This is a genomic window from Tepidibacter sp. Z1-5 (assembly GCF_037844525.1).
GTDB lineage: Bacteria > Bacillota > Clostridia > Peptostreptococcales > Peptostreptococcaceae > Tepidibacter_A.
The window spans coordinates 1-110,167 of sequence record NZ_JBBMMD010000046.1; the positions used below are offsets into that span (position 1 = coordinate 1).

General features: G+C 28.5%; 102 protein-coding genes, 7 riboswitches and 1 other annotated feature. Of the genes, 23 read left to right on the plus strand and 79 right to left on the minus strand.

Annotated features, from left to right (window positions below):
• Positions 1-406: 406 nt before the first annotated feature.
• On the minus strand, positions 407-2,152 hold the full coding sequence (prdR, locus tag WJW32_RS11055; protein WP_340258268.1) for a sigma-54 dependent transcriptional regulator PrdR: 1,746 nt from the start codon (positions 2,150-2,152) through the stop codon (positions 407-409).
• A 327-nt stretch (positions 2,153-2,479) separates the two neighbouring features.
• Positions 2,480-3,244, minus strand: a complete 765-nt coding sequence (gene pdaB / locus WJW32_RS11060; protein WP_340258270.1) for a polysaccharide deacetylase family sporulation protein PdaB — start codon at positions 3,242-3,244, stop codon at positions 2,480-2,482.
• Between the two features lie 114 nt (positions 3,245-3,358).
• On the opposite strand from pdaB, the gene WJW32_RS11065 reads away from it, so the two are divergent.
• The 3 genes from WJW32_RS11065 (at position 3,359) to WJW32_RS11075 (ending at position 4,492) form a co-directional block, all read left to right on the plus strand.
• The gene (locus tag WJW32_RS11065; protein WP_340258272.1) at positions 3,359-3,523 is read left to right on the plus strand and encodes a hypothetical protein; all 165 of its coding nucleotides are present in this window, start codon (positions 3,359-3,361) and stop codon (positions 3,521-3,523) included.
• 111 nt (positions 3,524-3,634) lie between these two features.
• Positions 3,635-3,841 (plus strand): small, acid-soluble spore protein, alpha/beta type, encoded by a 207-nt coding sequence (locus tag WJW32_RS11070; RefSeq protein WP_340258274.1) that lies wholly within the window; start codon positions 3,635-3,637, stop codon positions 3,839-3,841.
• Positions 3,842-3,958: 117 nt separating this feature from the next.
• Complete coding sequence (locus WJW32_RS11075; RefSeq protein ID WP_340258276.1) at positions 3,959-4,492, plus strand: DUF4364 family protein; 534 nt, start codon at positions 3,959-3,961, stop codon at positions 4,490-4,492.
• 9 nt (positions 4,493-4,501) lie between these two features.
• Here the strand turns inward: WJW32_RS11075 and WJW32_RS11080 are convergent, their stop codons facing one another.
• A complete protein-coding gene (locus tag WJW32_RS11080; RefSeq protein ID WP_340258278.1) occupies positions 4,502-5,368 on the minus strand; it encodes a YncE family protein in 867 nt (288 codons plus the stop codon).
• 152 nt (positions 5,369-5,520) lie between these two features.
• Between WJW32_RS11080 and WJW32_RS11085 the strand changes: the two genes are divergently transcribed.
• Positions 5,521-5,775, plus strand: a complete 255-nt coding sequence (locus WJW32_RS11085) for a TIGR03905 family TSCPD domain-containing protein (RefSeq protein WP_340258280.1) — start codon at positions 5,521-5,523, stop codon at positions 5,773-5,775.
• 17 nt (positions 5,776-5,792) lie between these two features.
• Here WJW32_RS11085 and WJW32_RS11090 read toward each other — a convergent pair whose 3' ends face one another.
• Together WJW32_RS11090 and WJW32_RS11095 are read right to left on the minus strand one after the other, a co-directional pair.
• Positions 5,793-7,094, minus strand: a complete 1,302-nt coding sequence (locus tag WJW32_RS11090) for a bifunctional folylpolyglutamate synthase/dihydrofolate synthase (RefSeq protein ID WP_340258282.1) — start codon at positions 7,092-7,094, stop codon at positions 5,793-5,795.
• A 133-nt stretch (positions 7,095-7,227) separates the two neighbouring features.
• Positions 7,228-9,894 carry a valine--tRNA ligase gene (locus WJW32_RS11095; protein ID WP_340258284.1) on the minus strand — a complete coding sequence of 889 codons (2,667 nt, stop codon included), beginning with the start codon at positions 9,892-9,894 and terminating at the stop codon, positions 7,228-7,230.
• A gap of 60 nt (positions 9,895-9,954) precedes the next feature.
• Positions 9,955-10,167, minus strand: a binding site (T-box leader).
• 212 nt (positions 10,168-10,379) lie between these two features.
• Between WJW32_RS11095 and WJW32_RS11100 the strand changes: the two genes are divergently transcribed.
• On the plus strand, positions 10,380-11,270 hold the full coding sequence (locus tag WJW32_RS11100) for a LysM peptidoglycan-binding domain-containing protein (protein ID WP_340258286.1): 891 nt from the start codon (positions 10,380-10,382) through the stop codon (positions 11,268-11,270).
• Between the two features lie 16 nt (positions 11,271-11,286).
• On the opposite strand, the gene WJW32_RS11105 is transcribed toward WJW32_RS11100, so the two are convergent.
• The 3 genes from WJW32_RS11105 to WJW32_RS11115 form a co-directional block, all read right to left on the minus strand.
• Complete coding sequence (locus WJW32_RS11105) at positions 11,287-11,697, minus strand: FMN-binding protein (protein WP_340258288.1); 411 nt, start codon at positions 11,695-11,697, stop codon at positions 11,287-11,289.
• A gap of 47 nt (positions 11,698-11,744) precedes the next feature.
• A complete protein-coding gene (locus WJW32_RS11110; protein WP_340258290.1) occupies positions 11,745-12,593 on the minus strand; it encodes an FUSC family protein in 849 nt (282 codons plus the stop codon).
• A gap of 78 nt (positions 12,594-12,671) precedes the next feature.
• Positions 12,672-13,034 (minus strand): hypothetical protein, encoded by a 363-nt coding sequence (locus WJW32_RS11115; protein ID WP_340258292.1) that lies wholly within the window; start codon positions 13,032-13,034, stop codon positions 12,672-12,674.
• Between the two features lie 319 nt (positions 13,035-13,353).
• On the opposite strand from WJW32_RS11115, the gene WJW32_RS11120 reads away from it, so the two are divergent.
• On the plus strand, positions 13,354-14,361 hold the full coding sequence (locus WJW32_RS11120) for an ABC transporter substrate-binding protein (protein WP_340258294.1): 1,008 nt from the start codon (positions 13,354-13,356) through the stop codon (positions 14,359-14,361).
• 189 nt (positions 14,362-14,550) lie between these two features.
• Positions 14,551-16,242 (plus strand): SulP family inorganic anion transporter, encoded by a 1,692-nt coding sequence (locus tag WJW32_RS11125; protein ID WP_340258296.1) that lies wholly within the window; start codon positions 14,551-14,553, stop codon positions 16,240-16,242.
• Between the two features lie 51 nt (positions 16,243-16,293).
• Here the strand turns inward: WJW32_RS11125 and gdhA are convergent, their stop codons facing one another.
• The 6 genes from gdhA to WJW32_RS11155 form a co-directional block, all read right to left on the minus strand.
• Entirely contained in the window at positions 16,294-17,631 is a 1,338-nt protein-coding gene (gdhA, locus tag WJW32_RS11130) for an NADP-specific glutamate dehydrogenase (protein WP_340258298.1), read from the minus strand.
• Between the two features lie 236 nt (positions 17,632-17,867).
• Entirely contained in the window at positions 17,868-18,521 is a 654-nt protein-coding gene (phoU, locus tag WJW32_RS11135; RefSeq protein WP_340258300.1) for a phosphate signaling complex protein PhoU, read from the minus strand.
• A 10-nt stretch (positions 18,522-18,531) separates the two neighbouring features.
• Positions 18,532-19,287 carry a phosphate ABC transporter ATP-binding protein PstB gene (gene pstB, locus WJW32_RS11140; RefSeq protein WP_340258302.1) on the minus strand — a complete coding sequence of 252 codons (756 nt, stop codon included), beginning with the start codon at positions 19,285-19,287 and terminating at the stop codon, positions 18,532-18,534.
• 12 nt (positions 19,288-19,299) lie between these two features.
• Complete coding sequence (gene pstA, locus WJW32_RS11145) at positions 19,300-20,211, minus strand: phosphate ABC transporter permease PstA (protein ID WP_340258304.1); 912 nt, start codon at positions 20,209-20,211, stop codon at positions 19,300-19,302.
• Complete coding sequence (gene pstC, locus WJW32_RS11150; RefSeq protein ID WP_340258306.1) at positions 20,211-21,086, minus strand: phosphate ABC transporter permease subunit PstC; 876 nt, start codon at positions 21,084-21,086, stop codon at positions 20,211-20,213. The genes pstA and pstC overlap by 1 nt, the downstream gene beginning before the upstream one ends.
• A 401-nt stretch (positions 21,087-21,487) precedes the next feature.
• Positions 21,488-22,459, minus strand: coding sequence for a PstS family phosphate ABC transporter substrate-binding protein (locus WJW32_RS11155; protein WP_340258308.1), 972 nt, complete (start codon positions 22,457-22,459; stop codon positions 21,488-21,490).
• Positions 22,460-22,667: 208 nt separating this feature from the next.
• Here WJW32_RS11155 and typA point away from each other — a divergent pair, with 208 nt between their 5' ends.
• Positions 22,668-24,485: a translational GTPase TypA gene (gene typA, locus WJW32_RS11160; protein ID WP_340258310.1), complete on the plus strand. Its 1,818-nt coding sequence runs from the start codon at positions 22,668-22,670 to the stop codon at positions 24,483-24,485.
• A gap of 153 nt (positions 24,486-24,638) precedes the next feature.
• On the opposite strand, the gene WJW32_RS11165 is transcribed toward typA, so the two are convergent.
• The 7 genes from WJW32_RS11165 to WJW32_RS11195 all read right to left on the minus strand — a co-directional run bounded on the left by WJW32_RS11165 (position 24,639) and on the right by WJW32_RS11195 (position 32,811).
• Positions 24,639-25,913 (minus strand): dicarboxylate/amino acid:cation symporter, encoded by a 1,275-nt coding sequence (locus WJW32_RS11165; RefSeq protein WP_340258312.1) that lies wholly within the window; start codon positions 25,911-25,913, stop codon positions 24,639-24,641.
• Between the two features lie 113 nt (positions 25,914-26,026).
• Positions 26,027-26,863, minus strand: a complete 837-nt coding sequence (locus tag WJW32_RS11170; RefSeq protein ID WP_340258314.1) for a response regulator — start codon at positions 26,861-26,863, stop codon at positions 26,027-26,029.
• 4 nt (positions 26,864-26,867) lie between these two features.
• Positions 26,868-28,118 carry a sensor histidine kinase gene (locus WJW32_RS11175; protein ID WP_340258316.1) on the minus strand — a complete coding sequence of 417 codons (1,251 nt, stop codon included), beginning with the start codon at positions 28,116-28,118 and terminating at the stop codon, positions 26,868-26,870.
• A gap of 11 nt (positions 28,119-28,129) precedes the next feature.
• Positions 28,130-29,227: an HD-GYP domain-containing protein gene (locus WJW32_RS11180; RefSeq protein WP_340258318.1), complete on the minus strand. Its 1,098-nt coding sequence runs from the start codon at positions 29,225-29,227 to the stop codon at positions 28,130-28,132.
• A gap of 147 nt (positions 29,228-29,374) precedes the next feature.
• Complete coding sequence (gene pepF / locus WJW32_RS11185; RefSeq protein WP_340258463.1) at positions 29,375-31,159, minus strand: oligoendopeptidase F; 1,785 nt, start codon at positions 31,157-31,159, stop codon at positions 29,375-29,377.
• 18 nt (positions 31,160-31,177) lie between these two features.
• Positions 31,178-32,017, minus strand: a complete 840-nt coding sequence (locus WJW32_RS11190) for a DegV family protein (protein ID WP_340258320.1) — start codon at positions 32,015-32,017, stop codon at positions 31,178-31,180.
• An 86-nt stretch (positions 32,018-32,103) separates the two neighbouring features.
• On the minus strand, positions 32,104-32,811 hold the full coding sequence (locus tag WJW32_RS11195) for an MgtC/SapB family protein (RefSeq protein ID WP_340258322.1): 708 nt from the start codon (positions 32,809-32,811) through the stop codon (positions 32,104-32,106).
• Positions 32,812-32,941: 130 nt separating this feature from the next.
• A riboswitch (cobalamin riboswitch) is annotated at positions 32,942-33,125 on the minus strand.
• A 180-nt stretch (positions 33,126-33,305) separates the two neighbouring features.
• On the opposite strand from WJW32_RS11195, the gene WJW32_RS11200 reads away from it, so the two are divergent.
• Positions 33,306-34,886, plus strand: coding sequence for a DUF342 domain-containing protein (locus WJW32_RS11200; RefSeq protein ID WP_340258324.1), 1,581 nt, complete (start codon positions 33,306-33,308; stop codon positions 34,884-34,886).
• Positions 34,887-34,965: 79 nt separating this feature from the next.
• Here the strand turns inward: WJW32_RS11200 and WJW32_RS11205 are convergent, their stop codons facing one another.
• The 3 genes from WJW32_RS11205 to WJW32_RS11215 all read right to left on the minus strand — a co-directional run bounded on the left by WJW32_RS11205 (position 34,966) and on the right by WJW32_RS11215 (position 37,219).
• Positions 34,966-35,799 (minus strand): mechanosensitive ion channel family protein, encoded by an 834-nt coding sequence (locus WJW32_RS11205; RefSeq protein ID WP_340258326.1) that lies wholly within the window; start codon positions 35,797-35,799, stop codon positions 34,966-34,968.
• Between the two features lie 193 nt (positions 35,800-35,992).
• Positions 35,993-36,121, minus strand: coding sequence for an aspartyl-phosphate phosphatase Spo0E family protein (locus WJW32_RS11210; RefSeq protein WP_340258465.1), 129 nt, complete (start codon positions 36,119-36,121; stop codon positions 35,993-35,995).
• A gap of 180 nt (positions 36,122-36,301) precedes the next feature.
• Complete coding sequence (locus WJW32_RS11215) at positions 36,302-37,219, minus strand: Gx transporter family protein (RefSeq protein WP_340258328.1); 918 nt, start codon at positions 37,217-37,219, stop codon at positions 36,302-36,304.
• Between the two features lie 450 nt (positions 37,220-37,669).
• Between WJW32_RS11215 and WJW32_RS11220 the strand changes: the two genes are divergently transcribed.
• Positions 37,670-38,203, plus strand: coding sequence for a helix-turn-helix domain-containing protein (locus WJW32_RS11220; protein ID WP_340258330.1), 534 nt, complete (start codon positions 37,670-37,672; stop codon positions 38,201-38,203).
• 31 nt (positions 38,204-38,234) lie between these two features.
• Here WJW32_RS11220 and ptsG read toward each other — a convergent pair whose 3' ends face one another.
• The 38 genes from ptsG to WJW32_RS11415 all read right to left on the minus strand — a co-directional run bounded on the left by ptsG (position 38,235) and on the right by WJW32_RS11415 (position 78,190).
• Positions 38,235-40,250 carry a glucose-specific PTS transporter subunit IIBC gene (gene ptsG, locus WJW32_RS11225; RefSeq protein WP_340258332.1) on the minus strand — a complete coding sequence of 672 codons (2,016 nt, stop codon included), beginning with the start codon at positions 40,248-40,250 and terminating at the stop codon, positions 38,235-38,237.
• A gap of 305 nt (positions 40,251-40,555) precedes the next feature.
• Positions 40,556-41,506 (minus strand): carbohydrate kinase family protein, encoded by a 951-nt coding sequence (locus WJW32_RS11230; protein WP_340258334.1) that lies wholly within the window; start codon positions 41,504-41,506, stop codon positions 40,556-40,558.
• A gap of 168 nt (positions 41,507-41,674) precedes the next feature.
• On the minus strand, positions 41,675-42,646 hold the full coding sequence (locus WJW32_RS11235; RefSeq protein ID WP_340258336.1) for an alpha/beta hydrolase fold domain-containing protein: 972 nt from the start codon (positions 42,644-42,646) through the stop codon (positions 41,675-41,677).
• A gap of 67 nt (positions 42,647-42,713) precedes the next feature.
• Complete coding sequence (locus WJW32_RS11240; protein WP_340258338.1) at positions 42,714-43,295, minus strand: class D sortase; 582 nt, start codon at positions 43,293-43,295, stop codon at positions 42,714-42,716.
• Between the two features lie 45 nt (positions 43,296-43,340).
• Complete coding sequence (locus WJW32_RS11245) at positions 43,341-44,186, minus strand: hypothetical protein (protein ID WP_340258340.1); 846 nt, start codon at positions 44,184-44,186, stop codon at positions 43,341-43,343.
• A gap of 377 nt (positions 44,187-44,563) precedes the next feature.
• Positions 44,564-44,647: riboswitch (cyclic di-GMP riboswitch) on the minus strand.
• Between the two features lie 6 nt (positions 44,648-44,653).
• Positions 44,654-48,970 (minus strand): MucBP domain-containing protein, encoded by a 4,317-nt coding sequence (locus WJW32_RS11250; protein ID WP_340258342.1) that lies wholly within the window; start codon positions 48,968-48,970, stop codon positions 44,654-44,656.
• A 380-nt stretch (positions 48,971-49,350) separates the two neighbouring features.
• Positions 49,351-50,142 (minus strand): transglutaminase-like domain-containing protein, encoded by a 792-nt coding sequence (locus WJW32_RS11255; protein ID WP_340258344.1) that lies wholly within the window; start codon positions 50,140-50,142, stop codon positions 49,351-49,353.
• Positions 50,143-50,155: 13 nt separating this feature from the next.
• Positions 50,156-50,240: riboswitch (cyclic di-GMP riboswitch) on the minus strand.
• A gap of 30 nt (positions 50,241-50,270) precedes the next feature.
• A riboswitch (cyclic di-GMP riboswitch) is annotated at positions 50,271-50,355 on the minus strand.
• A 69-nt stretch (positions 50,356-50,424) separates the two neighbouring features.
• Positions 50,425-50,583, minus strand: a complete 159-nt coding sequence (locus tag WJW32_RS11260) for an ATP-binding protein (protein WP_340258346.1) — start codon at positions 50,581-50,583, stop codon at positions 50,425-50,427.
• A complete protein-coding gene (locus WJW32_RS11265; protein WP_340258348.1) occupies positions 50,573-50,782 on the minus strand; it encodes a hypothetical protein in 210 nt (69 codons plus the stop codon). The genes WJW32_RS11260 and WJW32_RS11265 overlap by 11 nt, the downstream gene beginning before the upstream one ends.
• 92 nt (positions 50,783-50,874) lie before the next feature.
• Complete coding sequence (pfkB, locus tag WJW32_RS11270) at positions 50,875-51,789, minus strand: 1-phosphofructokinase (protein ID WP_340258350.1); 915 nt, start codon at positions 51,787-51,789, stop codon at positions 50,875-50,877.
• A gap of 210 nt (positions 51,790-51,999) precedes the next feature.
• Positions 52,000-53,148 carry a double-cubane-cluster-containing anaerobic reductase gene (locus WJW32_RS11275; protein ID WP_340258352.1) on the minus strand — a complete coding sequence of 383 codons (1,149 nt, stop codon included), beginning with the start codon at positions 53,146-53,148 and terminating at the stop codon, positions 52,000-52,002.
• Between the two features lie 24 nt (positions 53,149-53,172).
• Positions 53,173-53,847: a MerB-like organometallic lyase SaoL gene (gene saoL / locus WJW32_RS11280; protein ID WP_445330237.1), complete on the minus strand. Its 675-nt coding sequence runs from the start codon at positions 53,845-53,847 to the stop codon at positions 53,173-53,175.
• Positions 53,848-53,871: 24 nt separating this feature from the next.
• A complete protein-coding gene (gene saoA, locus WJW32_RS11285) occupies positions 53,872-54,624 on the minus strand; it encodes an ABC transporter ATP-binding protein SaoA (protein ID WP_340258354.1) in 753 nt (250 codons plus the stop codon).
• A complete protein-coding gene (gene saoP / locus WJW32_RS11290; protein ID WP_340258356.1) occupies positions 54,624-55,442 on the minus strand; it encodes an ABC transporter permease subunit SaoP in 819 nt (272 codons plus the stop codon). The genes saoA and saoP overlap by 1 nt, the downstream gene beginning before the upstream one ends.
• Positions 55,397-56,221, minus strand: a complete 825-nt coding sequence (gene saoB / locus WJW32_RS11295) for an ABC transporter substrate-binding (seleno)protein SaoB (protein WP_349817849.1) — start codon at positions 56,219-56,221, stop codon at positions 55,397-55,399. The genes saoP and saoB overlap by 46 nt, the downstream gene beginning before the upstream one ends.
• Positions 56,181-57,272, minus strand: coding sequence for an ABC transporter substrate-binding subunit SaoX (saoX, locus tag WJW32_RS11305; RefSeq protein WP_340258362.1), 1,092 nt, complete (start codon positions 57,270-57,272; stop codon positions 56,181-56,183). Before saoX ends, saoB begins: the two co-directional genes overlap by 41 nt.
• A 38-nt stretch (positions 57,273-57,310) precedes the next feature.
• The gene (gene saoC / locus WJW32_RS11310; protein ID WP_340258364.1) at positions 57,311-57,769 is read right to left on the minus strand and encodes a Cys-Cys-COOH (seleno)protein SaoC; all 459 of its coding nucleotides are present in this window, start codon (positions 57,767-57,769) and stop codon (positions 57,311-57,313) included.
• A gap of 21 nt (positions 57,770-57,790) precedes the next feature.
• The gene (gene saoE / locus WJW32_RS11315) at positions 57,791-58,885 is read right to left on the minus strand and encodes an efflux transporter SaoE (RefSeq protein WP_340258366.1); all 1,095 of its coding nucleotides are present in this window, start codon (positions 58,883-58,885) and stop codon (positions 57,791-57,793) included.
• Positions 58,882-59,136: a thioredoxin-like (seleno)protein SaoT gene (gene saoT / locus WJW32_RS11320; RefSeq protein ID WP_340258368.1), complete on the minus strand. Its 255-nt coding sequence runs from the start codon at positions 59,134-59,136 to the stop codon at positions 58,882-58,884. The genes saoE and saoT overlap by 4 nt, the downstream gene beginning before the upstream one ends.
• A gap of 289 nt (positions 59,137-59,425) precedes the next feature.
• On the minus strand, positions 59,426-60,229 hold the full coding sequence (locus WJW32_RS11325; RefSeq protein ID WP_340258370.1) for a histidinol-phosphatase HisJ family protein: 804 nt from the start codon (positions 60,227-60,229) through the stop codon (positions 59,426-59,428).
• Positions 60,229-60,852, minus strand: coding sequence for a bifunctional phosphoribosyl-AMP cyclohydrolase/phosphoribosyl-ATP diphosphatase HisIE (gene hisIE, locus WJW32_RS11330; protein WP_340258372.1), 624 nt, complete (start codon positions 60,850-60,852; stop codon positions 60,229-60,231). Before hisIE ends, WJW32_RS11325 begins: the two co-directional genes overlap by 1 nt.
• 11 nt (positions 60,853-60,863) lie before the next feature.
• Positions 60,864-61,622 (minus strand): imidazole glycerol phosphate synthase subunit HisF, encoded by a 759-nt coding sequence (gene hisF / locus WJW32_RS11335; protein WP_340258374.1) that lies wholly within the window; start codon positions 61,620-61,622, stop codon positions 60,864-60,866.
• A complete protein-coding gene (gene hisA, locus WJW32_RS11340) occupies positions 61,604-62,323 on the minus strand; it encodes a 1-(5-phosphoribosyl)-5-[(5-phosphoribosylamino)methylideneamino]imidazole-4-carboxamide isomerase (protein ID WP_340258376.1) in 720 nt (239 codons plus the stop codon). Before hisA ends, hisF begins: the two co-directional genes overlap by 19 nt.
• Positions 62,320-62,922, minus strand: a complete 603-nt coding sequence (gene hisH / locus WJW32_RS11345) for an imidazole glycerol phosphate synthase subunit HisH (RefSeq protein ID WP_340258378.1) — start codon at positions 62,920-62,922, stop codon at positions 62,320-62,322. Before hisH ends, hisA begins: the two co-directional genes overlap by 4 nt.
• Positions 62,923-63,501, minus strand: coding sequence for an imidazoleglycerol-phosphate dehydratase HisB (hisB, locus tag WJW32_RS11350; protein WP_340258380.1), 579 nt, complete (start codon positions 63,499-63,501; stop codon positions 62,923-62,925).
• Entirely contained in the window at positions 63,488-64,540 is a 1,053-nt protein-coding gene (gene hisC, locus WJW32_RS11355; RefSeq protein WP_340258382.1) for a histidinol-phosphate transaminase, read from the minus strand. Before hisC ends, hisB begins: the two co-directional genes overlap by 14 nt.
• Before the next feature lie 11 nt (positions 64,541-64,551).
• Positions 64,552-65,832 (minus strand): histidinol dehydrogenase, encoded by a 1,281-nt coding sequence (gene hisD, locus WJW32_RS11360; RefSeq protein ID WP_340258383.1) that lies wholly within the window; start codon positions 65,830-65,832, stop codon positions 64,552-64,554.
• 1 nt (position 65,833) lies between these two features.
• Complete coding sequence (hisG, locus tag WJW32_RS11365; RefSeq protein WP_340258385.1) at positions 65,834-66,463, minus strand: ATP phosphoribosyltransferase; 630 nt, start codon at positions 66,461-66,463, stop codon at positions 65,834-65,836.
• On the minus strand, positions 66,451-67,425 hold the full coding sequence (locus WJW32_RS11370) for an ATP phosphoribosyltransferase regulatory subunit (RefSeq protein ID WP_340258387.1): 975 nt from the start codon (positions 67,423-67,425) through the stop codon (positions 66,451-66,453). The genes hisG and WJW32_RS11370 overlap by 13 nt, the downstream gene beginning before the upstream one ends.
• 528 nt (positions 67,426-67,953) lie before the next feature.
• Positions 67,954-68,661, minus strand: coding sequence for a 2,3,4,5-tetrahydropyridine-2,6-dicarboxylate N-acetyltransferase (gene dapD, locus WJW32_RS11375; RefSeq protein ID WP_445330238.1), 708 nt, complete (start codon positions 68,659-68,661; stop codon positions 67,954-67,956).
• A gap of 30 nt (positions 68,662-68,691) precedes the next feature.
• Positions 68,692-69,438 (minus strand): 4-hydroxy-tetrahydrodipicolinate reductase, encoded by a 747-nt coding sequence (gene dapB, locus WJW32_RS11380; RefSeq protein ID WP_340258389.1) that lies wholly within the window; start codon positions 69,436-69,438, stop codon positions 68,692-68,694.
• Complete coding sequence (gene dapA / locus WJW32_RS11385; RefSeq protein WP_340258391.1) at positions 69,431-70,324, minus strand: 4-hydroxy-tetrahydrodipicolinate synthase; 894 nt, start codon at positions 70,322-70,324, stop codon at positions 69,431-69,433. Before dapA ends, dapB begins: the two co-directional genes overlap by 8 nt.
• Before the next feature lie 14 nt (positions 70,325-70,338).
• Positions 70,339-71,337 (minus strand): aspartate-semialdehyde dehydrogenase, encoded by a 999-nt coding sequence (locus WJW32_RS11390; RefSeq protein WP_340258393.1) that lies wholly within the window; start codon positions 71,335-71,337, stop codon positions 70,339-70,341.
• Between the two features lie 42 nt (positions 71,338-71,379).
• Positions 71,380-72,585, minus strand: a complete 1,206-nt coding sequence (locus WJW32_RS11395) for an aspartate kinase (protein ID WP_340258395.1) — start codon at positions 72,583-72,585, stop codon at positions 71,380-71,382.
• A gap of 21 nt (positions 72,586-72,606) precedes the next feature.
• On the minus strand, positions 72,607-73,908 hold the full coding sequence (gene lysA / locus WJW32_RS11400) for a diaminopimelate decarboxylase (RefSeq protein WP_340258397.1): 1,302 nt from the start codon (positions 73,906-73,908) through the stop codon (positions 72,607-72,609).
• Between the two features lie 282 nt (positions 73,909-74,190).
• Positions 74,191-74,355, minus strand: a riboswitch (Lysine riboswitch).
• A gap of 136 nt (positions 74,356-74,491) precedes the next feature.
• Positions 74,492-74,657, minus strand: a riboswitch (Lysine riboswitch).
• Positions 74,658-74,751: 94 nt separating this feature from the next.
• Complete coding sequence (locus WJW32_RS11405; RefSeq protein ID WP_340258399.1) at positions 74,752-75,429, minus strand: ABC transporter ATP-binding protein; 678 nt, start codon at positions 75,427-75,429, stop codon at positions 74,752-74,754.
• Positions 75,429-77,066 (minus strand): ABC transporter permease, encoded by a 1,638-nt coding sequence (locus tag WJW32_RS11410; RefSeq protein ID WP_340258401.1) that lies wholly within the window; start codon positions 77,064-77,066, stop codon positions 75,429-75,431. The genes WJW32_RS11405 and WJW32_RS11410 overlap by 1 nt, the downstream gene beginning before the upstream one ends.
• Before the next feature lie 71 nt (positions 77,067-77,137).
• The gene (locus WJW32_RS11415; RefSeq protein WP_340258403.1) at positions 77,138-78,190 is read right to left on the minus strand and encodes a Fe(3+) ABC transporter substrate-binding protein; all 1,053 of its coding nucleotides are present in this window, start codon (positions 78,188-78,190) and stop codon (positions 77,138-77,140) included.
• Between the two features lie 248 nt (positions 78,191-78,438).
• Between WJW32_RS11415 and WJW32_RS11420 the strand changes: the two genes are divergently transcribed.
• The gene (locus WJW32_RS11420) at positions 78,439-78,732 is read left to right on the plus strand and encodes a hypothetical protein (RefSeq protein WP_340258405.1); all 294 of its coding nucleotides are present in this window, start codon (positions 78,439-78,441) and stop codon (positions 78,730-78,732) included.
• A gap of 39 nt (positions 78,733-78,771) precedes the next feature.
• On the opposite strand, the gene WJW32_RS11425 is transcribed toward WJW32_RS11420, so the two are convergent.
• Positions 78,772-79,221, minus strand: a complete 450-nt coding sequence (locus WJW32_RS11425) for a GNAT family N-acetyltransferase (RefSeq protein ID WP_340258407.1) — start codon at positions 79,219-79,221, stop codon at positions 78,772-78,774.
• 163 nt (positions 79,222-79,384) lie between these two features.
• Between WJW32_RS11425 and WJW32_RS11430 the strand changes: the two genes are divergently transcribed.
• Positions 79,385-80,233, plus strand: coding sequence for a patatin-like phospholipase family protein (locus WJW32_RS11430; protein WP_340258409.1), 849 nt, complete (start codon positions 79,385-79,387; stop codon positions 80,231-80,233).
• A 157-nt stretch (positions 80,234-80,390) separates the two neighbouring features.
• On the opposite strand, the gene WJW32_RS11435 is transcribed toward WJW32_RS11430, so the two are convergent.
• Positions 80,391-80,927 (minus strand): TDE2712 family protein, encoded by a 537-nt coding sequence (locus tag WJW32_RS11435; RefSeq protein ID WP_340258411.1) that lies wholly within the window; start codon positions 80,925-80,927, stop codon positions 80,391-80,393.
• Positions 80,928-81,073: 146 nt separating this feature from the next.
• On the opposite strand from WJW32_RS11435, the gene WJW32_RS11440 reads away from it, so the two are divergent.
• The gene (locus tag WJW32_RS11440) at positions 81,074-82,138 is read left to right on the plus strand and encodes a reductive dehalogenase domain-containing protein (RefSeq protein WP_340258413.1); all 1,065 of its coding nucleotides are present in this window, start codon (positions 81,074-81,076) and stop codon (positions 82,136-82,138) included.
• Between the two features lie 86 nt (positions 82,139-82,224).
• Here WJW32_RS11440 and WJW32_RS11445 read toward each other — a convergent pair whose 3' ends face one another.
• From WJW32_RS11445 to pflB, 3 genes are all read right to left on the minus strand, one after another.
• Positions 82,225-82,644, minus strand: a complete 420-nt coding sequence (locus tag WJW32_RS11445) for an EamA family transporter (protein WP_340258415.1) — start codon at positions 82,642-82,644, stop codon at positions 82,225-82,227.
• A gap of 547 nt (positions 82,645-83,191) precedes the next feature.
• A complete protein-coding gene (locus WJW32_RS11450) occupies positions 83,192-83,785 on the minus strand; it encodes an S-layer homology domain-containing protein (RefSeq protein ID WP_340258417.1) in 594 nt (197 codons plus the stop codon).
• 282 nt (positions 83,786-84,067) lie between these two features.
• Positions 84,068-86,302 carry a formate C-acetyltransferase gene (pflB, locus tag WJW32_RS11455; RefSeq protein WP_340258419.1) on the minus strand — a complete coding sequence of 745 codons (2,235 nt, stop codon included), beginning with the start codon at positions 86,300-86,302 and terminating at the stop codon, positions 84,068-84,070.
• A gap of 62 nt (positions 86,303-86,364) precedes the next feature.
• Positions 86,365-86,453: riboswitch (ZMP/ZTP riboswitch) on the minus strand.
• 344 nt (positions 86,454-86,797) lie between these two features.
• Between pflB and WJW32_RS11460 the strand changes: the two genes are divergently transcribed.
• Complete coding sequence (locus WJW32_RS11460; RefSeq protein ID WP_340258420.1) at positions 86,798-88,054, plus strand: hypothetical protein; 1,257 nt, start codon at positions 86,798-86,800, stop codon at positions 88,052-88,054.
• Between the two features lie 42 nt (positions 88,055-88,096).
• On the opposite strand, the gene WJW32_RS11465 is transcribed toward WJW32_RS11460, so the two are convergent.
• Together WJW32_RS11465 and WJW32_RS11470 are read right to left on the minus strand one after the other, a co-directional pair.
• On the minus strand, positions 88,097-88,345 hold the full coding sequence (locus WJW32_RS11465; RefSeq protein ID WP_340258422.1) for a hypothetical protein: 249 nt from the start codon (positions 88,343-88,345) through the stop codon (positions 88,097-88,099).
• A 90-nt stretch (positions 88,346-88,435) separates the two neighbouring features.
• Entirely contained in the window at positions 88,436-90,301 is a 1,866-nt protein-coding gene (locus WJW32_RS11470; protein WP_340258423.1) for an ATP-binding response regulator, read from the minus strand.
• Between the two features lie 250 nt (positions 90,302-90,551).
• Between WJW32_RS11470 and WJW32_RS11475 the strand changes: the two genes are divergently transcribed.
• Positions 90,552-91,136, plus strand: coding sequence for an ABC transporter ATP-binding protein (locus tag WJW32_RS11475; RefSeq protein ID WP_340258425.1), 585 nt, complete (start codon positions 90,552-90,554; stop codon positions 91,134-91,136).
• Between the two features lie 389 nt (positions 91,137-91,525).
• On the opposite strand, the gene WJW32_RS11480 is transcribed toward WJW32_RS11475, so the two are convergent.
• From WJW32_RS11480 to WJW32_RS11510, 7 genes are all read right to left on the minus strand, one after another.
• On the minus strand, positions 91,526-91,888 hold the full coding sequence (locus tag WJW32_RS11480) for a hypothetical protein (RefSeq protein ID WP_340258427.1): 363 nt from the start codon (positions 91,886-91,888) through the stop codon (positions 91,526-91,528).
• 281 nt (positions 91,889-92,169) lie between these two features.
• Positions 92,170-92,304, minus strand: a complete 135-nt coding sequence (locus tag WJW32_RS11485; RefSeq protein ID WP_340258429.1) for a hypothetical protein — start codon at positions 92,302-92,304, stop codon at positions 92,170-92,172.
• Between the two features lie 161 nt (positions 92,305-92,465).
• Positions 92,466-93,215: a flagellin gene (locus tag WJW32_RS11490; protein ID WP_340258431.1), complete on the minus strand. Its 750-nt coding sequence runs from the start codon at positions 93,213-93,215 to the stop codon at positions 92,466-92,468.
• A 171-nt stretch (positions 93,216-93,386) separates the two neighbouring features.
• Positions 93,387-93,524 carry a hypothetical protein gene (locus WJW32_RS11495; RefSeq protein WP_340258433.1) on the minus strand — a complete coding sequence of 46 codons (138 nt, stop codon included), beginning with the start codon at positions 93,522-93,524 and terminating at the stop codon, positions 93,387-93,389.
• A 220-nt stretch (positions 93,525-93,744) separates the two neighbouring features.
• Positions 93,745-94,596 carry an Rpn family recombination-promoting nuclease/putative transposase gene (locus WJW32_RS11500; protein ID WP_340258435.1) on the minus strand — a complete coding sequence of 284 codons (852 nt, stop codon included), beginning with the start codon at positions 94,594-94,596 and terminating at the stop codon, positions 93,745-93,747.
• 309 nt (positions 94,597-94,905) lie between these two features.
• Entirely contained in the window at positions 94,906-97,293 is a 2,388-nt protein-coding gene (locus tag WJW32_RS11505; protein ID WP_340258437.1) for a tyrosine-protein kinase family protein, read from the minus strand.
• Positions 97,294-97,315: 22 nt separating this feature from the next.
• A complete protein-coding gene (locus tag WJW32_RS11510; RefSeq protein WP_340258439.1) occupies positions 97,316-97,885 on the minus strand; it encodes a hypothetical protein in 570 nt (189 codons plus the stop codon).
• Positions 97,886-98,248: 363 nt separating this feature from the next.
• On the opposite strand from WJW32_RS11510, the gene WJW32_RS11515 reads away from it, so the two are divergent.
• The 7 genes from WJW32_RS11515 to WJW32_RS11545 all read left to right on the plus strand — a co-directional run bounded on the left by WJW32_RS11515 (position 98,249) and on the right by WJW32_RS11545 (position 103,717).
• Complete coding sequence (locus tag WJW32_RS11515; RefSeq protein WP_340258441.1) at positions 98,249-98,710, plus strand: helix-turn-helix domain-containing protein; 462 nt, start codon at positions 98,249-98,251, stop codon at positions 98,708-98,710.
• 102 nt (positions 98,711-98,812) lie between these two features.
• Positions 98,813-99,610: a RecB family exonuclease gene (locus WJW32_RS11520; RefSeq protein ID WP_340258443.1), complete on the plus strand. Its 798-nt coding sequence runs from the start codon at positions 98,813-98,815 to the stop codon at positions 99,608-99,610.
• A gap of 99 nt (positions 99,611-99,709) precedes the next feature.
• Complete coding sequence (locus WJW32_RS11525) at positions 99,710-99,859, plus strand: hypothetical protein (protein ID WP_340258445.1); 150 nt, start codon at positions 99,710-99,712, stop codon at positions 99,857-99,859.
• Positions 99,840-100,622, plus strand: a complete 783-nt coding sequence (locus tag WJW32_RS11530; protein WP_340258447.1) for a recombinase family protein — start codon at positions 99,840-99,842, stop codon at positions 100,620-100,622. Before WJW32_RS11525 ends, WJW32_RS11530 begins: the two co-directional genes overlap by 20 nt.
• Positions 100,623-100,731: 109 nt before the next feature.
• On the plus strand, positions 100,732-101,361 hold the full coding sequence (locus WJW32_RS11535; RefSeq protein ID WP_340258449.1) for a hypothetical protein: 630 nt from the start codon (positions 100,732-100,734) through the stop codon (positions 101,359-101,361).
• Positions 101,339-102,907: a recombinase family protein gene (locus WJW32_RS11540; protein ID WP_340258451.1), complete on the plus strand. Its 1,569-nt coding sequence runs from the start codon at positions 101,339-101,341 to the stop codon at positions 102,905-102,907. The genes WJW32_RS11535 and WJW32_RS11540 overlap by 23 nt, the downstream gene beginning before the upstream one ends.
• 222 nt (positions 102,908-103,129) lie before the next feature.
• On the plus strand, positions 103,130-103,717 hold the full coding sequence (locus WJW32_RS11545; protein ID WP_340258453.1) for a hypothetical protein: 588 nt from the start codon (positions 103,130-103,132) through the stop codon (positions 103,715-103,717).
• Positions 103,718-103,725: 8 nt separating this feature from the next.
• Here the strand turns inward: WJW32_RS11545 and WJW32_RS11550 are convergent, their stop codons facing one another.
• Positions 103,726-103,908, minus strand: coding sequence for a hypothetical protein (locus WJW32_RS11550; protein WP_340258455.1), 183 nt, complete (start codon positions 103,906-103,908; stop codon positions 103,726-103,728).
• A gap of 177 nt (positions 103,909-104,085) precedes the next feature.
• On the opposite strand from WJW32_RS11550, the gene WJW32_RS11555 reads away from it, so the two are divergent.
• Positions 104,086-105,720, plus strand: coding sequence for a recombinase family protein (locus WJW32_RS11555; protein WP_340258457.1), 1,635 nt, complete (start codon positions 104,086-104,088; stop codon positions 105,718-105,720).
• 131 nt (positions 105,721-105,851) lie between these two features.
• On the opposite strand, the gene WJW32_RS11560 is transcribed toward WJW32_RS11555, so the two are convergent.
• Both WJW32_RS11560 and WJW32_RS11565 read right to left on the minus strand, forming a co-directional pair.
• Positions 105,852-107,699, minus strand: coding sequence for a hypothetical protein (locus tag WJW32_RS11560; protein ID WP_340258459.1), 1,848 nt, complete (start codon positions 107,697-107,699; stop codon positions 105,852-105,854).
• Entirely contained in the window at positions 107,683-109,662 is a 1,980-nt protein-coding gene (locus WJW32_RS11565; RefSeq protein WP_340258461.1) for an McrB family protein, read from the minus strand. Before WJW32_RS11565 ends, WJW32_RS11560 begins: the two co-directional genes overlap by 17 nt.
• Positions 109,663-110,167: the final 505 nt, after the last annotated feature.

The following is a 110,167-nucleotide window of genomic DNA, read 5'->3' on the forward strand; positions in this document are numbered from 1 at the left end:
ACTTCATCACCTACATTAACAATAGGTTTGCATGGTGCTCCAACGTGTTGTTTTAAGCTTATAGTTAAATTCACACTTTCACCTCCTGCCATTTTATCTTCTCGTGATATTATTAAAGCAAGTAGCGTGCCAACTTTTATTAATTCGACATTTTTTTATTTATTTTTTTTACAACCCTTGGTTTATCTAGTATTTAAATTTTTTATATGTTGTATATTTTACTTTTAAATTTTCTATCGCATCGTGTCACTTAATAGAACGTGTCAGTTTTTCGACTTTTTTTGTTTTTTTTTGATATTTAATTAACCACCCTACATCTCTTATTGTCTGTATTTGATTTTGATTTTATTCAAGAAAACGGTTTCTGTCAATTTCTTGACACATGTCTATTTTCCGACATTTTATTTTATTTTATTTTATATTGTTCCATTTTATAATACAGAGTACTCCTTGGTATGTTTAAATACTTAGCCGCCTTTGCTTTATTACCTTTAGACATATTTAAAGCTTTTTTTATTGTGTCTTGTTCTAATTTTGATATAGCTTGATTCAAATCCATAGGATAACTTTCACAATTAATAGTTTTATTAACATTCTCCAGTATATATTTAGGAACCAATTCTCGAGTTATAATATCATCTTTACTTAGTACAATAAGATGTTCTACTGTATTTTTAAGTTCCCTTATATTCCCTTTCCAAGTATAATTTCTAAGTATACCCATAACTTCCGGATCTATTTCAGGCACAGGTTTGGAATTTTGATCACATATATCTTTTAAGAATTTATGTATTAATATAACTATATCTCCATGCCTCTCTCTTAAAGGTGGTAAATTAAGTTCAACTACATTCAATCTATAATATAAATCTTCTCTAAATTCTTCATTTTCAATCATACCGTTTAATTCTTTATTAGTAGCAGATATAACTCTTACATTTACCTTTATAGTTTTTTCTCCACCAACTCTTCTTATTTCTTTTTCTTGAAGTACTCTTAAAAGCTTAGCCTGCATTTGCATAGGAAGATCTGCAATCTCATCTAAAAATACAGTTCCATTATTAGCAAGTTCAAATATACCCATTTTTCCTTTTCTATTAGCTCCTGTAAAAGCACCAGCTTCATACCCAAAGAATTCACTTTCAAATAATTCACTAGGTATAGCACTACAATTTACAGGCACAAACAATCCTTCTCTTTGACTATAATCATGTATAGCTCTTGAAAATACTTCTTTACCAGTACCACTTTCTCCCAATATTAATATGCTAGCATTAGTTTTGGCTACCTGCCTTGCTGTTTGAATAGATTTTGTTAGCTTTTCACTTTTTCCAATTATATTTCCAAAATCATCGCTTGAAAATTTTTTGACCTCATTTTCTAAAAACTTCAAAGCATCATTTGCTTTTTGAAGCTGACTAGATAGACGTTTAACCTCAGTTATATCTCTATCAGTAGATACAGCTCCCACAAATTCGCCATCTATAAATATTGGTTGAGCAGTAACTATTACATCTGTATCCTTCCTAGGTGGCGAATGATATACATCATCTACAGCTTCTTTTGTTTTTAAAACCTTCAATAATATTCCTTTAGGAAAAAAGTCTTCTAATTTTTTCCCTATTATAATGTCAGATTTTACATTGTACAACTTTTCTGAGTTTTTGTTCCACACCACAACATGTCCTTCTTTATCTACCACACAAACTGCTTCATGTATATTATTTATAATGTGATTAAGTTTGCTTCCTAGTTCTTCCATTTTCATATAAAAACAATCTCTTATTTGGTCACTTCTTATTACTCCGATCAAACGTCCATTTTCTACAACAGGAAGCCGTGCTATCTTATTTTTAATCATCATGTTCCTACAATCAAGTAAAGATTCATTTTTAGATATAGTGTCCATATCCTTTATCATAAAGTTTTTAATAGGATTACCATTATTAAGATCAGATTTCTTAGTTCTTGATATATCTGTTAACGACAATAAACCTATTAATTTTTTATCTTCATCCAAAATATATATGTCATCCAAATTATTTTTTAGCATTTTTTCTAAGCATACAGATAATTCATCTTCATAATGAGCCTGTATATATTTATCACTCATAGCTTCTTGTACCAATGTCTTTTTCGGTATTAAAAACACACAATCACCTCATATCAAATTTATCCGAAAGCTAAAAATTTAATTAAAGTAAAAACTCCATCTGAATTAAGTTTCACTTTATACGTAATATGCTTTTAAATTATATGATAACATAAAAATTCGCTTTATGTTATGCATAGCTCATATCAGCAGCGAGTCCTATAGTATCCTTTTATTTAAAATAGTTGCAACTTCAGTTTTTTATTATTTATTATTCTCAAATTTTAAATTATATAATTTACTTACAAATAAAAAACAACGCTAATTACAACCTTTACAATAAGTAATGTTATAATTAGCGTTATTTTCTTACTCAATAATACAAAATTAATTATTCTTTCTTTGTTTCCCCGTAGAATCCATATTAAAATTTTCTTTATATATAAGCTCTGATACAGGAACTATTTCATATCCTTGTGATTTTAATTTTTCTAAAATCAAAGGTAAATATTCACTTACATATTTAGCATTATTGTGAAAAAGTACTACGGATCCATTTTTTGTGTTTTTAATTACTCTGTCTACAACGTGCTCAACCCCAATTTCTTTCCAATCAAGAGAATCTACATCCCATTGTATTGTATAGTAATTTAAACTTGAAGCCGTATCTATCAAAGTATCATTGTAATCACCAAAAGGAGGTCTAAAAACTACAGGTCTTCTATTTATTATTTTTTCTATTTTGTCAGATGTAGTTTCAAGTTCTTCTTTGATTTGTTCCTTACTTAAAAGACTCATTTTAGGATGGGTAGTTGAATGATTTCCAATTTCATGTCCTCTATCAGAGATTTCTTTTACTAAGTCAGGATGCTTATCCACCCAAAATCCAACAAGAAAAAAAGTCGTCTTAACATCATATTTATCTAATATATCTAGTATGTTTTTTGTATAGGCATCTCCCCAAGCAGCGTCAAAACTTATCGCTATTTTTTTTTCTTGTGTATCAACACAGTAAATAGGCAGTTTTTTTTCTGGAATTTGAGCCATAGCATCCTTAATAACATAACAGGAACACACGAGTACAGCAGAACATACAACAAATAATACAAGACTTAATAATATCTTTCTTATAGAAATGATAAATACTTTCATATTTTCCTCCTTTAACATTATCGCTTTGTAATTAATTATATTTTTTTATTTTTCAAAAAATTACTAGAAGATTTATTTTTTTAAATGGGAAAATTATTTTTAGGAGGTGATTTGATGTCTAATATAAAAAGTCATTATTCTAATTTAAATGGAAAAACAATAGAATCATCAAGAGAAACCTTAAAACTCGAACCTAGACACTATTTAAGAGAATCTCATTCTGTAAGAGAAAGTGATACAAAGAAAAACATTAAAATAAAAATGCACAAAAAATATTAACATCCATAAATTAACATCATATTTTTTTTAATAATGGGTAAATTAATATTACAACATCCCAAAGATGTTAATACTCAAAATTTCAAAGACATTAAAGAGGAGGAATATACTATGGCAAGCAAAAACACTAAAGTAGTTCCAGAGGCAAAGGCAGCTTTAAATCAAATGAAATTAGAGACAGCAAATGAATTAGGTTTATCTAACTACGAAAGTATGGATAAAGGAAATTTAAGTGCTAGACAAAATGGATATGTTGGTGGATACATGACTAAAAAGTTAGTCGAAATGGCAGAAAATCAGATGTCAGGAAAAAAATAAAACTAAAAATAAAAAGGATATTCGAAATTTTGAATATCCTTTTTATTTTTATACTTTTATTTTCCTTGTAAATAGTTTAATATATATGTAGATATATTTTGCGGAGGATGATGTATTATGTTTGAAAACTCATCTGAAGAGTTAGCGGTTAATAAATTAGTTTTATTGTATATTTTGAACAAAATAGAAATAGATTTAACTAATTCTCAGATTACTCAAGTTGTAATGGAAAATGAAATAATGAACTACTTTTCTCTTCAACAATTTTTATCAGAGCTTATTCAATCTAATTTTTTAAAAACCTACAAAGAAGACTTTAAAGAGTATTATTCATTAACTAAAAAAAGTGTACAGACTCTCGAATATTTTATTTCTAGAATACCGTCTGATTTAAAAGAAAATCTAGATAAGTACATATCCACAAATAAAGAAAAAGTTTTAAAAGAAACTCAAGTTAAATGTAATTACTCTAAATTGTCAGACAACGAATTCATAGTAAATCTAAAAGTTATAGAAAATCAAATTCCACTTATAAATATTGATTTAAATGTAGCTTCAACTAAGCAAGCTAAGCTAATCTGTGATAATTGGAAAAAAAATGCACCCAATTTATACGGAGATATAATACAGATTTTGATAAAAAAACCTTAAAAAAAGAGCCTATCTACATATTACAGTAGTAGGCTCTTTATCTACATCAATATTCTTTATTATTTCTAATGAACTAGTGTCAAATACACTTATAAGATTATTTTTAACATCCGATACAAACAACTTACTTCCATCATTTGATATATCCATCCCCAAAGGCCTTCCCTCTATACCAATATTTTTTATACGTTCATTTGTTTTATAATTTAATACATCTATACTTTTATTGCAGAAATCCGTTACATACATCTCTTTTTTTAAATAATTAAGACTTATCTCTACAGGAAATTTAAATCCTCTTAATATATTTAATATTTCAAATGTGAATCTATCTACTAATATTATACTTCCATTTTTAGTAACTATATATATTATATTTTCTTCTTTATTTATATTTAAATGCCATGGCGCCATATTTAATTTTATATTTTTTACAATACTCTTACTTATAATATCTATTACGACTAACGAATCCAAACATGGAACATATAATTTTTTTTGCTCTTCATCAATAATTATTCCATGAGGCATACTATCTACACAAATAAGACCTACAGGCTCATTATTTTTAACATCCACTATATATATGCTATTAGAATCTTCATTTGCTATATAAAGTTCTTCATTAGAGTTCATTACAATCTGGCTTAGATTTCCACCTATAGAAATAGAATCTATAATAGATTGATCCTTTATTCTAATCACATATAGTATCCCATTAAGTCCACTTGGAATATATATTTTTTCATCTTTTTCATCAATACAAAAATGGTGAACATACATATTTTCATCTAAACATATCTTATCTTCAACTTCTAACTTTTCATTTATAACGGATATATTATTTGACCCAAAATTAGAAACATAGATTTTCAATTTTTATCCCTCCTTTCATTCACATTTTATCAAACTACTTATACTATAATAATATATTATGATTCGCAGTATTGTGATACATTTTCATTGACTTTTTTTATATCATATACTATAGTAGGGTATAGTTATTAGATGATAAGGAGGACTTCAATATGTACGTTTTTAAAACTTCTGGTGTTTGTTCTAAAGAGATAAGATTTGAAATAGAAGACGATATAATCAAATCAGTAGAATTCGTAGGAGGATGCCCTGGAAATTTAATCGGAATCAAAAGTCTTGTAGAAGGTTGCACAGTAGATAGTGTAATCGAAAAATTAAAAGGAATAGGATGCGGATCAAAATCAACTTCATGTCCAGACCAATTTACTAAAGCTTTAGAACTTTACAAAAAAAAGCAAAAAGCTTAGCAGATAAAAAAAGGTGATTAAAAATCACCTTTTTTCACTATACTCCTGATATCTCCTATCATATATAATGATCCTGCACATATTATAACTGAATTCTTATCAGTTTTTTTAATAGCTAATTTTACAGCTTTTTCTATATCATCACAACTTGCACACTCTTTATTCAAATCATTCACTATTTCTTTTAACTCATCCGCTTTCATTGCCCTAGGATTATTTGGATTTGTTGTAATTACATTTTTACATCTAGGTATTAATATTTCACAAACAGTTCTTACATCCTTGTCTTTAAGCATACCCAATACTAAAGTTATATCCTTATCACCCATATAATTATCTATTGTATTACATAAAGATTTAGCACCATCTACATTGTGAGCTCCATCTATTATAAATAAAGGCTCTTTTGTTAAAACTTCAATTCTACCAGGCCACTTAGTATTTTTAAGACCCTCATATATATCTTTATCACTTATTTCAAAACCATATTTATCTCTCAATATTCTAACTACATTAATAGCAACTATTGCATTGTTAACTTGGTGCTTTCCTATCAACTGTATTTCTAGATTATTATATACGGTGTCTTTAACCTTACAATTAAAAACTTGTCCCAGAACATCCATTTGAGTTATCTCTTTATTTTCTATATTCGCCATAGTAAGAGTACAGTTTTTTTCTTTAACTATTTCTTTTATAACAGCTTCAGACTCTTTATCTTGAGGATACATAACAACTTCACAATCATCTTTTATTATTCCACCTTTTTCATAAGCGATTTTTGCTAAAGTATCACCTAAATAATCAGTATGGTCTATACTAATAGGAGTTATTACATTTATAAGCGGCTTTTTAATAACATTTGTCGCATCAAATCTGCCACCCATTCCAACTTCTAATACAACAACATCTACATTTTGTTCCTTATAATAATAAAAAGCTATAGCAGTTACTATCTCAAATTCAGTAGGATGATTAAAACCACTCTCAACCATATTATCAACCTTAGATTTTACTATCTCAGTGACCCTTGCAAGTTCACTTTCTTCTATATTTTCAGAATTAATTCTAATCCTCTCAGTGAAAGATTCTAAGTAAGGAGAAGTATATATCCCAACCTTATAACCACCACTTATAAGCATAGAATTTATAAACGAACAAGTAGATCCTTTTCCATTAGTTCCTGCAACATGGATTATCTTCAAATCATCTTGAGGATTATCAAGCAAGCTTAAAAGCTTAGTTATATTATCAAGACCTAATACCCTTCCAAACTTATAAGTACCATGTATGTATTCAAGAGCTTCATTATAATTCATCTAAATCCCCCATTCCCAACTTTTTACTTTAAGTATAACATTTATTTTCCTTAAATTGTGCTATTTTTTGATATGATTTTCTCGTAAATATAAATATCCAAGTTCAAAACGAACTTGGATATTTGTAAAAGTTCTATTTTAATTTAGCCTGTAAGTTTTCAAGTCTTTCAACTACAGTTTTCATCATTTCTTCATACTTATCTTTCTTAGCTTTTTCTTCTTCTATTAAAGATTCTGGGGCTTTAGCTAAGAATCCTTGGTTAGATAATTTACCAGATACTCTTTTTAATTCTCCTTCAATCTTTGATTTTTCCTTTTGAAGTCTTTCTATTTCTTTTTCAAAGTCAACTAACTCATCAAGAGGTATATAAATTTGAGCTCCTTCTATAACAGTCGACATTGCATCTTCAGGAATTCCAACCGTATCTTTTAATATTTCAACTTCTGATGCAGATGCTAACGTTTTAAAGTAATCTTTTCCTTCTTCAATAATCGCTATTTTATCCTCAGATGGAACTATTATAACTTTAGCCTTTTTAGAAGGTATAACATTCATTTCAGCTCTTATATTTCTTATATTTCTTATTCCTTCCATTATTAAGTTCATTTTCTCTTCTTCTGCTTTCATGCTGTCCTCTTCCTTGTATTTAGGCCAAGAAGCTAGAACTATACTTCCGTCTACAGTTGGTAGATATTGATATATCTCTTCTGTTATAAATGGCATATATGGATGAAGAAGCTTTAATACATTTTCAAGTACATAAGTCAGAGTATATAAAGCAGATTTCTTAGCATCTACATCTTCTCCATAAAGTCTAGGCTTAACCATTTCTATATACCAGTCACAGTACTCTGACCATGTGAAATCATAAACTTTTTGACTAGCCATTCCAAGTTCGAATTTTTCCATATTGTCCGTTACATCTTTAGCTAATTCATTAACTCTTGATATAACCCATTTATCAGCAAGAGTTAAATCCTTCTCAACAGACTCTCTATTTAAACCTTCAACTAAATCTTCACTTAAGTTCATGAACACAAATCTCGATGCATTCCAAAGCTTATTAGCAAAGTTTCTAGCAGATTCTACTCTTTCAATATAAAATCTCATATCATTTCCTGGAGTATTTCCAGTAGCAAGAGTGAATCTTAATGCATCAGCTCCATATTGATCTATTATTTCAAGAGGATCTATTCCATTTCCTAAAGACTTACTCATCTTTCTTCCTTCAGAATCTCTAACAAGTCCATGTATTAAAACATGCTTAAATGGAATTTCATCCATACAATAAAGTCCTGAGAATACCATTCTTATAACCCAGAAGAATATAATATCGTATCCTGTAACTAAAACATCAGTCTTGTAGAAGAAATCAAGCTCCTTAGTCTTGTTAGGCCATCCAAGTGTAGAGAACGGCCATAAAGCTGATGAGAACCAAGTATCTAGTACATCTTCATCTTGCTTTAAGTTAGTAGAGTTACACTTAGGACACTTGCTTGGCATTTCTTTAGAAACAATAGTTTCTTCACAATCTTGACAGTAATAAGCTGGTATTCTATGTCCCCACCATAATTGTCTTGATATACACCAATCTCTTATATTCTCTAACCAGTGATAATAAGTCTTATTGAATCTCTCTGGAACAAGCTTTATTTTTCCATCCTTAACAGCATCTATAGCAGGTCCTGCAAGTTCATCCATCTTAACAAACCATTGCTTTGATACCATAGGCTCAATTATAGTATTACATCTATAACAGTGTCCTACATTATGAGTATGATCTTTTATGTGAACTAAATATCCCTCTTTATCTAAATCTTCAACAAGAGCTTTTCTACACTCATATCTGTCCATACCTTCGTATTTACCAGCTTTAGAGTTCATAGTTCCATCTTCATTCATAACTACTATTTTTTCAAGATTATGTCTTTCTCCAACCTCAAAGTCATTCGGATCATGTGCTGGAGTTATCTTAACAGCTCCTGTTCCAAATTCCATTTCAACATAATCATCTGCAATTATAGGAATTTCTTTTCCTACTAGAGGTAATATAAGACTTTTACCTATTAAACTCTTGTATCTTTCATCATCTGGATTAACAGCAACAGCAGTATCTCCAAGTATAGTTTCTGGTCTTGTAGTTGCTATTTCTAAAAACTTATCAGAATCCTTAACTTGGTACTTAACATGATAGAAATGTCCTCCATGCTCTTCATGTTCAACCTCTGCATCTGATAAAGACGTTTTACAATCAGGACACCAGTTTATTATTCTATTTCCTCTATATATATGACCATCATTATATAATTTTACAAAAAATTCAGTAACAGCCTTGTTACATCCCTCATCCATAGTGAATCTTTCTTTTTCCCAATCACAAGAATCTCCAAGCTTTTGCATTTGATCAACTATTCTTCTTCCGTATATGTTTCTCCATTCCCACGCTCTTTTTAAAAATTCATCTCTTCCCAACTCATACTTGCTCTTACCTTCATCATTTCTAATCTTCTCAACAACCTTAACTTCAGTTGCAATACTTGCATGGTCAGTTCCAGGTTGCCATAAAGTAGCATGTCCATCCATTCTTTTCCATCTAATAAGTATATCTTGAAGTGTATGATCAAGAGCATGTCCCATATGTAGCTGTCCTGTTATATTAGGTGGAGGAAGCATTATTGAGTAAGGTTTCTTATTCTCATCAACTTCTCCTTTGAAATATCCTTTTTCTAACCATCCACTGTAAAGTCTTTCTTCAAACTCTTTAGGGTCATAATTTTTAGGTAAATTTTTGATTTCCATATTAAATCCTCCTGTATTTAAAGTATTAATTTTCTTAAATAAAAAAGAGCCTTTCATCCATAAAAGGACGAAAAGCTCGCGGTACCACCTTGTTTTCAGAATAAATCTGACTCTCATTCTTGTTAACGACAATTTGCCGTCTAGATTTACTATTAATTCAATCTAGAAGCTCCAAAGCTACCTTCCAAAAGCTCATTCCTAAAAAACCTTTCAGCCAAGGGTCTTCCTCTCTAATGGTGAAACTTTTGTACTCCTCTTTTTCACAGCTTTTACCTATATTCAACTTAATCATTTTAGTATATTATATATTTTTTTTAAATTTTGTCAACATCATTATTATGTCATTTAAATAAATATTTATTCGAACTTATTGAAATCACACCAGTTTTAAATTAAAAATTTATTGAAAATTATGTTATTTGTGGAACCACAATTTTTTAAGCTGAATAATATAGATTAAAGCAACTAGGAAAGGAGATAAAAACATGCTTTATTATGTAAGAAGAGGTGATACGCTTCAAAGAATAGCAAATAGATTTAATGTATCTCAACAATCTATAATTAAGGCTAATGTAATTTGTGATCCCAATTATATAACAGTTAACACTCCACTAATAATCCCCGAGCCAGGTATAGAACTGCCAAAATCACAAGGCCAACCACCTTATTATATAGTTCAATTCAAAGATACTTTTTTATGTTTGTCCAAAGAATTTAATACTACAGTTAATAACCTAATCTATATGAATAAGTTAAACCCAAATATGATTCCTACAGGTTACGAAATACTCATAGGTGATTATCTTCAAAGTCCAGATGAATTAAATAAATTATGGGAAGATACGGGAAATTATAGATGTGATGAATTGTCTCAGGATCAAATTTACAATATATATTATAACGGTTCTTTTTCATGGGAAGTTCTGGGAAGACAATCTATACCTTACTTAATTGAACTTTTAAATAATCCTTGCGATATAGTTAAATATTATTCAATAGTAAGCCTTGGAAGAATAGGTGCTAGTACCAAAATTGTAATAGATGAACTTGTAAAATTAATAAATTATGAAAATGAATTAATATCAAATGCATCTAGTTGGGCATTACTTAGAATAGACCTTGTAAATAAATATTCAAAAAGAATGCACGTTACAACAGCAGAGAACAGAATATATGATAGTCCAGATTTAAATTCAAATTCATTCACAGTTCCGGCTGGAAGCCAGATAATGTCTTTAAATTGGTCAATTCCAAGTCCTACAGATGAAAAAAATGTATTTGGAGAAACCCTCTTATACGATAGAGTTCGATTCTTTACCACAGGTCAAGATGGATATTTGCCTAGACTTGGATTTAATGAAATTAATGCGATATAAGCAACCTTATATCGCATTAATTTTTAGCTTTTTTTAAAGCTCTTTGAACCGCTATTTTCCAGTTGTCAGTAGTAACTGTAGCTCCAGATATAGAATCAACATCATAAGTTTGTTTTGCGATCATTTCATCTTTCATACTAATTCTATATTCTTTTAAATTAGGAAATACCTTTCCATCCACTTCTTTCCCAGTCCACATATCATAGTCAACTTCATTGCCATTTGTGTCCAACCTTTTTAATTCTATATTTTTTATCTTGTTGTTTTCGATAGTTACAATTGCCTTTTCACTTCCATATTCCCATTTATCTGCGTAAGTTTCATAAACACCGTCTTTGTATGTAGTTTCTAAGTTAGACTCCTTAGCACACCCAGTAAAAATCATCATACTTAATCCTAAAGCTATAATACCAGCTAATTTCCTCATAATAATCACTCCTTAGTTATATATTTTGATTTTACCATTAAAATATATTACATCAGCATTACATCAGTCAACGTTTTGATTATTTTTATCAAATGATAATTATATACAATTTCATTTTCCCTATCTCTTGGATATTTTATAACATCGAATTTACCATATATATTCATAAATTCAATATAATTAACACTATTCAATGTGTAGTTTTGATCCATATCATCTATAATTCTTAAATGCACAAATGCTATATCATAATTTTTTATTATAGATTTAAACTTTTTAATTTCAAATTCATTTTTAGAATTAATATAAATACTATTTATGTTTTTTTCAATCTTTGATATACCATCTTCAATATTTTTCAAATCCACATTTAAACCTTTAATAACTTTATCCTCTAATAGTTTATTTAAATCACTTCTAATTTTAATTAGCTCGTCCTCTATATCATTATAATTTCGTATAGGTTTTATAAAGTAATTGACTAAAACAGCAATTATAATACCTATAAATGTATCCAATATTCTATTAAGTGCATAAAAAATCGGATCCCGTCCATCTAAATTAGTCATAATTACACAAAATACAATACCAGCTATACTTACAGACTTATTCCATCTAAATAGATTGCACATATATATAACTACCATTATACCTATTCCTATAGCAATTATACTATTTGAATTTATAAAATAGAATATAACACCTACCATAGCCCCAAGTATAGTTCCAAGCATTCTATTTCTTCCAACTTTAAAAGATTCTCCTATTGTTGTTTGCATAGATATAATTGCGGCTATTGCTGCATAAAAAGGATACTCCATATTAAAAAAACGAGAAATAGCAACAGATAACGATACAGCTATTGCAGTTTTTATGTTTCTCATACCAACCCTCATGTAACCCCTCCTTAACTACATTATACTATCATTTTACTTAGATACAAAAAAAAACTTGGCGTATAATCACCAAGTTTTTTAATAATAGTAATAATCACGTCTTCTTCTTCTTCTTTGAGGTCTATATCTTCTTCTATCCATAAGTTCTCTAAGTAATAATATAGCTATTATATCTCTTCCATATCTTCTTTTTCTATTCCTCATGCACTCTTGATCATCTTCTTCCTCTCTAAATAAACAACTTTTAGTACATTCTTCATATATCTCATCAACAATTTTTTCTATTTTCTTTTGACTTGGAAATGGATTCATATTAGGATTTTGTTCTAAATCATATTTTTCACAGTAATCATATACATAAGGATATACATCATGGTATATTGCAGGATACAATTTTTTAGCCTGATTATAACAATAATTCATATAATAATAGTTATACATAGTCTCACCCCTTCGTATTATACTATGTATATTCATCCCCTTTCGTTATTACAAATAGACATTTTTTTACCACTAAGAATTATAATATTTTCGTTTTGTGAATACCTTTTAAAAAAAGCTACACCTGCAACTGTTTTTAAGCAACAAAGTCGTAAGACTTGTTGGCGCTATGAACGCATGTGAATTTTGAGAACGGAGCCCGTAGGAATCGTTGGCGACATGAGTCACCGCGTTAGCGAGTAGACGAATTTTGTAACCATTATTTTAGTAGTGAATATATTAAAAATACAACCAATCTTATATTAAGGGGTGATATATTATGAATATACGCAAAAACTGGGCACTAGTATTATCCTCACTAATGATATTAATGCTAATTACTGCAGGTTGTTCAAATAATAATTTAACCAAGATAACACTTGCAGAGGTTACTCATTCAACATTCTACGCTCCTCAGTATGTAGCTCTTGCAGAAGGTTTTTTTGAAGAAGAAGGTCTAGATGTTGAAATAATAAACACAAAAGGCGCTGACAAAACCATGGCAGCTCTTCTTTCAGATGAAGCAGATATAGGTCTTATGGGTCCTGAAGCTTCTGTTTATGTCTACAACCAAGGAAAAGAAGATTTCGCAGTAAACTTCGCTCAACTAACCCAAAGAGATGGTAGTTTTTTGATTAGCAGACAAAAAGATGACAATTTTACATTTGATAAATTAAAAGGAAAAAGTATTTTAGGCGGAAGAAAAGGTGGAGTTCCAGAAATGACACTTGAATATGTTCTGAAAAAAAATAAGCTAGACTTAGAAAAAGATGTTAACGTAAGAACAGATATACAATTTGGTGTAATGGCAGGAGCATTTACAAGCGGAACAGGAGATTATGTAACATTATTTGAGCCAGTAGCTTCTTCTTTAGAAAAAGAAGGCAAGGGATATATAGTAGCATCTATAGGTAAAGAATCTGGTTATCTTCCATATACATGTTACAGTTCTAAGAAATCCTATATAAAAAAGAACCCAGATATAATTCAAAAGTTTACAAATGCTATATACAAAAGCCAACAATGGTTAAAAACTCACTCTTCAGAGGAGATAGCTCGTTCTATATCATCAGAGTTTCCAGAGACCAATATAGAAGATTTGACTGTAGTTGTTGAAAGATATAAGTCCCAGGATACTTGGTCAGAAACTACTATTTTAAAAGAAGATAGTTTAAATCACTTGATGGATATAATAGATTTAGCTGGTGAACTCGATAAAAGGGCTCCATACGATAAAATAGTAACTACCGAATTTTCTCAAAAGGCTGTAGATAATTTAGATAAATAACTTCATAATCATAAAAAGGTCTGTGAAAATAAAATTAGTATTTTCATAGACCTTTATTTTTTTAATTTTCAATCAATTCTCATTTTACGCTTTATATAGAATTACCATAGACATATCTTTATCTTAGGTGTATGATTATATGTTGTATACAATGTATAACAATATTTCAATGTTAAAGGGATGGTGTTTATGTTAGTTCCAAAACTATTTACTTGTTTTAAATCATACAGCAAGGAACAATTCACAAAAGACTTTATATCTGGAATAATAGTGGCAATTATAGCCCTACCACTTTCAATAGCTCTAGCTATTGCATCCGGTGTATCACCAGAGAAAGGTCTTTATACTGCCATTATAGCAGGATTTTTAATTTCTTTACTCGGAGGAAGTAAAGTTCAGATCGGAGGTCCCACAGGAGCTTTTGTTGTAATCGTATACGGTATCATACAAAAGTATGGAATAGAAGGACTAACTGTTGCCACCTTCATGGCAGGATTTTTTCTTATTCTAATGGGTCTTCTTAAATGCGGTAATATGATAAAGTACATACCTTATCCTATTACAACAGGATTTACAAGTGGTATAGCTGTAACTATTTTTTCAACACAGATAAAGGATTTTTTAGGACTTAATATTGATGTTCCATCAGAATTTATGCATAAATGGATAGTGTATTTCCAAAATTTAAGCTCTACTAACAATCAAAGCTTATTAATAGGCCTAATATCTATCCTAATAATAATGATCTTACCTAAAATAAATAAAAAGATTCCACCTACACTTATAGCTATAATATTTTCTACATTTGCCACAATGTATTTTGATTTGAATATAAATACAATCGGAAGTACTTTTAATAACATACCTTCTACTCTTCCTAGTATTCATATTCCAAGCATTGATATGAACATGATAATAATGCTTATTCCTTCAGCTATAACAATAGCTATTCTTGCAGGTATAGAGTCTTTATTATCAGCAGTAGTAGCAGATGGAATGATAGGCGGAAATCATCGTTCTAATATGGAGTTAGTAGCACAAGGTATCGCTAATATAGGTTCTGCTCTATTCGGCGGAATTCCAGCAACAGGTGCTATAGCAAGAACTGCAGCTAATATAAAAAATGGTGGTAGAACACCAATATCAGGTATAGTTCACTCAATCACATTAATATTATTTATGATAATTTTAATGCCTTATATAAAGTTAATTCCAATGGCATCACTTTCAGCTATTCTAATAGTTGTTTCATACAACATGGGAGAATGGGATGTTTTTAAGAGAATACATAAGTTTCCAAAGAGTGATTCTTTAGTATTTTTAACAGTATTCTTATTGACTGTTTTCTTCGATCTTGTAATAGCTATCGGTGTTGGAATTGTACTTTCTTCTTTCTTATTTATGAAGAGAATGGCAGATGTTACAGATATAAAACCAGTATCTTATACTTATGAACAAGTAGATGAAAGTGAATTTGAATATAAGGTTCAAATACCTAAAGATATTTACATATACGAAATAAACGGAGCATTCTTCTTCGGTGCTACAGATAAATTTATAAAAACCATGAAAAATATCAATAACCTTCCTAAGGTATTGATATTAAAAATGAGCAATGTATATGCAATGGATGCCACTGCATATAACGCCCTAGAAGCAACTCAAGATTTATGTAACAAAAACGGAATAAAGCTTTTAATACTAGACATTCAGTATCAACCACTTAAAATGTTAAAAAAATGCGGATTTATAACTAATACAAATCAAGATATACTTTTTAAAGACTTTGACAGTGTATTTAATGAGGCTTTAAATATAGTAAATGGTTATTACGATAAACAAAAGGATATACCTGAGATACCTCAAACACACACAGCATAGTTTAATAGATAAAAAAAATACTGGAGAAATCTCCAGTATTTTTTATGTATATTAAACTATTCCTTGAGCCATCATAGCATCAGCAACTTTTAAGAAACCAGCTATATTAGCACCAGCTACATAATTTCCTTCCATTCCATATTCTTTAGCTGCGTCTTTAGCTGCTTTAAATATGTTTACCATTATTCCATGTAATTTTTCATCAACTTCTTCAAATGTCCAAGATAATCTCATACTATTTTGAGACATCTCAAGAGCAGAAGTTGCAACTCCACCAGCATTAGCAGCCTTAGCTGGAGCTACTAATATTTTATTATCTAAGAATAAGTTAACTGCTTCATTTGTACAAGGCATATTAGCACCTTCACCTAAAGCTGTTATTCCGTTATCAATTAATTGCTGAGCTTCTTTAACATCTATATCATTTTGAGTTGCACAAGGAAGAGCTACATCACATTTAATAGTCCAAATACCTTTTTGTCCATCATGATATTCAGCTTCTGGATGATCCTTTACATACTCACTAATTCTCTTTCTTTCAACTTCTTTAATTCTCTTAACTGTATCTAATTTAATTCCATCTTTATCATATATGTATCCTGTAGAGTCACACATAGCAACTACTTTAGCTCCTAAAGATTGAGCCTTTTCACAAGCATATATAGCAACATTTCCAGAACCAGAAATTACTACTGTTTTACCTTCATAGCTTTGTCCATGTTCTTTAAGCATTTCTTGTGTGAAGTAAATAACTCCAAATCCTGTAGCTTGTTTTCTTGCAAGTGATCCTCCATATGTAAGTCCTTTACCAGTAAGAACTCCACCTTCATATGCATTCTTCACTCTCTTATATTGTCCAAATAAATATCCTATTTCTCTTGCTCCAACTCCAATATCTCCAGCTGGAACATCTAAATCATGTCCTATGTGTCTGTATAATTCAGTCATAAAACTTTGACAGAATCTCATTATTTCATTATCAGATTTTCCCTTAGGATTAAAATCTGATCCCCCTTTTCCTCCACCTATAGGAAGTCCAGTTAATGAATTTTTAAGTATTTGTTCAAATCCTAAGAACTTTATAATTCCAAGATAAACAGATGGATGGAATCTTAGTCCACCTTTATAAGGTCCTATTGCGCTGTTAAATTGTACTCTAAATCCTCTGTTAACTTGAGTTTTTCCATTATCATCTAACCAAGGTACTCTAAACATAATTTGTCTTTCTGGCTCTACGAATCTTTCTAAAAGACCAGATTCTATAAACTCAGGATGTTTTTCTACAACAGGCTTTAAAGACTCTAAAACCTCTTCTACCGCTTGGTGGAATTCTACTTCACCAGGATTTCTTTTTTTAACTTGTTCTAAAATACTTTCCATAACTGACATATGAACATACCCCCAAATTAATTTTTTTTGATACCCCTTTAATTGCTTGATACCCCTTTGTCTTTAATTATACAACTTGTGAAATAATTTTCAACCTAAAATATGCATATTTTAACAAACTTAATTATATTCAGAATCTTCCGAATCGTTCTGTAGAAAACGAACCCATAAAACAAAGGCTCTAACAGTTAACCAACTGTATTAACACGTTTATTTTATGGGTTCAAACCTAAGTTCTAATTTATTTCTATTCTTTCTCCTTTTGAGATGTATATTACCCTCTCACATATATTAGTTATATGATCTGCTATTCTCTCTAGATACCTTCCTACAAAGAGTAATTTTGTACCTTGGTTTGTACATTCTGTACTTTCATGTATCATATTCAATATATCCCTATATATATCTTTATATAGATCATCTACAAGTTCATCCTCTTTTCCTACTTCAAAAGCAATCTCCGCATCTTCTAATTTGAAACTTATTTTTAGGTTTTTCATCATATTAATAATAATTTCTTTAATTTTGGGGATATCCACAAGCTGTTTTATATGTTCTTCTTTTCCTATTTTTATAGTTTCTTTAGATATATTCACACAAAAATCTCCAATACGCTCAAGGTCCGTTATCATCTTCGATACAGAAAATACTATTCTAAGATCCCTTGCCATAGGTTGCTGAAGAGCTATAAGATTTATAGCTTTTTCCTCTATTTCATACATACAATTATCTATTTCATCATCTAATTTCATTATACTTCTTGCAAGTTCTAAATCTTGATTAACAAGTGCATCAACAGATTTTTCTATCAATTCTTCTACTTTATCCATCATAAACATAACATCTTCTTTTAATTCATTTAAATCAGTTTTAAAATTTTCCCTAACCATAATCTACCTCCTAACCAAATCTTCCTGTTATATAATCTTCAGTTTTTTTATCTTTTGGATTTGTAAATATTTTGTTAGTCTCTCCAAACTCAATCACTTCTCCCATTAAAAAAAATGCTGTGTTATCAGATATTCTAGCTGCTTGCTGCATAGAGTGTGTAACTATTACTATCGTATAGTCTTTTTTTAATTCTTGTATTAAATCTTCCACTTTAGAAGTCGCTATAGGATCTAGTGCAGATGTTGGCTCATCCATTAAAATAACTTCAGGTTCCATAGCTATAGCCCTTGCTATACATAATCTTTGCTGTTGTCCTCCAGATAGTCCATAAGCAGATTTATCTAATCTATCTTTTACTTCATCCCACAACGCTGCACCTCGAAGACTTTTTTCAACAACTTTATCTAACTTCTTTTTATCTCTCACACCTTGTTTTCTAAGTCCATATACTATATTTTCATATATAGATTTTGGAAAAGGATTAGGTTTTTGAAACACCATTCCGACTCTTTTTCTTAAATCTTCTACCTCAATAGTATTTGAATATATATCTTCTCCATCTAATACAATATCACCACTTAAATTTGTCCCTTCTATTAAATCATTCATTCTATTTAACGTTCTTAAGAATGTAGATTTACCGCATCCTGATGGACCTATAAAAGCAGTTACTTTCTTTTCTTCTATATCTATATTTATGTTTTTTAAAGCCTTAAAACTTCCATAGTAAAAATCTAAATTACTCACTTTCATTTTAACTGCCATTCGATTCCCCTCCTACTGTTTTATCCTATCCTGGTACTTATTTCTCAAAAGTATTGCTACTAGATTTATTAATATTAAAAGTATAAGTAAAACTAATATTCCTGCAGATGCAACATTTTGAAATTCTGCTTGAGGCTTTGATGCCCAGTTATATATTTGAAGAGGTAGAGTTGTAAATTCATCAAATACTCCCTTTGGAGAAAACCAAATTCCAGCTGCTCCTCCAACAACAACAAGCGGTGCTGCTTCTCCTATAGCCCTTGATACAGCAAGTATTGTACCTGTTAATATACCCGGCATAGCATAAGGTATAATAGCCCCAGTTATTGTATCCCATTTAGTAGCACCTAGTGCATAAGATGCTTCCTTCAACTCCTTAGGTACTGTTTTTAAAGCTTCTCGAGATGAAACTATTATTATTGGAAGTATTAGTAGTGCCATAGTTAAAGATGCAGATAAAATACTTCTTCCAAGTCCAAAAGTTCTAACAAATAAAGAAAGTCCTAATATTCCATATACAATCGATGGAACTCCTGCTAAGTTGCTTATGTTAACTTGTATTATATTTGTCAATTTATTTTTAGGTGCATATTCCTCTAAATATATTGCTGATCCAAGTCCTAATGGAAATGCAATTAGTACAGTTAATATATTTACCCATAAAGATCCAAGTATAGCTGCCCTTATTCCTGATTTACTAGCAATTCTAGATGTATAATTTAAAAAGAAATCAACATTCACATGAGAAATTCCCTTTTTAAAAACATCAGAAAAAAGTGCAACTAGTATTACTATGCTAAATGATATAGATGCTAATAATATAAAATGAAAAAAACTATTCATTAATTTTCTCTTTTTTAAGTTCGTATTATAGCCAGAATTTTTATTTATAAATTTTTTATTTTTTAAATTAACTGTATTCATTAATATTCCTCCCTAAGTCTATCAGCAACATACCTAGATAACATATTCATAATTAATGTCATAATAAATAAAAGCATAGCAACTGCATATAAAGTTTGAGATTCTATTGTCCCTTTTGCTATATCCCCTTGACTTACCTGAACTATAAATCCTGTCATAGTTTGAATACTTTCAAGTGGATTTAAAGTAAGCTTCGGAGTTGATCCTGCTGCAAGTGCTACTATCATAGTTTCTCCTACAGCTCTTGATATAGCCAAGATAAAAGATGATATTATTCCTGATATAGATGCAGGAATGACTACCCCAAATACAACTTCTAATTTTGTAAGCCCCAGGGCATAAGCAGCTTCTCTTAAGCTTTTAGGTACTGCCTGCATAGAATCTTCACTCAAAGATAGTACCATTGGTATAGTCATTATACCTACAGCTATAGCTGCACTAAGCGCATTATAAATGTTCGTTTGAGGTATTAGGTTTTTAAGTATAGGTGTAATAATATTAAGTGCAAAAAAACCATAAACTATAGAGGGTATTCCTGCTAATATTTCTAATATAGGTTTAATTATTTTTCTAACTTTTTTATTTGAATACTCACTTAAATATATAGAACTTAATAGTCCTATAGGTATTGAAATTATAGATGAGAAAAATACTATTAAAAACGTTCCACTTACTAACGGTAGTATTCCAAAGTGCTGCGGTTTTAAAAGAGGAGTCCACTGCTTTCCTGTGAAAAATTCTATAGGTGATACATTAGTAAAAAACAATGCACTCTCTTTAAACAAAATAAATAATATACTAATAGTTATAAATATAGATATCATTCCGAATCCAAATAAAATATATTTTATTACCTTTTCATTTAATTTTTTCATATTCAATCCTCCCATATTACAATAATAAAATTCGCTTTATGCTAACTCATGTCGTCAACGAGTCCTAACGGGCTCCGTTGCTTAAAATTGTTTCAACTTCAGTTCACTTATCAATGTTATCAACAAGTCGAAAGTCATATACTTCCCTTGTATGTAAAAAACTCAATTTTCAGCTCTTTATTATTATTGATGACATATTTAGAATACTATTTATTTGTTATATGAGTGTTAACTACATATTATCTATTTGTTAATTTCGTTAACTTTGTGTAAAATTCGTCTACTCGCTAACGCGGCGACTCATGTCGCCAACGATCGGCTCCGTTGCTCAAAAATAGTTGGAAGTGAAAAAAAACACTAACAATTAGATTTCACATTGTTAGTGTTTTTTTATTAACCTATTATTCTTCTATTTGAGAAAGTTGCTTATCATACTCAGATTGTGGTAATTTTACATATCCAATTTCAGAAACTAATTCTTTACCTTCTGTTAAATAATAAGTTATGAATTCTTTAACTTCTTCTCTTTTTAAAGCATCTTTATTAACATATAAGAATAAAGGTCTTGATAAAGGAGAGTAAGTTCCATTTTCTACAGTTTCAGCAGTAGGTGCTACTGGTCCATTTCCAGAATCTATTGGAACTATTTTCAATTTATCTTTATTTTCTATATAGTATGCATATCCAAAGAATCCTATTGAATACTGATCTCCTGCTATTCCATTTACAAGTACGTTATCATCTTCACTTGCAGTATAATCTACTCTTATAGCTCCCGCTTCACCGTTTACCTCCTCTGTAAAGTATTCAAATGTTCCAGAATCACTTCCAGGTCCATAAAGCTTTACAGGTTCAGCTGGCCACTCAGCTCTTACATCTTTCCACGTCTTAACACTACTATTAGGCTCCCATATTTTATTTAACTCTTCTAAAGTTAAGTACTCTACAAAGTCGTTATCTTTATTTACAACAACAGATAATCCATCATATGCAACCTTAAGTTCTAAATAATCAATTCCAGCCTCTTTAGCTTTATTTATTTCTTTATCCTTTATAGGTCTTGATGCATCATTTATATCTGTTTCTTTAACTAAAAACTTTTCGAATCCTCCACCTGTTCCAGAAAAATTAACAGTAACCTTAACTCCCTGATTCATCTTCTGAAATTCTTCTGCAACAGCCTCACTTATAGGGTATACAGTACTCGAACCATCTATTGCTATAGCCCCACTTAGTCCTGTTTGAGTTTCTTGAGTTTGTCCTCCACATCCTGTTAACATTCCTATTGATAAAGTACCTATTATTCCTATTGATAAAGTACCTATTATTCCTATTGATAAAAACTTTTTCATGTTATTTTTAATAAATCCCACAATCAATTCTCCTTTCAAATTTCAGAACTTATTTTTTCCACATATATAGAATACTATTCGTTTGTTATGTCAATGTTAAATAGATGTTATAGGTTGGTTAAGTCTGTTAATAATATGTAAATACTACTATTCCAAAAACTTTATTTGCTTATTCATAAATTTAGGTGTACAATATAAGAATGCGATTTTTAAAGAAAGGGAGTTTATTATGTCGAAAAAACAAGATATTGTAAATATAGCAGTTATTGCCCACGTTGATGCAGGAAAATCTACATTAGTAGATGCATTTTTAAGTCAAAGTGGTGTTTTTAGAGAGAATCAAGAAGTTGTTGATTGTGTAATGGATAGTAATGATTTAGAGCGTGAAAGAGGTATAACTATATACTCTAAAAACTGCTCTATTCAATACAACGGAGTAAAAATAAATATAGTAGATACACCTGGTCACTCGGATTTCTCATCTGAAGTTGAAAGGGTTATAAAAACTGTTGATACAGTTATACTACTTGTAGATTCAAGTGAAGGTCCTATGCCTCAAACTAGATTCGTTCTTCAAAAATCTTTAGAACTTGGAATTAGACCTATCCTATTTATAAACAAAATAGATAAGAAAGATCAAAGAGCTGAAGAAGTTGTAGATATGGTATTCGATTTATTCGTAGATTTAAATGCTAATGATGAACAATTAGAGTTCCCAATTATATACGGTATTGCAAAAGATGGTATTGCAAAGAGAGAATTAGATGACGATAGCACTGACTTATCTCCTCTATTCGAAACTATACTAGATCATGTAGATGTATACCCTGATTACGATAACGAGCCTCTTCAAATGCAAGTATCAGCTCTTGGTTATGATGATTATATCGGAAGACTTGGTATAGGAAGAATTTATAAAGGTACTTTAAATGAAGGCGAAACAGTTTCTATAACAAAAAGAGATGGTTCTGTTGGAAAAGGTAAAATAGCTAAAATGTTCGTATATGAAGGATTAAATCAAGTTTCTAAAAAAGAAGCTAAAAGTGGAGATATAGTAGTTATATCTGGTATACCTGATATTTCTATAGGAGAAACGCTTTGTAATTCAGATAATATACTACCTATGGAAATGATAAACATAGAAGAACCTACACTTTCTATGAACTTCTACGTTAATGATTCTCCATTCGTTGGTCAAAGTGGTAAATTCTTAACTACTAGACACTTAAAAGATAGATTAGAAAAAGAACTTGAAGTAAACGTAGGATTAAAAGTTGATTCACTAGATACTACTGATGGATACAAGGTATCTGGTAGAGGAGAACTTCACTTATCTATACTTATAGAGAGTATGAGAAGAGAAGGTTATGAACTTGCAGTTTCAAAACCTGAAGTTTTAATGCATAAAGAAGACGGAGTTTTACTTGAGCCAGTTGAAAGAGTTATCTTAAATGTTCCTGATGAATATTCTGGACCAGTAATTTCTAAGCTTAACTTAAGAAAAGGTCTTATGGAAGGTATGTCTTCTGAGAATAACTACACAAAACTTGAATATATAGTTCCTACAAGAGGTCTTATAGGTTATAGAAGCGAATTCATAAACGATACTAGAGGAGAAGGTACTATAGTTCGTTCATTCGAAAGATTCGAAGAGTACAAAGGTGAAATACCTCAAAGATTAAACGGAGTTTTAATCTCTCAAGCTAAAGGTGTTGCTATGGCTTATTCTTTATTCAACTTAAGTGATAGAGCTACAATGTTCATACATCCTACTACAGAAGTTTACGAGGGTATGATTATAGGTATGAACTCTAGAAAAGAAGATATGACAGTTAATCCTTGTAAGAACAAGAAATTGACTAATACAAGATCTTCTGGGTCTGATGATGCTGTTAAGTTATCTCCACCTAGAACATTCACTCTAGAAGAAGCATTAGAATTCATAGCTGATGATGAGCTTGTAGAAATCACTCCAGATGCTATAAGACTTAGAAAGAAAGTATTAAACGAAAACGATAGAGTAAAATACAATAAAAACAGAAAATAAAAAAATAAAGGGCTTAGGCCCAAAGCCACTGAAAAGTGGCTTTTCTCTTATTTAAAATGTTTTTTTAATAATCAAAAATATATCTAATGATAAAAAAATACCCTTAGAAAGGATTCTAAGGGTTCTATTTTTGTGTCTTGATATTTGAATTTTTTAGTTTAAAACTTCTTTTACTACTTTTTGATCATAATACATCTCTTCATCGAATTCACCTTCAGCTTTAGCTACAACGATAGTACATACAGAATCTCCAGTTATATTTACAACAGTTCTAGACATATCTAAGACTCTATCTATACCAATTATAAGTGCTATACCTTCAACAGGAAGTCCTACTGATTGCAATACCATAGATAGCGTAATCATTCCAACTCCAGGTACACCAGCTGTTCCAACAGATGCAAGTGTAGCTGTAGCTATTATAGTTAATAGCGCTTGAAGACTTAAATCAATACCATATACTTGAGATATAAATATACAAGCAACTCCTTGCATTATAGCAGTTCCATCCATATTTATAGTAGCTCCAAGAGGAAGTGTAAACGATGCAACATTTTTAGATACTCCCATATTCTCAACAGCTTCTATAGTAACAGGAAGTGTTGCATTACTTGATGAAGTTGAGAAAGCAACTCCTGCTACCGGTAAAAACTTTTTAAAGAATATTACAGGATTCAATCTACCTACAAACGTAAGTACTCCCATATAAGTGAATGTTGCGTGTATTATTAATGCTAATATAACTGCTAACATATATTTTCCTAGGTTTGCCATGGCAGATAACCCAACATTTGCAAACGTATTAGCTATAAGAGCAAATACTCCAATAGGAGCAAACTCCATAACAACCATAACCATCTTCATTACTATTTCATTTAAAGATTCAAATATATCAATTACAGGTTGTGCTTTTTCTCCAACTAAAGCCATGCTTATTCCCATTAATAAAGAGAAAACTATTATAGGAAGCATATCTCCACTTGCCATTGAAGCTATAGGATTCGTAGGTACCATAGCTATAATAACATCAACAAGTGATTTTGACTGTCCTATAGTTGGTTCTTGTTTTATTATATTAGACATATCAAGTCCAATGCCAGGATTCATAAATTTACCTATTAATAAAGCTACACTTATAGCAAGAGCAGTAGTCATCATATAGAATACAAGAGTTTTAACCCCTACTCTACCTAGCTTTTTAACATCTCCAATTGCAGATGCTCCACAAATCAAAGACACAGCTACAAGTGGTACCACAAGCATTTTTATCGCATTTATAAATACCTTACCACACAATCTGAATATTCCGTCTATTAACAATACGTCTTTTACATACCCTGATGGCATAGAATTTAATATCAGTCCCATAATTAGTCCTAGACCTAAAGCTATAAATATTTTCATCGTTAAACTAAGCTTTTTTTTCATATATTCCCCTCCTAATTTTTATCTTATAATATTATGATACAAGGGGAATACAAAAAAATACTGAAATATTCAAAATAATACATTTCATTTTTCAGTAAAATGCAATAACGCAATTACATAATTTCATTTTGTATCAATAAACCTTCTATGAACTTTTTAACACTTATCTTCCCACACACCTTACTTTTGCCTCTTATATAGTCCATTTGAGCTTTTATATCTTCGAAATTAAATACTAAATTTGAATACGTTGAAAAATCATCGTTCATATAATCTTCAATTCCCAAACTTGCTATATTATTTAAGGCCTTATTTATAGCTCTTCTAATTCTTTGTTCCATAGCTTTCGGATTATTACTAAGTTTTTTGCACATTTCACTAACCTTGTAATTCAAATGCTTATCGCCTTTTAATATAAGATATTCACATATATTTATTATATCTTTACTTCCTATTTCTCCTATTATCCCTAACTTTGAAAGAGAATATTTAATTTTTGCAATTTCCGACTTTTTACTTGCAACCCTATCATTAGATTCTAAATTTTTAAACATTCCCTTTATACTATTTAAAGTAGCATGCATTTCAATCTTTTCTTTTACATTGTTTATAACATTTTCAACCTCTATTATATTTATAGGCTTATTTATAAAAAACTCAATCCCCTGCTTATATGCCTTAGCTATCATATCCTTAGATGATACCTGAGATATCATAACAAACTTAATATCAGGCTTGATATTCTTAACCGCCTTTACAACCTCTATACCATTTTTACACGGCATCAATAAATCAACGATAACTATACTTGGCTGTTTGGCTAGTATTTCTTTTATACACTCTTGCCCACTCAAAGAATACCCTATTACTTCTCCCAAGTTTTTATACTCTATTATATTTTCCAAAACCTTTACAACACTTATATCATCATCAACTATATAAAATTTCATCCAATCACCCTTCTAATTGTTCTTTAGGTATTATTATCTTGAATTCAGTACCTATACCATACTCAGATTCAACACTTATACATCCATTAAAACGGCTCTCAACCATCTCTTTCACAATAGTAAGTCCTATTCCTCTATTCATATCCCCTGTATCCATATTAAACTTTGTAGAAAAACCCGGATTAAATATATAATTTTTATCAGAATTTCTTATCCCATTTCCATTATCAGATATCGTAAAAATAAATTTTTCATCCTCATAAAAATAACTAACATCGACAACACCATTTGTATCATTTATAGATTCTATAGAATTATTTATTAAATTCCTAAGTATAGATATTAGGATATAATGGTCCTTAACCTTTATATCCTTTCCAGCGTTAAAATTAACCTCTATATTAGAACCCATTGAATCTATATACTTAACAGTACTATCTTCAAGTATATTAAATATATATATAAGACTCATCTCTTTATGTTTTGCTTTTATATGAGTAACCTCTTCTATCCCCTTTATAACCCTTATATAATCTTTTTTAATCTCATGTATATCTTTTGTTATAGAAAGCGATATAGACTTTATATTAGCATCTATATCCATTGTATCTAGCTTTTCATATAATTCAAACGATTTACTCATAACACCTTCTATATTATCCATATTTTTATTCATAAAGTATATCTCTGTTTTCAAACTAGATATTAAAAACAATAGTTTCCTATATCGTTCATCATGTTCTTCTTTTTCTATCAAGATATTATACTCTTTTATTATATTTATAAATACAAGTGTAATAGAACTTCTAACCAGACACACCATAATCAAAACTTTTATATAATGCATATCATAATCCACATTATATCTAAATACAGACTCAACTAAATTGCCTCCAAATTCGCTAATGCAAAGATATGCAAACAAAAGATATATATTCTTTTGATTTCTTATATTCAACCTATTGAATATAATTCCAAAAGTCACATAAAAAAATATAACAGGATAATTAATTTGTAAAGAACCATACAATCCATTTCCATCAACAACCAATATTATAACTCTTAAAAAAAACACTACATTAGCTGTTACAAAACTCGTTTTTAGTATATCTACGTTCTTAAAAGACATAAATATAATAGATAAAAATATTATTCCAGCAGATATTCTAAAATCATCATTAAATATATTGATATATATTTGAGATACAAAAGCTATAATAATGCTTATAATCATAATTTTTTTCAATTCTTTCACATTCATTCTCCTCAATTAGAAAATATATTTTCTAATTGTTTCTCTATAAATAAAGTCTTTTCCTCTATTAAGTCTATAAATATATTTTTATGAGCCATATTTTTCCCATTTTTATTTACAAGAAGTTTAATAATAGGCCTATCTAACATGTGTTTATTTTGATCATACACAATCCCCTTAGCACCATCAGATAATTTAACTATCGAGCCTTGCTTAAACTTTACTATTCTGGATAAAAATAATTTAACTATATCAAAATCAAAGTCATTATAACCCAAACTATATATATACTCAGAAGCTTTGTATATAGGTATCTTTTTTCTATATACTCTATCCGCAGTAAGTGCATCAAATACATCTGCCACAGAGCATATCCTAGCCATTTCATATATAAGGTCTCCTGACAATTGATTGGGGTACCCTTTTCCGTTCCACTTTTCATGATGCTGTAAAATAATTTGCTTACTCAAAGCAGATATTTCATTTCCATAATTATCACTTACATATCTATATCCAAGTTCAGGATGTTTCTCAATTTCAACTCTTTCTTCAGACGTTAACTTCCCTGGCTTGTTTAAGATATCAGAATCCACAAAAACTTTTCCAATATCATGCAGTATAGCTCCTAAAGCCAGTTTTTGAAGCTTCATTTTATCGTACTGCATAAGAATACCAGTATAAAGACATGATACCATAACATTCAAGCTATGCTCATACAAGTAATCATCCGACATTCTAATTTCATTTATACTATACGATATATCTCTTTTAGATGTTATTGTATCTAAAAGTTCAGAAATAGTATTATTTATAATGTTCATATTAAGCCCTATATTCTTGCCTTTTTTAGCCATATTAAACTGGTCTTTTATAACCTCTTTTACTTCTCTATACTTTTCAATAGATATTGTATCATTAGGTTCTATCCCCTCTGATATTTCATCACTTATATAAATATATTGTATATTTTTTGAATCAAGTTGCTTAATATAATTAAGATTCAACTTAACATTCTCTTGAAGTAACACTATACCATTTGAATATATAGACTTAGCTACATAATATTCATACTTTTCAACATCTATATAATTAACATTTACAAGTCTCACCATACCACCCCACACTACAAATTATTCTTTATATATTATAAGTTTCATTATATATATTATCAGAGTCTATTTTTGACTTCAATGAGGATATAGTCTATATTTGTTAAAAAAAGAGAAATCTATCGATTCCTCTTTTTTAACCAAAGTTTATTTAGATTTTTCCAACTCTTCTACTAATTCTTTAAAAGTATCAAGCGCTATTTGTATGGATTTCTCATCTTCCATATCCACACCAGCTTTTTTAAGTTGATTTAGTGGATAATCAGATCCTCCACTTTTCAAGAATTCTAAATATCTATCTACCGCTTTAGAATCTCCACTTAATATATTATGACTAAGTGTTGCAGCAGCCGAGAATCCTGTTGCATACTTATATACATAAAAATTAGAATAAAAATGAGGTACTCTAGCCCACTCCATACCAATTTCATCATCAACATATACATCTTTTCCATAGTATTTAACATTTAAATCATAATATATATTACAAAATTCTTCATTAGTCAGAGCTTCTTGATTTTCAGATTTTTCATGTATAATTTTTTCAAACTCAGCAAACATAGTTTGTCTATATACAGTAGTTCTAAACTGTTCTAGATAATAGTTTAATATATATACTCTCTCGTCATCGCTCTTACTATTTTTAAGCATATAATCCATAAGTAACTGTTCATTTAAAGTAGATGCTACCTCAGCCACAAATATCTTATAATGAGAATATAGATAAGGTTGATTTTTTCTTGAATAATAACTATGCACAGAATGCCCAAGCTCGTGAACCAAAGTAAATAAAGAATTTAAATCATCTTTATAATTAAGAAGTATAAATGGATGAGAATCATAACTTCCCCAAGAATAAGCCCCTCCTTTTTTACCTTCATTTTCATAAACATCTATCCATCTTTCATCAAAAGCCTTTTGTATCAACTTTAGATATTCATCCCCTAATGGTTTTAAAGCTTTAAGTATTATTTCTTTAGCTTGTTCATAAGGTATTTTTATATCTAACTTTTCAACCAAAGGAGTATACATATCATACATATGTATTTCATCTAACCTCAAAAATTCTTTTTTTAACTTTAAATATTTTTGCAAAATGTCCAAGTTTTTAGTTATAACAGTTATTAAATTATCATACACACTTAACTTTATATCATCTTCAAATAAAGATGCTTGTATAGCAGATTCATAATTTCTTGCTTTTGCATAAAAAATCTCTCTTTTAACACTTCCTTCTAACATGGATGCAAATGTATTTTTATACTTACTATAAGTATCATACATATTTACAAATGCATTTTTTCTAACTTCTCTATTTTTACTTTGTAGAAACTTAGAAAAATTACCATGAGTAAGCCTAACTTTCTCACCCTTTTCATCTTCTATCTCAGGAAACTTAATATCTGCAAAAGATAACATATCAAATGCATTCTCTGCAACATTTGCAACATCAGAACTCATAGCTAAAATTTGTTCTTCTTTTGAGGATAATGTATAAGGTTTTTTTCTTAAAATCTGATCTATAAGTTTTTTATACGGCTTCAATTTATCATTATTCAAATAATGATTCATCTTGTCTTCGTCTATACTTATTATCTCAGGAATCATAAACGACGTAACAGTTCCTATTTGAGTTGATAACATATCTGATTTTCCAGATAGAGATTGTTGCTTTGTATTTCTTGTATCCTCATGTTGCTTCATATGAGAATATACATATGTGTTTTCAGCCAATCTAGATATTTGTTCATACAAATTCAAAACTTGATATAAGTTATCTTCAGATTCACTTAAAATACCTTTATACTTTTTTATATCTTCTAAGAATTTTTTGATTTTTTCAAAATCATCATTAAGTTCATCTTCATTTTTATATATACTTTCTAAATCCCATTTAAATTCATCTTTAATCTCATTTCTATTTTCCAATATATATTCCTCCTTCTCTCACTAAAAACTAATCAACAAAGCTCCTTCAGATGAATAAGAACCTATAGTTGCTCCTATTTCAGATATTATTATTTCTTTAAATTTATACTTATTATTAACCATTTCTTTAAATTTCAAAGCTTTATCCAGTGCATTCGAGTGACATATTGCCAATATTTTTTCAGAAGCATTAATTCCTTCGTTTTCTATAAAATCCATTAATTTATTTAAACTTTTCTTATCTCCTCTAGCTTTACTAAATATTTTCACAAGACCATCTTCAACCTTTACAGTTATTTTTAAATTTAAGACTTGAACTATTTTTTCTTTAAAAGAACTTATCCTACCAGCCTTAGCTGCATTTTCTATCGTCTCAAGTACAACATAAGTCGAAATTTTTTTTACATCTTTACTTATTTTATCTACTATGTAGTCTATACTTTTCCCTTTTTCAATCATCCTAGAAGCAGCCAGAACCAATAATCCAGTTCCCATAGATCCATTTTTAGAATCTATTATCTCTATTCTCTTCTCATTTCCTCCTTCTAAGTACATATTTTTACCTATCAAAGCATTATTATACGTACTAGATAATCCAGAAGATAGAGATATAACAATAACATTATCCTGTTCACAATTAAACTCTTTTACAAATCTATCTGGAGATGGACTAGATGTTTTGGGAAGATTAGGACTATTTTTCATTTTTTCATAAAATTCTTTTTTAGTTATATTCACACCATCTAAATAAGAACCTTCGTCAAATAAAACATTCAACGGTATAACACATATATTATAGCGATCAATTATATATTCAGGCAAATCGCACGAACTATCAGTTATTATTTTTATATTATTCAAAACAAAACACATCCTTCATACATTTATTTAATTGTAGAATTAATCTAATTGTATTTTTTTTGTGGATTTTTGTAAATAGATATTCTCTATTCATATTCAATTTTTATAACATCATCCAAATCCAAAATGCTCTTTACAATATCTTTAAATTCTATCTTACTATTATATACCACAACCATTTTCATATCCCAACACTTATACTCATCATGAGTTATATCTATATTCTTTATAAAAATTTTGTTACTTTCTATTATATCTATAACCTTCGATGTTATATTTGAAATATTTCTTGTATTAATATACAATGTACTAGTTTTACTAAGCATTATTCTCTTATCTATAAATTTCAAAGTATACAATGTCATAATAAGCAAAAAACAAGATACAAATGCTAAATAATAATATCCAAACCCAATAGCGATTCCTATACAAGCAGTCACCCAAATCCCAGCCGCAGTAGTAAGTCCTCTTATACTATCTTTGGTTTTAAGTATTGCTCCTGCTCCTAAAAAACCAATCCCAGATAAAACTTGAGCCGGCATCCTAGCCGGATCCAGATTTACATATTGTATATATTCTTTAAACAACATCAAAGATGTAACGGCAACAACACAGGAACCAATTGAAACCAATATATGAGTTCTAAACCCCGCCCATTGATTAGATTTTTCTCTTTCAAAACCTACTACGCCCCCTATAAAAAGAGCAAATAATAATCTAAATATCATTTCTTTATGTGTCATCAAATCACCTCTTTTTTTATTTATATTACCATTTAAATCTATATATATCAAAAAAAAAACAGGCCTCTTGAGGGCCTGGGGCGAAAAAAATATTTAGGGAAAGAAAAATATATAAAAAACCTGCCTAAGCGACGTACTAGGACAGGAATAATTTCTTTTTTCCTGACCCTTCCCTCCGAAGGCTGAAAACTCTATACAGGTAGGTCTCCTGACTCATGATTCATCTTACTCCCTACCCTTCCCGCAAAATAATAAGCAGTGGTTTTATAGGTTTCATCATCAATTACAGTAGCGGGGGCTGTGACGGATTCTAACCGCGCTTCCCTGTTATCCTCATAATAAGGACCTGCACATTCTATTAAGTTTTCTTATTATTATGATAACATATAATTTCATACTTTACAATATATGTAAAGGTTTTTTGTTTTTATTTTTATTACTTTCAAAAAATGATATATTTAATATATAAAACAAAATATTTTACTAAATATATAAGTTTTATTATCCGATATACTATATATGCCCAAATTGATACGAGGTGACTTATGTACATAATACAAAATGAATTTTTTGATATATTTGAAGACAAAGAAAAGCTTTATATAAAAACAAAGAAAGAAGGGTTTGATATTTCAAACTTTTCAGCTTTATCAACCTCACACCCACAAATCAGTATAAAGTATTTTTTAAACCTTAAAAATGCTTTAGAAAATATTTCAGACAACAATGTAGAAATAGGCGTATTAAAACCAAAAGTAGAATTGAGTATATCCTCAGATAACACCGAAGCATATTTTAAGTTAAATATTCCAAAAGATGAGCTTAAAAATAATAGACAACAAATAATTGATTCTATATTATCTGAGCTGAAATCAAATAACATAGTACACGGAGTAATTTATACTTTACTTGATGAAGATATAAAAACACAAGAAAACATATTAATAGCCAAAGCAACACCACCTAAAAACGGACAAGATGCTATAATAAAATATCTAGATTTACCAGATAAAAAACCTAATATACGTGAAGATGGTTCAACTAATTATTACGAAATGAATCTAATATACGAAATAAATAAAAACGACTATTTAGGAGAAAAGATACTTCCAACTCAAGGTGTTGATGGTTTAAATGTAAAAGGAATTGTAATACCATCCAAACCTGGAAAAGATAAAATGTTAAATTTCGATAGAAAAACAGTTGCAGAATTTGAAGAAGATAACAAAATAGTATTAAGAGCATTGACAAACGGTGCACTTTCTCACAACCACGGAAAAGTATCTATTATAAAACACCTCGTTATAAACGGAGATGTTGGCTATGAAACAGGTAATATATTTTTCGATGGCTCAGTTACCATTAAAGGAACTGTTTGTGATGATTTTAAAGTTATAGCAACAGAAGATATTTCTATAAACAGCATAATGGGAATAGGGTCTGCTGAAAAAATAGTATCTACAAATGGATATATATATATAAAGGGTGGAGTTTGCGGAAAAGGAAAAACTCTGATTCATTCTAAAAAAAGTGTTTTTGTTAAATATTCTAATTCATGTACCATAATAGCTGAAGATACTATAAATATAGGATTTTATTCCTTAGATAGTATTCTCGAATCTAAAAGCATTCTTTTGAATCCTGAAAAAGGTAGGATAATAGGAGGAAAAATTAGCGCATACGCAAAAGTAGTAACAGGTGCAATCGGAAACGCTTCAGAAAGAAAGACAATAATAAACGTAAAAGGCTTTGATAGAAAAAAAGTAAAAAAAGATTTAGATGAACTTTTGATAAAATATAAACATTGCTTATTAGAACTAGAAAAAAATAAAAAAGAAATGGAAGTTTTCGAAAGCACAGTTAAAAACTTTGCTGAATTAATAAAAACTCACGAATACGAATACTACCACAATATACATGAAAAACTCACAGCAGAATTATCAGAATTAGAGCAAAATCGAAAATATCTTTCGGACTATCTACATTCAAAGGGTGAAGGCGAGATATCTATATTAAACAATGCTTTCCCTCAAACTTTCTTGGAAATAAAAAATCTTCAAAAGATAATAACAAAAAAAACTTCTGGAACTTTTTATGCAAAAGATAACAACCTTCATTCAGAATAAAATTCACTTCACGCTATTGCATTTCTCGATATGTAAAAAAAATTCAGATGGAACAAACCTCCATCTGAATTTTTTATACCTATATATAACTTTCATATTCATCCGCATCAATATTAACCCTCTTAGGATAAGCTATTTTAATTCCCTTTTCTTTAAATTTAACCAGAATCATTAGCCTAGCATTCTTAGCTATAGAAAAGTATTTAAAAGAAGCTACAACACCTGTAATAGTGTACTTAGCTCCTACGCTGCTAGATTCTATATCAGTTACCCCATATACAGAGAACGGTCTTGATGGTTCATTCATTATATTCTTAATTAGAAATTCTTTGTATTTTTCATTTAACGCTTCACACACTTCACCTAATGTTTGCATAATAAAATCAGGGTCACATTCATAAGAAACTCTAACATGAACTATTACCCTCATTTTTTTTCTACTATAATTCATAATAGATTTTATCTCACCATTTGGAAGACTTATTCTTCTCAAATTCCAATCTCTTATACTAGTGCTTCTAAGGCCTATTTCCTCTACTGTTCCTCTAAAACTTTCATTTATATAAATATAATCTCCTACCTTGATCTGTTTCTCAAATAATATAAAAAAACCATTGAGTACATCCTTTATAAGATTTTGAGATGCAAATCCTGCTATGACCCCAAATATACCTGCTCCAGTTAGTATAGTTGACTGATTCAAATCAATTATACCAAATTCTTTTAATACCAATACACAAGCTACAAAAAATGATAAATAATAAGATATAGATACTATTATACTTCTCAATGTATTTTCTCTTTGAACATCAATTTTAGTTATATCAAATACTTTTTTAGTTATATACTTTATAGTTCTTACAAATAAACAACTCAATACTATTATCAATATAGAATTTATAAACCTTATCATACCATTCTCCTTAACCCTTATATCTGTTGATTAATATTTAAATTATCTCCACATATAATGATCTGTATACGTTCTCTACAAATAAAAAAGTCTTTTTTTTAATTCATAACGAAAATTATACTTATTCACAATTTAGATATGAATATAATTTCCTCATATATAAAAAGAAACGATATTCATCGTTTCTTTTTGTTTAAAATTTCTGTAATTTTAAATACTCATTTATACATATATCTATCTTCTGACTCGTGCTTAGTATTTCTTCTTTAAAAATATCTGGATATTCGATATATCTATTTATCTCTTCCCTTAATTCCTCTATATCGCTTTTTAATTCTTCTAATTTTTTTTCATTCTATATCACCACTTATTCCAGCATATTTGAACCCCTTATGCTATGATTCTATCAAATAAATAGAATATATGTCAATATAGAACTCGATAATTATTCATTTATTATAATAATTATAAATATAATGTATTATTTAGAAATTATATGCAATCAATACGATATATTGTCTATTTGTGAATCTTCACCCAAAATTTTAACATACATCTTGTGAGGAAGACATGCTATCATCTGGCCTTTTCTATCTATAAAACCAGTTTTAACACAAACTTTATCATAACAATCAGCTTCTATCATTTCTACTCCTCCGTCATGAATATAAATATAGTTAATTCCTTCTTCAGTTTCAATTTTTATAGTTTTTTCATAATTCTTATCAGTTATAACAACATCTTCATATACTTTATCGTCGACAACAACTTGCACTCTCTTATATGCAGTATCATCACTATCAATATTAGTAAAATAAAATGCTGACACACTTAAAACCAGAGTTGATATCACTATTATATAATCTAGTTTTTTAAGTTTCGTCACAGTATAGTTTCTATTATTTATATTCATAGCTTTATATATACTTTTATTTTTCACAAGATACCTACATACAAAACCAATAAACAAACCCGTAGGAATAGATGTCAATAAAAGTATAGGTAAATATATAAACATACCTATATTATGTATTATTATAGATGACATTATCAATTGCCCTATATTATGAAACATTGCCCCTACCACACTTATTCCTATTAAACTAGATTCCTTTTTGCTAAATTTAGCGAATATACCCATAAATACCAAACTCAAGATACCACCCGCTATACTGTATAAGAAAGCAGAAAAACCTCCTCCAAATATAGACGATATCATTATTCTAGCAGTCAATATTACAAACGTATCTTTAAAACCTAAAAAAAACAAAGATATTAAAGTAATTATATTAGAAAGCCCAAGTTTCGCTCCAGGCGCCATAAACACAAAAGGATTGGATATATAGGTTTCTATTATATACATAACTAAGCTTTGAGATACTAATATAGACATAAACACCATTTTTTTTGTTTTACTCATAAATTCCTCCTATTTTTGTAATGAAGTCAACTTCAATTGAAACGGAGTTTTCCAATATTAGATTTAATTACATCTTAATTATACTTTAAAAAAAGCAAAAAAGACAATGCATATCTCCACCAACATAGCTTTAAAAAGCTTCCACTAAGAAACTAGATATAGCAGCATCTGCTAATGCTCCTATAACCTTCATTCCCTTTGATTTTTTATATTTAATGCCATAAAATAGTATTAATTTGCTATTTTATCAATATCAAATTCAATATTTTGTATAGTAGTTTGCAATTCAAATATTATTTTTTTTGATTCCCACTATGTTTTTTTCATTTCTTTATTTATTTTTTTATTTCTCCTTTTCTTAGATGTGACATAAAAAAATATAATTTATTTAAATAAGTTATATTTTTTATGTTATAATTTATTAAATGATTATTATGTGAGGAGAGAGATATGGAATTAGGAGCAAAAATAAAACATTTTAGAAAGAGAAAAGGATTAACAATAAAGGAATTATCTAATCTTACTAATCTATCAATAGGATTTATAAGCAACCTAGAAAGAAATCTAAATAGCCCTTCTGTGAGCAACCTTCAGCATATATGTGAAGTATTAGGAATAAACTTAATGGACATATTACAATCTTCTAGCGAAAAAGACTTCATCGTTAGACAAAATGAAAGAAAAGAAATATTTACAACTGACGACAATAACATAAAATTCGAAATGCTTACTAACGGTAATAAACACTTAAATTCAATATGTATAACAATAGAAGGAAACAGCGAATCCAGTGACGTTTCTTGGGGACATAACTACGATGAGTTAGGTATAGTTATAAAAGGCATTTTAGAGATACAGGTAGACAACGAAACCTATTTATTAAACGAGGGTGATAGCGTATACATTAGTAAATTTACACCTCACACTTACAAAAATCCATCTAGCCAAAAAAATATAACCCATTGGTTTTCTGTAAAAGAATAAAGGCCACTGCATAAGCAGTAGCCTTTATTTTTTATTTTACAATCACTATATTTTTATCTCCAACTTTAACATTTTTACCTATTTGAGCACTTACCTGTTGCCCTTCATCAAGGTTAGTAAATACTATAGGTGTTATAATCGACGGAACTGATTTTTTAACATTTTCTAAATCAACCTTAAGAATCAGTTGTCCCGCTTTGACTTTGTCACCTTCTTTAGCTAAAGCTTCAAATCCTTGTCCATTTAAATTTACAGTATCTATTCCAAAGTGAACTAATACCTCTTGACCATTGTCTGCAGTAAATCCTATTGCATGCTTTGTTTTAAAGAATGTAGTTATAACTCCATCTACAGGAGATACTACGTCTCCATTTATAGGTTCTATAGCAAATCCATCTCCCATTATTTTTTGAGAGAATACCTTATCAGGCACATCTGTTATATCTAATACCTTACCATTTAAAGGTGCTACAAAATTTAATTTTTTGCTAGAATCCTTAGCTATAGTCTTCTTTTGTACTTCTTCTACAACAGGTGTCTTACCATTCATTATATCCTTTATTTGACCTTTTAAAGTCTCTGATCTTGGTCCGAATATAGCTTGTAAGTTATTACCTACTTCCATAACACCAGCTGCTCCTAAAGCTTTTAATTCATTTTTATCTACATTTTTGATATCATTAACACTTATTCTAAGTCTTGTTATACAAGCATCTAACTTAGTTACGTTTTCTTTTCCACCTAAAGCTTTTAATATACCTTGAGCAAGTTCTGATCCTTTAGTATGCTTAGTTTCTATTACATCTGCATCATCTTCTCTACCAGGAGTTTTTAAGTTGAACTTTCTAATTGCAAATCTAAATCCAAAGTAATAAACTGGTGCAAAAGCTAATCCTACTAAAATAACTAACCACCAAGCAGTTTTACCTTGAAGAACACCAAATAATAAGAAGTCTATAACTCCACCAGAAAACGTCATACCTATTTTAACGCCTAGTATATGCATTAACATGAATGATAATCCTGCAAATATACAGTGAATTCCATATAAAACTGGTGCTACAAATAAGAAAGTAAATTCTATCGGCTCTGTAATACCTGTTAAGAAAGATGTAAGTGCTGCTGAAGCCATTATACCTCCAACTAAAGCTTTCTTTTCAGGCTTTGCTTCATGATACATAGCAAGTGCTGCTGCTGGAAGTCCAAACATCATGAACGGGAATTTACCTGTCATAAATGTACCAGCTGTAAGTTGTACGCCATCTTTCAATTGAGCAAAGAATATTGAGTTATCTCCTCTAACAAGCTCCCCGGCCTTGTTCGTATACTCTCCAAACTCAAACCAGAATGGTGAATAGAATATATGATGAAGACCAAATGGTATTAATGATCTTTCTATTACTCCAAATACAAATGCTGCAAGTGTTCTATTTGCATCTATCATACTATGAGAGAACCAGTTAAGTCCATTTTGAACTGGAGGCCATGCAAATATCATTATAATTCCTACTACTAAAGATGATACCGCTGTTACAATTGGAACGAATCTTTTTCCTGCAAAGAATCCTAAATAAGGCGGAAGTTCAATGCTATAATATTTTTTATACATTGTCGCTGCTAATACCCCAACTATAATACCTCCAAATACTCCTGTTTGAAGTGTTGGTATACCTAAAACGCTTGCATAAGCTGGGCTAGTTCCTACCATATCAGCTGTAATACCTTTTGCAGTTCCCATAGTAACATTCATTATTAAATATCCTATAACCGCTGCAATTCCTGCAACACCTTCTCCATCAGCAAGTCCTACCGCTACACCTACTGCAAATAATAAAGCAAGATTTCCAAATACAACTCCACCTGCTTGCTCCATAATTTTAGCAATATACTGAATTACAGGAGCTCCTAAAAATGGTAATTTAGCTAATGTAGCTGGATTTTGAAATGCATTACCAAAACCAAGAAGTATTCCTGCCGCAGGTAATATTGCAACTGGAAGCATTAAAGCCTTACCAATTTGTTGCAATGTTCCGAATATTTTTTTCATAATTTCTTTCTCCTCTCTTATTTTTATTTACTAATGAAAAATGATTACCTTTTGTATATTACAAAATAAAAAGGCATAAGCAAAGTCATAAAATATTATTGCCCAAAGCAACAATTTCTATAACTTTTGCTCATGCCTAATCTAATTAGTAACACACAAAGTTATTAAAAAATATTAATTTTTATTTATCTTATAAATACATATTAACATAAAAAAATATGATTTGCAACCGTTTTCACGTATTTTCTACATATTTTTTTGTTTTTTATTATATTTTTTTGCTTGTTTGCGAATTTTCTGTATTATTATTCTATTTTTTCCCACTTAGTATTTATAATTACCTTTTCCACTAGTTCTTTACTCATTCTAGGATGAATGGTTTCTTCATGAGATATAGTTATTATAGACATAGCTATAGCAAATTTAACCATATCTTCCATAGACATATTATTCATATATCCATATCCAAGACCTGCTACAAAAGAATCTCCCGCTCCAGTTACATTATTTACTTCAACATCATGAGCTTTAATTCTTCCAGATTGATATTTATTACAATAATAAATTCCTTCTGCATCAAGACTTATAAATACATTTTCTATTCCAAGCGATAAAAAATAATCTCCTGCTTTTTTTAAGTCTTCATCACTCTTTATTTTAAATCCAGCCAAAATTTCCGCTTCATATCTATTAGGCTTTATTGTATGAAAATGACCTATCAAATGTTTTATATTTTCAGCCTTAGCAGCAGATATAGGATCTAGTATAAACTTTGTTTTACCTCTAAATTTATCTAGTATATATTCAAGTTTTTCAGGATCATCTGCATCTAAGCAAATATACTCAGAATTATTTATAATTTCTTCTTTAGAATCAATGAAGGCAAAATCCATTTTATCTATAACCTTCATATCTGCAATACCAGATACCATTTCTCCATTTTCATTTAAAATAGCCATATAAGTAGGTGTTCCTTCATTCTCAAGTACTAAAGATTCACTCATATCATATCCTATACCTTTTGAATGTTCCATCATACTACGACCTTTTGCATCATCACCTAATATAGATATAAACTTTGTATTTACACCTACCCTAGCCATATTCTCAGCAATATTTCTACATACGCCGCCAAACGATATCTTTATATTTCCCGGCGTAGAATTATAAGGTTTATAGCATGAGCTACAAAATCCAAATATATCAACAACAGAAGCTCCAAATACTAAAATATATGGTTGGTTCTTTTTATTCATTTTCATCTCTCCTTCTAATAATCAACCATACTATTTTATCATATTTTATCGTTTTTTGTATCTTTATAAAAAAAATATAGCTTGTATTATTAATCTACATAGTCAATCATGCTTGTTATTTTCCTTAATAATTTTCAGATATATATTAACAACATAGGACTTCAATATTTAATTATCATTTTTAAACTTATCTTCTATAAACAATATAACCTTATTTGTTATATCATTTAGCGAGGGATTAATTTCTCCAGCTGTAGAAATCAGTCCATGACTAGCATTTTTTACAGGAACAAATTCAACATCTATTCCTAAGCTTTTAGACTTCTCATATAAAGCCTTAGATTGAGAAATAGGGACTATTGTATCTTTTTCTCCATGAATCAATAATATTGGTGGAGTGTTTTCAGACAAGCAATACATAGGACTTGCATTTATGTAAATATCTTTCATGTCATTTATCGTACCTCCTATAAGATTTTTAGTAGTTGCTGTATATTTTTTACCTTTTACTAAAGTCAAATCAGTTGGTCCAAAAAACGATATTATAAAATTTACTTTAGATGATATGTTTTTCAAATCTTCATTACCTAAGTACATACTGTCATCTGTAAGACCTTCTAGTAAAGCTAAATGTCCTCCTGCTGAATTTCCACATATTCCTATTTTATTTTCATCTATATTATAGCTAACAGCATTTTTTCTAAGCCATCTAATAGCATCTTTTACATCTTTAACCGGTTCTGGAAACTTAGTATTCTTATTAGTTAATCTATAGTCTATACTTACAAATGTAAACCCTTTATTATTTAAAATATTAATTAAATCTTTAAAATATGGAATCTCTGATTTCTTATTCCCAAATGCCCAAAACCCTCCGTGAACATAAACAATAGCAGGTCTTTTTTCATCGTCTAATACATTCGCCATATAAATGTCTAACTTTAATTCTTGTCCATCCACAAACTTATATGTTATATCTTCAAATACATTATCTTTTTTATATGTATTTTGATTATTTTTCAATAAAATCTCTTTCTTATACTTTGCAACTTCTTTAAGTGTAGCTTTATTCATACTACAACCACTAATAAAAACCATAGTAAAAACTATACTTATGATAAAAATTAAGATTCTTTTCATATCGTTCCTCCATTCAAAATCCTTATTACTTATTTTATCACAAGTTTTTATTGTATATTATTAAATTTCAATCTAATTCATTATCAATAATTCCTTGTATTATCAATCTATGTGTACCTACCTTTATAGGAGTACATGTGATTAAAGTTATGATTTTATCATGATCATTTCCTTCTAAGACCCATATATCTTCTGGTTTTACTATAAATTTATTATTTACAGTATAGATGTAATTTTTTTCTTTTGAAATCACTTGTATTTTATCTCCTAATTCTATTTCATCCAATCTATTAAATTGTTTTCCATAATTATAACTTCTATGTCCCGCAATTGCACAATTTCCTATTTCTCCAGGTCTTTTAGTTTCTAAAATTCTACAAGGACCTATATTTAGATTTTCTTTTGTCGCATCTTCTAATATAGGCAGTAGTACATCTATTTTTTCTATTTTTAAAATGTCTGTCACATTATTGTTTTCAAATTTAGGCAAATCAACTTCTTCTTTTATATCTTTCTTTGCTTCCTGTGTTTCTTGTATGGATTCTACTATTTCTTGTTGAATTTTTTCATTTTTGATTTTCTTCATATGAGGATAAGATACTATAATTAGCCCTAAAATAATAAAAATCATACCTAATAACTTTTTCAATTCTTTTCCTCCCAATGAATTAGGCAAGCTTTACGCTTGCCCAATTTATTCTGAATCACTTTCTTTTTTTGCATTCTCTTTTTGAACCTCATCTTTTGGTTTATCTGCTACTTCTTTGTTTTCTTCCGTTATTTGTTCTTTTACTTCTTCTTTTGTATCCTTTTTCTCAATCTCTTCTTTCGTTTCAGCAGCTACTTCTTTGTTTCCTTCCGTTATTTCCTCTTTTACTTCTTCTTTTATATTCTCTTTCTCAATCTCTTCTTTTGGTTCATCTGTTACTTCTTTATTTTCTTCTTTTATTTCTTCTTTTGTTTTTTTAATTTCTTCCTCATAAAATCCTTTTACATCTATGTATTGTGGAATTTCATTTATTGTAACCTGTTTTATCGATTCTCCATAAAACTCATTTCCATCTAAATTCAAATAAGTTTGACCAAAAAAATCGTCTTCAACTAAGATTCTCTTAGATTCCACATCTCCATTATATATATATATTACTTTTATTTGAATATGGTCTTTTCCTATTATTTCTGATGTCATTTCTATATTCATATTTTCCCATAAATTCTCAATCTCTTTTTTCTCTATTTTTATAGTTTCTTCTATTATTTCTATAGGCTGTTCTATTACTTCCTCAATTAACTCTTCTTGAGGTAATTCTAAAATATCTTCTTCTATCTTTTCTTCTTCCACTACTTCTGTTTCTTCTTCTATTAAATCTTCTGTTTCTAGTTTTTCCTCTTTTACATCTTCATTTTCTAGTTTCTCGTTCTCTTCTGTTTTTTCTTCCACTACTTCTGTTTCTTCTTCTATTAAATCTTCTGTTTCTAGTTTTTCCTCTTTTACATCTTCATTTTCTAGTTTCTCGTTCTCTTCTGTTTTTTCTTCCACTACTTCTGTTTCTTCTTCTATTAAATCTTCTGTTTCTANCTTCTGTTTCTTCTTCTATTAAATCTTCTGTTTCTATTTTTTCCTCTTTTACGTCTTCGTTTTCTAGTTTCTCGTTCTCTTCTGTTTCTTCTTCATTTACTACTTCTGTTTCTTCTTCATTTACTACTTCTGTTTCTTCTTCATCTTCTATTTTCTCATTCTCTTCTATTTTTTCAATTTTATTTTGTATATTTTCTTCCTCATTTACAGTTAAAACATCTTCTATTTTCACTTGTTCTCCATAAACATTTAATGGATTCATGATCATTGAAGTAAATAACAAAATTATATTTAAATATGCAAATATTTTTTTCATATATCTCCTCCTGATTAAAAAAAATCAGAAAGATCGGTTGCACTACTGACTCCATGTATTTCAAGTGCCCAGATACAAAATACACTTCATAGTCTTCTTTCTGTAAATATTATTAGCTATTTTTTCTTCTTCTTGAACTTAATGCGCCTCCCAAAATCATGATCAACGTTCCCATTAAATAATTTGAATATGGTACTTTCTCACCTGTTTTTGGTAACACTTTCATTTTCCCTTGCGGTACTTCTTCATCTGGAATTTCTACTTCAACTTCTAATTTTCCTTGCGGTACTTCTTCATCTGAAATTTCTACTTCAACTTCTAATTTTCCTTGCGGTACTTCTTCATCTGGAATATCTACCTTGACTTCTGACTTTTCTTGTGGTATTTCTTGATTTGGAATTTCTATCTTTTCTTCTTTTGGTTTTCTCTTTTTCTTCTTTGGTCTTTCTTTTTCATAATAATATATTACTTCTATTTTGCCTTCTATATATTGTCCTTGTGTATTTAATGTATTTTCTACTAGTTTATATCCATCTATTTGCTTATCTTGTGTTTTATAGTCTTTTCCTACTTCATCCTTTAACAAGTTTCCTTCTGCTAATTCTTTATTTGTGTTCTTTTCTAAGTATTTTACTATTACTTCTCCTATTTTCTTTTCTGGTTCAATTGGCTTTTCTATTTCTTTTTCATAGTAATATACTACTTCTATTTTTCCTTCTATATATTGTCCTTGTGCATTTGATGGCTTTTCTACTAACTTATATCCATCTATTTGCTTATCTTGTGTTTTATAATTTTTTCCAACTTCATCCTTTAATAAATCTTCTTCTACTAATTTTTTAGCTGTGTTCTTTTCTAAATATTTCACTACTACTTCTCCTATTTTCTTTTCTTCGATATCTGGTCGACTAGGATTAGTGTTTATATAATAGTAAATTACTTCTATAGTTCCCTCTTCATATTTACCATCTTTATTTTCAGGAACTATCACTTTAAAGTCTTTATATTCTTCTTCTGTTAAAGAATTTGTAGTATATTGTGTTCCAACTTCTTCTTCTCCTAAATCTTCGAATTTGAGTACTTTTTCACCCCATTTATGGATTACAACTACTCTTCCTTTCTTTATTTCAGGAATAACTTCATCTTGCTTTTCATAGTAATACGTTACTACCGTCTTTCCTTCTACATACTTTCCATTTTCTGATCCATCTACATTCACAAATTTATAACCTTCTACTTCTTTCTTCTCTGTTTTATAATTTTCTCCTACTGACTTTGTAGATTCTTCCTTTGGCAATAATTCGTTATCTGTTCCTTTTTCTAAATATCTTACTTCCAATTTTCCTTCATTTTGTTTATACCCAAAGTTGATATCTGTTAACTTTTGTTTCTTACTAAGGCTTATCGTAACAACTTGGTCTAAACTTCCATCATATTCATAAGTCTGATTATAATTCTTTAAAGACTCATCTTCTATTTGCACCTTATAGTTTCCTGATTTTAAATTTCCAAATGTATATTTTCCGTTTTCATCTGTAGTTTTTGTTTCTATTACAGTTTCACTATCATCTAAAATCTCTACCTTTACATTCGAAATTCCTTTTTCATCTGGATCTACTTTTCCATTCTCATTTAAATCTTTCCAAACTAATCCATCTACACTACTGCTTACAACTTTTATGCTTACATTATTGGATTCAACTAGTGCATCAATATCACTAACTCTACCAGTAAACTTATTTGTATATATATCTCCACCTTTATTTTCAGTAGGATTTAAAATAAGTTTTATTTCCCTAGTAGGTTGATTATTTGGAAACTCTGGTACTAAAATTTTAATTGCAGTTACATTTTTATCATCAATTGTCCCTATTGGACTCCATGTAGTGCCTCCAACTTTAGGGTCTTGATTTATACTTTCTGGGGATTCGTCTGTCACTAAGAATGTTTCTCCATAGCTCCCTGAAATACTCTTTAATCCGTAATCACCACTAAAGCTTGTATTTGGTATTCTTCCATCTCCATTGTATGGAAGTACTTCTATAAACTCAAAACTTTTTAATGTTTTATCTGTTCTTTGGAAATATCTTAGTGTATAACATAAATCTTCTTCAATCTCAACTTCTTCAACATCCGCTCTTTTACTTATTCCCCAAGCTCTACTATTACTTATGACTATGCTTTTTTGAGATGTTCTAAAGGATTCTTTCGTAACATCTAGAGGTGTGCTAATTGTTGCTATGGTATTTAAACTAGTTAAGTTTTCAACCTCATAATCAATTTTAGCATCAAAGGATATAACCTCTACCATAGTATTAATCTGCCTATCTCCTAGATTCCAAATTAAAGTTGTAGTTTCATCTGGATTTTTTATAATCTGAGGTTCATCCCCAGGAATTAATAGGTTTTTCTTAGCTGATCCTGAAACATAATCTAATCCTTTTGGTAGTGTAGTTGTTATCACTACATCTTCTGCTGTTCCATCATTTCCTTTTGATGTAAGAGAAGAAGATAATGTATATGTTGCTGTGTCTCCTACACTAACAGTATCTTTACTAGATTTTAATTCAATACGAGCTTTTACACCAGTAAGAAGAGCTCTATCTGACTGGCTATCTTTAGGTGGTGTATTATTATCAGGATTGTAAGACGTATGCTTCCATTTTCCAGTATCAATTTCATTAGCTTTTACAGATAAGAAATTTGGAATATTTGTGCCTATAGGATTATTTTTTGCTTTCATATGTATTAATAATTCTATTTGTCCTTTAACAGGAACTATTCCCGTTCTAGTTTTAAAGCGTATTTTTGTAATAGCTCCCGGAGCATCATTTATATTTTCATACCATCCTCCAGTAGAATCAGAATCATCTCCTGTTGAATTCCTCATCTCAATCCAATCATCATATCCCGAATCCCCATTTGCTCCTCCAACTCCATATTCAACAATAATATCATTTGGATCTATTCCACTTGTTCTTAAAGTGTGAGCAATTCCTGGAGATTTTTCGACTAAATCAACTAAGTTCGGATCAAATTTATTTACTACAATAGCATCATTAAAAGGGAATAAACCTGTATTCCAAAATCTTATATGTGTATTAAATTTACCTCCTGATAAAATAACACCATCATGGTCCCAAATTTCATCTTCACCAGAAAGTTTTCCACCTATAGTTTCTTCATACCATTCATCGATGGTTGCTCCTGCTATTCCTACTGGTCTTCTAATAGTTGTTCTATCTGTATTATTGGAAATCGGTTCAATTTCAGTTCCAAAATTTGATTGTCCACTTATTGCATTAGGATCAAAGTTTTTATAAGAAATTTCAATTTCTGTATCTTCAACAGGTATTTCATCACCCGGTATCCACAGAGCAAGAGTACCACAAACTACATACTTATCATCTAAAGCTATTGTACTTCCATCTGCATTTTGAATAGGAGTATGATTTCCACTTAAATCTGCATCTGATATAGTTATATTTACATCATCTCCTGGACTGAATTGATTTGCAGTAAAAGTTCCAGAGCTTGTTACTTTATTATCTCCTCCACCTTTTCCATAAGGTCTTTTAGTATGCCAATGAATCCATCCATAATCACCATGTGGTGCTACTGCTTTTTCATCTAAAGAGAAATCATAAATTTTAGGGTTCATTCCAAGGCTTCTAAGCTGGGATAAGTCAACATCAAAATTTAAGTCCTCATTTACAGATTCGCTACCCTTTCCATCCTTTATTAATACATCTATAGTAGAATAAACTACAAGTCCTAATTCTCCAGATGGTCCCAATGCAGGTCTTGAATTGTATATATCAACTCCTAAATCTAATTTTGGAAATGCTGAAACAATTATATCTCTACTAGTGTCACTTACACTTGATACATCATCAGCTGCAAAAGTTACATCTAAGTTAAACTTTTCCCCATTCTTAGAAGTTCCTAAAACTTTAGCCGTAGGAGAAAAACTATATGCATTTCCTCCTTTTTTATCGCCTAAATCGTATTTAAGTGTTCTTCCATCACTAGATATAGTTAACCCTAAGTATAAATTTTTTAAATTTGAATCCCAAACAACAATAGGATTTCCATCTGTACCTGCACTTAATGTTGCTGTTAAAACAGAATTTTTAGCAACATAACCTTCAGGATTAACACTATAATCTATGGTATATCCTACGGTGTCCAATGTTCTTATATAATTGTCATTTTTGCTATAGTCATCTCCTGGTGGACAACTTTCAGCAGTAGCTTTTCCTGTTGTATTAAAGGTTTCTGTTCCTGTAATAATTTCTTCCTTTATCTTAACCGATAATCCTCTAGTATCTTCTGCAAATACTATTCCTGTAAAATACGGTACATGCAGTTGAACTATTAAAGCAAGTACAGTTAAAATAGATATTCTTTTTTTATTAAAAATCCTCAATTTTAATAAAAGCCTCCTTTCATAATATTTTGTAGGGAACAAAAAAACTGCTCCACGACAAAATCACCTTAATAAAAAATAGGTACTTTTGTCGTAGAGCAGTTAAAGCTTAAACAATAATAGACTGTTGTCTTTAATTGCTATCTACGATATTATTCATATTTTAATTTTTTGTTCCATATGATTTAAATTCAGAAGCTATTTTCGTTTCTTCCAAACCTTATATAAATCATTTGTAATTAAATAATAATAAAAATCCAGATAATTGTCAAGTGATTTTTGTTTTATTTTGTCATTTATTTTATTTTTTTGTCATATCGTGATTTTTTTAATAAAGAAAGAAGCTATTCAAGTTGAACGCTCCTCTTTATTCGAAATATTTAATATACTTTTTCAGTTCTATATTGATTTGAATCTTTAACTATTTCTGTTCCTAAATTTCCTGCATATAAAGCTGTATCATAGGTGCAATCTACTGTTGCCCAATTATTATTTACATATACTTCATTCCATGCATGATATTCTGAAATATCATCTTTATATCCTTTTACTAATTTAGTCGGAACATCTACACTTCTAAGCATTACTGCAAATAAAGAAGCATAATCATAACATATTCCTTTTTTACTTTGTAAAATATCATCTACATTTGGTAAATACGTTTTATCTAAAGATGCATATTTGCCTGAATCATATTGTATATTTTTTACTATATAATCATGAATAATACTAACTTTTTCTTCGTCGTCATTCGTTCCTTCAGTAAGTTTTTTTGCTAATTGTACTGCCGAATTACTCTCATCCCAAGAAATTACTTGATTACTATTTAAATAAACTTCTTTTTCATTTTGTAACTTAACTTCAAAGCGTTCTTGGTTTTTTATTACATATTGTTTTCCTTCTTTTTGTTCACAAATAGCAACCATATATTTACCATTTCCCATTTGTAATGGAAAAGTTTCATCTGATGTTAATAAATCATAGTAATATTTTTGACCATTATGTTCAATCATCATTTTTGTTTTTACATTTGCATTTAATTCATACTTAACTTCAATAATCCCTTGATTAATACTAGATAAATCAAATGGGCTGTTATCAGCGAATATAACGTTTTCTCTTATAAAAAATATAGATATTATATATATTATTGCAAATAGTTTTTTTAACATAAAAAACTCTCCCTTCGATAGCTGGCTACCATCTCATTTCTGAGGAAGGCCCTATAGTTTTGCGTCCTTATCTTTCAATAAGTTTGCCATTTCGAGAAAAAGCTTTATTGATAATAATAAAAGTTTCCTTTGGTAGCTGGCTGCCATTTCATTTCTGAGGAAGGCCCTATAGCTTTGCGTCCTTGTCTTTCAACAAGTTTGCTATTATCAGTAAAACTATCTCTTTAATCTATTGTATTTATACTTATTATATCATATAATACATATATCTAAAAAGACTTTTTATAATGTAAAATAAAATATTACTCCAGAATCAGTATTTTCTACTCCATATTCACTGCCATGAAGTTCTAATATATTTTTTACAATTGATAACCCTAATCCAATTTCTCCTGATTGTCTATGTCTAGACTCTTCAACTCTATAAAATCTATCTACCAAATTCTTCCCAAAGTAAATCTGCTTTTCTGTAATTCTTATCTTTTTCGTATACTAGAATTTTTGAATATAAATCTTTTAATTCTTTAATTTGTTCTTCATTAAATTTTTCTATCTCTTCTCCTAGTAATTTCTCAAACTTTGGAAATTCTTCATCATCTTCAAAATATTTATCCATTATAGATTCAAATTCTTGCCACACTTTATCTTCTTCTGTTTCTAATTTTGCTATCTTTTTATATAAATTTTCAAGTTTTATTAAATCTATAATAATACTATTTTTTTAATTTTTCTTTAGCTTATTTTTTTTATATCAACCTGATTTAGCAAACTCAAAGCATATTTTTTTATACATAGATCCAGAGAAAATGCAGTTGCACTACCAGTTGCTACTGAAAGCTTAAAAGCTTTTAAAATGTCTTTTTCCTCATAATAACTAGCTAAAAAACCAGCTATAAGAGAATCTCCTGCTCCAACAGAATTTTTAACCTCTCCATTTGGAGTTGTAGCTTTATATACACCTTCATCACATATAAGTAATGCTCCATCACCAGCCATTGATATTATTACATTTTGTGCACCCATATTTACAAGCTTTTTTGCATAGTGTATAGTCTCATCTATATTATCTATATTTACATTTAGCACTTCGATAAGTTCATGGATGTTTGGCTTTATTAAAAAAGGTTTGTTCTTCAAAGTATTCAACAACGCTTCACCAGTAGTATCTACAACTACTTTTACATTATTCTCAATACATATATTCTGTATTTGAGCATATATATCTCTTGGAACACTTTTTTGAGCATTACCTGCAAGAACTAATATATCTTCATTACTTAATTTTTTTATTTTATCGAATAAAGAATTTAAATTTTCTTCTGTTATAGTTGGTCCATATCCATTTATTTCTGTTTCTTCATTTGATTTCAACTTAACATTTATCCTTGTATCTTCTTCAACCTTTATAAAATCAGTCTTTACTCCTTCATCTTCTATATAGTTTTTGATAAATTCTCCTGTAAATCCACCTATAAAACCTAGCGCCTTTGTATCTACTCCAAAATTATTAAGAACTCTAGATACATTAATTCCCTTTCCTCCAGGATACTTAATATCACTGTTAACTCTATTAACTTCTCCTGTCTTAAAATCATTCACATTCACGATATAATCTATTGCTGGATTGAATGTTACAGTATATATCATTAATTCTTCACAACCTTTATTTTAGTTTTTTTAAATACTCGTCATATTAAATCATAATTATATATCAATCAATTATCAAGGTTAGATTACCCTATATGGGTTATTTTATGACACACCATTAAACAGCAGATATACAAAAAGACCTAGATTTCATTTTTATGAAATCTAGGTCTCTATTTTTTATTAGCATTTTACTATAAGACTATATTTCTAAAGCATCTCTATAAATGCACCTATACGAGTGCTTATCTGACCTATATCAGTTTGAGAGTAATCTGTTTCTAAAGCCATATAAGGTATTTTTTTATCATTATTTATAAATTTCTTAACATTATATGTCTCTACATTATATGTATGACAAGCTTGAAGAACTACTTCAATTACACCATCAACTTTATACTCATCTACAAGTCTTGATAATAAATCTAATCTATCATTATTAGGAGTCATACAAGAACACGGAATATTTAAATAATGCTTTGTTAATGCCTCCATAGGCTCCATAGTTTCATCTACTAAGTTTTCATTAGATTTAGCTCCCCCACAGTTTTCAAAGCATACAACCACTCCATTATTGTCCTCTATAGTTTTAATTATTTTTTCGGCAACTCCACCAATTGGACATCCTGTTATTAATATTCTCTTTAAGTCCTTAGATATCCTATTGTTTTCATCTTCATAATCACATTTAACCTTATCTATCAAATCTCTTAACTCATTTACATACTCTTTTTTATCTAGTTTAAAACTAGTACCTTCCAACACTTTTATAAGATCAAATCCTTTTATAGCTGGAGGACATAATGAACTTAGTTGGTATAATTCTTTTAAGAGTTTTCTTTCTTCATTACACAGTTTTATATTTTCTTTTAATTTTTCTTCTGTAATTTCAACTTCAAATTCAGACTCTAATCTATCTTTTAAAAGAGTTAATTCTTTATTCCATGAATTCGTAGAATCCTCTGTTTTATAATTTTGAGGAAGATACATAATATGCATAGGCTTTATTTGGGCTAAAAGTTCATACATTTTTTTCTTTCCATCACATGTAGTTTCTCCAACTAGTAGATCAGAAAAATAAAAATATGGACATTTATCTGTTATACTAAATCCATAGCTTGATTTAATTAAAGGACATAGATTTCTTGGAAGATGCTTTTCAGCATCTTTAATAGGTTCTTCACCTGTTCCACATAAAGATACTGGTATAGCACCAGATGCCATAATTATCTCTTTTGGAGTATATGCACAGTATACTCCTACTATCTTATTTCCATCTTCTTTTAACTTTTTGATTTTTAAAAATCCATCTCTTCTAGCTTCACTAAATTCATCAAATATTTGAGGTAAATCCTTCATAATAGTATCCTCCCTTTATATAAACTATTCAACATTAAATATCATATAAGCTACATCTAAAGCTTCACGTGTACTTAAGCAAAAAATATCGTCTTGTGATAAATTCATATTATTTACCCACTCATCATAATGATTCTTCGTACAGAAGAAGTTCATTATATTTCAGCAGTTTCCTGACCAGTTTTGATTTTTATTTAAATCTACATGGAGTACGTGAGTACTATCAGGAAGCAAATTCGTAATCTCCCCATTTCTAATCTCTACAAATATCTCTTCTCCACATAAACTACACTTAGACCTTATTTCTATATCCTGATTAAATGTAAAAGAACTTCCCATGGCATCAACAGCACACATCGCATTAAATACACTTTCATCTTCAAGTTTTACCTTATGGTTAGTTTCAAGTGCAGATACAGGATATATAAAGTTTACATTATTGTTTTCATCAACTACTAAAGCTTTTTTTTGAATTAGATTTTTTATAACTTGATTTAAATCATATTTATTAATATTTACTGTACTTTGTATTTCCTCATAAGACTTATCTAAATTATAAGCCTTATTGTTATCTATAGTATATTTCATTATATTAATCCTAATGTCATTTTCCTCTTTAGTAAGCCTTGAGTATATACTATCTATGATAAGCTTTTCTAGAGGATAGTATTTAAATGACATCTCATATGTATTCTCCATCTAATTTCACACCCATTCTATCAGCTACTTATTATTACATTTTTTGAGTACATCAGTAAGTTTTATTTTATATTCTAGATAAGTTTTTGAATCTCTATTTCTAGGTCTATCAATATCTATATGCATATCATCTAATATTTTTCCTTTATCTGTTCCCATCACAATTACTCTATCACTTAAATAAACTGCTTCATCTACATCATGAGTAACCATCAAAACAGTAGTTTTATCTTTTAACCACAAGCTTTCTAATTCTTCCTGAAGGTTTTGTCTCATCTGAAAGTCTATTGCTCCTAGTGGTTCATCCATAAGTAAAACTTCAGGACTGCATGCAAGTGCTCTAACAACTGCACATCTTTGTTTCATTCCTCCTGAAATTTGATGAGGATATAATTTATCTTTCCCAGTCAATTGAGCCATTTCTAATAATTCTTTAAGTCTTTTTTCTCTTTGTTCCTTAGATATTTTCTGCTGTTTCATAGGATATCTAATATTATCTCCTACATTCATCCAGGGAAAAAGAGCATAGTTTTGAAATACAAAAGCTCTATCAGGTGCAGGTTTACTTACCATTTTAGAATTAACTATAATTTCTCCACTATCACATGACTGAAATCCAGCTACTATACTAAGTAATGTAGTCTTTCCACATCCTGAAGGTCCAAGAATTGATACGAACTGTCCTTTTTCAATATCCATACTTATATCCTTCAATACATGATGTTTCTTATTATCATTATTAAAGGTTTTATTTATATTATTAATTTTCAGTTTCATTACTCAGCAATCCTCCATCGAGTCAAAGATTTGTTGATAAATTGAATTATTTTATCAATCCCAAACCCTACTAAAGCTGCAAAAAACATTAAAGCAACTAACATTTCTGTTTGCATTCTAGTTTGGGCTTGTACCATAGAGTAACCAAGACCGGCACTCGTAGCTATAAACTCGGCTCAGATTACAGACATCCATCCACTACTTATTGCAATCCTAGCTCCTGTCAATATATAGGGTATAGATGCTGGAACTATAATATGTATAAAAATACTAAGTCTACTTGCTCCCATACTTGCAGCAGCATTATAATAATCTTTTGATATACTTCTTACCCCTTGTATTGTATTTAGTATTATAGGAAATACTCCTGAAAATGCAATCAAAAATATAGTGGGTCCATCTCCTATTCCAAACCATACAATTGTCAACGGTACCCATGCCATAATAGGAACCTGTCTTATAGAATCTATAAAACTTCCCAAAAGCTTTTGAGCAAGTTTTGAAAATCCCATTAAAAATCCTATAGGAAGTCCAAATAACATAGCAAATAAAAATCCTTTTAATACACGCTGTAGTGTAATCAAAATATTTATAACGGTTTCTTTATCTGTAATACAATGTATAAAAGCTTTTAAAGTATCTATTGGATAAGGCATTAACAGTGCATTGTCAAAATGCATAGCACTCATCTGCCATGTAAATAATAGAATAATTGTCATAATCAATTTATATGCAAAATCCCTTATCTTTTGATTATTAAACTCTTTGTACTTTATTCTTGAATTATAGGCTCTAGCTTTACATTCAATTTCTTCCAATCTCGAACCTCCTCATCTGGAATAGTCGTATTTATATAACTACTAAGCTGCTTTTTTAATAATTTTTCATTTCTTAACTCATATATTGATTCATTGTAATACTTTATAAATTCCTCATATAAATCTTTTTTTTCAAATTCTTTATTTACTACCATTACATAGGTAATATAATCTTTATTGTAGTTAGATATTTCTTTTTTTCCGTTTAACTTCCAAGCTTTTAAAGAATCTAATACTACAGCATCTAATGTATTATTTTCAAGTGCATATCCTAAAGCAGTAGCTGTCATAGGATATACCTGACAGCTGCTGCCAAATTTAGCTTTTACTAATTTTTGTTGATATTTTCTATTTTGTGCTATACCGATTTTTTTAGGAATTTTATTATCTTTTAATATAAATACATCCGAGTTTTTCACACAACTTCCAACTATCTTAAATCCATCATTATTTTTTACAAATTCCTTAGCAGCATCTTCACATATAATAGCTAAGTCCATTTGATTTGAACTCAATGCCCATTGAGTAGAACTCCCTCAACAATCCCTTATTGAAAATGATTCAAAGTTATTTTCTAAGGATGCATTTAAATTTTTTTCTTTTATCATATAATCTACCACAAAACCTGAAATATCATCTGATACCCCTATTTTTATATTTTCACTTTTTTGCTCGGTAGGAAGATAAATATATAGCAAAAATAAAATAGTTATACCTCCAAATAAAGTAATTATTCTTTTATTTATCAACTGCAAATGCTTTTTCTTTCCAATCTTCATAACTCATTCCAACAGGAAATACTGGATCTACTTTTTCTTTTATAAATTGATCAAAATCATCTGCTCCTGAATTTTCTAAATAACTTGCATCTACTATATCCTCATATTTTAAAGACTCATCTGCAAATCCATGTTCTTTTTTCCACTTCATTTCACGTTTTATCTCTTCAGGGTTTATTTTCCAAGTAAGTGTTCTTCCTTCTTTAACAGTTTTTTTGTATATAGTCATTAAAGCAACTTCCTCTGGAACGTTATAATTATCTGCGAATATTTTAGCTGATTTTATAGGATTAGTGTATATATACTCCATAGCCTTTGTATGAGCTAAAACTAGTTTTTCAGAAAGTTCTTTGTGGTCTTTTACAAAATTTTTATTTAAAGAAAAAGTACAACAAACACCCCATTCACCTTCTAATTTTGAATTAACAGCTAATATATGTCCTGTTTTTTCATATTCAGCCATAGACCCCCAAGGATCACAACAAGCGTATCCATCTATTTGTCCTGTTTTTAAGGCAAGATATGCATCTTTATCAGATCCAAACTCGATACACTCATAATTACTACCTTCCACAGGTATATTTAATTCTTTAGCAAATTGTATCCAAGCTTCACTATTTTCTTCTGGTTTAGTTCCTATACCAAGCTTTTTACCTATTAAATCCTTAGGCTCCTTTATATCATCTGAAACTACTAGATAATAAGCTCCACCTTTATGATTATTAGCTCCAACTAATATAGGAGCTCCCTTTGTAGAAGATGACATAACTCCATTAATTCCTATGTATCCAGCATCCATTTGTCCTGCTGCCATAGCTTGGGGAACCTTACCATTACCTGTAACATCTACATTAAGACCAAGTTCATCGAATATTCCAGCATCCTTTGCAATAGGTCCTGCTGTCATATGATCACAATTGTAGTATCCTAGACTTATCTTGTAATCATCTTCTTTCTTTGTAGTTTCCTGAGTAGTTCCACATCCGGCTAAAGAAAAAGCGAGCATACCTGATAATATTATTGATAATAGATTTTTGTTAAATTTTCTCATGTTTTTAGTCTCCTTTTTGTATGTATTAAAATTTTTAATTAACAGCAATCTTCCATATCTTGACCAAATAAATTTATAACCTTCATGTCTATAACTCTAAAAATTGCATATCCAACAGCTCCATTTTTAGATCCAGATACTATTACCTCGATTTGATCTTTATCATCTATATTTTTGAATTTTATAGTTTGATTTTCACGTGGTGCATCAACTGCATCTGTAAACTCGTATTTTCCATTATTATCTATAACAATTTTCATCTTGTTTTTATCTTTAGAAACACTGTATATAACAACTAAATCCTTAGTATTATTGTTGTCTATATCTTCATAAGCACATTTTATAACCTTATTATCAGGATTTGATTCTTCAAAATAATTAAGTAAGGGATTATCTTTTTCAACTCCTATATCACTTTCTTTCACATCAGAACATCCACCTAAAATCATTAAAGCCAAAACTATAAATACTATATTTAAAATAATTTTTTTAGTCATAATAAATAATTTCCTCCAACCCTATAGCTCAACTTCTTGTTTTGAAAATATTTTATTTAAATTTGGAATTATAGATTTCATGAAGAATAAAAATATAATAAATGAACATAGATACTTTAATGGTTGTGGTGCTGAAAATATAAGCTTATTGGCTACATTTATAGAATTACTTACTCTATCAAAATTTAAAACAGGATTGAAATTTGGCATCAAAATCATATTAGTTATATATCCAACAAATAAAGAAAATAAAATCGTAGTAGTAGTATAAATAACAACCGTTCTCTTACCTATAATATTGTAAATACTTATAAGTTCTGGAAGATTAGTAGCTGTTCCAGCTATTAAAAACGTAATTGCAACTCCAGGAGCTGCCCCACTTGCAACAAGTGCTGCTATAAACGGAATATGACCTACAGCGCAAACATACATACAACTTGCCAAAATTGTAATACTACCTAAAGATATAACACTTGGATTTCCTAAGTACATTTGAATATATTGTTGTGGTAGTAATGTCAATAATATACCCGCAATAAACATCCCAGGTATAACATATTTACTAACAGATAGTGCCAAATCGTTTATAGACCATCTAATTCCAGAAACAAACTTTTGTTTTAAAGTTCTTGTATCTTCCAAACTCAAAGTTTTATTATCTATACTATCTTCAATACCATATGCTTTTATTTCATCTCCTCCAAATATATTTGCTAATATTCCAACAACTAATGGTAGTAAAAAACCTGTGATTAAATAAATAATACTAATTTTCCATCCTAAAAGACCAAAACACATTATCATAGCAATAGGATTTATAATAGGAGTTGCACACATAAATGCAAGTGTTGGTCCTAAATATGCTCCAGAATAATAAAGACTTAACCCTAAAGGAATTACTCCGCAACTGCATATAGGAAGAAACATTCCCGATAATGTACTTTTAAATAGAGATGATATCTTCTTGTTTCCAAGCATTTTCTGTAATCTATCTGGAGATAACACATCATGCATTATTCCAGCCAATATAAAACTTGCAACCAACCATACAGAAGCTCCATTTAATATATTAATTCCGGCCATAATACTATTTTTTATGTAATCAATTATAATCATTTAAGCTTTTCCACTTCCTCTTTTACAGCATTTAAAATATTTTTTTCTGATAAATCGTTTATCTTAATTTTTTCATTGATAATAACTGTGCTCTTTGTAACCATTCCATATTTTTTAATATAATCAAAATCTTTTCCGACATTATATACTTTAACTTTTACATTCTCAAACTTATCACTTAAAGCTTTAACAAAGCCTTCATACTTATTGCATCATGCACATGCATTTATAAATTCTACAAAAACAAACATTTTATTCCCTCCTTTTACATCAACTCACTACATATTTTACCATGTCTATATTTATTTTTATACTTTTCCAACTCATTATAGAATCTTTTTATAACAACACTCTTACTTATAGATTTTTCCAATAAAAAATTCGCTGCTAACTCATATCTCCTGTCGCCAACGAGTCCTACGGGCTCCGTTGCTCAAAATAGTTGATGCTGTAGCACTTTAGCAATGTTATCAATAAGTTAAAAATATTATAATTTCCTATAAAGTAAAATAGAGATAGAATTATAATTCTATCTCTATTTTATATCTCAATAAAACTTGGTATTCTATTTTTAAATTGTGCAATTTTCTTTACTCCTATAGCTTTAAGTATTTTTATAGCTTGATCAAAATCTGCACATAAATCATCAGGTTTATGTGCATCCGAGCCTATAGTTATAACATTCCCTCCCATTTCAATATACCTTTTTACTATATCTGTATTAGGATGAGTTGTTTTAAGGTTATATCTAAAACCAGCGGTATTGACTTCAATTCCTTTTCCTTTTTTAATAATCAAATCTAAAATTTCATCTATAATTTCTTTAAAGTCTTCATATTTTAACTTTTTATTATCAAAATTTCCATATCTAACTATATAATCCAAGTGTCCATAAACATCATAATTATCATAAGTTTCTATACAATACTTTATACTTTCAAAATATCTCATATAGCTCTGTCTTTGAGTTTTTCCTTTAAAAAAGTCACCATTATATAAATCCAATCCTTCACATGAATGCATAGAACATATTACAAAATCAAAAGGATATGATTTTATGAATTTATCCAACTTTTTATTCAAATGAGGTTGATATCCTATTTCTACACCCATTAAAATTTCAATCTCTTTATATTTATCTCTTAAGTATTTGATTTCTTTCATGTATTCACTATAATCAATTTCTTTCATAAAAAGTTCATCGGGGCTATCATAATCCACATGATCTGTAAAGATAATTTGCTTTAAGCCTAATTCAACAGCTTTTATAACAATATCCTCCATTTTAGCTTTACAATCAGGTGAATAATCTGTATGAATATGACTATCTATTATAAATCCCATTATTCTTTTCTCTTTTCAAGTTCATTTTTTATATTTTCAATAGTGACTTCTTCATTTACCATAAGTACTAAAAGGTGATATATCAAATCACTTATTTCATAAACTAATTCTTCTTTATTTTTATTCTTAGCCCCTATTATAACTTCACTAGTTTCTTCTCCTACTTTTTTTAATATCTTATCTAATCCTTTTTCAAATAAATAATTAGTATAAGAGCCTTCCTTAGGATTATTTTTTCTTTCTTTTATAAGTAAATATAAATCCTTTAAAGTCTCATCTTTACTTTTTTCATTTTTTATCACTTCATTAAAAAAACATGTATAACTACCTGTATGACAAGCTACTCCTATTTGTTCTACATAAATAAGAATAGTATCCTTATCACAGTCATAATAAAATCCCTTTAATTTCTGTATATTTCCTGATGTTTCTCCTTTTTTCCAAAGTTCTTGTCTGCTTCTACTATAATAGCAAGCTACTTTTTCGTCTAAAGTTTTTCTAATAGCTTCTTCATTCATATATGCAAGCATCAACACTTTATTAGTATTTATATCTTGTACTATTACTGGAACTAATCCTTTATCATCAAATTTTATTTCTTTTACTATATTATCAACATTCATAAATCTCACCCCTAAATTCTAATTTCTATCCCTTTATTTTTTAAATATTTTTTAAGATCTTTTATTTTAATTTCTCCAAAATGAAATACAGAAGCTGCTAATATTCCATCAACATTTGCGTATTCTACAGCATCATAAAAGTCTTTCATATTACCTGCTCCTCCTGATGCAATTACAGGTACGTTTACTACACTAGTAATTCTTTTTAAAAGTTCAATATCATATCCATTTTTCATTCCATCTTCATCTATACTATTTACAACTATTTCTCCTGCTCCAAGTTCGACTCCTTTTACAGCCCACTTTATTGCATCTAAATCTGTTTTTTCCCTTCCGCCTTTTACGTATACACTCCAAGAGTCTTTATCATTTTTCTTAACATCCATAGATAAAACAACACATTGTGCACCAAACTTCAAAGATGCTTCTTTAATTAAATCTGGATTTTTAACAGCAGAAGAATTAATAGATACTTTATCCGCTCCTCTTCTTAAAATATCTGTAAAATTATCAATTGAAGATACTCCTCCACCTACACAAAATGGTATGTTTATATTCTTAGCAACCCTTGATACAAATTCTAAAGATGTTTTTCTTTCTTCATTTGATGCTGTTATATCATAAAATACAAGTTCATCAGCTCCACAATCGCTATAATATTTACCTAAAGCTTCTGGATTATCTACATCCACTATATTTTCAAATTTTTTACCTTTAACTACTCTTCCATTTCTTACATCTAAGCAGGGTATTATTCTTCTTGTGAGCATTTTAATGCCTCCTTAAGTTCTATTTTGTTATCATAAAGTGCTTTTCCTGTTATAGCTCCATATATATTCATATTCTTAAGCTTTTTTATATCATCAATTGAACTTATACCTCCAGAAGCTATTATATTTAAAGAAGTTTGTTCAGATAATAATTTATATATTTCAAAATTAGGACCTTCAAGCATCCCATCTTTAGATATATCTGTATATACTATTGTTTTAACACCTATTTCTTCAAGTTCTTTGCATAAATCTATAGAATCTACCTCACTTACTACTTCCCATCCTCTAAGAGCAACTTTACCATTTTTAGCATCTATAGAAACTACTATTTTTTCTTTATATTTAGAAACTAATTTTTTAAGAAGTTCTTTATTTTCAACTGCAATAGTTCCAACTATTACCCTCTCTACTCCCATATCAATTAAGTTTTTAACCTTTTCTTCACTTCTTACTCCTCCGCCTAATTGTATTGGTATTCCTATATTTTTTGCTATTTTTTCTATAGATTTTTTGTTAATGATTTCTTCACTTCTAGCTCCATCTAAATCGACTAGATGTAAAAATGAAGCACCCTCACTTTTCCATTTAACCGCCATATCAAATGGCTCATTAGAATATATATTAATTTTGTTAAAATCCCCTTGAGAAAGTCTTACACATTTATTATCCTTTATATCTATTGCTGGAAAAATTATCATTTTATCATCTCCCCATATGCTTTTAGTATATTTGCTCCCACTTCAGAGCTTTTTTCTGGATGAAATTGTATACCGTAAATATTATTTTTTCTAACTATAGAAGGGATAGTTTTTCCATATTCTGTATACGCCACAAGTTCTTCATTTGAAGAATTTGCATAATAAGAATGTACAAAATACACATAATCATCTTCATTTATATATTTTAATATTTCATCATTTTTATTAAACTTTATATTGTTCCAACCCATATGAGGAACTTTTAAATCTATATCTAGTTTTTCTATATTTCCTTTTATAAGACCTAGACCTTCATATTCTCCATTTTCATAACTTTTTTCATAAAGAAGCTGCATTCCTAAGCATATACCTATTAAAAACTTTCCTTTATCTACATGTTCTTTTATTACTGGTATTAATTCCATATCTTTAAGTGAATTTATAGCATCTCTAAATGCTCCAACTCCAGGCAGAATAATCGAGTCAGCATTATTTATTTCATCTTTATCGTTTGAAATTTTAGTTTCTACTCCTACCATTTCAAATGCTCTAGATACAGAATCTAAATTTCCAAGTCCATAATCAATTATTATATTCAACTACAAAACCCCCTTTGATGATGATACTTTATCAGAAAGTATTTGTACCCCTTCATTTAATGCTCTTGAAAATGCCTTAAACACCGCTTCTATCTTATGATGGTCATTTTCTCCATATAAAACACTAATATGAAGTGTTAATTTGGCTTCATTTATGAAAGCCCTAAAAAATTCTTTGAAATTCTGAGTATCCATACTTCCAAGCTTTTCTCTTTCAAAATTAACATCAAATACTAAATAAGGTCGATTGCTTATATCTAAAGCTATGCGACATAAGCTTTCATCCATTGGAATGTAAAGACTTGAATATCTTTTTATTCCTTTTTTATCTCCTAAAGCCTTAATAAAAGCTTCCCCTAATGCTATTCCTATATCCTCTACTGTATGGTGATCATCTACATATATATCTCCACTACACTTTACTTTCAAATCAAAACCGCCGTGAAAAGCCATCAGTGTAAGCATATGATCTAAAAATCCTATACCTGTATCAATATCACTTTTTCCACTTCCATCTAAATCTATTTCTACTAAAACTTCAGTTTCAAGAGTTTTTCTTTGTACTTTAGCTTTTCTCATTTTCTATTATCTCCTTTAATATTTTAATAAATGTTCTATTCTCACTTTTATTTCCTACACTAACTCTGTAATAGCCTTCAAGTTCATCAGAAAATTTTCTTATTAGTATTCCACGATCTATAAGCTTTTCATATAAATTATTTATATCTGATTTAAAAAGTATAAAGTTTGCATATGACTTATAAGCTTTTATTTTTATTTCATTTAATTCTTTATATAAAAATTCTCTTTCGTCTTTTACTTCTTCAATATACTCGAAAATCTTATCTTTATTTTCAAGAGCCTTTACTCCTATATATTGAGAAATAGAGTTTAAATTATAAGGTGATTTCACCTTATTTATAAGATTTATTATTTTTTGATTAGCTATCATATATCCAAGCCTTATACCTGCAAGTCCTAATGCCTTTGATAATGTTCTTAAAACTATTAAATTCTCATAATTTGAAATTTCATCAATCATTGAACCATCTGCAAATTCCATATAAGCTTCATCTACAACTACTAATCCATTTGTATTTTCCAAAAGCTTTTTGATATCGTTTTTATTTATTAAGTTTCCTGTTGGATTATTTGGATTGCATATAAATATAACTTTAGGATTTGTTTCTTTTGCTTTTTTTATTAACTTATCTATATCTACCCCAAAGTCTTCATTACTTTTAACTCCTACAAATTCTGCTGAATATATTTGACTATATACTGAATACATACTAAATGTAGGAATGTGGCTTAAAATAATTTCATTTTTGTCTACAAAAGTCTTTATGACAAGTTCTATCATTTCACTAGACCCATTTCCAGCTATAATATTTGAAGTATTAACATTTAAATATTTCTTTATTTCTTGTTTCAAAAGATATGAATCATTATCTGGATAAAAATTCAGATTAAAGTCTTCATTAAATTTGATTCCTTCTTTATATAAATCTTGTAGTAAAATATTTTTACCTTCATTGGCATCAAGCTTTATTTTAAACTGAATATTATTCGTCTTGTATTCCTTTAAATTTTTTATACTTTCTTTCACTAATTCCATATTAATACCCCCTATTCAAATCTGACTTTTATAGAATTGGCATGTGCCGTTAATCCCTCATCCTCTGCAATTCTTATAATAGAATCTTTTGATTTCATTAAAGCCTCTTTGCTGTAGTATATTAATGAAGTTTTCTTTAAGAAATCCTCAACTCCTAGAGGTGAAGCAAATTTAGAAGTTGAACTAGTAGGCAAAGTATGATTTGGCCCTGCAAAATAATCTCCTAATGGTTCTGGAGAGAATTCTCCAAGAAATATTGCCCCAGCATTTTTTACTTGTTTATATAAGTCAAAAGGATTTCTTGTAAGTATTTCTAAATGTTCTGGTGCTACTTCATTAGCTATTTTTATTGATTCATTCATAGAATTTGTTATTATTATTGATCCATAATTTTCAAGAGATTTTTTTATTATTTCTTTTCTTTCCAGCATTTCAACTTGTATTTTCAATTCTTCGTTTACTTTTTTCGCTATTTTTGGAGAATCTGTAACAAGTATTGATGCTGCCATTTCATCGTGCTCTGCTTGAGATATTAAATCAGCAGCTATATACTTTGGATTTGCATATTCATCTGCAATTATTAAAATTTCACTAGGACCTGCAATCATGTCTATTCCTACATATCCTGAAACTTTCTTTTTAGCCATGGCAACATATATATTTCCAGGTCCAACTATTTTAGATACCTTAGGCACACTTTCTGTTCCAAAAGTAAGTGCCCCTATTCCCTGTGCTCCTCCCACCTTATATATCTTATCTACTCCAGCTATAGAAGCTGCTACAAGAATAGAATCCTTTAGCTTTCCTTCTTTATTAGGAGGAGTTATCATAACTATTTCCTTAACTCCAGCTATTTTTGCAGGTACTGCATTCATTAAAACAGTAGATGGATATGCTGCACTTCCGCCAGGGACATATATACCAACGGTTTCTATAGGTCTTATAATTTGACCTAAAATTATATCTTCTCCATCATGTAATGTATAAGATGTTTTTAACTGCTTTTTGTGGTATTTTCCAATATTTTCCTTAGCCTTTAAAAGATCATTTTTTAAATTATCATCTATATTTTCAAATGCATTATCTATTTCTTCTTGAGATACTAAAAAATCATCTATTTCTACTTTGTCAAACTTTAACGTATATTCTTTTAAAGCTTCATCTTTTCTTTTTCTAACATTATATAAAATTTCATCCACTACTTTATTTACTTCTTCAAATTCAAATTGACTTCTATCTAAAAGCTTTTTCAAAAATCCACTATCTTTTATTGAATCTATTATTCTTATCATATTATCCCTCCATATTTTCATTTAATGATTTAATAATATTTTGAATTCTATCAAACTTAAATCTATAACTTACTCTATTAGATATTAATCTTGCACTTATATTAAACATATCTTCTATTACCTCAAGCCCATTCGCTTTTAAAGTATTTCCCGTTTCAACCAAATCAACAATAACATCAGAAAGTCCTACTAAAGGTGCTAATTCTACAGAACCATTGAGCTTTATTATCTCGATTTTTTGCTGTCTTTCTTTAAAATATTTCTTAGCTATTTCAGGATACTTTGTCGCAACCTTTAAAATATCATCTTTTTTATATATTTTTTCCCCTTTTATACCTGCTATTGAAAATTTACATTTACCAAATCCTAAATCAAAAATTTCATATACATTTGTATCACTTTCTAAAATAGTATCCTTACCTACTATTCCTAAATCCGCAACCCCTTTTTCTACATATGTAACCACATCAGATGGTTTAACATATATATAATTAATTTTATTTATATCATCTTTAAAAATAAGCTTCCTTGAATCTAAATCTATACAATCCCCTAATCCTATTTTTTTAAATACATCATCAGCTTGTTTTCCTATTCTTCCTTTCGAAAGAGCTATAGTTATATAATCCAATTTCCATCACCTTTCTTATTTATAACTTTAATTAATTCATCCATATCTATTGAAAATCCTATTGCTGAAACTTTTCCCCCAAATGCTTCTGTTAAAGAATCGTATCTTCCTCCACTTATAATTTCTCTATATGAATTTGGATAATAACCTTTAAATACTATACCTTCGTAATAATCTAACTCTGCAACCATAGATAAATCAAAATGTATATTTTTTAAATATCCATACTCTTTAATAAATCCATTCAAATTTTTAAGTTCATCTATAGATTTTTTCATTTCATCATTCATATAAAATTTTTCAGCTTTTTTTATAATTTCTTCTATATTTCCCTGGAAATCTAAAATATTAGATAATAAATCGCATATTTCTTTTTTTATATTTAAACTTCTTACATAATCTATTAGTTCAGTCTTATTTTTTTTGTAAATTAGACTCTTTACTTCTTTTTCAATACTTTCTTCTAAATTAGTCATTCTTAATATTTCATCAACATACTTGCTATTTCCAATTTCTAAAATAAAATTGTTTTTATATTTTTTTAAGACATTTAAAGCTAACCCAATTAAATCTCTATCTGCTTTTGTAGAGGATTCTCCTATATACTCTACCCCCATTTGTCTAAATTCTTTAATATTTGAATCAGTTTTATTTCTGAAAATTGTAGCATTGTAAAACAACTTAAGTCTCAAATCATTTTCCCATCTTGGAATTAAATTTTTTATTATATTCATTGTAATATCAGGTCTTAAAATCAAAACATTTGAGTTTCCATTCAAAACCTTAACCATAGATTCTTTTTTTATTCTTTTGTTAACAGAAATAAAAGAATCATAGTCTTCAAAAACTGAAGGCTCTATATTAATACATCCATCATTTATAAACATATCTTCTATTTCTCTTGTTATTTTATATCTCTTATTTGAGTAATCTATTTCATCTTTAATTTTCAAAAATTCCATTATAACCCCTACCTTTTTATAATTATTTAAAATATTAAAAAGCCATATAGGTATATACCTACATGGCTTTTTAATATTTTAAATAATTATATTAAACCATCATAGATACAAATCCTATATTTTTTGTAACATAATTAGGACTTGTATCTATGAGCTATTTTTAGCTCATTATTACAAATCCCACAACTCTATGATGATGTCTTAAATTTAAATTCGACTTTACTAAAACTAAATTTTTCATATTAAATGCCCCTTTCACAATTTTTACTTCATCACTTTAATTCGTTAAACCGCTAAATTGTTATTCATATTATAACACCTTAATAAATTTTATACAACTACTTTTTTACTTAATGTAAAAAAGTCTTTATTTCTAAAGATTTTTAATGTAAACTTTTTTGAAATTCGTCTAGTCGCTACCACATGACTCATGTCGCAAACGAGTTATAACGTGCTTTATTGTTTAGATATAAAAATAACCTTAGACTATTCAGTCTAAGGTTATTTCAAATAATATAAATTAACTTTTTATCCTCTTAAATCTTCCATTAATTTTGTTTTATCTTTTGTTTTATCATCTTTCATTTTAACTATTTTAGCAGGAGATCCTGCTACAACTGCACCCTCAGGCACATCACTAGTTACAACAGCACCTGCTGCAACAACAGCTTCTTTACCTATTTTTACTCCTTCAAGTATTACTGCATTAGCTCCAATTACTACATCATCTTCTATAATAACAGGAGTTGCAGAAGGAGGCTCAAGTACTCCCGCAACAACAGCTCCAGCTCCAAGATGAACATTTTTACCTATAGTTCCTCTTGCCCCTACAACTGCATTCATATCTATCATTGTGCCTTCTCCAATTTCTGCTCCTATATTTAGAACTGCTCCCATCATTATAACTGCATTTTTCCCAATAGAAACCATATCTCTTATAACAGCACCCGGCTCAATTCTAGCTTCTTCATATAAATAATTATACATCGGTATAGCTGAATTTCTTCTATCAGATTCCATATGGTAGTCTATTATATTTTCTTTATTTTCTTCTATTATATTTTTTACATCATCATGTTCTCCAATAAGTATATAAGAATTTTCATCTCCAAATATTTTTACATTTTCATAATTTTGATTATTTATTTTTCCTTTCAAATAAACTTTTACAGGTGTTTTCTTTGTAGAATTTTTTATAAATTTTGCTATTTCATATGGATCTGTCAGTTTCATCATTTGTTAAATACCTCCTAATTGTCTTATAATCTATAAACTTATTACATCCTTCATATTGTAATATCCATTTTCTTTATTTACAATAAATTTAGCAGCTTTTAATGAGCCTTGTGCAAATATTTCTTTTGATAAAGCTATATGATTAACTTCTACTATTTCATCTTTGCCAGCAAATATTACAGAGTGATCTCCTGCTATAGTTCCACCTCTTACGGCATGTATTCCTATTTCATTTTCTTTCCTTTTTGCATTTTTACCATGTCTTCCATAATTAAATTCATTATTTAAAACCTTTTGTATTTCATTAGCTATCATTAAAGCAGTCCCACTAGGAGCATCTACTTTCTTATTATGATGTTTTTCAATTATCTCTATATCGAAATTAGCTAAAGCCTTAGCTGAAATTTCTACCAGCTTTAATATTAGATTCACTCCAATTGACATATTGGAGCTGTGGAATATAGAAACTTCCTTAGATGTTTCTTCTATCATATTAAGCTCTTCATCACTATATCCAGTAGTAGCAATAACTAAAGGAGTTTTTGTATTTTTAGAATAAGATAATAAATCATTCAGGCTATCTGGGTTTGAAAAATCAATAACAACATCCGCTTTTTCTTTTACCTCTAATATATTCGAGTATATAGGGTAATTTATATTATCATTTTTATACTTAGATACTCCTGCAACTAATTCAAAATCTTCATCTTCCATTATTAAATCTGTCAAAACTTCTCCCATTTTTCCAAGAGAACCATTAACTATAACTTTAATCATTTAATCCTCCTAATTTGAATCCGTAGTTTGTTAATTCTTTCTTTAATACATCTAAATTACAATCATCCATAGCTACCAACGGAAGTCTAAGTTCTCCCATATCAAAACCTAATAAATTCATAGCTGTTTTAACAGGAATAGGGTTTACTTCTATAAATAAAGCATCTATTAAGCTTTTCATATCAAGTTGTAATTTTCTAGATCCTTCTATATCTCCATCAAAGTATTTAGCTACTAAATCATGAGTATCTTTAGGACATATATTAGCCACTACCGAAATCACACCAATTCCACCTAAAGATAATAAAGGTAGAATCATATCGTCATTTCCAGAATATATTCCAAAACCTTCAGGGCAAACCCTTGCAATTTCAGCAACTTGAGATATATCTCCGCTAGCTTCTTTAACTGCTATTATATTTTTAATTTTAGCAATTTCAGCAAGTGTTGAAGGCTTTATATTAACGCCTGTTCTTCCTGGTACATTATAAACTATAATAGGTATATTTACTGAATTTGCAATAGCTTCAAAGTGAGCTATAACACCCTTTTGAGTGGCTTTATTATAATAAGGAGTTATAACTAAAAGGCCATCAACTCCATACTCTTCAGCTTTTTTACTTAGATGTATTGAGTGAGCTGTATTATTCGATCCTGTTCCAGCTATTACTGGAATTCTTTTATTAGTTTTTTCAACTACAAATTTTATAGTTGCTAATTGCTCTTCCTCACTCATTGTAGATGCTTCTCCAGTAGTACCGCATACAATTAAAGCATCCGTCTTTTCTTTTATATGGTATTCAATAATTTCTTCTAACTTATTAAAGTCTATATTTCCATCTTTAAAAGGAGTAACTAAAGCAACACCCGAACCTTTAAATAACATTAAAATCACCCTTTCTACACTAAATTATATTTTACTAAAAGCTCCGCTATTTGAACTGTATTAGTTGCCGCACCTTTTCTTATATTGTCAGCAACTACCCACATATTAATTCCATTATCCACACTAAAATCTCTTCTAATTCTTCCTACAAATACTTCATTCTTTCCCTCAACATCTAACGCTAGAGGATATTTATTTTCTTTTGGATTGTCTACTAATACTACACCTTCAGTATTTTTTAAAGTATTAAATATTTCTTCAAGCTCAAATTCTTTTTCGAATTCTACATTAACAGATTCACTGTGACTATATAATACAGGAACTCTTACTGTTGTAGCAGTTATTTTAAGATCATAATCATTTAGTATTTTCTTAGTTTCATCTATCATTTTCATTTCTTCTTTTGTATATCCATTATCCATAAAAACGTCTATATGAGGTAGAGCATTATAAGCTATAGGATGTGGATATAGTTTGTTCTTATTTCCTTTTAAGCCTTCTTCAAGATCAGTAATTCCTTTAACTCCAGATCCAGAAACAGCTTGATATGTAGAGTAAACTATTCTTTTAATTTTAAATTTATCATGTAATGCCTTTAAAGGTACTACTGCTTGAATAGTTGAACAGTTAGGATTTGCTATTATTCCATTATGTTTTTTAACATCTTCTGGATTAACTTCAGGAACTACTAGTGGAATATCTTTATCCATTCTCCAAGCACTACTATTGTCTACTACAACAACCCCTTTTTCTTTAGCTATTGGAGCATATTTTTTACTAAGGTCTCCCCCAGCAGAAAATAGAGCAATATCTATATCTTTATCAAAAGAATTCTCATTTAATTCTTCAATTATGTAATCTTTACCTTTAAAATTAACAGTATTACCAGCTGATCTTTTTGATGCCATTAAATATAGATTTTCTATAGGAAAATCTCTTTCTTCTAAAACTTTTAAAAATGTTCTTCCTACCATTCCAGTAGCTCCAACTACAGCAACATTAACTTTTTTCATAACACTTCACCCCTATTGAAATATATTAGTAATAATTTTATTTTATAAATCAAATTCTTTTGCTATTATAGTTATTGCTTTGCCTTTATCTCTTGAACTTATAGTGTAAGATATGCTTATCTCAGAAGTTGTAACTTGCTTAAATTCAATATCATTATCTGCAAATATCTTGAATACCTTAGCTGCAACTCCTGATTGATTCATCATCCCAATTCCAACAACAGATATCTTAGTTACATTAGATTCCACATGTATTTCTATATCTTTCATTTCTTTTTTTAATTCATTTATTACACTATGAACAGTACCTATATCATCTCTAGCTGTGGTAAAAGAAACATTTATATATCCATCCTTAGGTGCTGTTTGACTTATCATATCTACATTAACATTACTTTGTGATAGTTTATCAAATATAGTTGCTATATTCTTAGAATTATATAAAACATTGTTAATAGTAATCATTAAAACATCATCAGTAGTCGTAAGACCTGTTATTACTTTTTGTTCCATATTTTCATCATACTCCTTTATATAAGTTCCTTTTATATTTCCTTTATTTAACGCCACATAAATAGGTATATCATATTTAAAACCCATTTCAACTGCTCTTGTCTCCATTACGCCAGCGCCTAAGCTTGACAACTCCATCATCTCCTCATAACTTATATAGTCTAATTTTTTAGCGTTAGGATAAGCTCTAGGATCAACACCATAAATTCCCTCTACATCAGTATATATTTCGCAAGTACAATTAAGTTTTGCAGCTAAAGCAACCGCTGTAGTATCTGATCCACCTCTTCCCAAAGTAGTTATATCCCCATCTTCATTCATACCTTGAAAACCTGCTACAACTACTATTTTCCCTTCTTTTAAATAATTTTTAATAATATCGATATTAATTTCTGCAACACGGTTTTTAGTATGAAGTCCTTCTGTTTTTATTCCTGCTTGAAAACCAGTTAAGGATATTGAATTATATCCCTGTTCCTTAAATATCATTGATAATAATGAAATAGACACCTGTTCTCCTGTAGCCATAAGCATATCTAACTCTCGTTTACATGGATTTTGTGAAATTTCTTTAGCCATTTCAACTAGTCTATCAGTACTTTTTCCCATAGCCGAAACTACAACTACTACATCATTTCCTTTGTCTCTTTGCTCTATCACTCTTTTTGCAATGTCTTTCATTTTATCTATACTTCCTACAGAAGTTCCACCGTATTTCTGAACTATTGTAGCCATATTAATTACCCCCTTTAATTTTTAAATTAATACATCATTTCTAATAAGATCTTCATAAGTTTCTCTTTTAACAGCAATTCTTGATTCTCCATCTTTAACAAATACGACCGCTGGCTTTAAAATTCTATTATAATTACTAGACATGCTGTAATTATATGCACCAGTGCTTAAAACAGCTAGCACATCGTTTCTTTCAACTTTTGGAAGTTCAATATTTTTTATTATAATATCTCCAGACTCACAGCACTTTCCTGCAACAGTATATGTTTCTTCATATTCGAAATTCATTTTATTAGCAACAACAGCTTCATATTTAGCATCATATAGCGCTGTTCTTGGATTATCAGTCATACCTCCATCAACAAACATATACTGCTTACCTCCATATGTTTGTTTAGTTCCCCCTATTTTATAAAGTGTAGTTCCTGCATTAGCAACTATAGATCTTCCTGGTTCTATCATTAACTTTGGAATACTCATATTCATATTCTCTATTCCATCTTTTATTAATCTAAGTAAATTATTAAGACATTTTTTTATATCCATTTGATCATCTTCATCAGAATAACGAACTCCAAATCCTCCACCTAGATTTAATTCCTTAGTAATAAAATTACACTTATTTTCTATTTCTTTCATAAATTCAATCATAACTAAAGCACTTGAATAAAATGAATTTTCTTCAAAAATTTGAGATCCTATATGGCAATGAAATCCCTTTAAGTTTAATCTATTGCTCGTTTGAAATTTATTTATTACAGAGTATATATCATCACTAAATATTGATTCACCAAACTTTGAATCATTTTTAGAAGTTTGAATATACTCATGAGTATGTGCATCTATACCTGGGTTTACTCTTAATAATACATCTATGTTTTTATCTAATTCTTCACATAAAATCTCTAATAATTCTAGTTCTTGTCTATTATCTACTATTATTCTACCTACACCTGATTTAATTGCAAAAACCAACTCATCTTCTGTTTTGTTGTTTCCATGCATATAAATTTTATTTGGAGGAAAATTCGATTTTAAAGCTGTATACAGTTCCCCTCCAGATACAACATCCAACGATAATCCTTCTTCTTTTATTATTTTACATATAGCTACATTTAAAAATGCTTTAGAAGCATATATTACTTCAGTATCAATTTCTTTGACTGAAAAGCTTTCATTAAATAATTTACAATTATTTCTAACCAATTCTTCATCTACTACATATAATGGGGTTCCAAATTCTTTTACTAAATTAACAGCATCACAATTACCAATTTCTAAATTACCTCTATTATTTATATTCATTGTTCCAAATAGTTCCATTATACAGTCACCTCTTTCATATATGTTTTCACTTTTCCTGATTTTTTATAATAAAAAAATTCGTCTAGTCGCTACGCGCTGACTCATGTCGCCAACGATCCCTAACGGGCTCCGTTGCTCAAAAATAGTTACAACTTTAGTTTGCTTATCAATGTTATCCACAAGTATAAAGTATTCGTTTCCTTGTATATAAAAAAGCAGTTATGAGCAAAAGGCACTCATAACTGCTTTATACAAAATCAAAATATATTTTATACAAAAACAACAATTCCTTTTGCCCCAATATGATAAGTCCTCCTTTAGAAAATTGGGCTATTTTCTAAAGACAGTACTATGCTTATTCAACATAGTCCCAATACATATTTCTATGTATTTCGGCGGTTAGACCTTTCTAGTATATAACCTTTATATACTGTACTCTTTTCAACCGCGGCCTCTATATCATATTGTTTATATTATTTTATTTTTCAATGTAATAATTCCTTGTATATAAAAAAGCAGTTATGAGCAAAAGGCACTCATAACTGCTTTATACAAAACTAAAATACTGTTTTATAATAAAACATCTATTCCTTTTGCCCCAATATGATAAGTCCTCCTTTAGAAAATTGGGCTATTCTCTAAAGACAGTACTATGCTTATTCAACATAGTCCCAATACATAAAATCTATGTATTTCGGCAGTTGCACCTTTCCAATGTATATCATTTATATACTGTACTCTTTACAACCGCGGCCTCTATATCACATTGTTTATATTATTTAATATTTTCTGATTAATTGCTTAAAAGAATTCTAACAGATATTATGCTAAGAGTCAACAATATTTTTTAAAATAAATTAACTATAGTACATCTTCTGGCCTTCCTATTTTAACAATCTCTCCTTCTTTTAAAAGTATTACTCTGTGAGCTATATTTATTGCATCTTCTTTATCATGTGTAACAAAGATACATGTTATTCCTGATTTATCTATTATTTTTTTTAACTCTTTTCTTATTTTACTCTTCAAATTTGCATCTAAATTACTAAATGGTTCATCCATTAAAAGAAGAGATGGTTGTGGTGCTAAAGCTCTAGCTAATGCTATTCTTTGCTGTTGCCCACCACTTAATTCATGAGGATACCTTTTTTCATAGCCTTCTAACTCTACTAAATTTAAGACTTCCTTTACTCTGATTTCTTTTTCCTTTGATTGCATATTTTTAAGACCAAACTTTATATTTTGACCAACTGTCATATGTGGAAATAGGGCATAATCTTGAAATACCATTCCAACACCTCTTTTTTCTGGTTGTAGAAAATAATTTTTATCAACTAGAACCCTATCATCTACTTTTATATGTCCATTACTTGGAATTTCAAGACCAGAAATCAATCTAAGAATTGTACTTTTTCCACTTCCACTTTGTCCTAAAATAGCAATTATTTGTCCTTTTTTTATACCTACACTAAAATTATCTATATTTTTTTCTCTTGAGTTCTTATAATTAAAATCTATATTTTTAATATCAATATACATTAGACACTCTCCTTATCCCCTATTTTATAAAATAAATAAATCGAAACAAAGCTGATTATAATTATTACAAGAGATGGTATAGATGATTCTGGAATCATTTCATCATTTGCATATTCAAAAACCTTTGTAGGTAATGTATTAAAATTAAAAGGTCTTAAAATCAAAGTAAGAGATAACTCTTTTAAAACATCTACAAAAACTAATAAAAAAGCACTAAGTACAGCTGGCTTTATCATTTTTAAGTCAACCTTAAAGAAAGTTTGAGTTACACTCATTCCCAACATTCTAGATGCTTCAAAAAACTTCTTACCTATCTTTTCAAAACCAGAATCTATAGAATTATATCCAACAGCTAAAAACCTTATAATATAAGCAAATATAAGCATAACAAGGCTAGTACTTAGTAACATTTTTTTCGAATCACTATCTATTATTTTGTATATCCAGTAAAAATTATTATCTATTTTTATAAAAAACATTATTACACTTATAGCTATTACAGCAGCTGGTATAGAATATCCGATTAATGTAGCCTTTGAGTATAATTTCGAAATAAAATTTTCATTTATTCTACAGTAATTAGCTATTACTACAGCCATTATAACAACAAGACTTGCAGAAATTGCAGCTACTGAGAATGAATTGAATATAAGATTTAAAAATTCAATATTCAATATCTTTTTATAAGTTAATACACTCCAATAGATTAACTGTATAGTAGGTATTAAAAAGCCAATACTAAATATAAAAAAACAATATCCAAATAATAAGTTTGATTTAAATCCGTCAAGCTTTATTCGAGATATAGGTCTTATCTTAGTAGTTGTATAGCTAAATTTCTTATTTCCTCTCAAAAACTTTTCTGATGCAAGTATGATTATAACTATTAACATCAATACACCCGATAATCTAATTGCAGAATCCGTATCTCCCATACCAAACCAAGTTTTGAATATAGCTGTACTGAATGTAGGTATTCCAAAGTATTGAACAACACCATAATCATTCAAAACTTCTAATATAACAAGACTTGCTCCGCCTATTATAGCTCCCCTAGAAATAGGCATTACTATCAACAGAAAAATATCTATTAAATTTCTTCCTAGTACTCTAGCATTTTCTATTAAAGCTGCTGATTGTTTTTCTAAAAAAGATCTCGTAATTATATATACATACGGAAATAACGATACTGTAAATATAAACACAGCTCCTTTTATAGACATAATATCAAAGTATTTCTGATTTATTTGCATATTAAAACTATTTCTCAAAAAGGTTTGAACAATACCTGTATAATTAAGTATTCCATTATAAGTATATGCTCCTATATAAGATGGTATTGAAAGAGGTAAAATAAGCCCCCATTTAAAAAACGATCTCATAGGAAATTCATATACAGATATAATCCATGCCAAACTTACACCTATAATAACTGTAAACAACCCCGTAAAAATAACTAAGGTCATCGAATTCAAAATATACCCTTTTAGCATATATTCTTTTATATGAAACCAATTTTCATTTGGTTTTTGAAAAATACTTATAAATATATTTATATTAGGCATTATAACCAAAGCTATGAATATAAAGCTTAATAACGACCATATGTTGAGATTTTGCTTTCTGTATTTAATCAAATTAGTACACTTCCTTTTCACATATTATTAAAACCCCATATTGTAAAAAACAATATGGGGTTTTATATTAATTACTTCCAACCAATTTCATTAAATATCTCTACTGATCTTTTATTGTTCTCTCCTAATTTATTCAAACTTATATCTTGTGCTTTAAACTCACCCCATGATTTTAATAATTCTGAAGGCTCTACATTAGGATTCACAGGATATTCGTAGTTTGCTTTAGCAAATACACTTTGAGCTTTTTCTTGTGATAAAAATTCTATAAATTCAACTGCATTTTCTTTATTATTAGCATCTTTAGTAACTCCAGCCCCACTTACATTTATATGAGTACCAGTAGTATCTTGATTTGGGAAGAACACACTAACTTGCTCTCCTACTTTTACTTCCTCTGGATCTGATGAATTCAGTAATTTACCTAAGTAATAAGTATTCATTATAGCTATATCACCTTCACCAGCTACAACTGCTTTAGCTTGATCTCTATCATTTCCCTTTGGCTCTCTAGACATATTATCAACTAAGCCCTTTGCCCATTCTTTAGCTTTATCTTCTCCATTTATTTCAATGAAAGATGCAAGTAAAGATTGATTATAAGTGTTTGATGATGATCTTACTAATATCTTTCCCTCCCATTTAGGATTAGTTAAATCTTCATAAGTAGATAATTCCGATGGGTTAACTCTATCTTTAGAATATACTATAACTCTTCCTCTTTTAGTTAATCCATACCACGCATTATCTTTATCTCTTAAATTTTCTGGGATATTATTATTTAAAACTTCACTTTCTATAGACTGTAATAAATCTTGTGATTTAGCTCTATGTAATCTTCCAGCATCTGCTACTATAAGTACATCCGCTTCTGTATCTTTGCCTTCTCTATCAAGTCTTTCAATTAATTCATCATCTTTTCCTTCAACTACATTTACCTTTATACCTGTCTCTTCTGTAAATAATTTATAAAGTTCTTTATCAGCATCATAATGTCTAGATGTATATACATTAACTACTTTTTCTTCATTACCCCCTGTACTCTCTTGTTTAGTAGTACAACCTACAAGTAATACTATTGAAAATGCAACAGTTAAAAAACTTAATAATAATTTCTTTTTCATGTCTTGTTTCCTCCTCAGTTTATGTTATTTAGAAAGATAATTATTTTTAATCGATATTAATTATCGTTTTCTTTTTCATAATGATAATAACTCATTATCATTACGATGTCAACTATATTTAATATGTTATATTTTAACAATCAAAATAGTTTTATATTTTACTCGATTTAGTTTACATTTAATTGTATTTTTGTTATATTTAACATGATAGATATTTAACTTTAATATATAAGAAAGAAGGAAATAATATGGGATTATTCGAAAAAAAGAAGCTCTACAGAGTAGAGATAATAAAGAGATGTTACCCTAATATTATACTTAACGGCTATAATACTCCTATGCCTTCTCTTGATACTATTTCAGAAAAAGGTAATATTTTTCAAATACCTCCAGGTATTAAAGGATGGGTCATAGAAAAATTCGGTAAGAAATACTTTAGACCTGATGAGGATCAAGAAGGGATAGAACTCTTCACAATTCCCCACCAACCTATAGCTTTAATAGATTACAAATATATAAAAGGAAATTATAAAATAATATAATTTTTTTATAAACTAAAAACCCGCTGTCTAACAGCGGGACTATAATTCCTTACTATAAAGCATCTCTACATGTTCAATTCCATCTTCCAAATAAACATCAGATACTTCTTTAAATCCAAAACTCTTGTAAAAATCTACTAAATACATCTGTGCAGATATTCTTATAGATTGTTCATTTAATTTTCTCTCTATAAAATTAATGGCTATTAACATCATTTCTCTAGCTAAACCTTTTTTTCTTCTATCTTTCGCTACTAAAACTCTTCCTATAGATACCTCATCATAAGATATTCCTCTGAGTATTATTCTTAAATAACTCAATATTTCTCCATTGTCTTCTAGAAACAAATGATATGACTTTTCATCTTTTCCATCGCAATCTTGGTAAAGACATTGTTGTTCCAAGACAAAAACTTCACTTCTAACTTGTAAAATCTTATATAACTCTTCTATCTTCAATTCTTCGAATTTTTTCAATACCCAAATCATAAATTATCCTCCTCAATAATGCATAAACTATTTCTTTAGTTAAATATTAGCAAACATATGTTTTTTATTCAATAGAACTAAATATCCATTTTTAAATTCATTATATTTTTTATCAAAAAGTAAATAATATGTATATGATATATTAACAAAAGAAGGTGACGTTATGGAAAATATCGGTTTAATACTGCCAGGAGGAGGAATGAGAGGTGTTTATACCTCAGGTGTTATAGATTATTTTATAGAAAAAAATTTAAGATTTCCCTATACTATAGGTGTATCTTCTGGAGCTTGTAATGGTTCTGCTTATATATCTAATCAACACGGATTCGGAAAAATACTTTATACTAAGTATTTAAACGATAAAAGATATATAAATTTAAGAAATTTGTTTAGACAGAATAAAGCAGTTCTTGGAATGGATTTTATATTCGATGAAATTCCAAACAAACTGGAACTTTTTGATTTTGATTCTTTTAATAAAGCTCCAGAAAAATTAATTATAACTGCTACTAATTGTATAAATGGTGAATCTGTATATATAGATAGGCACAATTGTGATGATTTATTAAAAGCTATAAGAGCTTCTTGTAGCTTACCTTTTGTCAGTCCTATTGTAGAATATTGTAACATGCAGCTTTTAGATGGAGGTCTTTCCGATCCAATACCTATAAAAAAATCTCAAAATGATGGAAACAGTAAAAATATAGTAGTTCTTACAAGTGAAGAATCAACTAAAAAACCTAGATATATCAAAAGACTTGCTAAAAAGGTTTATACAGACAACAATACTTTAATACAAGCTATAGATACTTGCTACGATATATACAACGATTCATTAAAGTATGTTAACGAACAACAAAAGAATGATACAGCTTTTGTTATATCCCCAAGCCAACCTATAAAATTAAACACACTCGATAAGAATCATAAAAATATAAACAATTTATACGAGCTTGGATACAAAGACGCCTCAAGCTCATATAACAATATGATAAACTACATTAAAAACTAAAATTAGCTTCATGCTATCGCATGGCTCATGTCTCCAACGAGTCCTACGGGCTCCGTTGCTCAAAATAGTTGATACTGTAGCTCTTTTATCAAGTTATCTATAATTTGATAATTATATAATTTCTACTTAATACTAAAGGGGACTATAAATGTAGCCCCTATTTTACTATTTCTATAAGCTTATCCTTTATAAACTCCTTTATATCCATATCTTCTATTGTAACTTTAGTTTCATCAAATAAATCAGGCTTTACTCTGAAGAAATTTACTATAAGCTTGTTACCCTCTATCTTACATACCTCATGATTCCAAGGTACAAATACAACCTCAAGTTCTTCATAATCAGAATTATTATTTTCATTTAACTCATCTACTATAGAATCTAAGTTTAGAACCTTAACAGGAGTTACCATCATATTAGTATACTCTAAATCCTCCATCATCCACATATTATTGTTCCAAAACTTTCTAGATTTTTTACTTTCGCTATTTAAAAGTTCTCTATTTGATATAGCACTTAAAACCGTTCTAACCGATTTATCATCAAATTCACTATCGTATATAAGATTCATATCATCATACTGTGATATATCATTTATATAAATTTCCCCAACCTTCTCTTTTTCACTTGTAGCCTGCCAAAAATAAATCATACTCTCTATAACATCTAATTTAACCTTTATTGTTTTAATCACATTAAAGCCCCCTTAGTTTGAATTTTCTGTATTTTGATTATATTACATATACTGACCTTGTACCATAGATTATTAGTAATAATATGTAATTATATAGTATACTTAAGTTACTTAACTTTATTCTTTCAAAAAGGGGGACAACTTTTATGAAAAGAGTTGATGAAAGAGATACAATGTTTGCAAGAGCAAATTATCAAAAAGGGTCATATGCTTATGACGATTATTACACAAAAAATCCAGATAAAAAATCTATTGATGATAGTATACGAAGTAGACCTAACCTCTGTGAAGAAGGAAGTATGACTTATAACGAGCTCAATAGTGCTATTCCAGAAGCTTCATTTCAATTTTTAGGAGATATAATTCACTTATGTGAAGGTAATATAAACCCAGAAAAAATTGTATGTAGTAAAAAAGTAATAACAAAAAGAATAAAAGGGCTTGCTAAAAAATACGGTGCAGATTTGGTTGGAATAACGAAACTTCAAGATTATCATTTCTATACTCACAGAGGAAGACACGAAGAAAACTATGGTGAAAAAATAAATTGCAAGCATAAATACGCAATAGTATTTGCATGCGAAATGGAAAAAGATATGATAAACAGAGGACCTATGATATCTGAAGTTATAGAAACATCAAAGTGTTATGTTGATACAGCTATAGTAGGTATGATACTGAGCTATTATATAAGAAATTTAGGATACGACGCTCGTAATCATATGGATTCAAACTATTTATTAATGCCCGCTTTAGTTGCCAAAGATGCAGGCCTTGGTGAAATAGGAAGAAATACAATACTAACAACAAAAGAATATGGATCTAGAGTAAGACTTGGAGTCGTAAGCACAGACTTAGAACTTGAAATAGACGAACCTATATCATTTGGACTTGAATACTTTTGCAAGTTATGCAAAAACTGCGCCTTTACATGTCCATCTCAATCTCTATCTAATGATACTGAAAAAATTAGTGATAATAAATTAAACTGGATTATAAACCAAGAAACCTGCTACGTAAAATGGAGATATGTAGGAACCGACTGCGGTATGTGTATAGCAAGCTGTCCTTTTAGCCAAGAATTGGAATCCATCCAAAACATAGATACATTTGAAAATAATGAAAAATTAATAGGAGAAATACTAGGGGAATTTAGAAAAAAATACGGAAAAAGACCATTTGTTCCTGGAAATCCAGATTGGTTGCGATAATTTCCTTCTCATTATAAAAAATGAAGCTTATTGAATTCAATAAGCTTCATTTTTTACTCAATCATATTAAGTGTATTGTTTTAAAATCACTTTTTATTCATAAGAATAAGACCCAACACACTTATACATATGCCTAATACATTAATCATTGATAATCTAGTTTTAAAAAAACATATTCCTATAAATATCAGTATAATAGCTGTTATAATATTTACAAATAAAGGTGCTACATTTATACTCCATCCATTTCTATAAGCCAGTAAAAAGCCTATCTCTACCCCAAATATTGCAATCCCTAGTGTATAACTAGCCCAATTTAATTTTTTAAATTCTAACATAATATCTTTGTTTTGAAAAATAAATATGGATAATATAGATGCTATAAGTGCAACCGAATAAGTTCCTATCATAGACACTGCTGGATTTACACTTTCATTTATATATTTGCAACACATGTGATATAAGACACTAGTAGTTATAACTAGTATAATTGAAAAATAATACATTAGTTAATTTCCTTTCTAAGTAAAATCTTATTTTATAATATATGTTATTTCTTCAAATACACGCTCTGTAATACTAATCTATAATCATCTAAAATAGATTTATGAACAACATCAAATCCAAATAATAACGTAGCAATTGTATTTATACATTTTTTCATAGTTCATCTCTCCCCTATCATTATGTCCAATAATTATACCCTATCTTAATTTACTTTGTTAGATTAAAAACTATTTGACTATTTATTACACCTAAATTATTTGTAATATTATTCATGGATGATTTCCATTTATTATAACATATTTTTCATATTATTATATATTTTAGTATCAAGTCAAAAAAACCGATGGATTAATCCTCGGTTTTAATAATTTATATAATTATTTCATTTTTATCCGAAAGCTAAACTAAAAATTCAGTTGGAGTAAAAACTCCATCTGAATTAAGTTTCGCTTTATAACTCTAACTTTTTTTCGCTTTCTACTATCATTTCGATGCTAGCATTCTTAGTTATGTTATATAATATTTTCTCATCTTGTTCTTTATAGATTATTTAACTAATTTAGCATTTAAAGTGTTGTCTACTAATAAAGCTACAGCTCCTCTATCAGCTTTTCCTGTTGCACTTGCAAACTTAACATCAGCAGTTATCTTTACGTCAGCAGCTTTTGCTACGTAGTTTTCTGGCCAACTTCCTTTTAATAACTCATCTTTGTATCCTAATGCTCTAACTAACATTGTTATAGCTTCTGCATAAGATACTTCTGTTTCTGGTTTGAAAGTTCCATCTGGATATCCTTTGATTAGTCCCTGTCCTACAGCTACGTTTATGTATCCTGAAGACCATCTTGATGATTCAACATCATTAAAGTTAGTAGTTCCATTAGCTGCTGTATTTCCAAGTCCTAAAGCTTCAACTAATATTTTAGCAAATTGCTCTCTTGTAACTTTCATTTCTTCATGGTATTTCCCATCATCCATACCATTTACTATTCCCAAAGTTGATAATCTTTCTACAGCAGCTACTATTTTTTTATCTGTATTTTGTCCCATTTCTGGCATTGCTGCATATGACGTTCCAATTAATCCCAATACAACTACTCCCGCTAATACTAAAGATCGAATTTTTTTAGTTTTTTTCATTATGTACTCCTCCTCAAACTTAAATATCAATTACTATTTCAAGTTATTTTTTATTATAACATTAGCATACTTTTACGTATATACTTTAGTTAAATACTTGAAATAGAAAACAAATACTGTAAATCATCAATGCTAATTTTTGTATATAATTTATCCATTAATCAACAATCCTTTTTATATTATTTTAATATCTGATTAAGCATATTCACTTATTCTACTAAATTTATTTTTTATTTAAATTTTATAGCCGAGAGAATGTTTTTTCTCTCGGCTATATTTAAATTACATATTCTCATGGAAAGTTCTGTTTATAACGTCTAATTGCTGTTCTCTAGTTAATTTTATAAAGTTAACTGCATAACCAGATACACGGATTGTAAGCTGAGGATACTTTTCTGGATGATCCATAGCATCAAGTAGTGTTTCTTTATCAAATACGTTAATATTTATGTGATGTCCTGATTGAATGAAATATCCATCAAGTAAATATGATAAGTTATTTATTCTCTCTTCCTCCGTTTTTCCTATTGCTTTAGGAACAACAGTAAATGTGTAAGAAATACCATCTTGAGAATGCTCATATGGAAGTTTAGCAACCGAAGATATAGAAGCTAAGCATCCTTTTGTATCTCTTCCATGCATTGGATTTGCACCTGGTGCAAATGGTTGTCCAGCTTTTCTTCCATCTGGAGTACTTCCCGTTTTCTTACCATAAACTACGTTTGAAGTTATAGTTAATATTGATTGAGTAGGTAAAGAATTCCTATAAGTCTTATTTTTTCTTATCTTGTTCATGAATCTTTCTACTAAATCATTAGCTATTAAATCAACTGTATCATCGTTATTTCCAAATTTAGGAAATTCACCTTCAATTTCAAAATCAACAGCCATATCATTTTTATCTCTTATAACCTTAACTTTTGCATATTTTATAGCTGATAAAGAGTCAGCACATACAGAAAGTCCCGCTATACCACACGCCATAGTTCTAAATACATCTCTATCATGTAAAGCCATTTGAGCTTTTTCATATGAATACTTATCATGCATATAGTGAATTATATTTAATGTATTTATATATAAATTAGCAAGCCAATCTAAAAACATATCGAATTTTTCCATAACTTCATCGTACTCAAGATATTCAGAAGTTATAGGAGCAAATTTAGGCCCAACTTGAATTCCTTTTTTCTCATCTTTGCCACCATTTATACTATATAAAAGTGCCTTAGCAAGGTTACATCTAGCTCCAAAGAACTGCATTTGTTCACCTATTTTCATTGCAGAAACACAACAAGCTATTCCGTAATCATCTCCCCAATAAGGTCTCATTAAATCATCATTTTCATATTGGATAGAGCTTGTATCTATAGAAACCTTAGCGCAGAATTTTTTGAAGTTTTGTGGAAGATTTTTAGACCAAAGTACAGTTAAGTTTGGCTCTGGACCAGCGCCTAAAGTATATAAAGTATTTAACATTCTAAATGAATTTTTAGTGACAAGTGTCCTTCCATCAATTCCCATACCACCGATTACTTCTGTTACCCAAGTTGGATCTCCAGAGAATAGTTCATTATATTCAGGAGTTCTTAAGAACCTAACCATTCTAAGCTTCATAATAAAGTGATCTATTATTTCTTGAGCTTCTTTTTCAGTTAAAACTCTATTTTTAATATCTCTTTCAAAATAAACATCTAAAAAAGTAGATACTCTACCTAGACTCATTGCAGCTCCGTTTTGATCTTTAACTGCTGCAAGGTAACCAAAGTATGTCCATTGCACAGCTTCTTTAGCATTTTGAGCAGGTCTGCTTATATCAAAATTATATTCTTTAGCCATTTTAATCATTTCTTTTAAAGCTTTTATTTGCTCAGATATTTCTTCTCTTAATCTTATAGTATCTTCATCCATTGACATAATATTTAAAGATTGTTTTTGATTTTCTTTATCTTCTATTAATCTATCTATACCATAAAGAGCTACTCTTCTGTAGTCCCCTATTATTCTACCTCTGCCGTAAGCATCTGGAAGACCAGTTATTATACCTGCACTTCTAGCTGCTTTCATTTCTGGAGTATAAGCATCGAATACTCCGTCGTTATGAGTTTTTCTATATTTAGTGAAAACTTCTTTGATAGAAGGATCTAGTTCATATCCATAAGCTTTACATGAATTTTCAACCATTCTTATTCCACCAAAAGGCATTACAGCTCTTTTAAGTGGAGCATCCGTTTGAAGTCCAACAATCATTTCTAAATCTTTATCTATATATCCTGCTTTATGAGAATTTACAGTCGAAACAGTTTTAGTATCAACATCAAGAGTTCCACCTTTTTCAATCTCTTGTTTTATTAAATTTGAAACCTTATCCCATAATTTTTTAGTTCTATCTGTAGCTTCAATTAAAAATGTTTCATCACCATCATAAGGATTGTAATTTTTTTGAATAAAATCTCTTACATTAATTTTTTTAGTCCAAATTCCTTCATTAAACTCTTTCCATTCTTTTCTTAACATAAAAAATACCTCCTTGACATTAGTTACTTGCCCAGAGGTAAACAAAAAAGACCGCCTGGACATAGTAGTGCCCAGGCGGTCGGCTTATTTAATTCAAAACCACACTCCCTCGTAGTTAATTCTACGCAATCCGCCAGTCATGTGATCTTTTTAATTTTTAATATATTTTTATCTTATCATTATGTCGATTCAACGTCAATATACAAAAAATAAAATAAAACTGGAATATTAGTTACATTTCTTCATCCTTTCTTTAGTTTTATACCTATTATTGTAAATTTTTCATTTTATTTCTATATGAATAGTGTTATTATAAAAGCATACGAGAAAAATAGTATTTCTGTATTTTTATATCGCATATTTTTGTTAATATTATAGCACGCAGTTAAACAAAATCATCAGGAGGTGTAATTTATAGTTTTCTAATGGTAAATATAATGAGAATTGACGATATAGATAAAAATATTTGCTTAAACGCCAGGAGGAGGAAAACGTATGCCACAAGAACTTAAAATAAAAAAACACGATGTTTCATCTAAAGTAGCACCAAGTAAAGGTATACTTATATTTTTTTTAATTGCTATAATTTCTATCGGTCTTGCTTTTATTCCTGCATTAAATAACAATGTTGCAACTGGTATAGCTAATGTTAATGCTAGCAGTAGTCATACATATAATTCTTCAACAGAATATGGAACAATCCTCAATATATTAAACTATGGACAATCTATCCATATTCTTGCAATGTTATTAGTTGGTTTTGGATTTTTAATGGTTTTTATAAGAAAACACGGTTTCAGTTCTATTACAGCTACATTTTTGGCTGTTAGTATTGCAATCCCCTTGTATATGTTAATTAAAAGTTTTGGTGGTGAACATTTTGCAATGTCAACTATCGATATTAAAACTTTCTTATTTGCTGAATTCGCTGCTGCTAGTCTTTTAATCGCTATTGGTGCTCCACTCGGTCGCCTCAAAATGGATCAATATTTATTAATGGGCTTACTATTTATACCTGCATATATATTTAATGAGTGGTTAATTCTTGAAAGTGGTTATTTTCACGGATTTCTTGACACAGGTGGTTCAGTAGTTATACATGCATTCGGTGCATATTTCGGACTAGGCGTAGTCAGCAATACAATCTATAAATTTAAAAATGAACCCACTTGCGAAAGTGATTCTATAAGCAATCAATTCTGCCTTTTAGGAAGTATGATTCTTTGGATATTTTGGCCATCATTTACAAGTGCAATTGTTGCACCTGAACGAGTTGTTCTTACTGTAATTAACACAGTCTTTGCACTTTGTGGTGCAACTTTATCAACTTATATTTTTTCAAGAATTATTCGTGGTAAAATAGAAATTGAAGATATTGCAAATGCTGCTTTAGCTGGTGGTGTAGCCATTGGTTCATTATGCGATACTACTACCCCAGGTTATTCAATGTTAATAGGAATTGCCGCAGGAGCACTTAGTACAATTGGATACAGCATACTTGCTCCAAAAACAGAAAAACTAATCAAAGGTACAGACAGCTGTGGAATCAACAACTTACATGGAATGCCAGGTATCTTAGGTGGTCTTAGTGCAATCTTTGTTACTGGAAATACAGCTATTCAATTAGGAGGAATTATAACTACAGTTATAGTTGCTTTTGTTACTGGTAAAATTACCGGTTCAATACTTCCGTTAATTGGTAAAAAAGAAGTTATTTATAGCGATGAAGATGAATTTATAACAAATCACTAAAAATACCTTATATTAAAAAACGCGAGCAAGATTATACTTCTCTTACTCGCGTTTTTTTAGTTTATCAAGATAACTCATTCTTTCATAATATACTTTTCTAAGCTTTTTTACATGTGAATTAAACATACCACTTTTTATATAAATTTCTAGAGCACCTTGTGAAAGTATAGATGTATTTAAATCATTCCACCTCTTATATTCTTGAAAAGTTTTTAATAGTACGCTAGGAAGAACAACTGCTGAAATTCTTAATTGCGGAAGTATAATTTTAGAATAGCTTTTTAAGTACACTACCCTAGATAAACAATCTAGGGCATATATTGAGGCCACTGAAAAAGGAAGAAAAGAACGTACTAAAGTAAAATGAAAATTTGTAAACTATTATTCATATATATCTGAAAACTCAATATGAATTTTTTCTACATTAGTTTGTTTGGGAAAATCATCTACTATATGAATATTCTCTTCTTCAGGAATAATTTTAATAGGTAATTCAATAATAAACTCTGTTCCCTTTCCATATTCACTTTTAACAGAAATTTTACCATCATGCATTTCAATTAAAGATTTGATAAGAGATAAACCTATTCCACTTCCCTCATGGCTTCTACGTAACAGATGATCGACTTGCCTAAATCTTTCAAAAATCATTTTTTGTTTTTCTTTTTGAATACCTATCCCCGTATCTTTTACAGAAATTATAACATTCTCTACTCCAACATAAATTTTAACTTCTATTTTATCATTAGGTTTTGTAAATTTAATAGAATTAGAAATAAGATTTAGAATAATTCTCTCCATTTTATATGGGTCAAAAGCTATAATTTTTTCTTCTACATTTGTATCAAATATAATTGTTCTTGACTTACTTTTTACATATTCAGCAGTAGATAAAGTTATATTTTCAACAACTTCTACAATATTTTCATTTTGTAAATTCAATTCTTCAAATCCAGAATCTATTTTAGTAATATCAATTAAGTTATTAATTAATCTTAATAGTCTATAACAATTTTGCTTCATTATATTTATGTGGTTATTAATTTTTGTAGCTTCAAAATCTTCATTATCATTTTTAATATATAAAGATAATAATTGTGTTGTAGAAAAAATTATATTTAGTGGTGTTTTTAACTCATGAGATATATTAGAGAAAAATTCAATCTTTAGCCTATCATATTCAATTGTTTCTTCTAATAATCTTTTATTTTCTTTTATCAATGTATTAAAACTTGTTGCAAGTATACCTATTTCATCTTTACTATTTATATCACACTGAACCGTTAAATCGCCTCTAGTAGCTATTTCCATATGTTTTTTTAGCTTATTAATTGGTTTAACTAAGGTATCAGTAAGATAATTTAATAATATTAGAATTAACACGATAATAATAATTGCCATTAATAACATATGATTTCTTAATATTAATATACTCTTAGTCTGCTCATTGTAATTAGCACTCATTCCGATAGACCATCCTGTCGATTTTATAGGCATATAAGAAACTATTTTTTTGATACCATCATGTTCATAATATTTTATTCCGACTTCCCCATTTATCATTTTTTTACCCAAGTCAATTACAGATTTATTTTTATCATTTAATATATTACATTTATAGATTAAATTCTTGTTTGGATGAGTCATTAATAAACCATCTTTGTTAATCATATATGCATAACCACTAGTTCCTAGTTTTTCATCATTAATCATATCTGTAATAACAGATAAATTTACATCTACCCCAACCAAACCCATAATGTTTCCATTATCATCTTTAATAGGTGAGGCAACAACAATAATATAGGTTCCAGTAGATTTTGATATTATAGGTTTTGAAATAGTTGTATTTCCACTATTCATAACTTCATGGAAATAATCTCTATCTGTAATATTACATTCGACCCCATCAGTAGATAAATAATTACCTTTTGTATCAGCAATAAAAAAAAGTTCGTATTTTTTAGAATTTAATTCTTTATTATTATAAATATATTCTTTAAATCCTTCATAGTCCCTATTTTTTGATATATCCATTGAAGAAAGCATATTAGCTGTTGACTTCCATTTTTCTAGGTTATCTTCAACATGAATTACTAGCTTTTCAGTTTTATTTTGAGCTAACATTTCAACATAATTAATCATTATATGTTTTGATTTATTATATAGGACAAAAGATAATATTAAAGTCCCTATTATAGATAATAAAAATACAGGTATCATTATTTTTTTCTTTAGACTTTTCATGTGCTTGTTCCTTTCTTTGACATACAAAGTATATTATTTGCATTTTTTCCTGTATATTGAATTATTTTCCTAGATAGTAAATTAGACATAAAACACGAAAATCCTTTGTTGATATACAAAAACGAAAGACTTTGAATAAAATCTATTAGTTCTGATTTTTAATCAATGTATATCCTGAATAGGTACAAAATTTCTCTTATTTTAATACTATAAATTATACTAAGTGATTTTTCATCTTGGGGGTGAATACGTGAAACCTATTGTTCAAATAAACAATCTTTCTATGAATTACTATACTTTAGAAGGAGAACTTGAAGTTTTAAAAGATATTAATTTAACTTTGGAAGAGGGTGAAATTCTAGCACTAGTTGGTCCATCTGGTTGTGGTAAATCTACAATTATGAATATATTGTCAAGCCTTATAACTCCTACCAAAGGAGAAGTCATCATGAATGGTAAGATAGGATATATGTTTCAAAGAGATCATCTACTCGAATGGCGAACTATAATTGACAATATAAAAATAGGATTAGAAATACAAAAAAAATTAAATAACGAAGCTTTAAAAAAGGTCGAAAGACTACTTAAACTTTACGGAATTTGGGAATTCAGAAACAACTATCCAAAAGAGCTTTCAGGTGGTATGAGACAAAGAGTTGCCTTAATTAGAACACTAGCTGTTAATCCAGATATACTTCTCTTAGACGAACCTTTTTCAGCACTTGATTATCAAACTAGACTTTTGGTTTGTAATGATATAGCTCAGATAATAAAGAATGAGAATAAGACTACTATAATGGTTACACATGATATAGCAGAAGCTATATCCACTTAATGGCAAAGTAAATTCTGTATAAAAAAATAGAGGTTTATCAATAAGATTAACCCCTAAAGTTTTTACTACTATACATATACAATAAATATCTCTTTTCCATCTACTGTTATATTTTCTTTTTTATATTCTTTGCTTTTATTGAAATTATACACAACCATATAGCCTTTGTCTAATCCATGTATATCTAAATAATCAACTAATTACTTTATGCCCTCTTCATGGTATTTTTCCCCACGCCATATTTTTAGCTCTATTATATATTTTTCTTTATTATATGTTATAACTACATCTAACCTTTTTTCTTGACTTACTTGTACTTCCTTAAAGTCAAACCCGACTCCATTTATTATAGGTTTTAGAAATGCTAAAAATAGTAGTCTTCCTTCTCTCTATATAAATTTAGAATCAATAAAGCTGTATTGCTCTTTCATAAACTGCTGAAATTTTTCAATTACTTTATTTAAATTTAGCTTTTCTTTTTCTATAAAGTTATTTTTATAGTTATACATAGACATTTGCTCAGACTTAACCTCTATCTTAGATATTAAATAATCATATATAAACTGCTCATATATCCTATTATCCAACTTAACAATATAATCTTTTTCTGTGAAAATGCCATAAACATATCCTAAATCTATTATTGGGTTTGCTCTATTAAAGCTTATCCTATATCCATCTAAAACTATATTTCTAACCAAGTTATAGAGTTCATTATTATTTTCTAAATTCTTTATCAAATCATCAAACAAAGTATTTTGCTCTCTCAATATATACTTTACTGCTTCTTTGAATAATATATTTTCTTAGATAGAGTATTTGTATCCATTGATAAATTATTTTCTCTACAGTATTCAATGAGCATACTCTCTATTTCTTCTTCATTAAAACTCATATCCAAATTAAAATCAACAGCTATATTCCAAGGACTATTAAGTTTAACTTCCTCATCTGGTCTTAGTCTTAATTTAAGATTTTTTATGTCATATACTCCTGCAAGTATGATACTATGAAATGTATGGTCTTCTCCTTGCTACCTCGGTCTATTTATAACAAAATAATTTCCTTTATCTATTATATTCTCTATATTATCAAGTTTATCTTTTATATCTACCATATAATGCATTGATGGTATACATGTTCCTGTTGTATTAAACACTTTTTTCATATTATCACCACCATTAAAATTAGCTTTTTTCTATAATTATATCATATCTAATATTATTCTAAGCTATATCTTTTAAATGGCTAACTATTTTTGAAAAATTATATATGAATAAGACCAAGATATCAAGGTATAGATATCTTGGTCTTATTCATATATAATTTTTATAATAGTATACTCATATTTTGTTGTAACTGCATACTTGATTGTTTTTGAGAAAAGAATTTATATTGGTCTAAAATCTTATTTCTCTGAAGGTTTATGATTTCTTTTCCAATATCTAAATCAACAATTCTACTATTTGCTTCAGTTTGATTATAAGAAGATATCCTATTATAATTTACTGCATGACTTAGCCTATTATTAGAAGCTCCTAAATCTGACCTTGAGGAAGATACCTTTTCAATTGCGTTATCTAGATCTTCAATGTTAAAATCTTTAGTTACATCAAAATTTTCAATTCCCAAAGCTTCAAGTCCTGTATTTTTAATATGCATTTTCATTCCTGTACCAGAAGAATTTATTGCTGCATTTTTATTTGTAAATGTCCCATCTAATAATTTAATACTATTAAATTCTGTATTCTTTACTGAATCTCCTATAGAAGATTTTAATTGATTAATCTCTTGTTGAAGAATTGCTTTGTCATCATTTGAAAGAATTCCATTAGATGCTTGTACTGCAAGTTCTCTCATTCTTTGGAGGTTTTCATGAATTGAATCTAAAGAGCCTTCTGCTGTATTTAGAAGATTGGACATGTCAAGAGCATTTTCTGTTCCTTGTTCTGTACCTTTAATCTGCATATCTAGTTTTTCGCTAATTGCAAGACCTGCTGGATCATCTGAAGACTGGTTTATCCTTTGCATAGAAGATAACCGCTCATAACTTTGATATGTAATGCTGTCTACCTTCATTTATATTTCCTCCTTTTATTTATAGAATTTTCTGTACTTAATTCAATTATATTCAATAACTATATAGGTGTCTATTATTTTTGATAAAATAGTTCTATACTACTAATTCTAATACTTAATAAATTGTAACTATATTTATGCTACAAGCTATATTCCTTCTTAAATAACAAACTAAGTTTTTAAAATTACTAATTCAGTAGGTCCCTGTTCTTTAACTGATTTATTTATTCCAAAAAACTTTAATCCTTCTTCTATAAATATATCCATAGCTCTTTTCATTATTAAGTCTTCATAATTTTTATGTCTCACATTCACAACTACTTAGTATATATATATATTATACTATAATAAATCATATAGTTCTAACTCATTATGTAAATTATTCGCATTCCATTTTTTGCCTTGACGTATATGTTGCAGAAGCTATATCCCCTTAATGGCAAAGTAATTTTCGTATAAAAATAGAGGTTTATCATTAAGATTAACCCCTATTTTTATAATATTGCACATGAATTTTTTTATTCGTATCTTAATTCTTTAATTTTTTTACTTTTTCTATACTCAATCCTGTTTTCAAAGCTATAGTTTCTATATCTAAAATATCTAAAAGACTTTTAGCTATTTCTATTTTTACTTGCTCTTTACCTTGTTCTATTCCTTCTTCTTTAGCACTGTTTATCATGTTTGCTCTTTCATGCAGTGATTTTTCTCTAGCTTTATATAGTTCAATAGTTTTCTTGTCGCTACTTAGATATTCTAGTCTTTCTTCTGCTCTTTTTATATCTTCATCCATATCCATCAACTCCTTTAAAGTTTCTTCTGATATGTCTTTATTAAAAAATGTTAACCATCTTTGAAGTTTATCGTCTTTTAGATTCTTCTCATCTAATTCATTAAATTTAGGTACTTCAATAAAATGTATTTCCACTAAATCAGTTAACATATAATCTTTCTCTTCATCTTCCCAAAGGTGAAACTTTGAATGAAATTTATTTAATGATAGATATTCAAAATCTAGTATATTTATAGTAATTACTTTGCATAATTTCCTATAATCTTCACCTTTTTTAATCCCTTCGTTAAATAGCCTTCCCCAGTAAAATAAGGTTCTTTTATCCATATTTCTTTGATCTGTAAGCTGAACTTCTATATTTATTTGTGTTCCATCTTCTGTTTTTGCTCTTACATCTAAAATACCTGTTTTATCTTCCATCATTTCTTTTGTTAATTCTTTATTTTCTATTATTTCTAATGATATTAATCTCTCTTTATCTTTTCTATCTAATACTGCATTTAAAAATGCAATCAAATTATCCTTAGCTTCATTTTCTCCAAATAACTTTTTAAATATAAAATCATTTAATGGTTTTAATCTCTCCATCTCATCACTCCTTTCTTTAGTTATATTATATCTTAATTTTTGGTGTATTTTCACTATGTTTTTAAAAATTATATTCGTGAATGACATACTAAATCTTTCTATATATATTTTGTGAATATATGCGAACTTCATATTCCATTTTTTGCCTCATCATAGATGTTGAAGAAGCTATATCTTTCAAATGGCAAAACTTTTACAAATATATTTATACAAATATCTTATTCTATATAATATACATATGATAATTTTATATTGGATTTTCACATAAATAAAAGAGGCTGTCACCTCTCAGTTACAACCTCTCTCATTTTAACCTTTATAACGCCCTAATTTATATTCTTCGAATGCTTTATTTAAACTATCAAAAGAAATTAATCTGTCTGTACATTTTTGCTTACCAAGTTCAATAGATATTGCTTTTTTTATTATTGTATTTGAAACCATAGGGTTAATTTCATCTAATTCTTTTAACTTATCAAAAAACCAATCAATAGTTTCTTTAGAGTACTTACCATTTTTAATTCTTCTTCCTAAGAATAGTTCTAACAATGCTTTTTTATCATAGACTACATTTTTTAATTCTTCTTTAAAATCATTGTTATCTAAATATTTTAATAGTTCATAATATACCATTTTTTGTTCAAAACTTAATGCATCTTTTGAGTTATTTAATGCAAACATATAACTTTCAAATATATGTTTATTATAAATTAATAAATCAATTATACTATTTTCTATGTCATTCTTTTTCCATTCTAAATAAAATACATTTGATTTAAATTCATCATATATTTCTTTATTTTCATCATAACTTTTTTCTTCCATAAAAAGTTTTATATCTATAGGTATATTATTATTCTCAAAAAATATTTTTATATTTTTTAATTCCTTTAGAGCTTCAATCAGTTTACTTTCTTTCATCCATTCTACATTTTGTATAAGTATAAGAAAATTTTGAATGTAATCCTTTGTATTGTAACTACTTTTTATATTTATGATATGATTCATGTTTCTCTTATCTGTTTTTAGATTTCCACGAAGCATTTTTCTATATATTCCGGTGAATTTATCCATAGCTTCTTCTTTATAATATGTTTCTACAAACTCTTTATAATCATTAAACTGCTTACCCTTTAACTCGTCTATCCCCATGGTCAAATTTTTGCTATTTATACTATACAAAATATAACTGTGCCATATAATATCCCATCCTAATTTACCAATATAATCTTTAACTATATTAAATTCTCCTGCATCCAATATTTTCTTAGTATCAGTTATCGGTAATGTAAATTTATCTTTTTCTGTAAAAATAACATTATATGATTTTTTATCATATGGAGTATTTATATATGTTTTGTTATATAGAATATTTATGTAATAATTCAGCACATTTTTACTTTTAGATAATATTAAATATATATTTTCTTTTTCTATTTGATTTACAGGAGAAGAATCTGTTCTAACTGTAAATTCACCCTTCAAACTACTTTTCAACTGTGTTAACAATTCCTTACATTCAGATTGATTTCTTTCTAGATAAACTCTATTAATTTCTATTCTTTCTTGTTCTAATAACAAATCAGATATAGGTTTGCAACTCTCTAACATTTTTTCTATCGGAAATTCATTTGCTATAGCAATATTTGGGTCATATATTATTTCTAAATATTCCTGATTAAGTTCTAAGCTTTCAAATAATTTATTAGCTTTATTTCTACCACTTTTATCTCCTCTTGAAAATACTACAGTCAGGTTATCTTCCTTTATGTGCTTCACTAACTCAACTAAAGTTTTAGTTCCTTCTATATTTTCATTATTTGGATAAGTAAAAAATACAACTTTATCAGAAATTCCTAAAAGAGAAATAGCCCCCCAATCATTTAATCCCGTTCTCGAATCTATTAGTACCATATCTAAATTTAAGTCCTGTTTACCTTCTATCTCTTTTATTAATCCACTTAAATAGTTTCGTTTAGAAACTAATTGCGGTTGAATTTTAGATAATTTATAAATATATTCTTTTGTTATTTTCCCTGCTGGTATTACATATAAATTCCCACTAAAACTTTCTGTCTGACCAGAATCTACTTTTGAATATATTTCATTAACATTGATTTTATTATCTGTCCCTTTATCATATATCTTATTGTACATATAATCTACTAATCCATATTTAAGTCCAGATACTTCATCTTTAAATATATTATGTAAACTTGGAGCTTCTATATCTAGGTCCATCATAAGCACATTTTTTCCTTGCTTTGCTAATAAATAAGCAGTATGAATCATTGAAAGTGTTCTTCCAACTCCACCTTTATACGAATAAAAAGATATTACTTCTGATTTGAAAATTTTTTCTTTTGTTATCTTATACGGATTATTTAAAAATTCAACAGCTTTTTCTAAGGTATCAGGTCTTCCTTCTTTTCTAGGTTTAACTATTTCATATTCTTTAGCTTCATCAACAGTATACTTTCTAATCAAACCTTTTTTATATTCCCTACCTTGCATTTCTATTATCTCATCTACAGCCTTTTTAAATGCTTTCCTATCATATATTTGATCACTCGTAATTGTAATATTAATCGAATTTCTTCCATCTATTTCCACACAAACCCATTCTAGTTCTTTATTTGTTACATATATTTTCTCAAGTTTTTTTTCAATATTTTTTTTAACATCAATAGATTTCATAAATTCACCTCCAAACTTAAATTTATTCTATAACATAATCTTCTTTACTTATATTTTCCATTTGATTCTCTATCCATATTTTACATTTTTTATAGCTAGTTTTCCATTCAGAATACATGTCATCGCTAATTTCATCTTCACTACAATATCTTAAGTCTATAAAGCACTCCTTGTCTCTATCTAATGGATTAAAAATCATTTGCAAATCATCATTTATACTGCTTATATCTAACTTTAAAAATCTAGCGATTAAGGTTGGAAAATCATGACTGTTACCAACTGATTTTAAAGCAGCATCTGCATACATTTTTTTTTCTAATTGTTTTCCAATCTGTTTTAATTCTTTTTCTTTATCTTCTAATAAGTTTATTCTACATTCACTATACCAATGACTTTTTTTATCTTTTTTTCTTTTTGTAATATCATATTTATATATGACTAATTTTTTTATTAAACATTCCATTACTATTCCACCTAAATGTATGCAAAATATTTTTCTACCCTTATTTTTTATAGTATTGAAATCTTCTTTCCTACATTCATAAGCTTCTTCAAAATCTTCTACATCTATAAATTCTTGCTTAACCCCCATACTTTCCTCCTAAGTAAATCTGCTACAATCACTTTTTATATAGTTTTATTTTACCATATATTTTCATTAAATATACTAATAATATACTCTCGTTATTTGTTCTATAATAATTAATACATTCTTATGTATAACTTTTTGCCAATTACACACTAACCACAAACATTATATCTCAAATTATTTTATATAACAAAGCCCAAATCATTAAAATCTCACTTATCTAAAACACTTATAATTGTACATAATATAAATATTATAAACTATATATGCTATTAATTAGATTGTCATATCTTATTTAATAAACTATCTATGTATATTTCAATAATATTTGTTAATAATTACCTATTAGAGAAGAGGAGGATTGCCATGCCAAAACTATACCAAAACCTAGGTAACACCATAAGAAACTACAGAAAATCTAAAAACTACTCAACCGCACAACTAGCAGACAAACTCAATGTATCAGCAGGGCTCATAAACAACCTAGAAAATTCTCGTAACGATGTATTTAGAATAGAACTACTAACAAGTCTTATAAAAGAACTCGACATTCCATTAGAAGAACTTTTTCAACTCGACCCAATAAATATACGACCACTACATATCAATAATGAAGGTTCATTATACATAAAAAAACTAGATACAGAATCAGAGGATATTATCAACTTCATAAATCATAGCACTAACCTAGTTATAAGATCTTTACTATCTACAATCTCAGAATACGATTCAAATAAACAAGCAATCGAATACATAACCCAAGATATAATCTCACACCTTCAAATTCTAAGAAATTTAAAGAACATAGATGAAGTCCCTAATGTCTAGGGACTTTTTTATTTTTTGTCTATTCAATATTTTGAATTCTACTTAACAAAAAAATGAATAGCATTTTAAATTTTACACATCCTAATTTCAGGAGGTGAATAAATGAGCAATCGAAAATTATATCTAAGCAATACAAGCATCCAAACATTTTTGCAATGCAAACAAAAGTTTAAATACAAGTACATTGATAAAATGAGCGTTTCTGAAAGCAATCCCAATAAGTATCTTTCTTTTGGAAACAGCATCCATACAACTTTAGCAAACTTTAACTTGATAGCAGACAGTAAATACAAACAACTAGATATTCTTCATAATCTCTTACGAAAAAACTGGATAAGAGATGGCTATGAATCTAAAGAAGAAGAAAGAGAATTTGGATTAAGGGGTTTAGATATGCTTTCTAACTACTATTCTAAACCTCAAGATAAGGGTAAGAAGAATCTCATCATAGAAGAGATGATCTATAAAAATAATGATGATTATGTATTATGCGGAAAATTAGATAAAGTTTATATAGACAATAAGGACTCTGTTGAAATCATTGACTATAAAACAGGAAATACCGTAACTCCTGTAGATAACTTACAACTTTCTATTTATTTGATATTAGCAAAAGAAAAGCTTAACTACTATCCTTCAAAAGTAAGTTTATACTATTTATCTAAAAATAAAAAAATCACCAATGAAATTGATGAAAATTCCATTAAAAATTCTAATGAAATTGTATCAAATTTGTGTGAAAAAATTAAAAAAGAAGAAAATTTCAAGTTAAATTTTAATTCTCACTGCAAGAATAATTGTGAATATTATAAGGTATGTGATGCTTCAAAGATTGCAAATTCAAGTAATATAGAGTCTCTAGATAATTTAGACGAAAATTTTAAAAACTTTATTTTTTAATTTTTACTCCTATACCATTATATAGTGAAAAAATAATTTCCACTCAAAATTAATTTAAATCTAAAACCTTGAATATATTTGTAAAAGGAGCTATTAAATATGAATACTGAACAAGAGATAATGGATGTATCAATAGAGTACACCGACAATGAAGAATCTAAAGAAAAATTTATTAAATTTATGCTCAATTATTTTTTAGATAAAGATTTTTTAAGAAAGGTAGATTTATATGAAAATCAAACCAAGTAACACAAATGATTTATCTGATAAAGAGTTTAACCCCTATGAGTATGCTGCTATCTATGCAAGAACCTCTATAAAAGCAGAAAATAACTCTATAAGTAATCAAATATACGATTGTAAGTTAAAGCTAGATGATGAGAATATCAAATTATACAATGTATATCAAGATAAGATATCAGGAAAAAAGATACATTTTAATCAAAGACCTGGATTCAAGCAACTACTAAGTGACATGGAAGCTGATATGTTCAAAACTCTAATAGTTTCAAGAAGAGATAGATTATCACGAAGAGAGGATGACTCTGTACGCTTAAAGAGATTGTTTAAAAAATCTAATGTAAGGGTTATTTATGTTAATGAATTCGAACTAAATAATTCCTCCCAAGACTATATATCCAATTTTATTGATAATATGATGATAGCTATAGGATCTTTAGAACCAGACAAAATTTCAGAAAAAACTGCTGCTGGTAGAAAATATATTAGAGAAAAAGGATTGTATTCTTCTGGACGAAAATGCCCTTATGGATATACAAAATCTAAAAAACACGTATATATAAAACATGAAGACCAAGCACCTATAGTAAGAAAAATATTTAATCTTTATTTAAAAGTAAACTCTAAAGAATACAACAATAAGAATTATAAGATGAAGAATTTATTAGAAGAAATAAATAAGCTAGACTCAACAAAAAAGTTTGTTCACAACACTATATACAGCATTATAGATAGACCTCTCTATGCTAACTTAATGCTTAAAGATCCCTGATTTATCAATAAAAGATACTATAGTTTTTGATGAAGCTACTAGTGCCTATAAGGTTGATTTTTCTTTATATCGAAATTCTATCCAAGTAGATAAGCTTATCTGTGAAGAATTGTGGGAAAAAGCAGTATTAAAGCGTTATAAAGATAAGTTAGATTCTCCGACCGAAGCCAAGCAATATTTTTTTAAAGGCCTACTAAAATGTAGTCATTGCAATAAAAAAATTAAGCTTATTGAAGATAGATATGTATGTAATGATGGGTGTACCTCTATCTCTAAGAATACCTTGATAAAACTCATTTTTTCAAAAATATTATGGGATATAAATACATTAACTATACAGCATAGTCTCTCTGATGAATTATCTAAAATAGAAACTAAATTAAACAGTTCAAAAAGAGAACTTAAATCAACAGACAAAGCTATCAAGCGTAAAATACATGAATATATGAACAATAACCCTAATATAGATATTACTAATTTAAAAGAAAGAATTGAAAAACTAACAAAATCAAAAGAAGAAACAGAGATTAATATACAATCTTACGGAAAAATCAACTATAACTTATCTTACTGCTTAAACAACATAGAAAAATTCAAAATCCTTATGTTTAAAATAAATGATGAAGATGTTGACTACTTTGATGATTACTTTGAAGAACTTAAGGACCTATTAAACGAATTTATTAAAAAGGTGGTGTTAAATAATAATTTAGATCATGTCAAAGTCGAGTATATCTAAAAATAGTGCTATAGCTTATTTAAGAGTTTCAACTAAAAAACAAGAACAAGAGGGAAACTCAATTGAAATTCAAAAAAAAGCTGCCATAAAATATGCGAAAGAATGTAATCTTAATATAATTGAATTTCTAGAAGAATCTAAATCTGCTTCTAAAGTTTCTAATCCTGATTTGGATATTCAAAACAACTTATACGAAAGTCTAGACTCTAGACCTCAGCTTCAAAAGGTACTTAATTTAATTAAAAATAAAAAAGTACAGCACTTAATAGTCTTTACCAAGGATAGACTTGCAAGAAATCTTGAACTATCAATATCACTAGATTATTTTTTTAATAAAAACAAAGTAACTGTTCACTACACTAGTCCTGGTGAAGTTATAACTACAAACGATAATAAAATAAGTAAATTCCTTAGTTTAGTATTTGCAAGTATTGGAGAACTTGAAGCAAATTTAATTTCATCAAGAGTTAAAGGTGGTTTAGAAGAAACAGTAAGGTGCGGTTATTGGCCTGGCGGTCAACCTCCTTATGGATATGTTCTTAGAAAAGTTACTGATAAAAAATCCATCCTACATCCATCTTTACTTGAAATAAACAATGTTAAAAAGATATTTGATTTATACACCAGCTATGGATATAGCTACAGAGCAATAGCTAACAAAATGAATCAGCTTGATAATGTAGATATATGGACTAAAGGTAAAATCGAATCAATAATAAATAATGAAACCTATACAGGATATATAACATGGAATAGAAGAAGTAGAAGTCCCGATAACAAGAAAGAACCTATAAAATCTGTCCATAAAGAAGCCTCAACCATTATAAATGCTTTGCAATGGAAAAATTCATTAAAGCTAAGAGAATCAAAATCTAAGTCCAAGGATCATAAATATTACAGTACCCCATTCTTATTGAGAGATAAATTAGTATGTGGTAAATGCAATGAAATTATGAAAGCTAAAAACTACGGTAAAGATAGATACGGCAACCAAAGAGAAGGTGTTTATAGATGTATCAACAAAAACTCAAATAATAGATCTGAATTGATTGTAAAAAAAGAGCATATAGAAAATAAATTTATAAAAGAAATGTCTAAAATGCTATCAGCTCCTGAAATTGATTTGCTTTGGATTAACTACCAAACTAGCATTAAGCAGGAAAAAGAAAATAATGAAAATGAAATAGATAGAATAGATAAAGAAATTGAAAATACTAAAGTCTTATGTAATAAATTAAAAGATTTACTAGATGAAGATACCCCAGATTCTTCATTTGAGAAAATAATATTTAATGAACACATTCAGCTAAAAAAGAAACTCCAATCTTTAAAAAATAATAAAAAATCACTAAAAAACTTAGAATCAAAATACTTTAAAACCCAAATAGAACTTCAAACTCATATAGATAGATTCTTTATGTGTGACTTTAAGAAATTAGAACAAGAAAGAAAAAGAATGTTAATAGACATCATTGTAGATAAAGTTATACTATCTAAAAATGGTGATGATGTAAGTATGAAAATAATAGTTAATAAATTTATGTAGCCCCCTTTTCCCAAGGGGGTTGTCTTATACTTAAAACTTTAAAAGTGTGTGGCAATAAGTCTGTTACAGTATACTGTAACAGACTTATTGCCACACACTTTATTTCTTATTTTAATACAAAATACATCTTTTAATACTAATCTATCATCCAAACTAATATATATTAATAAGACAAGTTATCCTAGATAGCTTATACATATATTAGCAAAGGATGTGTCTATATTGACTAAAAAAGAATATTTTTCTAAAAAAATCAAAAGTAAAATCAAAGAATTAGTAGATGTGAATGTAGATCCTATTAAAATAAGAAATATAGTAAATACTCAATTCGACAAGAACTATACTATCAAGTTTATAGTTCATAAAATTGATGAAGAATTAGATAAAGAGTGGTATATAGACGGAAAAAAATATTTAAAATCAGAATATTTACTAAATGGAAATTTACAATATGGTTTTAAATTTGATAAGTCTACTCTAAAACCCATACCAATTTCAACTAATGACTGCATATTGAATAATACCCCATCATCAACTCTAGAGCAAAATAATGAAAAAGAAAAAGATACCCTTGAAACCAATGACTCTGATGATTACGAAAACCCACCTTCTAATTTAGATAGAGAAAACTGTAGTGACATTGAATATATTATAAACTGTCTCGAAACTCTAAATAAAGACATGAAGATGATGAACAGAAAAATTACAACGCTTCAAAGCTCTATTGAAAAAATAAAAACTAATAATTCTAATCCTAAATTTAAAGAGTTTGTTGGTAAATTCTTTAATCTAATAAATGAATATCTATAATATATCTATTATTCAACTGCATATGAGTTTTCTTTTAATCCTTCTAATATCTTGTCATATATGTACACCCTTTGATTTTCAGGAAACTCGTTTATTCTATCTCTAACTATCTGTACTAACATATCCTCCATTATATCTTGAACCTTTTCTTTATCTCCCATTCTTACTACCACTTCAATTTTTTGTTTCAACTTATCCACTCCCCTTTTTATCAAAATATGAGAAGTGAAACTTGTACTATTCTAGTATTCTAATTGCCATTCATTATTTAGTATAAAATTTAAAGTTTTTCTAAAAACTAATCATAATATTTCTTGTTCTATAATATCTCATTTAATATAAGTTTTATTTGGGTTTTATTAAATGAGGTGGTTAATCTGTATAAAGTAGCTATTTATTCTCGTAAATCAAGATTGACTGAAAAAGGTGAATCAATTCAAAATCAAATAGCTGAATGTAAACAACATGCAAATAGAAAATTCAAAGTATCAGAATTTATTATTTATGAAGATGAAGGTTATTCTGGTGGAAATACCGATAGACCTAAATACCAGTTAATGCTTGAAGATGCAAAGAAAAAAAGATTCGATATATTAATATGCTACAGACTAGATCGTATAAGCAGAAATATATCGCATTTTTCTAGTACAATGGATCTTCTTGAAAATAATGATATTGCGTTTGTTTCTGTTAAAGAAGAATTTGATACTTCTAGCCCAATGGGAAGGGCAATGATGTATATAGCATCCGTATTTGCACAACTTGAGAGAGAAACTATAGCAGAAAGAATTAAAGATAATATGTTAGCTCTAGCTAGAACTGGTAGATGGCTTGGAGGTCAAACTCCTACTGGCTTCGAAAGTAAACCTATATCTTATCTTGATGAAAACATGAATAAAAGAAAAATGTTTATTCTATCACCAGTTGAAAGAGAATTAAAATTAGTAAAACAACTATATAGTAAATATATTGAATTTGACTCTTTAAGCAAGCTTGAAAGCTGGGCTTTAGAAAGACATATAAAAACTAAGAACAACAAAGACTTTGATAAAAGTGCCTTAAAGTTAATACTCACTAACCCTGTATATGCTATTGCAGATGAACTTTTATATGAGTATTTTGAAAAAAACAACTGCGATATAGCTTCTCCTAAAAAAGATTTTGATGGTAACTATGGAGTAATGGTATTCAATAAGAATGATCAAACTAAAAAAAATAAAATCATAAAAAAAGATATGTCAGAATGGATTGTAGCAATAGCTAAACATGAAGGTACTGTATTCTCTAAAGATTGGATAAAAATTCAAAATATGATAAAGAAAAATTCTAAGAAGGCTCCTCGTATAAATACAGGTGAAGTTGGATTAATCACTCCACTTCTTAGATGTAAACACTGTGGATCTAAAATGAGGATAAGCATATACAGAAGAAAAGGTGGAACATACTATTATTATAGATGTTTAATGAAGGAACGTTCTAAAGGAACTAGATGTGATGTAGCTAATCTATCTGGCCCTCTAGCAGATGAATTAGTAGTAAATGAAATAAAAGATATAAGACTAAGAGAAGAAAGCTTATTAAAGAAGCTAAATGAGGATAAGCAAATTAATTCCAAATTAGCTAAACAACAAAAAAGCAAGGAAAATACATTAAAAAAAGAATTAAAATCATATAAGGATTCTATAAATAGCTTAACACTTCAACTATCCTATAATCCAACATCAATAGCTGCTAAGTATATAGTTAATCAAATTGAAGAATTTGATCAAAAGATAAATAAGATTAAACAAGAGTTAGAGGCCTTAAAAGAAGATAAAGAATCTACTCTAATAGAAAAGATGAATATAGACGGATATATAGATTTATTAAAAAACTTTTCTTCTAATATAGATATATTAACTTTTGAAGAAAAGAAAAGATATTTAAAAGAGCTTGTAGATACAATAATTTGGGATGGTGAAAAATTAGAGATAATTATGATGGGATATAATAATGTAATGTGAAAATAAAATTTGGATATATAATTATTTCGGTGTTTAAGCCACTTTTTTCAACCTCTTGGAAAGCTCTAAATTTTGATATAAAAGCACCTGTAAAGGTAGGCTGTAATTCTACCTTTACAGGTGCTTTTATATCATTTATTTACTATACATATATTGCTATCAATAAACTCCTCTACTTCTTCCTTTAACTCTATGTATCCTTCTGGTTTTTCATTATTCTCACAAGGCATTATTTGTAAAAAAGTGAATCCGTACATATCATATGTAAACTTACGCTCATCATCTTGTCCTGGATACACAGTAATTATTTTTTTTATAGGTCGTACGTCTGATAATCTTTTTTTATTCCCATCATAATATTCTAATCCTCTATATCCTTTTAATTGGTATATAACATCTGTTTCAATTTTTTTATGATATATATTTGATTTTTTTCTATATTTAACCTCAATGATCATACTCCCCAAAAACCTAAATCCATCATATAAACTCATTAATATATCTGGTCTTCTATTATCGTATGTAGATGAAACTATTTGAGATATATCTTTATCAATTAAATTATTTCCTCTATTTAGAAATTTATCATAACTTAGTTCTAAATTATAATTATCTTTTTTAAATATTATAGTTTCTCCTGATTCTAAATCATAGTTTAAAGAAGACATAACATCTTTAGCCTTAATCCAACCATCTATCCATTTAAATCCTAAGTCCTCTATTATATCTTTTATTAACAAATAATTATATATCTCGAATAATTTAGATGTTTTCTTATGCGGAAATGACTTTTCTTCATTTCCTTCTGTAGTTGAACTTAATAAATTCATATATATTTTATATATACTTCCATAGTTCTTATTTTTAAGCATTCTAACACTAGGTTTATTATCGCAGTGCTTAATTTTTATATCTTTTAGCCAGGTTTCATTCATATAGTAATTTAATTCATTCTTAAATTTATTTATTCGTTCAATATATAGTTTAATCGTATCTTCCTTTTTTATATAATTTTCAATTTCTGACTCCATTATATCTATATCTCTTTTTATTTCTCTTCTTCTTTTAATCATATTTTTATTATTTTTACTTATACTATCGTAATTTTTTTTAAGAATCGAATATTTGTTATTCTCTTCATTTTCTTTATTAATTAGAATTTCTAAATTCTTATGATATTCATTTTTAACTTCTAGTATTATAGAATATATATATTCTATAATACTTTTTAACATAATATTTTCATATACATTATAGCTTGAATCAATATGTTTTTCATAGAATAAACTTGGTGAGTATATGTTATTATATTTACTTCCTTTTTTAGCCATCCATCTTTGACTTTTACAGTCATTCTTTTTTTGATATTTTTTTAATCCATATTCTTTCTCTATATTAATTATAGGTTTTTTTATTATCATATCTATACATTCTAAAATATTGAAACTTTCTTCTTCTATATATTTATATTTCTCCAATATTGTTTTATTGTCCAATATTGCTTCTCTACTATACCCTTTTCTCTCTAAATACATATTGTAAGATAGACCTTTTAATATAGATTCTAAATATTGTCTCATACCCATTAAAGATTTCCATTTAATAACTGCCGATGGAATAACTGTATATGTTCCTTCATATCTTACTCCATTAGTTTTTATACCTATAAAATAGTGTCCTGGTACTAACATGTCATCGTTATCTCCACCCAAAGATAAAGTTTTACAATCTCCCGGCTTAAGCTTGAATAATACCTCTTCACCATACTTTAATACCTCTTCATCGTAATAACATTCCAATTCTAAAATATCATCAAGATTATTACTATTAAATTTAATTTCTACTTTTTCATATTCATAAAAACTTATAAAAGATTCACCCAATGAGCTTGTAGGATATTTTTTTTCATTAATTATCTTGTGGTAATCTCCATATAATTTGTTATTCTTATATATATCCACACTAGTTTGTATATCCATATAAACTTAACTCCTTAGATTTTCTTACAATCTCTTCCTTTGTTAATGTGAAACTACTTATTTTTTGTGCTTCTTCACTTTCAAATAAATCATATAATTCACTTTCTATAATACTTTTAGATGTGTTACTAAATTTACCTATCAATTCTCCAAATTGCCTTTCAGTTCCTTTTATTTTAGTTAACAGTCTTTGTTTTATTTCTATATCAAATGCATAATCTCTAGATATAGAATGTACACCTTTACTATCATCAGGTATATTATTTATATATTGCCCTATTTTTTCCATAATCCTGAAAGAAACACCTTTTTGCATATCATATTTTTGAATTGTATCATGCAATTTGTCTAATAATTCCAGTTCTGCTATAGTAAATGCTTCTAACCCTTTCTTTTTATTTATCCAGTAAGAATAATCTATCCCTGAATAAAATCTCTTCTCATACTTATATTCTTGACTTGTTATTTTTTCTTTTCTAAAATCAACAAAACTTTTTTTCTTAAGCGTAACTATATTAGCTCTATCTAATAATCTATCAGAAAAATCTTTTGTTGTTTCATCTAAATTTACAGTTCCTATAAATATGATATTATCTCGTATTTTTATACTACTCTTATATTTGCTATTATTATGACATATAGAATTTTCACTATATAATTTTAATCTTCTATCATCTGCATTTAATTCTAACAAAGAAATAAATGGAGCAAACCAATGTTCAACTTGAGATAAGTTCATCTCATCAAATATAATCATATATATTTCTTCTGGATTATTTTCTGCTTTTATTAAGACATCTACTAATCCAGTTTCAGCGGCAACATATAATCCATTATTAGTATTTAAATATCCAATTAAATCATCTGGTTCTATATAAGACGGACTTATTGGTAAAAATAGTAATGAACCTTCTTTCTCTGATAATCCTAATACATTAGCATAAGCCCTAGCTAATTGAGTTTTTCCAGTTCCACTCATTCCAGCTACAATAGTCAATGGATTAGTTTTAGCACTTATGTGAAAATTTATTAAATCATCGGTATCATAGCATAGGTTATTTTCTATAGTGTATTGTTTAAAACTTTTAAGAAAATTCATTTCATCTTTATCATCATACTCATCATTATTTACTTCTGCATCATCAGTATATCTATTTGATATATCTACTAAATACTCTCCCTCTGATTCTAGCTTATTATCTATATTTTCAGATAAATACACATCTGAAATAAAGATAATATTGTTTGATCCTCTGACTAAATCATTAGGAAAATTTTCTCTATCAAACTTAAATTCTATTCTTTTTATACTACTTTGGTTTCTATTACAAGCCCATTGCCTAGACTCACTTTCATGTTTTTTCCATGATTGAAAGTTAAAATACATATATTTACCACATATTGCATATTCAGGTGGAAGCATATGATGATTATATTCTCCTAAATTTATATATGACCCATCTAAAAGCTTTTTTTCAAAAACATCATTATTTAGATTAATTTGCGGAATACACCTATATTGTCTATCATCTATTTCAAATCCATACTCTGTACTTATAATATCTACAATATGAATATTCTTATAGATTCTTCCATCCTTTATAGATACATTTGGCCTAAACAATATTATTTTGTTTTTTAGTTTTTCATATATTATATCTATTTTTACATCTTCACGATCATTCATATACCCATATGGCCATATATCTAAGTGTTGTTGGTGTACATCTATCCCTATATATAACGATTCATTTGGGATATATGGGTTTATCTTTTCTAATATAAAGTCGGGTTCATCACTTATTGTTTGTATATAGAACATTATATTAGAACTATTTTTCATTGTTGTTACTGCATCTCTAGTTTCTCCTATAGCAGGGTACTCTTCTATATCTGTAGCTAATATTCCTAATAAATAGGTATTATTACACATTAGCAAATCTTTTTTATCTATATTTATCACTTTGTATTCCTCCCGTGTTTTCTATAATCTCTTATCATATATTTTTATAAAAGTTTAACTAGTCGTACTACTTACTAAATCCAAAATAAATATTAATAATCATAAATATACTTTGCTATTTTTAATTAGTTTCAACATATTACTTAATTCAGTATAAACTCTATTCATTATATAACATTGATATTAGTAATATTTATTTCATTATACAATATTTTGCCATTTTATGTACATACCAGAAGCTATATCCAATAGTCGACATAATAGCAATTTTATCCAAAATATTCGTTATAATTGAACATGTATATGTTCAATCCTTACAGTAAAAGACGAAAAAACACCATTTTCACCAAGAGAAACTCCTAAGTTTAAAGATTACTTCATTTACATATTGGATATTTCATAATTTAACCTATTGTGCTAGTTAAATTTTAAAATAATAAAACTCCAACAAATGTGAAAACCTAAAGTTAATCCAAAACTTTTATAAAGGAGGTTTTCATATGTT

Coding starts and splice junctions, on each gene's coding strand:
- pstA (WP_340258304.1), bottom strand. CDS start 20,211: ATGAATACAGTTAATTTAAAAAATAAAAAATTTATAAATAAAAATTCT.
- WJW32_RS11090 (WP_340258282.1), bottom strand. CDS start 7,094: ATGAATTATAATGAAGCTCTTGAATACATACATGGTACTTATAAGTTT.
- hisA (WP_340258376.1), bottom strand. CDS start 62,323: ATGATAATTTTTCCAGCAATAGATATAAAGGATAATAAATGTGTAAGA.
- WJW32_RS11505 (WP_340258437.1), bottom strand. CDS start 97,293: ATGAAATCTATTGATGTTAAAAAAAATATTGAAAAAAAACTTGAGAAA.
- WJW32_RS11500 (WP_340258435.1), bottom strand. CDS start 94,596: ATGGAGAGATTAAAACCATTAAATGATTTTATATTTAAAAAGTTATTT.
- saoC (WP_340258364.1), bottom strand. CDS start 57,769: ATGACTAAAAAAATTATTTTAAATATAGTATTTATAGTTTTGGCTTTA.
- pfkB (WP_340258350.1), bottom strand. CDS start 51,789: ATGATATATACTGTAACATTCAATCCAGCAATAGATTATATCGTGAAT.
- WJW32_RS11200 (WP_340258324.1), top strand. CDS start 33,306: ATGTACATAATACAAAATGAATTTTTTGATATATTTGAAGACAAAGAA.
- WJW32_RS11205 (WP_340258326.1), bottom strand. CDS start 35,799: ATGATAAGGTTTATAAATTCTATATTGATAATAGTATTGAGTTGTTTA.
- WJW32_RS11485 (WP_340258429.1), bottom strand. CDS start 92,304: ATGAAAAAAGTGTTTAATACAACAGGAACATGTATACCATCAATGCAT.
- WJW32_RS11095 (WP_340258284.1), bottom strand. CDS start 9,894: ATGGAAATCAAAAATTTACCTAAAAATTATGACCCTAAAGAGTTTGAA.
- WJW32_RS11170 (WP_340258314.1), bottom strand. CDS start 26,863: ATGAAATTTTATATAGTTGATGATGATATAAGTGTTGTAAAGGTTTTG.
- WJW32_RS11110 (WP_340258290.1), bottom strand. CDS start 12,593: ATGAGGGTTGGTATGAGAAACATAAAAACTGCAATAGCTGTATCGTTA.
- phoU (WP_340258300.1), bottom strand. CDS start 18,521: ATGGTTAGGGAAAATTTTAAAACTGATTTAAATGAATTAAAAGAAGAT.
- pstC (WP_340258306.1), bottom strand. CDS start 21,086: ATGAAAAAATTAAATGAAAAGGTAATAAAATATATTTTATTTGGATTC.
- gdhA (WP_340258298.1), bottom strand. CDS start 17,631: ATGTCAGTTATGGAAAGTATTTTAGAACAAGTTAAAAAAAGAAATCCT.
- WJW32_RS11255 (WP_340258344.1), bottom strand. CDS start 50,142: ATGTTAAAAAAACTATTTGCAATAATATATATAATATCTATATTTTTT.
- WJW32_RS11230 (WP_340258334.1), bottom strand. CDS start 41,506: ATGAATAAAAAGAACCAACCATATATTTTAGTATTTGGAGCTTCTGTT.
- pflB (WP_340258419.1), bottom strand. CDS start 86,302: ATGTTAAGAAAAGAATGGAAAGAGTTTAATGAAGGAATTTGGACTAAA.
- WJW32_RS11415 (WP_340258403.1), bottom strand. CDS start 78,190: ATGAAAAAGAAATTATTATTAAGTTTTTTAACTGTTGCATTTTCAATA.
- WJW32_RS11165 (WP_340258312.1), bottom strand. CDS start 25,913: ATGAAAAAAAAGCTTAGTTTAACGATGAAAATATTTATAGCTTTAGGT.
- WJW32_RS11445 (WP_340258415.1), bottom strand. CDS start 82,644: ATGTATTATTTTTCAATTATACTAGTTATAACTACTAGTGTCTTATAT.
- saoA (WP_340258354.1), bottom strand. CDS start 54,624: ATGAAACTGAAAATTAATAATATAAATAAAACCTTTAATAATGATAAT.
- hisC (WP_340258382.1), bottom strand. CDS start 64,540: ATGGAATTAGTGAAAGAAAGTATAAAAAATTTAAAGGAATACAAGACG.
- WJW32_RS11215 (WP_340258328.1), bottom strand. CDS start 37,219: ATGAGTAAAACAAAAAAAATGGTGTTTATGTCTATATTAGTATCTCAA.
- ptsG (WP_340258332.1), bottom strand. CDS start 40,250: ATGAAAAAAATATTCGGAACATTGCAACAAATTGGTAAGGCTTTAATG.
- WJW32_RS11430 (WP_340258409.1), top strand. CDS start 79,385: ATGGAAAATATCGGTTTAATACTGCCAGGAGGAGGAATGAGAGGTGTT.
- WJW32_RS11540 (WP_340258451.1), top strand. CDS start 101,339: ATGTCAAAGTCGAGTATATCTAAAAATAGTGCTATAGCTTATTTAAGA.
- dapD (WP_445330238.1), bottom strand. CDS start 68,661: ATGATGAAACTGACAGATCCATATGAAATAGCAAAATTTATAAAAAAT.
- WJW32_RS11275 (WP_340258352.1), bottom strand. CDS start 53,148: ATGAAGGATTTACCTCAAATATTTGATGAATTTAGTGAAGCTAGAAGA.
- WJW32_RS11325 (WP_340258370.1), bottom strand. CDS start 60,229: ATGGGATTTATAATAGATAGTCATATTCATACAGATTATTCACCTGAT.
- WJW32_RS11075 (WP_340258276.1), top strand. CDS start 3,959: ATGTTTGAAAACTCATCTGAAGAGTTAGCGGTTAATAAATTAGTTTTA.
- lysA (WP_340258397.1), bottom strand. CDS start 73,908: ATGGAACTATTTGGAACAATGAATATAAATAATAGAGGTAATTTAGAA.
- WJW32_RS11105 (WP_340258288.1), bottom strand. CDS start 11,697: ATGAGGAAATTAGCTGGTATTATAGCTTTAGGATTAAGTATGATGATT.
- WJW32_RS11070 (WP_340258274.1), top strand. CDS start 3,635: ATGGCAAGCAAAAACACTAAAGTAGTTCCAGAGGCAAAGGCAGCTTTA.
- WJW32_RS11115 (WP_340258292.1), bottom strand. CDS start 13,034: ATGTATAACTATTATTATATGAATTATTGTTATAATCAGGCTAAAAAA.
- typA (WP_340258310.1), top strand. CDS start 22,668: ATGTCGAAAAAACAAGATATTGTAAATATAGCAGTTATTGCCCACGTT.
- hisIE (WP_340258372.1), bottom strand. CDS start 60,852: ATGAATGTTGATAATATAGTAAAAGAAATAAAATTTGATGATAAAGGA.
- WJW32_RS11100 (WP_340258286.1), top strand. CDS start 10,380: ATGCTTTATTATGTAAGAAGAGGTGATACGCTTCAAAGAATAGCAAAT.
- WJW32_RS11125 (WP_340258296.1), top strand. CDS start 14,551: ATGTTAGTTCCAAAACTATTTACTTGTTTTAAATCATACAGCAAGGAA.
- WJW32_RS11220 (WP_340258330.1), top strand. CDS start 37,670: ATGGAATTAGGAGCAAAAATAAAACATTTTAGAAAGAGAAAAGGATTA.
- WJW32_RS11520 (WP_340258443.1), top strand. CDS start 98,813: ATGAGCAATCGAAAATTATATCTAAGCAATACAAGCATCCAAACATTT.
- WJW32_RS11405 (WP_340258399.1), bottom strand. CDS start 75,429: ATGTATATTGATATTAAAAATATAGATTTTAATTATAAGAACTCAAGA.
- WJW32_RS11085 (WP_340258280.1), top strand. CDS start 5,521: ATGTACGTTTTTAAAACTTCTGGTGTTTGTTCTAAAGAGATAAGATTT.
- WJW32_RS11470 (WP_340258423.1), bottom strand. CDS start 90,301: ATGAAAAGTCTAAAGAAAAAAATAATGATACCTGTATTTTTATTATCT.
- dapA (WP_340258391.1), bottom strand. CDS start 70,324: ATGTTATTTAAAGGTTCGGGTGTTGCTTTAGTTACTCCTTTTAAAGAT.
- WJW32_RS11120 (WP_340258294.1), top strand. CDS start 13,354: ATGAATATACGCAAAAACTGGGCACTAGTATTATCCTCACTAATGATA.
- WJW32_RS11515 (WP_340258441.1), top strand. CDS start 98,249: ATGCCAAAACTATACCAAAACCTAGGTAACACCATAAGAAACTACAGA.
- WJW32_RS11065 (WP_340258272.1), top strand. CDS start 3,359: ATGTCTAATATAAAAAGTCATTATTCTAATTTAAATGGAAAAACAATA.
- WJW32_RS11370 (WP_340258387.1), bottom strand. CDS start 67,425: ATGGAATTTTTGAAAATTAAAGATGAAATAGATTACTCAAATAAGAGA.
- saoX (WP_340258362.1), bottom strand. CDS start 57,272: ATGAGAAAATTTAACAAAAATCTATTATCAATAATATTATCAGGTATG.
- WJW32_RS11425 (WP_340258407.1), bottom strand. CDS start 79,221: ATGATTTGGGTATTGAAAAAATTCGAAGAATTGAAGATAGAAGAGTTA.
- hisD (WP_340258383.1), bottom strand. CDS start 65,832: ATGATAAGAATAATAGATTCAATAAAAGATAGTGGATTTTTGAAAAAG.
- WJW32_RS11440 (WP_340258413.1), top strand. CDS start 81,074: ATGAAAAGAGTTGATGAAAGAGATACAATGTTTGCAAGAGCAAATTAT.
- pdaB (WP_340258270.1), bottom strand. CDS start 3,244: ATGAAAGTATTTATCATTTCTATAAGAAAGATATTATTAAGTCTTGTA.
- WJW32_RS11235 (WP_340258336.1), bottom strand. CDS start 42,646: ATGAAAAGAATCTTAATTTTTATCATAAGTATAGTTTTTACTATGGTT.
- dapB (WP_340258389.1), bottom strand. CDS start 69,438: ATGATTAAAGTTATAGTTAATGGTTCTCTTGGAAAAATGGGAGAAGTT.
- WJW32_RS11525 (WP_340258445.1), top strand. CDS start 99,710: ATGAATACTGAACAAGAGATAATGGATGTATCAATAGAGTACACCGAC.
- WJW32_RS11490 (WP_340258431.1), bottom strand. CDS start 93,215: ATGAAGGTAGACAGCATTACATATCAAAGTTATGAGCGGTTATCTTCT.
- WJW32_RS11460 (WP_340258420.1), top strand. CDS start 86,798: ATGCCACAAGAACTTAAAATAAAAAAACACGATGTTTCATCTAAAGTA.
- WJW32_RS11510 (WP_340258439.1), bottom strand. CDS start 97,885: ATGGGGGTTAAGCAAGAATTTATAGATGTAGAAGATTTTGAAGAAGCT.
- hisB (WP_340258380.1), bottom strand. CDS start 63,501: ATGAGAAAAGCTAAAGTACAAAGAAAAACTCTTGAAACTGAAGTTTTA.
- WJW32_RS11420 (WP_340258405.1), top strand. CDS start 78,439: ATGGGATTATTCGAAAAAAAGAAGCTCTACAGAGTAGAGATAATAAAG.
- pstB (WP_340258302.1), bottom strand. CDS start 19,287: ATGGCAGTTAAAATGAAAGTGAGTAATTTAGATTTTTACTATGGAAGT.
- hisF (WP_340258374.1), bottom strand. CDS start 61,622: ATGCTCACAAGAAGAATAATACCCTGCTTAGATGTAAGAAATGGAAGA.
- WJW32_RS11395 (WP_340258395.1), bottom strand. CDS start 72,585: ATGGCTACAATAGTTCAGAAATACGGTGGAACTTCTGTAGGAAGTATA.
- WJW32_RS11450 (WP_340258417.1), bottom strand. CDS start 83,785: ATGAAAAAAACTAAAAAAATTCGATCTTTAGTATTAGCGGGAGTAGTT.
- WJW32_RS11390 (WP_340258393.1), bottom strand. CDS start 71,337: ATGAAAAAAGTTAATGTTGCTGTAGTTGGAGCTACTGGAATGGTAGGA.
- WJW32_RS11530 (WP_340258447.1), top strand. CDS start 99,840: ATGAAAATCAAACCAAGTAACACAAATGATTTATCTGATAAAGAGTTT.
- WJW32_RS11560 (WP_340258459.1), bottom strand. CDS start 107,699: ATGGATATACAAACTAGTGTGGATATATATAAGAATAACAAATTATAT.
- saoE (WP_340258366.1), bottom strand. CDS start 58,885: ATGATTATAATTGATTACATAAAAAATAGTATTATGGCCGGAATTAAT.